The 105,962-nt window shown below is 46.9% G+C and carries 84 protein-coding genes, 4 tRNA genes and 2 pseudogenes; 85 read left to right on the plus strand and 5 right to left on the minus strand.

What is annotated here, in order from left to right; genetic code table 11:
• From yabQ to WMO75_RS02430, 33 genes are all read left to right on the plus strand, one after another.
• The coding region (gene yabQ, locus WMO75_RS02270) for a spore cortex biosynthesis protein YabQ (RefSeq protein WP_349077529.1) at positions 1-258 on the plus strand (258 nt) is incomplete at its 5' end.
• Entirely contained in the window at positions 212-526 is a 315-nt protein-coding gene (locus tag WMO75_RS02275) for an FtsB family cell division protein (RefSeq protein WP_022214786.1), read from the plus strand. The genes yabQ and WMO75_RS02275, both read left to right, overlap by 47 nt.
• A 109-nt stretch (positions 527-635) precedes the next feature.
• Entirely contained in the window at positions 636-2,129 is a 1,494-nt protein-coding gene (locus WMO75_RS02280) for a SpoIIE family protein phosphatase (RefSeq protein WP_227221900.1), read from the plus strand.
• Positions 2,130-2,142: 13 nt separating this feature from the next.
• The gene (tilS, locus tag WMO75_RS02285; RefSeq protein WP_349077530.1) at positions 2,143-3,558 is read left to right on the plus strand and encodes a tRNA lysidine(34) synthetase TilS; all 1,416 of its coding nucleotides are present in this window, start codon (positions 2,143-2,145) and stop codon (positions 3,556-3,558) included.
• Complete coding sequence (hpt, locus tag WMO75_RS02290; protein ID WP_118251634.1) at positions 3,555-4,088, plus strand: hypoxanthine phosphoribosyltransferase; 534 nt, start codon at positions 3,555-3,557, stop codon at positions 4,086-4,088. Before tilS ends, hpt begins: the two co-directional genes overlap by 4 nt.
• A gap of 64 nt (positions 4,089-4,152) precedes the next feature.
• Positions 4,153-5,940, plus strand: coding sequence for an ATP-dependent zinc metalloprotease FtsH (gene ftsH, locus WMO75_RS02295; RefSeq protein ID WP_349077562.1), 1,788 nt, complete (start codon positions 4,153-4,155; stop codon positions 5,938-5,940).
• A gap of 289 nt (positions 5,941-6,229) precedes the next feature.
• Positions 6,230-8,341: a glycoside hydrolase family 13 protein gene (locus WMO75_RS02300; RefSeq protein WP_303223992.1), complete on the plus strand. Its 2,112-nt coding sequence runs from the start codon at positions 6,230-6,232 to the stop codon at positions 8,339-8,341.
• Between the two features lie 162 nt (positions 8,342-8,503).
• Complete coding sequence (locus tag WMO75_RS02305) at positions 8,504-9,382, plus strand: amino acid ABC transporter substrate-binding protein (RefSeq protein WP_303223994.1); 879 nt, start codon at positions 8,504-8,506, stop codon at positions 9,380-9,382.
• 100 nt (positions 9,383-9,482) lie between these two features.
• Positions 9,483-10,130, plus strand: a complete 648-nt coding sequence (locus WMO75_RS02310; RefSeq protein ID WP_022214779.1) for an amino acid ABC transporter permease — start codon at positions 9,483-9,485, stop codon at positions 10,128-10,130.
• A 32-nt stretch (positions 10,131-10,162) separates the two neighbouring features.
• Entirely contained in the window at positions 10,163-10,912 is a 750-nt protein-coding gene (locus WMO75_RS02315) for an amino acid ABC transporter ATP-binding protein (protein ID WP_291581248.1), read from the plus strand.
• Positions 10,913-11,029: 117 nt separating this feature from the next.
• A complete protein-coding gene (gene purB / locus WMO75_RS02320; protein ID WP_022214777.1) occupies positions 11,030-12,463 on the plus strand; it encodes an adenylosuccinate lyase in 1,434 nt (477 codons plus the stop codon).
• 39 nt (positions 12,464-12,502) lie between these two features.
• Positions 12,503-13,783: an adenylosuccinate synthase gene (locus tag WMO75_RS02325; RefSeq protein ID WP_022214776.1), complete on the plus strand. Its 1,281-nt coding sequence runs from the start codon at positions 12,503-12,505 to the stop codon at positions 13,781-13,783.
• Between the two features lie 52 nt (positions 13,784-13,835).
• On the plus strand, positions 13,836-14,657 hold the full coding sequence (locus tag WMO75_RS02330; RefSeq protein WP_022213786.1) for an HAD family hydrolase: 822 nt from the start codon (positions 13,836-13,838) through the stop codon (positions 14,655-14,657).
• A gap of 243 nt (positions 14,658-14,900) precedes the next feature.
• Positions 14,901-15,410, plus strand: a complete 510-nt coding sequence (locus tag WMO75_RS02335) for an SEC-C metal-binding domain-containing protein (RefSeq protein WP_022213785.1) — start codon at positions 14,901-14,903, stop codon at positions 15,408-15,410.
• Positions 15,410-15,892: a YdcF family protein gene (locus tag WMO75_RS02340; protein ID WP_022213784.1), complete on the plus strand. Its 483-nt coding sequence runs from the start codon at positions 15,410-15,412 to the stop codon at positions 15,890-15,892. The genes WMO75_RS02335 and WMO75_RS02340 overlap by 1 nt, the downstream gene beginning before the upstream one ends.
• Positions 15,893-16,018: 126 nt before the next feature.
• Positions 16,019-16,091: transfer RNA gene (locus WMO75_RS02345), tRNA-Val, on the plus strand.
• A gap of 16 nt (positions 16,092-16,107) precedes the next feature.
• A tRNA-Met gene (locus WMO75_RS02350) sits at positions 16,108-16,181 on the plus strand.
• Between the two features lie 7 nt (positions 16,182-16,188).
• Positions 16,189-16,261: transfer RNA gene (locus WMO75_RS02355), tRNA-Val, on the plus strand.
• A 17-nt stretch (positions 16,262-16,278) separates the two neighbouring features.
• A tRNA-Met gene (locus WMO75_RS02360) sits at positions 16,279-16,352 on the plus strand.
• A 164-nt stretch (positions 16,353-16,516) separates the two neighbouring features.
• A complete protein-coding gene (locus tag WMO75_RS02365; protein WP_118698110.1) occupies positions 16,517-17,416 on the plus strand; it encodes a diacylglycerol/lipid kinase family protein in 900 nt (299 codons plus the stop codon).
• A 46-nt stretch (positions 17,417-17,462) separates the two neighbouring features.
• Entirely contained in the window at positions 17,463-19,577 is a 2,115-nt protein-coding gene (locus WMO75_RS02370; protein WP_118698111.1) for a glutamine synthetase III family protein, read from the plus strand.
• Positions 19,578-19,598: 21 nt separating this feature from the next.
• Positions 19,599-20,516: an AAA family ATPase gene (locus tag WMO75_RS02375; protein WP_303223827.1), complete on the plus strand. Its 918-nt coding sequence runs from the start codon at positions 19,599-19,601 to the stop codon at positions 20,514-20,516.
• Positions 20,509-22,302: a cobaltochelatase CobT-related protein gene (locus tag WMO75_RS02380; RefSeq protein ID WP_022213922.1), complete on the plus strand. Its 1,794-nt coding sequence runs from the start codon at positions 20,509-20,511 to the stop codon at positions 22,300-22,302. The genes WMO75_RS02375 and WMO75_RS02380 overlap by 8 nt, the downstream gene beginning before the upstream one ends.
• A 149-nt stretch (positions 22,303-22,451) precedes the next feature.
• Positions 22,452-24,350 carry an OPT family oligopeptide transporter gene (locus tag WMO75_RS02385; RefSeq protein WP_022213923.1) on the plus strand — a complete coding sequence of 633 codons (1,899 nt, stop codon included), beginning with the start codon at positions 22,452-22,454 and terminating at the stop codon, positions 24,348-24,350.
• Complete coding sequence (locus WMO75_RS02390; protein WP_118251612.1) at positions 24,329-24,730, plus strand: PqqD family protein; 402 nt, start codon at positions 24,329-24,331, stop codon at positions 24,728-24,730. The genes WMO75_RS02385 and WMO75_RS02390 overlap by 22 nt, the downstream gene beginning before the upstream one ends.
• 103 nt (positions 24,731-24,833) lie before the next feature.
• Positions 24,834-25,697, plus strand: coding sequence for a YitT family protein (locus WMO75_RS02395; RefSeq protein WP_303223825.1), 864 nt, complete (start codon positions 24,834-24,836; stop codon positions 25,695-25,697).
• A gap of 141 nt (positions 25,698-25,838) precedes the next feature.
• Positions 25,839-26,927 carry a PucR family transcriptional regulator gene (locus tag WMO75_RS02400; RefSeq protein ID WP_118251606.1) on the plus strand — a complete coding sequence of 363 codons (1,089 nt, stop codon included), beginning with the start codon at positions 25,839-25,841 and terminating at the stop codon, positions 26,925-26,927.
• Between the two features lie 157 nt (positions 26,928-27,084).
• Positions 27,085-27,768 carry a cell division ATP-binding protein FtsE gene (gene ftsE / locus WMO75_RS02405; RefSeq protein WP_022213927.1) on the plus strand — a complete coding sequence of 228 codons (684 nt, stop codon included), beginning with the start codon at positions 27,085-27,087 and terminating at the stop codon, positions 27,766-27,768.
• On the plus strand, positions 27,758-28,663 hold the full coding sequence (ftsX, locus tag WMO75_RS02410; RefSeq protein WP_022213928.1) for a permease-like cell division protein FtsX: 906 nt from the start codon (positions 27,758-27,760) through the stop codon (positions 28,661-28,663). The genes ftsE and ftsX overlap by 11 nt, the downstream gene beginning before the upstream one ends.
• A gap of 149 nt (positions 28,664-28,812) precedes the next feature.
• Positions 28,813-29,991, plus strand: a complete 1,179-nt coding sequence (locus WMO75_RS02415; RefSeq protein ID WP_349077534.1) for a S41 family peptidase — start codon at positions 28,813-28,815, stop codon at positions 29,989-29,991.
• A gap of 81 nt (positions 29,992-30,072) precedes the next feature.
• The gene (locus tag WMO75_RS02420; RefSeq protein ID WP_022213930.1) at positions 30,073-30,942 is read left to right on the plus strand and encodes a DegV family protein; all 870 of its coding nucleotides are present in this window, start codon (positions 30,073-30,075) and stop codon (positions 30,940-30,942) included.
• 123 nt (positions 30,943-31,065) lie between these two features.
• On the plus strand, positions 31,066-32,388 hold the full coding sequence (locus tag WMO75_RS02425) for a fibronectin type III domain-containing protein (RefSeq protein WP_022213931.1): 1,323 nt from the start codon (positions 31,066-31,068) through the stop codon (positions 32,386-32,388).
• A 153-nt stretch (positions 32,389-32,541) separates the two neighbouring features.
• Positions 32,542-33,510, plus strand: a complete 969-nt coding sequence (locus tag WMO75_RS02430) for a hypothetical protein (protein WP_349077537.1) — start codon at positions 32,542-32,544, stop codon at positions 33,508-33,510.
• A gap of 59 nt (positions 33,511-33,569) precedes the next feature.
• Here WMO75_RS02430 and WMO75_RS02435 read toward each other — a convergent pair whose 3' ends face one another.
• Entirely contained in the window at positions 33,570-35,720 is a 2,151-nt protein-coding gene (locus WMO75_RS02435; protein ID WP_173906602.1) for a SulP family inorganic anion transporter, read from the minus strand.
• Positions 35,721-35,913: 193 nt separating this feature from the next.
• Between WMO75_RS02435 and WMO75_RS02440 the strand changes: the two genes are divergently transcribed.
• The 17 genes and pseudogenes from WMO75_RS02440 to thiI all read left to right on the plus strand — a co-directional run bounded on the left by WMO75_RS02440 (position 35,914) and on the right by thiI (position 56,531).
• Positions 35,914-36,237 carry a hypothetical protein gene (locus WMO75_RS02440; protein WP_349077539.1) on the plus strand — a complete coding sequence of 108 codons (324 nt, stop codon included), beginning with the start codon at positions 35,914-35,916 and terminating at the stop codon, positions 36,235-36,237.
• Between the two features lie 33 nt (positions 36,238-36,270).
• A complete protein-coding gene (locus tag WMO75_RS19950) occupies positions 36,271-36,390 on the plus strand; it encodes a diguanylate cyclase (RefSeq protein ID WP_118698177.1) in 120 nt (39 codons plus the stop codon).
• Positions 36,391-36,600: 210 nt separating this feature from the next.
• The gene (locus WMO75_RS02445; protein ID WP_227221907.1) at positions 36,601-38,415 is read left to right on the plus strand and encodes a Na/Pi cotransporter family protein; all 1,815 of its coding nucleotides are present in this window, start codon (positions 36,601-36,603) and stop codon (positions 38,413-38,415) included.
• A gap of 230 nt (positions 38,416-38,645) precedes the next feature.
• Positions 38,646-40,097: an alanine/glycine:cation symporter family protein gene (locus tag WMO75_RS02450; protein WP_227221908.1), complete on the plus strand. Its 1,452-nt coding sequence runs from the start codon at positions 38,646-38,648 to the stop codon at positions 40,095-40,097.
• Between the two features lie 35 nt (positions 40,098-40,132).
• Positions 40,133-41,734, plus strand: a complete 1,602-nt coding sequence (locus WMO75_RS02455; RefSeq protein ID WP_227221909.1) for an amidohydrolase — start codon at positions 40,133-40,135, stop codon at positions 41,732-41,734.
• Positions 41,735-41,736: 2 nt separating this feature from the next.
• Entirely contained in the window at positions 41,737-43,248 is a 1,512-nt protein-coding gene (locus WMO75_RS02460) for a CoA-transferase (RefSeq protein ID WP_118698122.1), read from the plus strand.
• A 127-nt stretch (positions 43,249-43,375) separates the two neighbouring features.
• Positions 43,376-43,633, plus strand: a pseudogene (locus tag WMO75_RS02465) (nucleotidyltransferase domain-containing protein); the annotation flags it as partial.
• A 235-nt stretch (positions 43,634-43,868) separates the two neighbouring features.
• Positions 43,869-45,869 (plus strand): excinuclease ABC subunit UvrB, encoded by a 2,001-nt coding sequence (uvrB, locus tag WMO75_RS02470; protein ID WP_227221910.1) that lies wholly within the window; start codon positions 43,869-43,871, stop codon positions 45,867-45,869.
• Between the two features lie 93 nt (positions 45,870-45,962).
• Positions 45,963-47,120, plus strand: coding sequence for a pyridoxal phosphate-dependent aminotransferase (locus WMO75_RS02475; protein WP_118698125.1), 1,158 nt, complete (start codon positions 45,963-45,965; stop codon positions 47,118-47,120).
• Positions 47,121-47,362: 242 nt separating this feature from the next.
• Complete coding sequence (hrcA, locus tag WMO75_RS02480) at positions 47,363-48,415, plus strand: heat-inducible transcriptional repressor HrcA (RefSeq protein WP_022214189.1); 1,053 nt, start codon at positions 47,363-47,365, stop codon at positions 48,413-48,415.
• Positions 48,416-48,444: 29 nt separating this feature from the next.
• Positions 48,445-49,077, plus strand: coding sequence for a nucleotide exchange factor GrpE (gene grpE, locus WMO75_RS02485; protein WP_022214190.1), 633 nt, complete (start codon positions 48,445-48,447; stop codon positions 49,075-49,077).
• Between the two features lie 39 nt (positions 49,078-49,116).
• A complete protein-coding gene (dnaK, locus tag WMO75_RS02490; RefSeq protein ID WP_118698126.1) occupies positions 49,117-50,988 on the plus strand; it encodes a molecular chaperone DnaK in 1,872 nt (623 codons plus the stop codon).
• 129 nt (positions 50,989-51,117) lie between these two features.
• The gene (gene dnaJ, locus WMO75_RS02495) at positions 51,118-52,302 is read left to right on the plus strand and encodes a molecular chaperone DnaJ (protein WP_022213538.1); all 1,185 of its coding nucleotides are present in this window, start codon (positions 51,118-51,120) and stop codon (positions 52,300-52,302) included.
• Positions 52,303-52,451: 149 nt separating this feature from the next.
• On the plus strand, positions 52,452-53,405 hold the full coding sequence (prmA, locus tag WMO75_RS02500; protein WP_022213537.1) for a 50S ribosomal protein L11 methyltransferase: 954 nt from the start codon (positions 52,452-52,454) through the stop codon (positions 53,403-53,405).
• A gap of 4 nt (positions 53,406-53,409) precedes the next feature.
• The gene (locus WMO75_RS02505; RefSeq protein WP_022213536.1) at positions 53,410-54,153 is read left to right on the plus strand and encodes a 16S rRNA (uracil(1498)-N(3))-methyltransferase; all 744 of its coding nucleotides are present in this window, start codon (positions 53,410-53,412) and stop codon (positions 54,151-54,153) included.
• Positions 54,154-54,180: 27 nt separating this feature from the next.
• On the plus strand, positions 54,181-55,335 hold the full coding sequence (locus tag WMO75_RS02510; RefSeq protein ID WP_349077542.1) for a cysteine desulfurase family protein: 1,155 nt from the start codon (positions 54,181-54,183) through the stop codon (positions 55,333-55,335).
• 14 nt (positions 55,336-55,349) lie between these two features.
• Entirely contained in the window at positions 55,350-56,531 is a 1,182-nt protein-coding gene (thiI, locus tag WMO75_RS02515; RefSeq protein WP_022213534.1) for a tRNA uracil 4-sulfurtransferase ThiI, read from the plus strand.
• A gap of 92 nt (positions 56,532-56,623) precedes the next feature.
• On the opposite strand, the gene WMO75_RS02520 is transcribed toward thiI, so the two are convergent.
• Entirely contained in the window at positions 56,624-56,860 is a 237-nt protein-coding gene (locus tag WMO75_RS02520) for an HPr family phosphocarrier protein (RefSeq protein ID WP_118698128.1), read from the minus strand.
• 296 nt (positions 56,861-57,156) lie between these two features.
• Here WMO75_RS02520 and mtaB point away from each other — a divergent pair, with 296 nt between their 5' ends.
• From mtaB to WMO75_RS02565, 9 genes are all read left to right on the plus strand, one after another.
• Positions 57,157-58,488 (plus strand): tRNA (N(6)-L-threonylcarbamoyladenosine(37)-C(2))-methylthiotransferase MtaB, encoded by a 1,332-nt coding sequence (gene mtaB / locus WMO75_RS02525; RefSeq protein WP_349077544.1) that lies wholly within the window; start codon positions 57,157-57,159, stop codon positions 58,486-58,488.
• 36 nt (positions 58,489-58,524) lie between these two features.
• Complete coding sequence (locus tag WMO75_RS02530; RefSeq protein WP_118251561.1) at positions 58,525-58,797, plus strand: IreB family regulatory phosphoprotein; 273 nt, start codon at positions 58,525-58,527, stop codon at positions 58,795-58,797.
• A 1-nt stretch (position 58,798) separates the two neighbouring features.
• Positions 58,799-59,224: a Holliday junction resolvase RuvX gene (gene ruvX / locus WMO75_RS02535; protein WP_173906609.1), complete on the plus strand. Its 426-nt coding sequence runs from the start codon at positions 58,799-58,801 to the stop codon at positions 59,222-59,224.
• A 10-nt stretch (positions 59,225-59,234) separates the two neighbouring features.
• Complete coding sequence (locus WMO75_RS02540) at positions 59,235-59,492, plus strand: DUF1292 domain-containing protein (RefSeq protein ID WP_118251559.1); 258 nt, start codon at positions 59,235-59,237, stop codon at positions 59,490-59,492.
• A gap of 445 nt (positions 59,493-59,937) precedes the next feature.
• The gene (locus WMO75_RS02545; protein ID WP_349077563.1) at positions 59,938-61,572 is read left to right on the plus strand and encodes a ribonuclease J; all 1,635 of its coding nucleotides are present in this window, start codon (positions 59,938-59,940) and stop codon (positions 61,570-61,572) included.
• Positions 61,573-61,581: 9 nt separating this feature from the next.
• Entirely contained in the window at positions 61,582-61,920 is a 339-nt protein-coding gene (locus WMO75_RS02550) for a YlbF/YmcA family competence regulator (protein ID WP_022213527.1), read from the plus strand.
• A gap of 15 nt (positions 61,921-61,935) precedes the next feature.
• Positions 61,936-62,337 carry an MltG/YceG/YrrL family protein gene (locus WMO75_RS02555; protein WP_022213526.1) on the plus strand — a complete coding sequence of 134 codons (402 nt, stop codon included), beginning with the start codon at positions 61,936-61,938 and terminating at the stop codon, positions 62,335-62,337.
• Positions 62,334-62,999 (plus strand): O-methyltransferase, encoded by a 666-nt coding sequence (locus WMO75_RS02560; protein WP_022213525.1) that lies wholly within the window; start codon positions 62,334-62,336, stop codon positions 62,997-62,999. The genes WMO75_RS02555 and WMO75_RS02560 overlap by 4 nt, the downstream gene beginning before the upstream one ends.
• Complete coding sequence (locus WMO75_RS02565; RefSeq protein WP_118251550.1) at positions 62,986-64,212, plus strand: peptidase U32 family protein; 1,227 nt, start codon at positions 62,986-62,988, stop codon at positions 64,210-64,212. Before WMO75_RS02560 ends, WMO75_RS02565 begins: the two co-directional genes overlap by 14 nt.
• Positions 64,213-64,396: 184 nt before the next feature.
• On the opposite strand, the gene sigK is transcribed toward WMO75_RS02565, so the two are convergent.
• Positions 64,397-65,023 (minus strand): RNA polymerase sporulation sigma factor SigK, encoded by a 627-nt coding sequence (sigK, locus tag WMO75_RS02570; protein ID WP_118698130.1) that lies wholly within the window; start codon positions 65,021-65,023, stop codon positions 64,397-64,399.
• Between the two features lie 145 nt (positions 65,024-65,168).
• Between sigK and WMO75_RS02575 the strand changes: the two are divergent.
• From WMO75_RS02575 to WMO75_RS02615, 9 genes and pseudogenes are all read left to right on the plus strand, one after another.
• A pseudogene (locus WMO75_RS02575) lies at positions 65,169-65,291 on the plus strand (ribokinase); the annotation flags it as partial.
• A 179-nt stretch (positions 65,292-65,470) separates the two neighbouring features.
• Complete coding sequence (locus WMO75_RS02580) at positions 65,471-69,016, plus strand: DUF5717 family protein (protein WP_291582076.1); 3,546 nt, start codon at positions 65,471-65,473, stop codon at positions 69,014-69,016.
• Positions 69,013-70,263 (plus strand): DUF5716 family protein, encoded by a 1,251-nt coding sequence (locus tag WMO75_RS02585; protein WP_291582074.1) that lies wholly within the window; start codon positions 69,013-69,015, stop codon positions 70,261-70,263. The genes WMO75_RS02580 and WMO75_RS02585 overlap by 4 nt, the downstream gene beginning before the upstream one ends.
• A gap of 12 nt (positions 70,264-70,275) precedes the next feature.
• Positions 70,276-71,058 (plus strand): hypothetical protein, encoded by a 783-nt coding sequence (locus tag WMO75_RS02590; protein WP_118698132.1) that lies wholly within the window; start codon positions 70,276-70,278, stop codon positions 71,056-71,058.
• A 149-nt stretch (positions 71,059-71,207) separates the two neighbouring features.
• Positions 71,208-72,071 carry a class II fructose-1,6-bisphosphate aldolase gene (fba, locus tag WMO75_RS02595; protein ID WP_022213508.1) on the plus strand — a complete coding sequence of 288 codons (864 nt, stop codon included), beginning with the start codon at positions 71,208-71,210 and terminating at the stop codon, positions 72,069-72,071.
• Positions 72,072-72,223: 152 nt separating this feature from the next.
• Positions 72,224-72,988 carry an arginase family protein gene (locus WMO75_RS02600; protein ID WP_349077545.1) on the plus strand — a complete coding sequence of 255 codons (765 nt, stop codon included), beginning with the start codon at positions 72,224-72,226 and terminating at the stop codon, positions 72,986-72,988.
• A gap of 4 nt (positions 72,989-72,992) precedes the next feature.
• Positions 72,993-73,751 (plus strand): prolipoprotein diacylglyceryl transferase, encoded by a 759-nt coding sequence (locus tag WMO75_RS02605; protein WP_302700479.1) that lies wholly within the window; start codon positions 72,993-72,995, stop codon positions 73,749-73,751.
• 126 nt (positions 73,752-73,877) lie between these two features.
• Positions 73,878-75,584 carry a S8 family peptidase gene (locus WMO75_RS02610; RefSeq protein WP_243111531.1) on the plus strand — a complete coding sequence of 569 codons (1,707 nt, stop codon included), beginning with the start codon at positions 73,878-73,880 and terminating at the stop codon, positions 75,582-75,584.
• Between the two features lie 194 nt (positions 75,585-75,778).
• A complete protein-coding gene (locus WMO75_RS02615) occupies positions 75,779-77,176 on the plus strand; it encodes a uracil-xanthine permease family protein (protein WP_118698135.1) in 1,398 nt (465 codons plus the stop codon).
• 93 nt (positions 77,177-77,269) lie between these two features.
• Here WMO75_RS02615 and WMO75_RS02620 read toward each other — a convergent pair whose 3' ends face one another.
• A complete protein-coding gene (locus tag WMO75_RS02620; RefSeq protein WP_349077546.1) occupies positions 77,270-78,502 on the minus strand; it encodes a 6-phosphofructokinase in 1,233 nt (410 codons plus the stop codon).
• Between the two features lie 86 nt (positions 78,503-78,588).
• Positions 78,589-79,737 carry a flagellin lysine-N-methylase gene (fliB, locus tag WMO75_RS02625; protein WP_349077547.1) on the minus strand — a complete coding sequence of 383 codons (1,149 nt, stop codon included), beginning with the start codon at positions 79,735-79,737 and terminating at the stop codon, positions 78,589-78,591.
• Positions 79,738-79,946: 209 nt separating this feature from the next.
• Between fliB and srtB the strand changes: the two genes are divergently transcribed.
• From srtB to WMO75_RS02710, 17 genes are all read left to right on the plus strand, one after another.
• Complete coding sequence (gene srtB, locus WMO75_RS02630; protein WP_349077548.1) at positions 79,947-80,762, plus strand: class B sortase; 816 nt, start codon at positions 79,947-79,949, stop codon at positions 80,760-80,762.
• Between the two features lie 49 nt (positions 80,763-80,811).
• Positions 80,812-81,537 (plus strand): NAD-dependent protein deacylase, encoded by a 726-nt coding sequence (locus WMO75_RS02635; RefSeq protein WP_349077549.1) that lies wholly within the window; start codon positions 80,812-80,814, stop codon positions 81,535-81,537.
• 15 nt (positions 81,538-81,552) lie between these two features.
• On the plus strand, positions 81,553-81,741 hold the full coding sequence (locus WMO75_RS02640) for a DUF951 domain-containing protein (protein ID WP_022214649.1): 189 nt from the start codon (positions 81,553-81,555) through the stop codon (positions 81,739-81,741).
• Positions 81,742-81,991: 250 nt separating this feature from the next.
• Positions 81,992-82,870, plus strand: coding sequence for a leucine-rich repeat domain-containing protein (locus tag WMO75_RS02645; RefSeq protein WP_118698140.1), 879 nt, complete (start codon positions 81,992-81,994; stop codon positions 82,868-82,870).
• Entirely contained in the window at positions 82,863-83,420 is a 558-nt protein-coding gene (locus WMO75_RS02650; RefSeq protein ID WP_349077551.1) for a DUF4430 domain-containing protein, read from the plus strand. The genes WMO75_RS02645 and WMO75_RS02650 overlap by 8 nt, the downstream gene beginning before the upstream one ends.
• Positions 83,401-84,411, plus strand: a complete 1,011-nt coding sequence (locus tag WMO75_RS02655) for an energy-coupling factor transporter transmembrane component T (protein ID WP_291579501.1) — start codon at positions 83,401-83,403, stop codon at positions 84,409-84,411. Before WMO75_RS02650 ends, WMO75_RS02655 begins: the two co-directional genes overlap by 20 nt.
• Positions 84,408-86,144 (plus strand): ABC transporter ATP-binding protein, encoded by a 1,737-nt coding sequence (locus tag WMO75_RS02660; RefSeq protein ID WP_296054213.1) that lies wholly within the window; start codon positions 84,408-84,410, stop codon positions 86,142-86,144. Before WMO75_RS02655 ends, WMO75_RS02660 begins: the two co-directional genes overlap by 4 nt.
• Positions 86,123-86,983, plus strand: coding sequence for an ECF transporter S component (locus WMO75_RS02665; protein ID WP_022214654.1), 861 nt, complete (start codon positions 86,123-86,125; stop codon positions 86,981-86,983). Before WMO75_RS02660 ends, WMO75_RS02665 begins: the two co-directional genes overlap by 22 nt.
• A gap of 13 nt (positions 86,984-86,996) precedes the next feature.
• A complete protein-coding gene (locus WMO75_RS02670; protein ID WP_296054211.1) occupies positions 86,997-87,746 on the plus strand; it encodes a sugar phosphate isomerase/epimerase family protein in 750 nt (249 codons plus the stop codon).
• Entirely contained in the window at positions 87,743-88,714 is a 972-nt protein-coding gene (locus WMO75_RS02675) for a prenyltransferase/squalene oxidase repeat-containing protein (RefSeq protein WP_349077554.1), read from the plus strand. The genes WMO75_RS02670 and WMO75_RS02675 overlap by 4 nt, the downstream gene beginning before the upstream one ends.
• A gap of 15 nt (positions 88,715-88,729) precedes the next feature.
• The gene (locus WMO75_RS02680; RefSeq protein ID WP_022214657.1) at positions 88,730-89,665 is read left to right on the plus strand and encodes an AAA family ATPase; all 936 of its coding nucleotides are present in this window, start codon (positions 88,730-88,732) and stop codon (positions 89,663-89,665) included.
• A complete protein-coding gene (locus WMO75_RS02685) occupies positions 89,662-90,840 on the plus strand; it encodes a DUF58 domain-containing protein (protein ID WP_349077555.1) in 1,179 nt (392 codons plus the stop codon). Before WMO75_RS02680 ends, WMO75_RS02685 begins: the two co-directional genes overlap by 4 nt.
• Positions 90,753-93,077: a transglutaminase TgpA family protein gene (locus WMO75_RS02690; protein ID WP_349077556.1), complete on the plus strand. Its 2,325-nt coding sequence runs from the start codon at positions 90,753-90,755 to the stop codon at positions 93,075-93,077. Before WMO75_RS02685 ends, WMO75_RS02690 begins: the two co-directional genes overlap by 88 nt.
• Before the next feature lie 9 nt (positions 93,078-93,086).
• Positions 93,087-94,448, plus strand: a complete 1,362-nt coding sequence (locus WMO75_RS02695; protein ID WP_349077557.1) for a DUF4430 domain-containing protein — start codon at positions 93,087-93,089, stop codon at positions 94,446-94,448.
• Positions 94,449-96,527, plus strand: coding sequence for a hypothetical protein (locus tag WMO75_RS02700; RefSeq protein ID WP_349077559.1), 2,079 nt, complete (start codon positions 94,449-94,451; stop codon positions 96,525-96,527). It begins immediately after the preceding gene.
• A 31-nt stretch (positions 96,528-96,558) separates the two neighbouring features.
• Positions 96,559-100,482, plus strand: coding sequence for an Ig-like domain-containing protein (locus WMO75_RS02705; RefSeq protein ID WP_349077560.1), 3,924 nt, complete (start codon positions 96,559-96,561; stop codon positions 100,480-100,482).
• Between the two features lie 323 nt (positions 100,483-100,805).
• Positions 100,806-105,962, plus strand: a 5,157-nt coding sequence (locus WMO75_RS02710; RefSeq protein WP_349077561.1) for a DUF4430 domain-containing protein, incomplete at its 3' end; no start/stop codon positions are given.

The following is a 105,962-nucleotide window of genomic DNA, read 5'->3' on the forward strand; positions in this document are numbered from 1 at the left end:
CTTTTGTACTGGATTCTGTCAGGGAGTGTGGTTTTTGCAGAGCTTTACCAGTATAATGAAGGCGTTTTGAGGCTCTTTTTGCTGCCTGCCGTCTTTTTGGGGGCTTTTTTGATGAATTCTTTGTTAAAGAGGTTGCTATTTCTTGTTAAAAGAGGTAAAATTTCAATAATTATGGAAAACCGCTTTTGTAATTGGAAGAGGGGAAAGCAGATTGAAAAAGTCCAAAAAAAAGAAAAAAAACACAAGAATATTAAATAATTACCTCGGGATGGCTCTGATATCGGTAGTTGTTGTGCTTCTTCTGGGAGTTCTTACAGTGCAAAGTAATGAACTGAAAGCCAAAATCTCATCCTACGATACAAGAGCAGCAGAGATAAGAACTTCGATAGAAGAAGAACAGGATCGAACCAAACAGATCGACGAAGAGAAAGAATATATGCAGACAGATGAATATGTGGCAGAGATCGCCAGAGACCGTCTCGGGCTTGTCAAAAGCAATGAGATTGTTTTTGAAGAGGAGAAATAACACATATTTTGAAGAAAACTTTTCTGAAATAGCTGACAGTATTTGACAGATATTTTATAAAATCCCTTTTATAATTTCCCTTAATGAAGACATCAGGGGAGGGGAAAACATGCAGGAATGGATAATTGCCATGCTCGTGCTCAGCATTCTGCTGATTTTGCGGGACATGGCAAAAACTGTTTTGAAGGGAAGAAAATCCAGAAAAGAAGAGCCTTTTCCTTTAGGCGGAGAACATCCCCAGAAAGAAAAAGTAGAACGGTACGCAGCCTCATTTCAGAAACTTGCAGATACTTTTTATGGAATGCCATATAAGAAAGAATATTTAAGCAGTGCCCAGGTTGAGAATGTTATCCGGGAGACGGGAGAACGTTTCTGCAGAAACTGTTACCGGAGAGAACTGTGCTGGGGAGACCACGCAGAGGAGATGTATCTGTGCGGGGAGGCAATGGTACGTGCGATAGAGCAGGCGGATGAGGAGAAGATCGAAGAAGCACGGAAACGATGTGGAGAGAACTGCGGCAGATCAGCGCAGTACCTGGAATCCCTGAAGGACTGTTTTCAGAAGGAAAAGCAGGAGATGATCTGGGGGAACCGGATGATCGAGAGTCGGCTTGCAGTTGCACAGCAGTTGAATGAGATTTCACATATTATGCAGCAGGTTGCAGAAGATCTCTATGATATCAGTGCGGCGGAACCCGTTTTTCAGGAAGAACTTGCCAAGAGCCTTCGAAAGCGTCATGTGATCCTGAAACGGGCATGGGTCATGGACAAGGTCGAAGGGCGCAGACAGATTTTTCTGACCATGCGCGCCAGAAGCGGACAGTGTGTTGCTGTATCAGAAATCTCGCAGATTTTGTCCGGGATATGCGAATGCACAATGACCTCGGCACAGGGGAGCCGCTGTATTGTGAACCGGGATTTCCATACGGTTCACTTTGTGGAGGATGTCAGCTATCAGATGCTGTATGGTGTCGCAAAGCTTACCAGAGAAAAGGAAAAAGTTTCAGGAGATAATTACATCTGCCGACAGGAGGATGGAGGAAAATTTGTGATGTGTCTTTCGGACGGAATGGGTTCTGGAATGGATGCATGCAGGGAAAGTGAGATTGTGGTAGAATTACTGGAGCAGTTCATGGAATCAGGTTTTTCACAGGAGGCAGCGGCGAGAATGGTCAATTCTGCCCTGATTCTGAATGGACGGGAAGGTATGTTCTCCACAGTTGATATCTGTGCAGTGGACCTTTATACGGGAATCTGTGAATTCCTCAAGGCAGGAGCAGCAGCTACTTTTATCAGGAGAGATCATTGGGTAGAGGCAATCTCATCGGAGAGCCTTGCGGCAGGTCTGGTACAGAGAATTGATTTTGACACAGCCTCACGGAAACTGTATCATGGGGACTGTCTTGTTATGATGACGGACGGAGTTCTGGATGCCCTTCCAACAGACTGTGAAGAAGAAACAATGAAAGAAATCATTCTGGATGTGCAGGAGAGTGCTCCGCGTGAGATCAGCCGGGGAATTCTGGAGAGAGTGCTTGGCTACAGTGACTATCGGGCGAGAGATGACATGACCGTGCTGGTTGCCAATGTAGTAAGAAAGTAAAGGACATAAGAAAATGCGGGAAAAGACATTCGATAAAGTAAAGGATTTTGTGAAAGAAAATGAAATGCTCGCCAGGAACTGCGCGGTCATTGCGGGCGTATCCGGTGGAAACGATTCTATGACGATGCTGCATCTTCTGAGGAGACTGAGAGAGATCTGGCATTTTCATCTCCGGGTGGTGCATGTGAACCATGGGCTCCGGGGAGCGGAGGCAGACAGGGATCAGCGGATGGTGGAGACTGTATGCACCAAATGGAATATCCCATGCAGCGTGTATCGCTATGATGTCCCGGAGCTTTCGGTGAAATGGAAATTGGGAACAGAAGAAACGGGAAGGATCGTGCGCAGGCAGGCTTTTGACGCAGAGACGCACAAGTGCCGGAAACAATATGCGGTTGTCCGTACGGCGCTGGCACATAATAAGAACGATCTTGCCGAGACAATGCTCCATCATCTGGCGAGAGGGACAGGCCTCAGGGGCTTATGTTCTTTGAAACCGGTGAATGGAGAGGTGATCCGTCCTCTTTTGTGTTTAGAAAGAAGAGAAATTGACGATTATATTAGAGAGTGCGGGATCCCGAGTGTCCTGGACAGCACGAATCTGGAGGATGAATATACGAGAAACCGCATCCGCAGGCATCTTCTTCCTGTGATGGAGCGAGAGATCAATGCCAAAACGGTTGAGCACATGGCAGAGACTTCGAGGCTGCTCTCAGAGGCGGAGGAGTTTCTGACAGACGAGGCGGCGCAGCTGGCCGCAGATTACAGAGAACCGGATGGAAGTTACTGCCTTGGAGAAGGATTTTTTCAGAAAAAACAGATCCTCAAAAGCTATGGAGTCCGGACGATCCTCGAAAAATTGAGCGGCCGCAGTCGGGATCTCACACAGACGCATATCCGGCAGGTACTGGAACTTTATTCCTGCCGGGTGAGCAAGCGGATTTCGCTTCCATATGGACTGGAGGCTGTGCGGACTTACGATGGAGTGATCCTCAGGAAGAAAATACAGCAGAAACCGGGAACAGAAGGGCGAAAGGAACAGGAAATTCCCCTTCCAGCCACATCGGAAGAGGTGGAAACACCGTTTGGCCGGTTTACGATCAAAGTTTTTTCCTATTCCGGCGAGAAGATTTTAGAAAAAAAGTATACGAAATGGTTTGATTGTGATAAAATAAAGTGCGGTTTGTCAGTCCGTACCCGCAAAACAGGAGATTATCTCATTGTCGGCAGGGACGGAGGCCGCAAAAAGCTGACCAGATGCATGATCGATGATAAATTTCCAAAGGAGACCAGAGATCAGGTACCACTGATCGCAGATGGCGGGGAGATTTTGTGGATCATAGGCGGAAGGATCAGCGAACGGTATAAAATTACTTCATGCACAAGAAATGTATTAGAAATTACATACCAAGGAGGAACCAGGTTATGAGTGAGAGAATCAAGGTTTTACTGAGCGAAGAAGAAGTGGATGCAAGAATCCAGCAGGTTGCAGCCAAGATCAGCAAGGATTATGCAGGCAAGGAAGTCCATCTGATCTGCGTACTGAAGGGCGGCGTGTTCTTTACATGTGAACTTGCAAAGAGAATTACTGTACCGGTAACTCTGGACTTCATGTCCGTATCCAGTTACGGAGATGATACCAAGTCAAGCGGTGTTGTCAAGATCGTGAAGGATCTGGATCAGCCGCTGATCGGTAAGGATGTGCTGATCGTAGAGGATATCATTGACTCAGGAAGAACTTTAAGCTATTTGCTCAAGATTCTTGAGAACAGACATCCAAACAGCATCCGTCTGTGTACTCTGCTTGATAAGCCAGAGCGCAGAGTTAAGAAAGATGTAAAAGTAGATTACTGCTGCTTCAATATTCCAGATGAGTTTGTTGTAGGATATGGGCTTGACTATGCTCAGAAGTACAGAAACCTCCCGTTCATCGGAGTTGTGGAATTTGACGGCGAGTGAAAGGAGATTCAGTTAAGTGAACAGACAGCCAGGCAAAATTGGTCTTTATCTGGTGCTGATCGTGATGCTGGTTGCAGGATATTTTTATCTGAATAATCAGGTAACTTCCCAGAGTAATTACACGATGGAAGAACTGCAGCAGGCAGCCGAGGACGGGAAGGTGACTTCTGCATCCTTGTATCAGAACAGGGAGGTACCGACGGGATCTGTTGTGGCAGAGATCGAGGGCGAAGGACAGAAAAAGGTCAATGTAACAGACGTAAACACTGCACAGGAGATTCTTGAGAAATACGATATTCATCCGGATGTGAAGGATGTTCCGCAGGAGAGTGCTTTTCTCACAACGTTTTTACCTGTGATCCTTACAGGAGCATTTATCCTGATCCTGTTTGTCATGATGAACAGACAGATGTCAGGAGGGGGCGGCAACTCCAAGATGATGAATTTTGGCAAGAGCCGTGCAAGGATGATGCTTCCGGACGACAAAAAAGTAACTTTTCAGAACGTAGCCGGTCTTCAGGAAGAGAAGGAAGATCTGGTAGAAGTTGTGGATTTCCTCAAATCTCCACAGAAATATACCAGTGTGGGAGCCAGAATTCCTAAGGGCGTGATCCTTGTAGGTCCTCCAGGAACAGGTAAGACACTTCTTGCCAAGGCTGTTGCAGGAGAAGCGGGGGTTCCGTTCTTCTCCATTTCCGGTTCAGACTTCGTGGAGATGTTTGTCGGTGTCGGTGCTTCCCGTGTCCGCGACCTGTTCGAAGAGGGCAAGAAGCATGCACCGTGTATCATTTTTATCGATGAGATCGATGCAGTTGCAAGACAGCGTGGAACCGGTATGGGCGGCGGTCATGATGAGAGAGAGCAGACTCTGAACCAGCTTCTTGTAGAGATGGATGGATTCGGAGTGAACGAGGGGATCATCGTTATGGCAGCAACCAACCGTGTCGACATTCTGGACCCTGCGATCCTGCGTCCGGGACGTTTTGACCGTAAGGTTGCAGTCGGCAGACCAGATGTCAAGGGACGTGAGGAGATCCTTCGCGTTCATGCCAAGGACAAACCTCTTGGCGAGGATGTTGATCTCGCACAGATCGCGCAGACAACAGCAGGATTTACAGGCGCAGATCTTGAGAACCTCCTGAATGAAGCTGCGATCATGGCGGCCAAGGCGACCAGATCCTATATCACGCAGCAGGACATCAAGCAGGCCTTTATCAAAGTTGGTGTCGGTGCAGAGAAACGAAGCAAAGTCATCTCTGACAAAGAGAAGAAGATCACAGCATACCATGAGGCTGGACATGCGATCCTGTTCCATGTGCTTCCGGATATGGATCCTGTTTATACGATTTCCATCATTCCGACAGGTGTTGGGGCAGCAGGATATACCATGCCTCTTCCGGAGAATGATGAGATGTTCAATACCAAGGGCAAGATGTTTCAGGATATCACAACGCTGCTTGGCGGCCGTGTTGCCGAGGAACTGATCTTTGGCGATATCACGACAGGTGCATCCAATGACATCAAGCGTGCGACAGGAACTGCCCGAGCAATGGTCATGCAGTATGGTATGTCAGACAAGCTTGGTCTGATCACTTATGGTGATGACGGTGATGAGGTATTTATCGGACGAGATCTGGCACATACCCGAAGCTACAGCGAGGAAGTTGCCAAGGAGATCGACCAGGAAGTACATGATATCATCGACAAGTGCCACCAGGATGCAAGAGAGATCATCACTCAGCATATGGACGCGCTCCACAAGTGTGCAGCTCTTCTTTTAGAGAAGGAAAAAGTCCACAGAGAAGAGTTCGAGGCACTTTTTACATCAGAAAAAGTTGATCTCTCAAAATAAGGTATGCAAGATGCACAAAAACAAATTGTGATTTTTGTGAACTTTGTGCACACTTTTCGGTAGACGCATGGTACTATATACATCGTAAAAACCCCCCAATACATTATATAGTTTTTGCTACACCCCATAAGAAGAAATACCTTCTCCAAAAAAGACAGCCTATCCCGCTGTCTTTTTTATTTTGTAAAAATAACCATAATCGAGACGGTATTTCAGTGGTTTTTATATTGTACTTTTATGAATTTTCAACTAGAATAGACATATGCTTAAGAATAAGGGGACTTTAATTATGGAATGGGAAAACGAAGACATTACCAGAAAAATGCAGTACATTCTGAATATGCGGCTGGTGCTGAATAAGGACGCTTTTTTCAGTGACGGAACGAGATATTACAGAAATCCTACCGAACCAAAGGCGGGGGAAACGGTAATGATCAGTTTCCGGACCCAGAAAAACAATGTAGACGCAGTATACCTTGTATCCGGTGAGAAGAAACATAAGATGAAGATCTATAAGACGGTCAAGGGCTTCGACTATTACGGAACCAAGATCGTGATGCCGGATGAGGTTTTTCGATATCACTTTGAAATTCTGTATGGTTGGGTAAACTGTTACTATAATCAGCGGGGAGTCTGTACAGAATTACAGGAACGCGATGATTTTGAGATCTATCCAGATTTCCAGACTCCGGACTGGGCGAAGGGGGCGGTGATGTACCAGATCTTTGTGGATCGTTTCTGCAACGGAGATCCGACCAACAGTGTTCTGACAGATGAATATTCTTATATTGGAGAACACTGTGAGCAGGTACATGACTGGTCCAAGACACCGGCTGTCATGGGTGTCCGGGAATTTTATGGCGGAGACCTTAAGGGCATTATGGATAAACTGGATTATCTCCAGGATCTTGGCGTGGAGGTCGTATACCTGAATCCGATCTTTGTATCGCCGAGTAACCACAAGTATGATACACAGGATTATGACTATGTAGATCCACATTATGGAAGGATCGTAGAGGACTGTGACGGACTTCTGGCTCCATGGGACCGTGAGAACTCACATGCGGCGAAATACATCAAGCGAGTTACCGACAAGAAGAATCTGGAAGCAAGTAATCAGCTTTTTGCAGAGCTGGTGCAGGAACTGCATAAACGTGGAATGAAAGTTATCCTGGATGGCGTTTTCAATCACTGCGGTTCTTTCAATAAATGGATGGACCGTGAGCGGATCTATGAAGGACAGGAGGGCTATGCGCCGGGGGCTTATATCTCAGCAGACAGCCCGTATCGTTATTTCTTCAATTTCCGTGACGAGGGAAGATGGCCGTACAACCTGTCTTATGATGGCTGGTGGACGCACGATACGCTTCCGAAGCTCAATTATGAAGGATCCAGAGAACTTTATGACTATGTCCTGAATATCGCGCGCAAATGGGTGTCTGAGCCGTATTGCGTAGATGGATGGAGACTGGATGTTGCAGCGGACCTTGGACACAGCAATGAGTTCAATCATCAGTTCTGGAAGGACTTCCGCAAGGCAGTCAAGGAGGCAAATCCGAATGCGCTGATCCTTGCAGAGCACTACGGCAACCCGGAAGGCTGGCTTCAGGGCGATGAATGGGATTCTGTCATGAACTATGATGCTTTTATGGAGCCTGTGACCTGGTTCCTGACCGGTATGGAGAAGCACAGTGATGAGTACAGAGAGGATCTGTATGGAAACAGTGAGGCGTTTATCGGTGCAATGAAGACACATATGCGTTCTCTTCATATGTCTGCCCTTCATGTGGCGATGAATGAACTGTCGAATCACGATCATTCCAGATTCCTGACAAGAACGAACCGCCGCGTGGGAAGGGTTTCCTACGCCGGAGCAGAGGCGGCTTCTGAGAATATCAATACGGCGATCATGAGAGAAGCGATCGCGATCCAGATGACCTGGCCGGGAGCACCGACTGTTTATTATGGTGATGAGGCTGGTGTCTGCGGATTTACCGATCCGGATAACCGCCGTACCTATCCGTGGGGACACGAGGACAAGGAACTGCTTTCTTTTTACAAAAAAATGATCGCGATCCACAAGAAATACCGTATCCTTCGTACAGGATCCCTCAAATTCCTGTGGAACGACTATCAGGGACTGTGCTACGGACGTTTCTCGCATATCGAGCAGATGATCGTTGTCCTGAATAACCGTGATGAGGGAAGAGAAGTCACGATCAAGGTATGGCCGGCGGGAATCACCCGTATGGAAGAAGTTTCCATGACGAGACTGATCCGTTCCAGCCAGGATGGTTACAATGACCGCCCGAAGGAGATTCGGGCACGTGCCGGAATGGTAAATCTCTATCTGCCGCCGCGCAGCGTCACTCTTCTTTATCACAAAGACAAGATTTCATAATCACGCAAAAATGCAAAGTCCGGACCTGTTTTCAAATATCACGGCTCCGGACTTTGTTTTTTTCTTGACAGAAAAGGATTGGTATGTTACGATAACCATACTTTCACGTGGTAGAGTGACTATGTGATAAACTATAAAAATAATTTAAGAGGAGATAGAGGTATGAAGAAAAAAGCAGTTGCATTGATGCTGAGCACAGTAATGGCTATGGGAATGGTTTCTGCAGCAAGTGTACAGGCGAGCGTAGAGGACAAGACCCTGATCGTAGGATTTGATGCAGAGTATCCGCCATATGGCTATATGGATGAGGATGGAGAGTACACAGGATTTGACCTGGAACTTGCTCAGGCAGTATGTGATCTGGAGGGCTGGACTCTGGATAAGAAACCGATCAACTGGGATTCCAAGGATATGGAACTGAATTCCGGATCTATCGACTGTATCTGGAACGGATTTACCATGAACGGAAGAGAAGATGACTATACTTTCTCCGTACCATACGTAGATAACAGCCAGGTGATCGTTGTTGCTGACAATTCCGGCATCGAGAAACTCACAGACCTTGCAGGCAAGACTGTTGGTGTTCAGGCAGCTTCCGCAGCACTTGATCTTCTTCAGAGCGAAGAAGAAGGCGGACAGAAAGAACTGGCAGATACCTTCGGAGCACTGAATGAATTTGCTGATTACAACACAGCATTCACAGAACTGCAGGCAGGAGCACTGGATGCACTTGCAATCGATATCGGTGTTGCCAAATACCAGCTCAACTCCAGAGGAGAGGGATTCAAGATCCTTGATGAGACTCTGAACACAGAGCAGTATGCGATCGGTTTCAAGAAAGGCAATGACGAGCTTTGCGATATCGTAAACGCAGACCTTCAGAAACTGGCAGACGACGGAACTGTAGCAGAGCTTGCTGAGAAATATGAGATCGCTGATATGGTAACTCTCAAGGCTTCTGATGATGCTGATGCGAAAGAAGATACAGAAGAAGCTTCTGATGATGCGGAAGCTGAGAAAACATCCGAAGACGCAGAATGATCAGAAATTCAAAAATACGAAATAAGATATAAGACATATGGGATGCTCCCTGGGGTCTCACCGGGGAGCATCCCTGTTGTAAGTTAATGGAGGAGAAGACATGAGTTTTCAGGTAATGTTACAGCAGCTTACCACAGGATTCGGTTCTACGCTGGTTATCTTTTTTCTGACTTTACTTTTCTCACTGCCGTTGGGGATGGTAGTATATTTCGGAAGAGTAAGCCGTTTCAAGCCACTGAGCTGGATCGTGAAAGCCTATATTTCTATTATGAGAGGAACACCGCTGATGCTGCAGCTGCTTTTGTGGTATTTCGGACCGTTTTATCTCTGGGGAATGAATATCGGGGGGTACAAATTTACAGCGATCATCCTTGGATGTTCTCTGAACTATGCAGCTTATTTTGCTGAGATCTACCGCTCCGGAATTGAATCTATCCCGGTCGGACAGTATGAGGCAGCACAGCTTCTCGGCTATAACAAGAGCCAGACATTTTTTAAGATCGTACTTCCGCAGGTTGTCAAAATCGTACTTCCGTCAGTGACGAATGAAGTTATCACCCTTGTCAAGGATACATCACTTGTATATTCTGTATCCTACATCGAGATGTTTGCACTGGCAAAACAGATCGCAGCAGCACAGACAACGGTCCTTCCGTTTGTGATCGCAGGTGTATTCTATTATGTATTCAATTTTGTTGTTGCATGGGTAATGGAATGGCTTGAAAAGAAAATGAACTATTATCGTTAGGAGGAATGGGCGTGAGTACGAATCTTCTTGAAATGAATCATATCAAAAAACAGTTTGACGGGCTTCAAGTGCTGAAAGACGTTTCCATCCATGTAGAGGAAGGAGAGGTGCTTTCTATCATCGGACCTTCCGGCTCCGGCAAGTCTACACTGCTCCGCTGTGCGACACTTCTGACACGCATCGACGGTGGAGAAATCAGCTACATGGGCAAAAAGGCGATCTGGACAGAAAATGGCAAAGTCTGTATGCCGTCCAAGAATGAGATCAAGGATATCCAGTCCTGCTTCGGTCTGGTGTTCCAGAACTTCAATCTTTTTCCGCATTTTACCGTCATGAAAAATATCACAGATGCACCGATCCATGTACAGAAACGAAACAAAGACGAAGTTTATAAAGAAGCAAGAGAACTTCTGGCAAAGATGGGACTTTCTGATAAGGAAGATGCCTATCCGTATCAGCTTTCCGGCGGACAGTGCCAGCGTGTCGCGATCGCAAGGGCACTTGCACTGAATCCGAAGATCCTCTTTTTTGATGAGCCGACATCCGCACTCGATCCGGAACTTACAGGAGAAGTCCTTCGTGTTATCCGTTCTCTGGCGGATCTTCATATTACGATGGTGATCGTAACACATGAGATGAATTTTGCAAAAGATATCTCCGACAGAGTCATCTTTATGGATAAGGGCGTGATCGCAGTAGAAGGAACACCTTCCGAGGTATTTTCTTCCAGCAACGCCAGAATGAAAGAATTCCTTGGCAAATTTCATCAGGGAGAAAAATAAAGGGATTGCTTTTAATCAGGCAATGTTATATAATTTCAGCGTAAAGACAGGAAAAATACTAAGATTAACCGCAGTTACCCCTGCGGTTAATCTGGCGAGAGGATAGGAGTAAATACCATGAGTACAGACAGATATGTAAGCCCCCTTTCAGAGCGTTATGCCAGCAAGGAAATGCAGTACATTTTTTCTCAGGATATGAAATTCCGTACATGGAGAAGATTGTGGATCGCTCTGGCAGAAACAGAAAAAGAACTTGGCCTCAATATCACCCAGGAGCAGATTGACGAACTCAAGGCTCACAAGGATGATATCAACTATGACGTGGCCAGGGAGAGAGAACGTCAGGTACGTCACGACGTTATGTCCCATGTGTATGCATATGGAGTACAGTGCCCGAAAGCAAAGGGAATCATTCATCTGGGTGCAACCTCCTGTTATGTAGGAGATAATACAGATATCATCGTAATGGCAGAAGCTCTGAAGCTTGTTCAGAAGAAACTGGTCAATGTGATCGCAGAGCTTTCCAAATTCGCAGATAAATACAAGGATCAGCCTACACTGGCATTTACCCATTTCCAGCCGGCACAGCCGACAACTGTTGGTAAACGTGCTACTCTGTGGACTCAGGAATTCATGATGGATCTTGAGGATTTGGAATATGTTCTCGGAAGTCTCAAGCTTCTTGGATCCAAGGGAACAACCGGAACACAGGCAAGCTTCCTGGAACTTTTTGACGGGGATCAGGAAACAATTGACAAGATCGATCCGATGATCGCGCAGAAGATGGGATTCAAGCAGTGCTATCCGGTTTCCGGACAGACCTACTCCCGCAAAGTCGATACAAGAGTCCTGAATATTCTTGCAGGTATTGCGGCAAGTGCACACAAGATGTCCAACGACATCCGCCTTCTCCAGCACCTCAAGGAAGTTGAGGAACCGTTCGAGAAATCTCAGATCGGATCTTCCGCAATGGCATACAAGAGAAATCCAATGAGAAGTGAGCGTATTGCTTCTCTTTCCAGATACGTGATGATCGACGCACTGAATCCGGCGATCACTTCCGCAACACAGTGGTTTGAGAGAACCCTGGATGATTCTGCAAACAAGCGTCTCAGCATTCCGGAAGGATTCCTTGCGATTGACGGTATTCTTGACCTCTGTCTGAACGTAGTAGACGGACTGGTAGTATATCCGAAAGTAATCGAGAAACACATGATGGCAGAGCTTCCATTCATGGCAACTGAGAACATCATGATGGATGCAGTTAAGGCAGGCGGCGACCGTCAGGAACTTCATGAGCGCATCCGTGAGCTTTCCATGGAAGCAGGACGTACTGTGAAGGTAGAAGGAAAGGACAATAACCTTCTTGACCTGATCGCGGCAGATCCGGCATTCAACCTTACGATCGAAGAACTCAACAAGTCCATGGAGCCTTCCAGATATGTAGGAAGAGCCAAAGAGCAGACCACAGCTTTCATTGAGAAAGTGGTACAGCCGGTTCTCGACGAGCACAAAGAAATGCTGGGAATCAAAGCAGAAATCAATGTCTAAAATACAGATCAATCAAAAACACGAGGAGGATAAAGTGTTATGGTCAAAGCAGTAGTTGGAGCTAACTGGGGAGATGAAGGTAAAGGTAAAATTACCGATATGCTTGCTCAGGAGGCAGATATCATCGTAAGATTTCAGGGAGGTGCAAACGCAGGTCATACAATCGTAAATGACTATGGTAAATTTGCACTGCACACACTTCCGTCAGGTGTATTCTACAATCACACCACAAGCGTGATCGGAAATGGTGTTGCTCTGAACATTCCGGTGTTCTTCAAAGAATATAACGAAGTGATCGAGAGAGGAGTTCCGGCACCGAAGATCATGATCTCCGACAGAGCACAGATCGTAATGCCATATCACATCCTGTTCGATCAGTATGAAGAAGAACGTCTTGGCGGCAAATCTTTCGGATCCACCAAATCCGGTATCGCTCCGTTCTATTCAGATAAATATGCAAAGATCGGTTTCCAGGTAAATGAACTGTTCCACGACGATGCCCTGAAAGAAAAAGTAGAGCGCGTTGTTGCAACAAAGAATGTTTTACTGGAGCACCTGTATCATAAACCGCTTCTTGATCCGGATGAGATCTATGCAGAACTGATGAAATACAAAGAAATGGTAGCTCCGTATGTTGGAGACGTTTCCCTGTTCCTGTGGAATGCGATCAAAGACGGCAAACAGATCCTTCTCGAAGGACAGCTTGGATCCCTCAAGGACCCGGATCACGGAATCTACCCAATGGTTACATCATCTTCCACACTGGCTGCATATGGTGCGATCGGTGCAGGAATCCCGCCATATGAGATCAAACAGGTTATCACAGTCTGCAAAGCATACTCCAGCGCAGTAGGAGCAGGTGCTTTCGTTTCTGAGATCTTTGGCGAGGAAGCTGACGAACTCAGAAGAAGAGGCGGCGACGGCGGAGAGTACGGCGCAACAACCGGACGTCCGAGACGTATGGGATGGTTTGACTGTGTTGCTTCCAAATACGGATGCCGTATGCAGGGAACCACAGACGTGGCATTTACTGTACTTGATGTACTTGGATATCTTGATGAGATCCCGGTATGCACAGGCTACGAGATCGACGGCAAAGTTACTACAGAATTCCCGACAACAGGACTTCTTGAGAAAGCAAAACCTGTTCTCGAGGTACTTCCGGGATGGAAGACAGACATCCGTGGAATCAAGAACTACGAAGATCTTCCGGAAAACTGCCGTAAATACGTAGAGTTCGTAGAGAAACAGATCGGATTCCCGATCACCATGATCTCCAACGGACCAGGAAGAAACGATATTATCTACAGAAATAAATAAATTACAAAGCGCCGGGGAGTTTTTCTCCGGCGTATTTCATATTGAGGTGTTTATGAAAAACGGAAAAAGAATCGCAGCCCTTCTGGGTGTTGTGGCACTGCTGATCATCTTCTGCCTGCCGATGTTTTTTGCATTGAAGGGCGATTTTTCGCAGGAAGCATTTATGGCATCCTTGTATACGGTGCTTTTTGTGGCAGTCATGGGGTATGTGATCTGGATGGTATTTCGACTTGTAAATAAGAAGAAAAACGAGGAGGATAAACGTATGATCAAAAATATTGTTTTTGACGTAGGACTTGTGCTGGTGGAATTTAACTGGCAGTCTTATCTGGACAGTTTTCACTTTGACAAAGAAAAAAGAGATAAGATCGCAAAGGCAACCTTCCAGAGTGAAGTGTGGGATGAGCGTGACAAAGGACTTCTTGAAGAAAGAGAATATCGTGAGAAATTCAAGGCACTGGCTCCGGAGTATGCAGAGGATATCGAGGATGTTATCAGGAATTCTACGAGATGTGTCACGAAGATGGACTATGCAGAGACCTGGACAAAATATCTTAAGGAGCAGGGATATAACCTTTACATCCTGTCCAATTACAGCAGATATATGCTGGACGGCACGAAGCAGAATGAAATGCCATTTCTGAAATATATGGACGGAGTTATTTTCTCCTGTGATGTAAACCAGATGAAACCGGATATAGAGATTTATCAGACACTGCTCAGTAAATTTAATCTGAAAGCAGAGGAGACGTTGTTCATTGATGACCGTGCAGAGAACTGCCAGGGTGCAGAAAAGGCAGGAATCCACACAATTCAGTTTAAAGATCTCAAACAGGCAGCGAAAGAAATGGAAGAAACTTACGGGATCAAATAAAAATCCCGGGACCGCGGCATTTCGTCAGTCCCAGGACCTTGTAAGGGGAGGATATAAGTATTTCTTAGATTGTATCTTTTGCTGTGCCGCCGATATGGGTTTCGGTGGACATTTATAGTATGGGCATGTGAATCCCTTTTTATACAACTTTCTTATAATTTGTATAAAAAGGGATTTGTCTTTTGTGAGAAAAGATGATATAATGGGGCACAGGCAAAATTTTTGAAAAGAGGATGAAAACAAATGAGTGATAAAACAATCTTAGAGCAGTGGCGTTCAATTGCTTACGATCAGCAGGCAGACCGCAATCAGCTCCAGAGATTCTGGGCAAACTATTTCAATATCGAGAAGGGAATCTACGAGCAGCTTCTTTCCAATCCGGACGAAGTTGTAAGCGGTACAGTCAAAGAACTGGCTGAGAAATACGGACAGGAAGTCCTGACTATGGTTGGTTTTCTTGACGGAATCAATGACAGCCTTAAGATCCCGAACCCGATCGAGACAATGGATGAGAACACCAGAGTAACTCTGGCTTTTGATAAAGAACTTCTTTACAAGAACATGGTTGATGCCAAGGCAGACTGGCTGTATCAGCTTCCTCAGTGGGATGCGATCTTCACAGAGGAGAAACGTAAAGAACTGTACATGGAGCAGAAGAAATCCGGTACAGTTGTAAAGCCGCACAAGATTGGCCGTAACGATCCTTGTCCGTGCGGCAGCGGTAAGAAATACAAACATTGCTGTGGAAGATAATGAAAGTCCGGCCAGATCTGGATTATATTATCGTGCTTGGCGCACATGTCGCAGGCACACGGTTATCCAAAGCCCTTCTGGAACGAACCAGGAGGGCTTTGCGTTATCTTGAGGAGAATCCTGAGACACGCGCGGTTCTCTCCGGCGGACAGGGGCAGGGAGAGCAGATCAGCGAGGCGGAGGCAATGTACCGGTATCTCACAGAGCATGGGATTGACGGTTCCCGGCTGATCCTTGAGGACAGGTCCACCAATACAAAGGAGAATCTGGATTTCAGCCTGGAGAAGATCGGGACACTGGATACCTCGATCGGGATCGTGACGAATCATTTTCATGTGTTCCGTGGTGTGGCGATCGGCAGAAAGTGTGGATGCAGGCAGATTTATCCCATTCCGGCGAGATACAGAACCTGGAGACTGCTGGTTTATATTCCACGTGAAATCCTTGCGATCATCAAGGATAAAATAGTAGGAAATTTGTGAACAAAATAAAATATAAAAAAAATTAAAAAAAGTGTTGACACTTTGCCAAACACATAGTATACTAACGAAGTCGGTTGCGAGAGAGCACTTCGAAAGAGAGTTCTTGAAGCGGCAGGCACAGGAAGTGGGATCTTAGCTCAGCTGGGAGAGCATCTGCCTTACAAGCAGAGGGTCATAGGTTCGAGCCCTATAGGTCCCATACCTCAAGAGAATATGGCGAGATAGCTCAGTTGGCTAGAGCACACGGTTCATACCCGTGGTGTCGAGGGTTCGAATCCCCCTCTCGCTATTAGAATGGGATCTTAGCTCAGCTGGGAGAGCATCTGCCTTACAAGCAGAGGGTCATAGGTTCGAGCCCTATAGGTCCCATACCTCAAATAGAATATGGCGAGATAGCTCAGTTGGCTAGAGCACACGGTTCATACCCGTGGTGTCGAGGGTTCGAATCCCCCTCTCGCTACTTGAATCCCCTGAAATTCAGGGGATTTTTTTGTATAAAAACACAGGATGTACAATAAATTTTTTTGGTGTCACCTGTCGAAAAATTTGCGTCTAGGAATTTCAAAAGATTTGTTGTATGATATAGAATGCGTAAGAAATCAAAAAGAAAGGGGACATCAGACCGTGGGGAAAAAAATGCTTTTTGTTTTTAATCCCAAAGCAGGAAAGGGCAGGATCAAGATGCACCTCCTGGATATCGTAGATATTTTCAGCGGACATGATTATGAAGTCATTATCCGTGCTACGCAGGCACCGCGTGATGCCTATGAAAAAGCCAAAGAATATGCAGATTCTGTTGATCTGATCGTATGCAGTGGAGGTGACGGCACTCTTGACGAAGTTGTTACCGGAATTATGGAAACAGGAAGCAATGTACCGATCGGATATATTCCTGCCGGAAGTACGAATGATTTTGCCAACAGTCTTTTTATGCCTAAGAATATGGTCAAAGCGGCAGAGATGATTACGAAAGAAGAACTTTATCACTGTGACATCGGCAGATTTAATCAGCAGACATTTGCATACGTTGCTGCTTTTGGACTTTTTACAGATGTGTCCTATGAGACAGATCAGGATCTCAAGAATGTTCTTGGACATGTGGCATACATTCTGGAAGGTGTAAAGCGTCTTTTTGACATCAAGTCTTATCATATGAAGGTTACTTCAGATGAACTTGAGGTGGAAGATGATTTTATCGTCGGAATGGTAACAAATTCCAGATCTGTAGGTGGATTTAAGAATCTTACCGGGAAGAATGTCGATATGAATGATGGACTCTTTGAGGTGACACTGATCGTGAATCCAAAGAATCCGCTGGAACTGCAGGAGATCATTACAGCTCTTGTAATGGCAGAGGACAATACGGATCTTGTATATTCCTTCAAGACCAGGAAGCTTACGATCGAGGCAGAAGAAGAAGTCCCATGGACTCTGGATGGAGAATTTGGCGGCGACCACAGGATCATAGAGATTGAGAACCGTCATAAGGCACTGAATCTTTATCTTAAGAGTACCAAAAATTAAACTGTCAAGAAACAATTAATAGAAATACAATCAAAGGAGAAACAGAATGTCAGATTACGTGAATGTAACAGAACTTTTTGGATGCGATGTATTCAATGATTCTGTCATGGAAGAACGACTCCCGAAGAAAGTTTACAAAGAACTCAAAAAAACCATCGAGGAAGGCAAGGAGCTTTCACCGGAAGTAGCAGATGTCGTTGCTCATGAGATGAAGGAATGGGCAATCGAGAAAGGTGCGACACATTACAGCCACTGGTTCCAGCCACTGACAGGTGTGACAGCAGAGAAGCACGATGCTTTTATCACAGCACCGAAGGAAAATGGCAAGGTTCTTATGAGCTTTTCAGGTAAAGAACTGATCAAAGGAGAATCCGATGCATCTTCTTTCCCGTCAGGTGGACTTCGTGCTACATTTGAGGCGAGAGGTTATACAGCATGGGACTGCACTTCACCGGCTTTTGTACGTCATGATGCCGCAGGCGGCACACTTTGCATCCCGACTGCATTCTGCTCCTATACAGGAGAGGCACTGGACCAGAAGACACCGCTTCTCCGCTCTATGGAAGCAATCAATACACAGGCATTACGTCTCATCAGACTTTTTGGAAATACCACATCTAAGAAAGTAACTCCGTCTGTCGGTGCAGAGCAGGAATACTTCCTCGTAGATAAGGAAAAATGGCTTCAGCGAAAAGACCTTACATATACAGGAAGGACTCTGTTTGGAGCAATGCCTCCGAAGGGACAGGAGATGGACGACCATTATCTTGGAACCATCCGTCAGAGGATTTCCGCTTATATGAAAGAAGTCAACGAAGAATGCTGGAAACTGGGCGTGACAGCCAAGACACAGCACAACGAAGTTGCACCGGCACAGCATGAGCTGGCTCCGATCTATGCACCGGCAAACATCGCAGCAGACCATAACCAGATCATGATGCGCATCCTCAAGAAAGTAGCGAGCCGTCACGGTATGCGCTGCCTGCTCCATGAGAAACCATTCGCAGGAGTCAATGGTTCCGGTAAGCACAATAACTGGTCCCTGACTACAGATGACGGGATCAACCTTCTGGATCCTGGCAAGACACCGCATGAGAACGTTCAGTTCCTTCTCGTCCTGACCTGTATCCTCAAGGCTGTAGATACACATGCAGACCTTCTCCGTGAGTCCGCGGCAGATGTCGGAAACGACCAGAGACTTGGTGGAAACGAAGCACCGCCGGCAGTGATCTCTGTATTCCTTGGCGAGCAGCTTGGTGATGTCCTGGATCAGCTTATCAGCACAGGAACAGCCACACACAGCAAGAAGGGAACCATCCTGGAGACAGGTGTCAAGACTCTTCCGGACTTCATGAAGGACGCAACGGACAGAAACCGTACTTCACCGTTCGCTTTTACCGGAAACAAGTTCGAATTCCGTATGGTGGGCTCCAGAGACTCTATCTCTGAATGCAACGTCGTACTGAATACGATTGCAGCCGAGGCTTTCAAAGAAGCCTGCGACCGTCTGGAAGCAGCCGAGGACTTTGATATGGCAGTCCATGATCTGATCAAGGAATACGCGATCGATCATCAGAGGATCGTATTCAACGGCAACGGATATGCTCCGGAATGGGCAGAGGAAGCGAAACGCCGCGGACTTCCGAACCTTCCATCCATGGTAGATGCGATCCCGGCACTCACCACAGATAAAGCTGTGAAACTGTTCGAGGAATTCCATGTATTTACCAGAACAGAGCTGGAATCCCGTGCAGAGATCCAGTACGAGATCTATGCAAAAGCGATCAACATTGAAGCCAAGACCATGATCGACATTACAACCAAGCAGATCATCCCGGCAGTGATCAGATATACGACTGTACTGGCAGATTCCATCAATGCCGTACAGGCAGTCGGTGCGATCGATGTGAGCGTACAGCTTGACCTTCTCAAGAAATGCTCTGCACTTCTCAAAAGCACCAACAGCGCAATGAACAAACTTTCTAAGGCAGTAGCCAAAGTTCCGGAGATCCCGGAGGGAAGAGAACGCGCCGTATACTGCAAGGACACTATCACAAAAGCAATGGAAGAACTGCGTACACCGGTGGATGAACTGGAAATGCTGGTTGACAAGGAAATGTGGCCGATGCCTTCCTACGGCGATCTGATCTTTGAAGTATAAGATTTTCGGGAGTACTTATAAATGGAAGAATTAAGATTTCTGGAGGAACAGAATGTTTCTCCAGAACTGATAAAAAGAGTCGAAGAATTCAGACAGGCTTATCCGGTAAAGGAAGAAGCAGCAGGAAGGATCACGAAACCTTCCATACCTTTCTATGGAAAGGAGATCCTGGAGATGGCGATCGCAGCCATCCTCCAGGGTCAGAACCTGCTCCTGACCGGACCGAAAGCGACCGGCAAGAATATCCTTGCCGAGAACCTGTCATATATTTTTAACCGTCCGTCTTACAATGTATCGTTTCACGTAAATACCAACAGTGGTGATCTGATCGGAACGGATACTTTTGAGGACAACGAAGTGAAGCTTCGCAAGGGAAGTATCTACCGCTGTGCAGAATATGGCGGATTCGGTATCCTGGACGAGATCAATATGGCAAAAAACGACGCAGTTTCTGTGCTTCATGCGACACTGGACTACCGCCGTTCCATCGATGTGCCGGGATATGACAAGATAGACCTTCATCCGGCAGCGCGGTTTATCGGAACGATGAACTATGGATACGCAGGAACCAAGGAGCTGAACGAAGCTCTGGTTTCCCGTTTCCTCGTGATCGATATGCCGGCGCAGACAGAGGAAACACTTCGTTTTATTTTTAAAGAAATGTTCCCGGATGCAAAGGAAAAAGCCATTGAGCAGTTTACCGGACTGTTCCTGGATCTCCAGCTCAAAGCACTGAACAGTGAGATCTCCACGAAGGCGCTGGATCTTCGAGGACTTCTGGCGGCAATGAAGATCATCAAAGTCGGACTTTCTCCGTCCCTTGCAGTGCAGATGGGAATCGTGAACAAGACGTTTGATGTCTTTGAGAAGGAAATCGTGGAGGACGTTGTACATACGAGGATTCCGGCAGAATGGATCAGAGAGGATGTCTATGAATAAAGAAGAAACACTGGAAATAGAGGACAGCCGTCTGGAACTCGAGAACCGGATCCGAAATCTTCTGTGGACAGTCAGCGGTGATTATAAACTGGATATGAAACCGGATGTTTCACTTTTTCTCCGCTCGAAGGCGATTGCCCTTTATGACGGAATCAAACAGGGAGCCCTGGCAAGATTTTATGATAAAGATCTTCTGGGGCTTTATCTCGTCAAAAAAGTATTTCTGCAGGCTGACGAAGGCGAACTGACTGCTGTTGCACAGCTCTGCATCGAGGAGGCGATCGGAGAAAAGATCTGTGAGGAACGCCCGGGCATCCGGAACATGCAGAGAGAGGCTTTTGAGGATATTCTGGATCAGGAGTTCGAGAAGATGCCGTCACAGGCAGACTTTCTGGGAAGACTGAAGGTCGCGGTGCTCCGCAGGAGACTGGACGGAGGCGTATACAGAGTCGAACAGAAACTTCAGCCGTTTATGGATCTGGTGATCCGTTCCGGCGAGGCAGAGGATACGATGGAACTGATCCGCTGCATCGATGAACTGTATAATTCCATGATCGACCCGGCATTTGAACAGCGGCGAGGCAGTCTGGAACGTGTAATGGCGGTCACACTGGAAGAACTTACAGAATTTTCCTGGGAAGATTTTCTCTCTGAGGAGATGTATGAGGAAGCACTTGAGAGTTATGTCGAGAAACTGACGACCAACATGGCAGGCATGGAGGACCGCTCCGTGACAGAAGAGATGGAGCAGAAACGCCAGAAAAAGAAAAACATCACAGTAGTCACTCCCGAAATGCTGGAAAAAGCCTACACCTATGTAGAACTGAACTACGGCAGAACCTATTTAAGCGAAGCAGAGGAAAAAAAGATCAACTATCTGATGTGCCGGGGCGTTCACAGCGACTGCAGCCTTTATTTCACAGAGGGAGTCCTTAAGAATCCGGTAAAACGAAATTACCAGTATGAATACGCGAAGCGCCTGCGGAACAAGAATATCTGGCTGTACCATGACAAGCACCGTATCGTGAAGCGGAATATTTCTGTGCTGACAGATACACTCCGCAAATCTCTTGTCCTCAGAAGTGAGACACAGACAGTCCTTTCTGACCGCGGACAGATCGTACCATCGAGGCTGTGGCGGGTCGGACGAAGCCAGGATGCGAAACTTTTTGAAAGAGAGCTCAAGGCGGATGCGTCAGATTTCGTAGTGGATGTACTGATCGATGCGAGCGGTTCGCAGATGAGCCGGCAGGGAGAGGTGGCGCTTCAGGCATATATCATCAGCGAAGCCTTAAGCAATGTCGAAATCCCTCACAGAGTGATGAGTTTCTGCACATTCTGGGATTATACGATCCTTCACCGGTTCCGGGAATACGATGACCCGCGGTCAGCGAATGAGAATATTTTTAATTATGTAACATCTTCCAACAACAGGGACGGACTGGCGATCAAGACCGCCGGATACGGACTTCTCGCAAGAGAAGAGGAAAAAAAGATCCTGATCGTTTTGAGCGACGGCAAGCCTTACGATGTGCTGGTGAACCGTCCGAATGCGAGAAATCCGAAACCATATCAGGGAAAAGAAGCGATCGCGGATACCGCAACGGAGATCCGCCGTCTGAGGAATCTGGATGTCAGCGTCCTAGGTGTTTTTGCAGGAGAGGAGAAGGACCTTGCCACGGAAAAAAAGATCTTCGGCAAGGATTTTGCCTATATCCGTAATATCAAAAATTTCTCGAAGATTGTCGGAAGGTATCTGACAAAACAGCTGGAAACTGATGGATAATAGACAGAAATGTGCAAAATTTCCAAAAAGAGTTAAATAAGACGAACGAAAATATAAAAATTTCATAAAATCGCCCTTGCTAATACAACCAAAGTCGGTTATAATAGTCTGAGGTTCATATACCAATAAAAACAAGGGAGAGGAAATCAATGAACGAGAACAAAGAGTTCAAGCCGTATATTCCTGCTGAGAAAGTCACAGCAGAGATGACGGTAACATCAGTGATCATGGGTGTCATCCTTGCTATCGTATTTGGTGCTGCTAACGCGTACCTCGGACTTCGTGTCGGTATGACTGTTTCTGCATCTATTCCGGCAGCAGTTATTTCTATGGGTGTTATCCGTGTCATCATGAAGAAAAACTCCATTCTGGAGAGTAACCTGGTACAGACCATCGGTTCCGCCGGTGAATCACTTGCAGCAGGTGCTATCTTCACAATGCCTGCTCTTTTTTTATGGGCAGAAGAAGGTCTCTGTGACAAACCGAGTCTGGTTGAGATCACTCTGATCGCACTTTGCGGTGGTATCCTTGGTGTACTTTTCATGGTACCGCTTCGTAACGCTCTTATCGTAAAAGAGCACGCAACACTTCTCTATCCGGAAGGAACTGCCTGCGCAGACGTACTTCTTGCCGGTGAAGAGGGTGGAGCTAATGCATCTACTGTATTCTCAGGAATGGGACTTGCAGCAGTATTCAAATTTGTAGTAGACGGTCTGAAGGTGATCCCGGCAGACGTTTCTGCAGCATTTACATCCCTCAAGGGTGAGATCGGTATGGAAGTATATCCGGCACTTCTTGGTGTTGGTTATATCGTAGGACCGCGTATCGCATCCTTCATGTTCGTAGGTTCACTTGTAGGATGGATGGTCATCATCCCGATGATCTGTCTGTTCGGACCAGACACATGGCTGTATCCGGCAGCACAGGGAACTACAATCGCTGACCTGTATGCAAACGGCGGAGCAGCTGCAATCTGGAGCACATACGTTAAATACATCGGAGCTGGTGCTATCGCTACTGGTGGTATCATTTCCCTGATCAAATCCCTGCCGCTGATCATCAGCACATTCCGTGATTCCATGAAGAGCATGAAGGGCGGATCTGTTAAGGGAACAGCAAGAACTGACCAGGATCTTCCGATGAACTTTATCCTGATCGGAATCCTTGCAATGGTAGCTATCATCTGGGCTGTACCGGCTATCCCGGTTAACCCGCTTGGTGCACTCCTTATCGTAATCTTCGGATTCTTCTTTGCAACTGTATCTTCCCGTATGGTAGGTATGATCGGTAGCTCCAACAACCCGGTTTCCGGTATGGCGATCGCTACACTTCTGATTTCCACAATGGTGATCAAAGGAAGCGGACAGACTGGAATCGATGGTATGAAAGCAGCTATCGCTATCGGTTCTGTTATCTGTATCATCGCAGCTATCGCTGGTGATACTTCTCAGGACCTTAAGACAGGATTCCTTCTTGGAGCAACTCCTAAGACACAGCAGATCGGTGAGCTGATCGGTGTTGTTGCTTCCGGTCTTGCAATCGGTGGTGTTCTTTATCTTCTGGATGCAGCATGGGGATACGGCGGAGCAGAAGTTCCGGCTCCGCAGGCAGGACTTATGAAGATGATCGTTGAGGGTATCATGGGAGGAAACCTTCCTTGGACACTCGTATTCATCGGAGTATTCCTTGCAATCGGTATGGAAATCCTGAGAATCCCGGTAATGCCATTCGCAATCGGTCTCTACCTTCCAATCTACCTGAACGCAACCATCATGATCGGTGGTGTTGTTCGTATGCTGATGGATGGCAGAAAGAACGTTGATGAGAACACAAAGAACGATCAGGTTACAGACGGTACTCTGTACTGTGCTGGTATGATCGCCGGTGAGGGTCTTGTTGGTATCGCACTTGCGATCCTTGCAGTTGCAGGTGTCAGCCTGGATATCTCTGGTGTTGCTAACTTTGGTAACATCGGTGGTGTTATCCTCATGGTTATCATGATCCTTACACTGCTTAAATTCTCCTTATGGAAAAAGAAAAAAGCCTGATGAAAAAACAGAATAAAAAAAGCAAAAAAGAAGTTTTGGATATCAACTATCTGGATCTGATCCCGGTGCGCGCAGAGGAACTTCAGTGGTTTACAGACCGCAGGGACCGTATCGTGCTCAAAGTCGAGAATACAGGGTTGTTCAACAAGATTGCCCAGAAGGTATTCAACAAACCGCAGTTCACCAAGGTACATCTGGATCAGCAGGGGACATTTATCTGGCCTCTGATCGATGGAGAACGTACCGTTGCTGATATCGCAGCACTGGTCAAGGACGAGTTCGGGGAGGCAGCAGAGCCGCTTTATCCGAGGATCGTCAAATATTTCCAGATCGTTGAGAGCTATCATTTCATAAAATTTGCAAACAAGCCTTCCAAGTAGGGCACACTAAGAACGGGAAACAGCCAAATCGCTGTATCCCGTTCTTTTGGGTTAAGGGATACTTTATTACAGTACAGCGATAGGAGAGTAGAAAGGAGAACTTATGAAAATTACGGGCAAAAAACCATGGTATATGGAATATCTGCTGATCATCGTTGGAACCGCACTGATGGCAACTGCGATCACTTCCTGTTTTGATGCGGCAGGATTGGTAACGGGAGGCTTTTCAGGCATTTCAATCCTGGTCAAAGCAGGAACAAAGAGTTTATACGGAAATGGAATTCCTCTCTGGGTAACAAACCTTGTATTAAACATTCCGGTGTTTCTTCTCGCAGCCAAAATAAAAGGAATTGCCTTTGTAAAAAAAGCACTTCTGGGAGATCTCTCTCTGACTGTCTGGCTGGCAGTCCTTCCGGCATGGAAACTGTCCGGAGATTTTCTTCTCGTGGCATTATATGGAGGCCTTTTGCAGGGTGTAGGGATCGGTCTTGTGTTCCTTGGGGGAGGAACGACAGGCGGGACCGATCTTCTTGCAGCAATCATCCAGAACTTTATGAGACATTATTCGATCGCGCAGATCATGCAGTTTGTTGACGGAGCAGTTGTATTGGTCGGCATGTATGTATTTGGGGTAGAGCGTGCACTTTATGCGATCATTGCAGTATATCTCGTCACAAAAGTATCCGACGGCATCATCGAAGGTCTTAAATTCTCCAAATCTGTCTACATCATCACAGAGAAGCCGGATGAAGTTTCACGCATGGTAATGGAGGATCTTGACCGCGGAATTACCGGAATCTCTGCGAAGGGAATGTATTCCGGACAGGATAAACTGATGCTTTTCTGCGTAGTCGGAAAGAAAGAACTGGTACATCTCAAGGAAATGATCGATGAGATCGACCCGAATGCGTTCGTGATCGTTGGGGATGCGAGAGAGGTCCATGGCGAAGGATTCCTCGAAAAATAGCAAAAATAAACAAAAAGTTGTAAAAAAGTTGTGTTTTCCTCTTTTATTTTTGGTGATTTTGTATTAAAATATAGTAAATATTCAGGTTGATATGGGGATAGCAAGAGAAAACGCACAATAAGCGAGAAGGGATGTAGGCAGATGATATCAAATCAGGTACTTCAGAATACACTGGAAGGATTAAAGGAAATCTCCAGGACAGAATTCTGCATTATTGACACCGAGGGAAAGGTGCTCGCAACGACATTTTCAGATTTTTCAATACAGCAGGGAGACATCCAGGCATTTGTAGAATCCCAGGCTGACAGTCAGCTCGTCAAGGGATTCCAGTATTTCAAGGTCTGTGACGACTATCAGTTGGAATATATTCTGGTCGCTCATGGAGACGATGAGGACACCTATATGATCGGTAAACTGGCAGCGTTCCAGATCCAGAATCTGATCGTTGCATATAAGGAAAGATTTGACAAGGACAGCTTTATCAAGAACCTTCTTCTTGATAACCTGCTCCTCGTAGATATTTACAACCGCGCCAAGAAACTGCACATCGATGCAGATGTACGCCGTGCAGTTATGATTCTGGAACTTCAGCAGGAGAAGGATCACAGTTCCATGGAGAGCGTGAAGAGTTTCTTCGGCGGCAAGAGCAAGGACTTTATTACTGCTGTTGATGAGAAGAGCATCATTATCGTCAAGGAACTTGAGGAGGGAGAGGGATATGCAGACCTGGACAAACTGTCTCATGCGATCCTTGATACTCTCGGACTGAACCAGAACGAAGAAACACATATCGCATATGGAACGATCGTAAATGAACTGAAGGAAGTTTCCCGTTCCTATAAGGAAGCAAGAATGGCACTTGATGTAGGTAAGATCTTCTTTGGAGAGAAGGATGTCATCGCATACAGCTCTCTTGGAATCGGCCGTCTGATCTACCAGCTTCCAATTCCGCTGTGTAAGATGTTCATCAAGGAAATCTTTGAGAACAAATCACCAGATGACTTCGATGAGGAAACTCTGGTCACCATTGACAAGTTCTTTGAGAACAGCCTCAATGTTTCCGAGACATCCAGACAGCTTTACATCCACAGAAACACTCTGGTATACCGCCTGGACAAACTCCAGAAGAGCACAGGCCTTGATCTTCGTGTGTTTGAGGATGCAATCACATTTAAGATCGCACTGATGGTTGTAAGATACATGAAGTATATGGAGACACTTGAGTACTAAAATCGTGAAAATTTTATGAATTCAACAAAAATACTTGCATTCTGCCAAAAGATATGTTACAACAATGTTACAAAAACATTAAACTATTTATGCAGCAAAATGCGTGAAATGCTGCCGGAGATTCTGGCAGCATTTTTTGCGCAAGAAGGAGGAACGGATGATTGATCTGATAGATGTGAGCAAATCATATGGCAAAGGGCTTCCGGCCGTTAACCATGTGAATCTGCATGTTGATAAAGGTGAGTTCGTGTTTGTTGTAGGAAGCAGTGGATCCGGTAAGTCTACCCTGATCAAGCTTCTTATGAAAGAACTGGACTGCACCAGCGGTCAGCTGATCGTAAGTGGTGAGCGTCTCGAGAAGATGAAACACCGCCGTGTAGCGAAATATCGTCGTAAACTGGGCGTTGTGTTCCAGGATTTCAGACTTCTCAAGGACCGCAACGTATATGAGAACGTAGCTTTTGCACAGCGCGTTATTGGAAGATCGACCAAGGTGATCCGCAAGCGTGTGCCGGAAGTACTGCAGGAAGTCGGACTTGCCGAGAAATACAAATCTTTTCCGGATGAGCTGTCCGGTGGTGAGCAGCAGAGAGTTGCCCTCGCGAGAGCACTCGTAAACCGCCCGGACATCCTTCTCGCAGACGAGCCGACAGGAAACCTCGACCCTAAGACTTCTGAGGAGATCATGAAACTTCTGGAGCAGATCAACGAGAAAGGCACGACGGTACTGGTGGTAACACATAACAAAGAAATCGTAAATGCGATGAAGAAACGAGTACTTACGATGCATGATGGTGTGATCGTCAGTGACGAAAAAGAAGGAGGATATCATGAGGCCTAGTACAATCTGGTATACTCTGAAACAGGGTATTATAAACATAAAGAGAAACTGGATGTTTTCACTGGCATCCATCCTGACCATGGCAGCCTGCATCTTCCTGGTAGGAGTTTTTTATTCAATGGTGACAAACGTCAATAATATTGCACATAAGGTGGAACAGGAAGTTCCGGTCACCGTATTCTTTGATGAAGGAACCACAGAGGAGCAGATGCAGGAAGTAGGCAATCTGATCCAGGCGCGTCCGGAAGTGGAGAGAATTGAATTTGAATCCGCAGACGAGGCATGGCAGAAATTTAAAGATCAGTATTTCCAGGGTTCTGATGCGGCAAATGGATTTAAGGATGACAACCCGCTGGTAAACTCGTCCAACTATCAGGTCTACCTCAATCAGATCGAGAAGCAGACAGAACTGGTTGCCTACATACAGGGACTGGATCATGTGCGTGATGTAGAGCAGTCAGAAAAAGCAGCCAACACACTTGGAAACTTTAACAAGCTGGTATCTTACGCATCTATGATCATCATTGCGATCCTTCTGGTCATTTCTATCTTCCTGATCAGCAACACGGTTTCTGTTGGTATTGCAGTCCGTAAGGAAGAGATCGGGATCATGAAGTACATCGGTGCGACAGACGGTTTTGTACGGGCACCGTTCCTGCTGGAAGGTATGGTACTTGGAGTGATCGGCGCGGCAATTCCGCTTACCGCCTTATATTTCATTTACAACACAACAGTAGAATACATTCTGACACGTTTCAATGTCCTCACAGGAGTGGTAGACTTTATTCCGGTATGGAAAATTTACCAGACACTGCTTCCTATGGGACTGGCACTTGGAATCGGAATCGGCCTGATCGGAAGTTTCCTGACTTCAAGAAAGCATTTAAGAGTATAAATATAAATATCTGAATATCTGATATGCGGCGTATGAAGCTGAGCCTCTTAAGCTGAGGACAGAACTCATAGGCCGCATATCTTGTTACATTGCATGTTGAGGAGCGCCAGCGGTGCGTTCTCTGATTTCGGGGAAAGGTGAATAATAAGATGAAACACGGGACATACATGAAGGGCGTGGCAACGGGAGTTGTTCTGACAATACTTGCAGGAGGCGGTATCAGGGCAGTACAGTTTTACCGTTCGGGAGAGATCCTTTCAGATGCATCTTTTACACAGAAAGTAAAATATCTGGAAAATATGATCGACGAGGAATATCTGGGAGATATCAGTACAGATGATCTGAAGGAAGGGGTGTATGCCGGACTGATCTACGGGCTGGATGATGTGTATTCCAGGTATTATACGAAAGAACAATACGATCAGGAAAATGCAACAACAGAAGGATCCTACGTTGGAATCGGAGTATCCATGCAGCAAAATGCGGCCGGTGGAGTGCAGATCGTGGAGTGTTATAAGGGAAGTACTGCAGAAGAAGCGGGAATCAAAGCTGGTGATGTGATCACCGCAATTGACGGAGAGGATATCACAGATGCAGAATTAAGTGATGTTGTTTCTATGATAAAGAAAAAGCAGGACGAAGACGTTGTCCTCACTGTACAGAGGCAGGGAGAGGATACACAGGAGATCACTGTCAAAGTAAGCGACGTGGAACTTCCATCTGTTTTCGGAGAGATGCTGGACGAAAATACCGGATATATTCAGATCACAGAATTTAAGGGCGTGACGGCGCAGCAGTATGAGGAAACGTTTGCAGACCTTAAAGATCAGGGAATGACCAGACTGATCGTTGATCTTCGAGACAACCCGGGAGGCCTTCTGAATATTGTCTGCGACATTCTGAGAGATATCCTTCCGGAAGGTCTGATTGTCTATACAGAAGACAAAAACGGAAACCGGAGCGAGGAAACCTGCGATGGCAAAAATCCTCTGGACATGTCACTTGCGGTCCTTGTCAACGGAAACAGTGCCAGTGCGTCTGAAATCTTTGCAGGAGCAGTCAAGGATTATGGAATCGGAACGATCGTAGGAACGACGACTTACGGCAAGGGCGTGGTGCAGTCGATCCGTCAGTTAAGTGACGGAAGTGCAGTAAAGCTGACCGTGGCAAATTATTATACGCCGAATGGAAATTCAATCAACAAGACAGGAATTGAGCCGGATGTGGAAGTGGAACTGGATGCATCTCTCGTAAACGAAACAGAGATCAGCCATGATGAGGACAACCAGCTTCAGGAGGCACTGAAGGTCCTGAATGACAAAAATTAAGTGGTGCAATGATGCCGGGTATGATAAAATAACAATGTAACCAGAGTCTGAAACATGGTGAGAAGCCGGAAAGGACCAGCTATGAACGATTATATGATCACAACAGACAATAATGCCGACCTTCCAGAGGATTTTTATAAGAATCATGAGGTGGGCTGCACATACTTAAGCTATACCCTGGAGGGAAAGGAATACACAGAGGGAAATTTCCTTCCGGTGGAAGAATTTTATAATAAAATGCGTGCAGGAAGTATGCCGACAACATCACAGGTCAATCCAGAGAGTGCCAGAGCACTTTTTGAGCCGTATCTTAAAGACGGGAGAGATATTCTGCACATTGCGTTTTCTTCGGGTCTTAGCGGTACGTTCAACAGCTGCCGGATCGCGGCAGAAGAACTGATGCAGGAATATCCCGGACGGCGTGTTCTGGTGCTGGATTCATTATCGGCATCTCTTGGACAGGGACTTTTGGTTTATCTTGCACAGGAGCGCAAAGAGAAGGGCGGCAGTATAGAGGATGTTGCGAATTGGGTTGAGACACACAAAAGAAATATTGTGCATCTTTTTACGGTAGATGATCTGGATCATCTTTATCGTGGCGGCCGGGTATCCAGAACTACTGCGTTTCTGGGAGGAATGTTGAATATCAAGCCAATTCTCCATGTGGATGATGCAGGAAAGCTGATTCCGATAGGAAAAGTACGGGGAAGGAAAAAATCTCTTCTCGAACTCGCAGATCTGATGGATCGTAAGATTGGAAGTTATGCAAAATCATGTAATATGATTTTTATCAGTCATGGGGACTGCCGTGAAGAAGCAGAATTTCTTGCCCGTAAAATCAAACAAAAATATCAGATCACAACAGAACTGATTAATGATGTCGGAGCAGTAATCGGGGCGCATTCCGGTCCTGGAACAATGGCATTGTTTTTTGTAGGCGATGTAAGATAAATGTAACAAATTTAAAAGAAATGTAAAATATACTTGCTTTTTTTATAGAAATTTATTACAATATTCCGTGGAGAAGTTGACAGACAGAACAAAAACCAGTGGGGTATTGGAAAGGAACAGAATATGAAAAGAGCAAGGTTACATAAACGATGCAAGATGTATGGACTTTCAGTGCTTTTTATGCTGACACTGCTATTGGGAAGCGGAGTATCTGTAAATGCGGCATCCAGCATTACGAATCAGACAGTTAAGACATCTATAACTGCTTCAGGGACACGTGCACTGAAAATTCAGTGGAACAGGATTTCAGGTGCCAGTGGCTACACTATATATCGAAGAGAGTCTCTGAGAAAACCTTTTAAGATTTACCGTAAGGTAACATCAGGAAGTACAACATCTTACCTGGACAGAAGTCTTCCGGTGGCAAAAACCTATCAGTATGCAGTAAGAGCATACCGCAGAGAAAATGGAAAATACGTTTTCAGTAAATATACTGCCGTTCTCGGAGCAACCAGACCAGATGGAACATCATCAACAATTAAAGCGGCATCCAGCAGCCAGATCAATATTGCGTGGAAGGCTGTAAGCAGAGCAGACGGATATCGTATTTACCGGAAGGCAAACAACGGAAACTGGAGTCTGGCAGCAGATGTCGGTTCTTCAAAAACATTTTACACAGATAAGAAAGTATCCGCAGGTACAAAGTACGTATATACGGTAAGACCTTACAAAAAAGCCGGAAATGTAAAATATCTTGGTACTTTAAAGCAGAGCAATACAGTGACAACTCCAAAAAGCTCTTCTTCTAATTCAAAGTTCAGCAGCAGCCAGAAGGAAGTCATGAAGAAAATCCTCTATGCTGTAGAGACTGGCGGACAGGTGTATGGAAATCAGGATTACAGTGATTTTACAGAGGCATTTACAAACAGTAAGACAGAATATGCGATTACGATAGGAGCCGGTCAGTGGTATGCAACTGAGGCACAGAGACTTCTGAAACTGATTCATACAACGAGCCCGAAGACATACAAGAAATACGATTCCAAGAATGAAGTATGGAATGATGTTGTAAATGCAGACTGGTCAAAGTATAGACTTGAGAAAAAAGACAAAAAAGATAAAAACAAAATACAGATAATAATAAATCTGATCAGTTCACCGGCAGGAATTAAATGTCAGGATTATCTGATGTATAAGCAGATTGAGGAGTATGAAGCAGAGGTACGAAATCTTGGGGTTAAAGATGCAAAGGCAGTGGGTGAATGCATTAATATCCGGCATCAGGGCGGTTATGGAGCAGTAACCAGAATTCTTGGTAAAACCCGGGGTGAGTATACCCTTGACAATATCTACAAGGCTATGAGTACAGATACAGGAGGTCAGGTAGGAACATATAAGACCCGTCAGCAGAAAGTATATACCTGGCTTAAGACATACATGAAGTAAATAAACATCCGAAGTGATCGGCTCTGCAGGGAGCCGGTCATTTTTTTCGACAAATATCGTTGCATGAATGAGAAAACCGATGCTATAATATATGCAGACTAACTGTCGAAATGGCAGGAAATCATAGGTTCGGAAAGAGCGAGGAAAATACAAATGATCTTGACAGAGGACAAAACATATACCATGTCACTGGAGACCGAGGATAACAGCAGTGACAGTGTACTGACAAACAAAACCGTTGAACTGGAGTTTTCAAACAAAGAACTCCTTCATGCGATCATCACCTGTGGAATGCCGATCCAGAGACTGACTGCGGCATATCTTGAGAAACGCAGACTGGAAGTCCTTTATAAGCTGTTTCTTGTGGAGACTGCACTGGATACAGAGGGAGACAGGCTCAAGAAGGCCAGGAAGATCGCTTACCTGGATTCTTCGGAGAAGAGTGTTATTTCCTATTATATGGGCATGTTTTTTACAAAGATGATCAGCAGCCGGCTGTATGGAACAGATTATCTTACACAGCTGAACCTGATCCGTAAGCCGGATGAGAAAGAGTTTATTGATTTCTTTGCAAGCGAGTGGAGACCGGAGATGATCGGTTATCGTCCTGGCGCACAGACCTGGAGCGTGTGGGAAGCCAAGGGCGGCAGTAACCGCAGGGAACAGGCGCTCAAGAAGGGTGCACAGCAGCTGGAAGCGATCGGCACGGTAAATGGAGCCGGACCAGATCCGGGAGTTGTCTGCATGACATATTATGATCATGGATATTTATGTGGGATCTTAAGAGAACCGGAAGGTGATACCGAGGGCGAAAAGATTGTATTTACACCGGAAGAATTCTACAGATCTTACTATAAACCAATCTGTGAGTTGTTCCTTGATAAAGAGAGTGGACTGAGATTTCATGATTCCAATGCGGAGATTGCGGTGACGATCCCATATTTCTCAGAGAAGTATGAAGAACCGGAGGAACGTAAGGTGCGTGTCGGGATCTCACGTAAACTTCTGCAGGCACTGATGGAAGAAGACTATTCCCGTGTTGCAGAGCTTGCGGGAGAACAGAACCTGACAGAATGCCCGGAGGGAGCATACCTTGGAGCAGACGGAATTTATATCAGATAAAAATATTTCCCAAAAGAAAAGAGGACTTTGCTTTGTGCAGAGCCCTCTTTGTGTTACAGTTAATCTTTCTTTTTCCAGTCTCGCCATTTTTTCATGGCCTCCGGATTCTGCTGTTCCAGGCGTTCTTCCAGACGTTTACGGTTCTGTTCCAGCTTGGAAGCAAGTTCCGGATGTTCTTCCAGAATCTTCTCACGGATACGGCTTCGGCGTTTCTCAATCAGTTCCAGGATATGTCCATGTTCTTTGTGCAGTTCTTCTGGAAGTTCATCGATATGCAGCTCAATTCGGTGCAGGATCTCATCTTCGTCCAGAGCACCAAAGGCATGCCAGTTTTCGAAATGCTCCCGGAGACCTTCGTCGGATAACTTCTCAACGTCAGGCATCTGATGGAGATGCTGGATGATCTGGTGAGTAGCTTCTTCCAGTTCCCGTACAGTATTGCTGCCAAATGCCCAGGCAAATTCTTCCAGTGTATTCTCTTCTTCGGCAGGAAGATGGGACTGGCTGCGGATCTGAGCCAGTTTTTTCTCCGCCTCCGGAATTTCCAGATCATAGGGTTTCTGGACATCGGCATCGTTAAGTGCGGCCAGGATAGTCCTGCGGACACAGCCTTCCTTGATAAGATGACCAATTCCGAGAGAGCGCATCTGCTCATTCAGATTGGAAGAATGTTCCGTGATGTAGAACTGGATCCCTTTTTTCTTCATGCTTGAGGCAATGGCTTCCAGACGGTCAGCGGCTGTGATATCGATGGAGTTGATGGAAGATGCATCCACGATCATAACTTTCGTGTCTTCTTTTATGCTGTTTTCAAGGTCTTCCTGAAAGATCTTTACGTTGGCAAAGAAAAGATTTTCGCTGAAACGGTAGATCACGACATGCCGGATCGGGTAGGCGTGGCGGTTCCTCTGAAGGTCATAGTAGGCTTCTTTGCCGGGGATCATGCCTCGGAAAGAGCGCGGCGGGTTGGTTGCTTTGAGGATCACGGAAACAAAGGAAAGAAGGATTCCAATTATCACGCCGTAGATCGTGCCGAGGAATAAAACGCCCAGGCAGGCTGCCATGAAGATATAAAATTCATTGCGGCTGACTTTGAACAGACGGACCGCCAGATGCGTTTCCACGACATCCATCAGGGCAGAGATCACGATCGCGGTCAGGACAGGGACCGGCAGATAGCCGATGAAACCTGTAAAACCGGCAAGGAGGACTGCCATGACAAGACCGGCGGTCAGGGAAACGGCCTGCGAGGTTCCTCCGTACTGTTCGTTCATGGAAGTACGGGAAATACTTCCGTTTACCGGGCAGCAGCCAACAGCGGAGGCCGCGATGTTTCCGGCAGCACAGGCAAGGATTTCCTGGCGGTCGTTTAATTTGTAACCATTTTTGAAAGCAAAGTTATTTTCGGCAAGGAGAGTTTCTGCCATGATAACGACAGCGACCATCAGACCTCTTCCGACAACGTGTGTGAGCTGGATCCCTCCAAACTGCGGAAGGACCAGGGATGGAAGGCCTGGTTCAACTGCCTGGAGAAGAACGACACCATGTTCGTCAACGTGAAAAAGGCGTGTAGCGAGGACTCCAAGGATCATGATCACGATCGCCATAGGAAACTTCGGGAAAATCTTCTTAAAAATACGGATCAGAAGCAGCGCGCCGATCCCCATGCCAAGAGAGAACCAGCTTATAGTTCTGACAGCGTGAAAAATATGTATAAGCAGTTCCAGGATCTCGCCGGAACCGGCAGAACTTCCCATAAGTTTGGGAATCTGCATAAAAATGATCGTAAGCGAGATACCACTGATGAACCCGCCCATGACTGGTGTGGAAATAAAATCCACAATACGGTCAGCATGCAGAAAATAAAACAAAAGAAGCCACAGACCGGCAAAAAGCGCGATCATCGGAACATATTTCATGGCATCCGGGGATTCCACAGCGATCCCAAGGGTGGAGAGTGCACTTCCTACGATCGCAGCAGGTGCGGCATCCACGCCAAAGATAAACTGCTTCGAGGTAGAAAAAAGCGCAAAGAACAGAATAGGAAAGACCGAACCATAGAGCCCGTATATGGCAGGAATTCCGGAAATCTGTGCATATCCCATGGAAATAGGAATCGATACGGCGGCAATGATAATGCCGGAAAAAATATCCCTGGGAAGATTTTTGAAATTATAATTTTTCAGGGTTGCAAATAACTGCAGGTTCATAGAGTTTCCTCCTTATTATATGGAACATACTGCTTTAAATTTTTTTACAGTATAGAATCTGGATAAATTTTTGTCAATTGTTTTGAACAACAAAATGTTAAGAGGAAAACTTAACAACTATTTATTTGACGCGAGGTATCTGCTGTCGTATAATGAATGAGGAAAATCCAATAAAAGGAATCGAAATGATCGTATGAAAGGCACGAAAAAACGAAAAAAGATCAGAACACAGAGCGTCAGTACCTGGAGTATTATTATTACGATCGTACTTGCAGTTATATTTGCAACAGTTTCTGTGTCCAGTGAGAAAGAGTTTCGCGTTCTCAGGCTGACGACAGATGAGTACATTCTCTGTCAGAATTCAGCCAAGGAGCTGCAGGATGGCTCAGATTATCTTACAGAGCAGGTCCGGATGTATGCAATGACCGGTAAGACAGAGTACTATTCCATGCGTCTTGTTGCAGAATCCTATGGTAAATCCGAGGAATCCTTGCCGGAAGAGATCCGGGATGTGTAGCTTTCGACAGAGGATGGTACCCCGGCAGTTTCCCTGAGTGTCGGTGTTGCCTTTGCAGACAGAGAAAATCCAGGAGAGAGCATTTTTAAGGATGCAGACAAGGTCCTGTACCGTGTAAAAGAAAATGGTCGAAATGGCTGTGATTTTTATTGATTTTTGACAAAAAGAGTCCTTCCGGGATCAGATCCGGGAGGATTTTTTTTGGTATAAAATTTAATCCAATGTTGTAATCGAGCCATGAGTATGGCATAATAAAAAAGGCAATGTAAAAAATGAATAAAAAGAAAGTTAAGAAAAGGTAAAAAAACAGAAGGTGTCCGTTCTGCACGGACGCAGGACGAAAAGACAACAGAGGAGAAAATTATGGCAATATTTTCAATGGTCTTATCTTTACTCTCAGGAGTAGCACTATTTTTGTTTGGAATGTCTCTGATGGGCGATGGCCTGAAACTGGTGGCTGGCAATAAGCTGGAGGCATTTCTGTACCGCATGACCAATACCCCGCTCAAGGGTGTTGCCCTGGGAACTGCTGTTACCAGCATCATCCAGTCTTCATCGGCAACGACAGTCATGGTCATCGGTTTTGTAAACTCCGGTATGATGAAACTGAAACAGGCAATCGGTATCATCATGGGTGCCAACATCGGTACCAGTATCACAGGATGGATTCTCTGTCTTTCCTATATTCAGGGATCCGGCGGTATCGCAAGCATCCTTTCTACAGCAACGATCTCAGCAGTTGTGGCGATCATCGGTATTATCCTTCGTATGTTCTGCAAACGTTCTGTACATAAGAACATCGGAAACATCATGCTTGGTTTCTCGATCCTTATGACCGGTATGCAGACAATGAGTGGTGCAGTTGCACCTCTTCGAGAGAGCAAAGTATTTATTGACATGCTGACAATGTTTTCCAACCCGCTGGCAGGTATCCTAGTAGGTATCCTGTTCACCGCTGTGCTTCAGAGTGCATCTGCGACAGTCGGTGTGCTGCAGGCTCTTTCCGTAACAGGTATCCTGACCTTTGCAAGTGCATTCCCGATCGTACTTGGTATCGGTGTCGGCGCAGCCTGTCCGGTACTGATCTCTGCGATCGGTGCAAATAAGAACGGTAAGAGAACAGCACTCATCTATCTTATGAATGACCTGTTTGGTCTTATCATGTGGTCCATTATCTTCTATACCGCGAATGCGATCGTACATTTTGGATTTATGGATATGATCATGACACCAGTAACGATCGCTGCCCTGAACACAGTGTTCCGTGTGGCAACAGTTATCGTACTGTTCCCGTTCATTCCGAAGCTTGAGAAACTGGTATGCATGCTTGTAAAAGACAGCGCAGAAGAACTGGAAGACGAAGCAGACTTTGACCTTCTTGAGGAGCGTCTGATCAACTATCCGGCACTTGCAATCGGTCAGTGCCATCGTGCAATGAACGGAATGTCCAAGAAACTCCGCAAGAATGTCAACCGTGCGATGAACCTTCTGAATGATTATCAGCAGGATAAATACGACAAGGTTCAGCGTAAGGAAGACCTGATCGACAAATACGAGAGCCGTCTGGGTGATTACCTGATCCAGCTCACCAAGCGTGAGATGAATACAGCACAGACAAGACAGGTTTCCCTGTATCTGCATACGATCAATGACTTTGAACGAATCGGGGATCACGCATCTTATATCGCACATATGGCAAATGAGATGCATGACAACCATACAAACTTTTCTCAGTCAGCCTGGGATGAGCTGAACATCGTCATGGGAGCTGTCCGTGAGGAGATCAATGTGACCTGCAATGCATTTATGAAGGATGACAGAGAGGCAGCGCAGAGAGTAGCACCGCTTGGAGCAGTTATCACCAATCTCTGTGATGAACTCAAATTACATCATGTAGCACGACTCAGCAAGGGCGAGTGCGGCCTGGAAGAGGGAACCGTATTTAATGACATCCTTAACAGTTTCGGACGTATTGCAGCCCACAGCGCAAGTGCAATGATGGCGCTGATGAAGAGCGGAGAAGAAGACCCGGATCTTCACATCCACGATTCCAAGGTCTATCCGACTGACACAATGGAGTATTATTCTTATTTCAATGAATACAGACAGAAATATGACATTGATGCTGTCAATGGCGGGGATCATGTAGTGAGCATGGAGCCGGAAGAAGTGGAGTGACCACGGGGACGGTGTTTGCCGGCTTTTTGAGTGTCCCCGGTGGCTTTACAATAATAATCAAGTACAGAGCAGTTTCGCAGACTGCTCTGTGTTTTTTTGCATATATCTAAAAATATTTTAGGAAAATGCCGCTTTAGCGTAGAAATAAAAAAAAGTATATGCTATACTGAAACGAATAAAAATGAGGGGCAATGCATTTTTATGCAAAACAAAAGAAAAGGAGAGAGGGAATGTTTGCATTATTCGAAAACTTAACAAACTGGTTATGGGGGCTGCCATTATTGATCACAATTCTGGTAACAGGAATCTATCTGACGATCCGCTCCGGATTTTTCCAGTTCCGTCACTTTGGACATATCATCAAAAATATGTTCAGCAAAGAACGTCGTGAGGAAGGTGGAGACGACGGCAAGAGTCTGACGCCATTTCAGGCGATTTCCATCGCGATTGGAGGAACCGTTGGTGTATCCAATATGTCCGGTGTTGCAACCGCGATCGCAACAGGAGGTCCTGGTGCACTGTTCTGGCTGTGGGTTGCTGCACTTCTTGCCATGGTCATCAAAATGACAGAGGTAACTCTGGCTGTCTATTACAGAGAAAAACAGCCAAACGGCGAATATCTCGGTGGACCGACCTACTATATGCAGAAAGGTCTGGGCGATGAGAAGAAGCTCCCGTTCTGGAAGATCTTTGCGGTATTATTCGGTGGATGTATCTTTATGACATGGTTTATCACTCTTCAGAACTATACGGTATCTGAGGCAGTTGGAAGTACCTTCAAACTTCCATACATCGTACCGTCTCTGTTGTACGTACTTGCAATCTATGTGATCATCATTGGCGGTGTAAAGAAGGTCGGCGTGATCTCCTCTTATATGACACCAATCATGTGTCTGCTTTATATCCTGGGATCACTTTTTATCCTGATCACAAACTTTGAACAGCTGCCGGCAGCATTTGGTATGATCTTCAAAGGTGCATTTACCACACAGGCTGCTGTTGGTGGATTTTTGGGAGCTGGTGTCGCAACCTGTATGCGTCTTGGTTTTGCCCGTTCTGTATACAGCAACGAGGCTGGATGGGGAACTTCTCCGATGATCCACGCTTCCGCGAAGACAGACCACCCGGTAAAACAGGGTCTGATGGGAGCATTTGAAGTATTTGCAGATACCATTGTTGTCTGCTCTATGACAGGACTTGTTGTTATTGTGACAGGTTACTGGAATTCAGGACTTCAGGGATCCGAACTTACTCTGACTGCATTTGAATCCGGCATGGGCTCTGTGGCACGTGCACTGATCGCACTCAGCATCTTCCTGTTTGGCCTGACCACTTCTACAGGATGGTTTACATACTATAGTGTCATCCTGAAACACTGGCTCAAGGGAAATCAGAAAGTCCTCAAGGTTGCAGAAAAAGTATTTATTTTCGGAACTCCGTTATGGGGGCTGCTTGTAACTGTACTGACTCTCTATGGAAACGGAACACCGGCACAGCTCTGGGTGATCGCAGATTTCACGACCGTATTCCCGACATTCGTAAACGTAGCGACTCTGTTTCTCTTAAGCGGAACCTTTATCAAATTGCTTAAGGATTACAAGGCACGTTACATGGGAATTGGAGAGGTAGACAAAGATCTTGCACTTTTCTACGAAGATAAAAAGGCAAAAGAAAACAAATGATTTATCAGAAATAATTCATAAAGGATGAAGAAGCAGTGGATAAGATTTTTTTTAACGGACGAATCCGTACATTAGATGATGCCGGCCACGTAGCAGAAGCGGTTGGCGTGGAAAATGGCAAAATTGTTTTTGTAGGAACCAACGAAGAGGCAGAGAAGATCGCCTGTGAAGAAAAAGTTGACCTTGGCGACAGACTGCTTCTTCCGGGATTTGTGGACACGCATCTGCACATGCTGCATTATGCATTTGTAGAGCGTTCCGTCAAACTGTTTGACTGCACCAGCGTGGAAGAAATGCTGGACGCAGCGAAGAAGCGTATCGAGGAGCATGCGGGCAAACCGCTGACCTGGCTTTACTGCCGAGGATGGAACGAAGAACATTTTGCGGAGCCGAGATATCCGCACAAGGATGAGCTGGATGCCCTGTCCAAAGAAATCCCGATCATCATGGTCAGAGTCTGTGGACATGTAGGTGTCTGCAACAGCCGCGGTCTGGAACTGCTTAAGACGATTCCGCAGTTCTCTGAGATCGAGAAGGATGTTGATCTGGAAACAGGTCTGATCAAGGAAAATGCTGTACAGTTTTACTATTCTCTGCTTGACACCCCGTCACAGAAAGAAGTAGAAAACTACATTACCTACAGCGCAAAAAAACTGAACGAATGCGGCTTTACCGGTGTACAGTCTGACGACCTCGCAGCACTTCCGGGCAAAAACTGGAAGCGTATCATGAATGCCTACAAAGCACTGGATGCGAGAGGCGAGCTGAATGTCCGCCATTATGAGCAGTGCCTGTTTGAGCGTTTTGATGACGCCAAGGCATTTGTGGAAGAGGGATATCGTACTGGTCAGAGGGGCGATCATTTTACGATCGGGCCGATGAAGCTCATTCAGGATGGTTCTCTTGGTGCGAGAACTGCAGCGATGAACGAGCCATATGAGGACAGCCCTGGAAACTGCGGGAACATTATCTTCACGCAGGAAGAACTGGATGAGCTGTTCGCATTTTTTGACCAGCATCAGATGCAGGCGGCAGTACACTGCATTGGCGACCGTGCGATGGATATGGTGATCGAGGCGATCGCGAAATCTCCATACCGTAAGGATAACGCCAAGGGCAGACATGGAATCGTCCACTGTCAGATCACAAACCCGCGGATCCTGCGAGCAATGAAAGAAAACGACATTCTGGCATACATTCAGCCTGTATTTGTCGATCTTGATATGAATACCGTAGAACCGGCGATCGGAACACATCGTATGGAAGGTATTTATGCATGGAAGACCATGCTGGATCTCGGCATCCATGCATCCGGCGGCTCTGATGCACCGGTGGTAAGTTTCGATGCAATGGAAAACATCTATTTTGCCGTGACCCGCAAGAATATAAACGGCGAGCCGAAAGAGGGCTGGATCCCGTCGGAACGCCTGACAGTAGATGAGGCAGTGAAACTTTTTACAAAATATGCTGCTTATGCGTCGTACACAGAGGATGAGAACGGTACGATCGAGACTGGAAAGAACGCGGATTTTGTTGTGCTTGAGAAAGACCTCTATGAGATCGACCCGGATGAGATCAAGACCACGAAGGTGGATATGACGATCCTTGGCGGCGAGACCGTATTTGAGAGGAAATAAGTATGTATGAGATCATGAATGCAGATGAAGCCATCCGTCTGATCCGGGACGGGGACTGTATCTGCGTGAATTCATTTGTAGGGATCGAAAACCCGACTGAACTCCACGAGGCATTATACCGAAGATATCAGAAAATGCAGTCGCCGACGCATCTGACGATCGTATCCAGTGCCGGATTTGGTGTCTGGGATGACGAACATAATGCGGAAGGATATATTCGGGAAGGTGCGGTGGACAAGCTGATCTGCGGTCATTTTGGCGCGATGATGAGCACCAAAAAACTGGTGCTGGAGGACAGATTTGAGGCGTATAATCTGCCGCTTGGGTGTATTTCTCATGCAATCCGTGCACAGGCAGGCGGTCTTCCGGGAGCTTTGTCCAAAGTCGGACTGGATATTTTTGTTGATCCGAGGAGAGAAGGACCGGGGATCAACAGAATTTCCATCGATGATTCACTGGTGAAGCATGTGGAAGTGGATGGGGATGAATTTCTTTATTATAAACTTCCAAAGATCACGATTGCCATGATCAAGGGAACTGCTGCAGACAGAAAAGGAAATATCACCTTTGATGATATGTTCATGTCCGGCGACGCACTGTCCATCTGTCAGGCGGTCAAAGCAAACCGTGGAAAGGTCATCGTACAGGTGGATCGTCTCGTAGACACGCCGTCCCGTCCGCGTAACGCCATCATTCCGGGTTGTCTGGTCGATGCGATCGTTGTGGCAGAGCCGGAGGAGCGAAATGAAGCATACACGGCACTTACCGGAAGTTTTGAGATCCCGTACAAAGAATGGCATACCTGGAATGAGAAGATCAATGACCTCTCCCAGAAGCAGCGTAAAAACAACGTTCCGGCAAATATCATAGGAAAAAGAGCCGCTAAAGAGCTGCGAGTGGATGATATTGTAAACATAGGAATCGGAATTCCGGAAATGGTATCCAGATATGCGCGAAAGAGTGGGATGCTCGATATGATCACGCTCACGGTGGAGTCCGGAGGAATCGGGGGATTTCCTGTTTCGGGCGAAGCATTTGGGGCAATGATTGGTGCCGCTTCCGTTTATGATATGGCAAACCAGTTTGACCTGTACGACAACGGTGGGCTGGATATCTGCTTTATGGGCGGTTTGGAGGCAGACCGTTACGGAAATATCAATGCCCACAGAGGAACAGGGGCCTTTGCAGGCATCGGTGGCTTTGCCAATATCACAGCCAAGACCCCAACCGTAGTTTTCTGCATGACTTTCAACGCCAAAGGTCTGGAAGTCACCCAGGAAAAGGGTGTCGTAACCATCCACAAAGAAGGCGAGATCCCTAAATTTGTAGAGAACGTCTCAAGCATCAGCTTCTCCGCAAAACGCGCGATCGAAAACGGTCAGAAAGTCCTCTACGTAACAGAACGCTGCGTCTTCCGCCTCACCCCCAAAGGCCTGAAATTGATCGAAGTCTACCCGGGAGTGGATATGCAGAAAGACATCCTCGATCGGCTGCCGTTTGAGGTGGAGGTCTGATAGAATAGAACTTATAAAAAGTACAGAACAAATATTCGCTTGTTCTGTACTTCTTTTATGTGAAATGATATACTAAAAATAGCAATGATGGACACAATTGAGGTAGATGAGAAGTGAGGTGAGATGTATGTCTAAGCTTATGCAGGATTTAATTGAAGAATATGTGGAGGCTATCAAAAAGATTTATGGCTCTCATGTACGCCAGATAATCCTTTATGGTTCTTATGCAAGGGGTGACTTCCGTCCGGATTCTGATGTGGATATTATGATTCTGGTGGATATGTCTGATCTGGAATTCAAGGCATATGCGCAGCAGCTATCCTATATGACGTATGATTTCAATATGGACAATGATCTGGATATCAAACCTATTGCAAAAAGTGAAGAAATGGAATCTCTTTTTTGAGAACTTCATTGTATAATAAGGCTCCACCTGAAGTTTTATATGGATTTCCGTTTCCATCAGGAAACTCAAACTGCACAAACCAATAGTCGTAGATGGTCTTTGCCATCTCTTCTAAATAATCATTTATGTGAGAAATATTTGGAAACACAAATGCAATAGAATAGCAAAAAGAATAGCATTGAACTTTTTCAACATACAACCAGGAGGTGCTTTTGTGCAAAATTCACAACAAATCTTCAAACTACACTCCGAATATCACCCCACCGGCGATCAGCCGCAGGCAATCGAGCAGCTAGTCAAGGGCTTCAAGGAAGGCAACCAGTTCGAGACTTTGCTTGGTGTCACCGGCTCCGGTAAGACCTTCACGATGGCGAATGTCATCGCCCAGCTCAACAAACCAACCCTGGTACTTGCGCACAATAAAACACTGGCAGCGCAGCTTTACGGCGAGATGAAGGAATTCTTCCCTGAGAACGCAGTAGAATACTTTGTCTCCTATTATGATTACTACCAGCCAGAAGCATACGTCCCATCTACCGACACCTATATAGCAAAGGACGCTTCCACTAACGACGAGATCGATAAGCTCCGCCTCTCTGCAACGGCGGCACTCTGCGAGCGCAAAGACGTCATAGTGGTTTCCTCTGTATCCTGCATCTACGGTCTGGGTGCACCGGAAGAATTTTTTGATATGATGATCTCTCTGCGCCCGGGGATGGAGAAGGACAGGGATGATGTGATCAAAGAACTGATCGATATCCAGTATAACCGCAACGAGATGGATTTCCATCGAGGTACTTTTCGCGTGCGGGGCGATGTGCTGGAGATTTTTCCTGCCAACTACTCAGACCGTGCGATCCGCGTAGAATTCTTCGGAGATGAGATTGACCGCATCACAGAAGTAGATGTTCTGACAGGTGAGATCCGCAATGAACTGAAGCACGCTGCGATTTTCCCTGCATCCCATTACGTTGTTCCACAGGAAAAAATCCAGAAAGCAGCCGATGCGATCCTGGAAGAAATGAAAGAACAGGTTTCCTATTTCAAGAGCGAGGATAAGCTGATTGAAGCGCAGCGTATCGCCGAGCGTACCAACTTCGATGTAGAAATGATGAAAGAAACCGGCTTCTGTTCCGGAATCGAGAACTACTCGAGACACCTTACCGGGCTTGCACCGGGCCAGCCGCCATATACCCTGATGGACTACTTTAAGGATGATTTTCTTCTTATTATAGATGAGTCCCACAAAACAGTCTCTCAGGTCGGTGGAATGTACGCCGGAGACCAAAGCCGTAAGCAGACGCTTGTCGACTACGGTTTCCGCCTGCCATCTGCCAAGGACAACCGCCCGTTAAGCTTCGATGAGTTCGAAAACAAACTCGACCAGGTCCTGTTTGTCTCTGCAACACCGGGACAGTATGAGGCAGAGCACGAACTTCTCCGTGCAGAACAGATCATCCGTCCGACAGGACTTCTCGATCCGAAGGTAGAAGTCCGCCCGGTCGAAGGACAGATCGACGATCTGATCAGCGAAGTAAACAAAGAAGTGGACAAGGGCCACAAGATCCTGATCACGACTCTGACTAAACGAATGGCAGAAGACCTGACGGAATACATGAAGGATGTAGGAATCCGCGTCCGCTACCTCCACTCTGACATTGACACGCTGGAACGTGCAGAGATCATCCGCGATATGCGACTGGATGTCTTTGACGTACTTGTCGGGATCAACCTTCTCCGAGAAGGTCTTGACATCCCGGAGATCACACTGGTTGCAATCCTCGATGCAGACAAAGAAGGTTTCCTCCGTTCAGAAGTTTCCCTGATCCAGACGATCGGCCGAGCCGCCCGAAACAGCGAAGGTCACGTTATCATGTACGCAGATGTCATGACCGATTCCATGCGAAAAGCCATCCAGGAGACCGAGCGAAGAAGAAGCATCCAGGAAGCCTACAACAAAGAACATGGAATCACGCCGACCACAATTAAGAAAGCAGTCCGCGACCTGATCACAGTTTCCAAGGCGGTTGCTGAGACCGAAGCGAAACTCAAGAAAGATCCGGAGTCCATGAACCGCAAAGAACTTACCAAGCTGATTACCAAAGTCGAGAAGCAGATGCGCGAAGCAGCAGCAAGTCTGAACTTCGAACAGGCAGCAGAACTCCGCGACAAGATGATCGAACTTAAGAAAAATCTGGAAGAATTGGATGACTAGTGTACTTTACTCTTGTACAGTAATGGAGAGAGTGCTACAATAGAACGAACGGCAGGTATGATGCCTGAACAGAAACGAAAGAGGTAAATCGATATGCAGTTTTCCAAGAGATTAGACAGATTTGGAGAAGAAATCTTTGCAGCCCTGAATAACAGACGTATGGAACTGGAAGCACAGGGCATGAAAATTTATAATATGAGTGTGGGAACGCCGGACTTCAAAACACCGGAACACATCAAGAAAGCTCTGGCAGAGGCGGCCATGGATGACAATAACTGGAAATACAGTCTCAGGGATCTCCCGGAACTTCTGGAAGCAGTCTGTGACTATTATAAGAAACGTTTTGACGTAGAGCTGACACCGGACATGGTCATGACCGTTTACGGCAGCCAGGAAGGAATGGGACATCTTGGAATGGCACTCTGCGATGAGGGAGATGTTGTCCTTCTTCCGGATCCATGCTATCCGGTATTTGCAGCAGGAAGCCTGATGGCAGGGGCAGAGCCATACTACTACCCGCTTGTCGCAGAGCACGATTTTCTTCCATATGTAAAGGATATCCCGGAGGAAGTAGCACGCAAAGCCAAATACATGGTAGTTTCTCTGCCATCCAACCCGGTAGGAAGCATTGCCACACCGGGACTTTACGAAGAAATTATAGCATTTGCGAAGAAATATGACATTCTGATCATCCATGACAATGCATACAGCGACATCATCTTTGACGGAGCACATGGTGGAAGTTTCCTTGCAACAGAAGGAGCAAAGGAGATTGGCGTAGAATTCTTCAGCCTTTCCAAGTCCTTTAATGTAACAGGCGCAAGGATCAGTTTTCTCGTAGGCCGCCCGGATGTGATCGCGGCACTCCGCAAACTCAGAAGCCAGATTGATTTCGGAATGTTCCTTCCGATCCAGAAAGCAGCGATCGCGGCACTCAAAGGACCTCTTGAAAGCGTTCAGGAGCAGTGCCAGATGTATCAGGAGAGAAGGGATGCACTCTGCAATGGTCTCCGCGAGATCGGCTGGGACCTTCCAAATGGCAAGGGAACGATGTTCGTCTGGGCAAGGATCCCGGGAGGACGTACAGACAGCATGGCATTCTGTATGGAACTGATGGAAAAAGCCGGCGTCATCGTGACACCAGGAGCAAGCTTTGGCCCGCACGGAGAAGGATATGTACGTTTCGCACTGGTACTCCCTCCGGAGAAGATCAAAGAAGTAGTAGAAGCGATCCGCAGAAGCGGTCTGTAAAGTAAAACAGATATATCATAATACAGGAAGATTAAGAGAATCACAGTGTCGAACACAGAGAAGGTCCTGCCAGAATTGTCGGAGTTTCCCTATCTGTGTCGGAACTGTGATTTTTATGTTTTTTTCAAAAAATTCGTAATTATCTGTTGACAAATAATAACGACAGTGCTATCTTAACACTATAGATGTTAGCACTCCTTAATGATGAGTGCTAACAGACTAAACGGAAAGGAGCTGGGAACATGGATGAACAACTGACAGATCGTAAGAAACGGATTCTCAAGGCGATCATCAGGACATACATGGAGACAGGCGAACCAGTAGGATCCAGGACGATTTCCAAGGACAAGGATCTGAATGTCAGCTCAGCAACAATCCGGAACGAGATGTCTGATCTGACAGACATGGGATATATCGTTCAGCCACATACATCGGCAGGAAGAATACCTTCTGATAAGGGCTACAGGCTTTATGTGGATGAACTGATGCGGGAGAAGGAAGACGAGATTGCAGAGATCCGTAATCTGATGATCGAGAAGACAGATAAGATGGAGAAAGTGCTTAAGAATGTAGCACGTGTCCTCGCCTCGAACACCAATTACGCAACGATGGTTTCGGTTCCTCAGTACAGCGGAAGCAAACTGAAATTTATTCAGTTATCCCGTGTCAATGAATTGCAGCTGGTAGCAGTTGTTGTATGCGAAGGCAACGTCATCCGAAATCAGATCATCGATCTGGATGAAGAGATGGACGATGAGACGATCCTGAAGCTGAACCTGCTTCTGAATACCAATCTGAACGGACTGCCGATCCAGGATATCAATCTTGGAATGATCGCCAGACTTAAGGAACAGGCAGGTATTCACAGTAAGCTGGTGGCCAAGGTGCTGGATGCAGTGGCAGCTACGATTCATGTGGATGAGGACGACATGGAAATCTATACGTCAGGAGCCACGAACTTCTTCAAGTATCCGGAGTTATCGGATACGACGAGAGCAACCGGACTGATCTCCACTTTCGAGGAGAAGCAGCAGCTGGTAGATCTGGTCAAGGAGCGGATGGCAGATGACAATACCGGAGTTCAGGTGTACATCGGAGACGAACTTCCGATCTCGACCATGAAGGATTGCAGCGTTGTAACCGCAACCTATGAACTGGGAGAGGGAATGCATGGAACGATCGGTATTGTAGGACCGAAGCGAATGGATTACGAGAATGTAGTAAACAGCTTGAAGACCCTCAAGGTCGAACTTGATCAGGTTTTCATAAAAAATAAAAGCAATGAAGACGGCTAGCAGCCAGGCAGAAAGGCGGTAAAACAAAGGTGTCAGAAGAAAATAAAAACACGGCAAATGAGCAGGAAGAAACAGAGAAAGACATTCCGGAAACAGAAACTGTGAATGAGCCGACAGAAGAATCGCCGGAAGCAACGGCAGGACAGGACGCAGAAGCGGAGAAAGCCCCTGAGGCAGACGACGATAAAGAAACCAAATCCAAAACATCTTTCTTCGGCAAGAAGAAAAAAGACAATAAATTAGAACAGCAGATCGAAGAACTGACAGACAGACTGAAACGTAACATGGCTGAGTTCGATAACTTCCGTAAACGTACGGAGAAAGAGAAATCCAGCATGTATGTGATCGGAGCGAAGGACATCATCGAGAAGATCCTTCCGGTTGTGGATAATTTTGAGAGAGGACTTGCACAGGCACCACAGGATGATCCGTTTGCTGATGGAATGGAGAAGATCTACAAACAGCTTACCACCACAATGGAAGGCATGGGAGTAGAACCGATCGAAGCAGTCGGCAAGGAATTCAATCCAGATTTCCACAACGCAGTCATGCATGTGGAGGATGAATCTGTCGGAGAGAACATTGTTGTAGAGGAACTTCAGAAAGGTTACACCTATAAAGGATTCGTAGTTCGTCACAGCATGGTTAAAGTGGCTAATTAATATTTCATATATTTAGATATTTATCAGGAGGAATTTATCATGGGAAAAATCATTGGTATTGACTTAGGTACAACAAACAGTTGTGTAGCCGTAATGGAAGGTGGACAGCCGACCGTTATCGCTAATACAGAAGGTGCAAGAACAACACCATCCGTAGTTGCTTTCACAAAAACAGGAGAACGTCTTGTAGGTGAGCCTGCAAAACGTCAGGCAGTAACAAACGCTGACAGAACAATCTCCTCAATCAAGAGAGAGATGGGTACAGATTACCGTGTAACTATCGACGAGAAGAAATATTCTCCGCAGGAAATCTCCGCTATGATCCTTCAGAAACTGAAAAAAGACGCAGAAGGATACCTTGGAGAAACTGTTTCAGAAGCAGTTATCACAGTTCCGGCTTACTTCAACGATGCTCAGCGTCAGGCAACCAAAGATGCTGGTAAGATCGCAGGTCTTGATGTAAAACGTATCATCAACGAGCCTACAGCAGCAGCTCTTGCATATGGTCTTGACAACGAGAAAGAGCAGAAGATCATGGTTTACGACTTAGGTGGTGGTACATTCGATGTATCCGTTATCGAGATCGGTGATGGTGTCATCGAGGTTCTTTCCACAGCTGGTAACAACCGTCTTGGTGGTGATGACTTCGACCAGAAAATTACAGACTGGATGATCGAGGAATTCAAGAAAGCAGAAGGCGTAGACTTAAGTGCAGATAAGATGGCTCTTCAGAGACTGAAAGAAGCAGCAGAGAAAGCTAAAAAAGAACTTTCTTCCGCAACAACAACAAACATCAACCTTCCGTTCATCACTGCAACAGCAGAAGGACCGAAGCATTTCGATATGAACCTTACAAGAGCTAAATTCGATGAGCTGACACATGACCTGGTAGAGAAGACAGCAGAGCCGGTTCGCCGTGCACTGTCTGATGCAGGAATCACAGCTTCCGAACTTGGTCAGGTACTTCTGGTAGGTGGATCTACACGTATCCCGGCTGTACAGGACAAAGTAAAACAGCTCACAGGCAAAGAGCCAAGCAAATCCCTGAACCCGGATGAATGTGTTGCACTTGGTGCTTCCGTACAGGGTGGTAAACTTGCAGGTGATGCAGGTGCCGGCGATATCCTTCTTCTGGATGTTACTCCGCTGTCACTGTCCATCGAGACAATGGGTGGTATCGCAACTCGTCTGATCGAGAGAAATACAACAATCCCGACCAAGAAGAGCCAGATCTTCTCCACAGCAGCAGACAACCAGACAGCTGTAGATATCAACGTTGTACAGGGTGAGCGTCAGTTCGCAAAAGACAACAAATCCCTCGGACAGTTCCGTCTGGATGGAATCCCGCCAGCACGTCGTGGTGTTCCGCAGATCGAGGTTACATTTGATATCGATGCCAACGGTATCGTAAATGTATCTGCTAAGGACCTTGGAACAGGTAAAGAGCAGCACATCACAATCACAGCAGGTTCCAACATGTCTGATTCCGAGATCGACAAAGCAGTCAAAGAAGCTGCTGAGTTCGAAGCTCAGGATAAGAAACGTAAAGAGGGAATCGACACAAGAAACAACGCAGACTCCATGGTATTCCAGGTTGAGAATGCACTCAAAGAAGCTGGCGACAAGATCGACGCTAACGACAAAGCAGCAGTTGAGACAGACCTGAACGCACTCAAAGATCTGCTTGCTCAGACAGCAAACGCAGAACTGACAGATGCTCAGATCGCAGACATCAAAGCAGCTCAGGAAAAGATGATGGAAAGTGCTCAGAAGCTTTTCGCTAAAATGTATGAGCAGACACAGCAGGCAGGCGGCCAGGCTGGTCCGAACCCGGGAGCAGGCGCAGCTCAGGGTGGAAATGAAGCAGGCTATGGCGATGATGTTGTAGACGCTGACTACAAAGAAGTCTAAATAAAAGTTACTGAGAACCAGACAGTAAAGTAAAAACAATAAGCCTCCGGCGCACACATTCCGTCTGCGCGGGAGGCATCTTGGATATAAGAAAAATAAAACTAATAACACATATAGGAAAGAGAAAAGATGGCTGATAAAAGAGATTACTATGAGGTCCTGGGTGTCAGCAAGACTGCCAGTGAATCAGAACTGAAGAGCGCATACCGAAAATTAGCCAAGAAATATCACCCGGACGTAAACCCGGGAGATAAAGAAGCAGAGGCCAAATTCAAAGAAGCAACAGAAGCATACAGTGTCTTAAGTGATGCAGACAAACGTAGACAGTACGACCAGTTTGGTCACGCTGCATTTGAGCAGGGCGGCGGTGGAGCCGGCGGCTACGGTGGATTTGGCGGTTTCGATGGCGCAGATATGGGAGATATTTTTGGAGACATTTTCGGAGATCTGTTTGGAGGCGGCGGAAGACGCCGTGCCAACAACGGACCGATGAAAGGTGCCAATTTACGTGCCCGTGTAAATATTACTTTTGAAGAAGCTGTATTCGGCTGTGACAAAGAACTGGAGATCGTGCTTAAGGACGAATGTACCACCTGTCATGGAACAGGAGCAAAACCAGGAACACAGCCAACTACCTGTCCGAAATGTAAAGGAGAAGGTCAGATCGTCTATACACAGCAGTCCATGTTTGGTATGGTCCGTAATGTACAGACCTGTCCGGACTGTAACGGATCTGGTAAGATCATCAAGGATAAATGCAGTGCCTGCCATGGAACAGGATATACTTCCGCACGTAAGAAGATCCAGGTTTCCATCCCGGCCGGTATCGACAACGGACAGAGCATCCGTATCCGTGATAAGGGTGAACCAGGAACCAATGGCGGACCGAGAGGCGACCTTCTCGTAGAAGTAAATGTAGCACGTCACCCGATCTTCCAGAGACAGGATATGAATATCTTCTCTACCGCACCGCTGACTTATGCACAGGCAGCACTGGGTGGTGAGATCCATATAAATACTGTTGATGGTGACGTTGTATACGAAGTAAAACCAGGAACACAGACCGACACACGTATCCGTCTCAAGGGTAAGGGTGTTCCATCCCTGAGAAACAAGAATGTCCGTGGTGACCACTACGTTACCCTGATCGTTCAGGTTCCGACCAAACTCAATGAGGAAGCCAAAGAAGCACTCCGCAAGTTCGACGAAGCCTGCGGAAACGTCAACCTCGATGAGAAAAAAGGCGGTTCCGAGAAGTCCGAAAAGAAGAAAAAGAGTTTTATGGATAAACTCAAAGAAACTTTTGAGGACTAAAAAGTTTAAGGAAAAGAGGGTTTCCCTCTTTTCTTTTTTTGTGGTTTCATGTATATTAGATACCAGGGTTAAAAGAACAAAAGCTTGCTGCGGAACAATCCGTAAGTATCGTAAAATTGTCGCATATAATAGACAGGAGATTAAAATATATGAAGTGGAATCGTTTTACCATTAAAACAAAAACAGAAGCAGAGGACATGATCATCTGCACACTGGCAGAGATCGGCGTAGAGGGTGCTGAGATCCAGGATCATCAGCCGCTCACAGAAGAAGATAAAGCTCAGATGTTCGTTGACATCATGCCGGAAGGACCGGCAGATGACGGGATCGCATATCTGAATTTTTATCTGGAAGAAGATGCCGACAAGGAGAGCATTCTTCGTGATGTAAGAAACGCACTGGAAGAACTGCGTACTTTCATGGACATCGGAGAAGGCACGATCGAAGAATCCGAGACAGAAGATAAGGACTGGATCAACAACTGGAAAGAATTTTTCCATCAGTTCTATGTAGATGATATCCTGATCGTTCCATCCTGGGAAGAAGTCAAAGAAGAAGATAAGGACAAAATGATCCTTCACATTGACCCGGGTACAGCATTTGGAACCGGTATGCACGAGACAACACAGCTCGTGATCCGTCAGCTCAAGAAATATGTGACCCGCGGCGCAGAGATCCTCGATGTAGGAACAGGAAGCGGAATCCTTGGAATCACAGCACTTAAACTCGGTGCAGGACATGTTGTCGGAACAGACCTTGATCCATGTGCAGTTTCTGCTGTACAGGATAACAAAGAAGCAAACCAGATCGAAGATGATTCTTTTGATATGATGATCGGAAACATCATCGATGACGTTGAAGTACAGAATGAAGTCGGATATGAGAGATACGATATCGTAGCTGCAAACATCCTTGCAGATGTTCTCGTTCCGCTGACCCCGGTCATCGTTCATCAGATGAAAAAAGGTGCATACTACATCACTTCCGGAATCCTTGATGTCAAGGAAGAAGTTGTCAGAGAAGCAGTAGAGAAGGCCGGTCTTACTCTGGTAGAAGTTACAAAGCAGGGCGAATGGGTCTGCGTAACTGCAAGAAAGGACTGATCTCATGCAGAGGTTTTTTGTAGAACCGCATCAGATTGATGAGGAAGCGCACCAGATCCATATCACAGGGACCGATGTGAACCATATCGCCAATGTCCTTCGTATGAAACAGGGAGAGGAACTGTGGATCAGCGACGGCGGCAAATGTGAATACCGCTGTACGATCGAGGCTTTTGAGCCGGACGAGGTGCTCCTTCACATCATTTATTCTCAGGAGCCGGATTATGAGCTCCCAAGCAGGATTTATCTGTTCCAGGGCCTGCCGAAAGCGGATAAGATGGAACTGATCATACAGAAAGCAGTCGAGCTTGGCGCATACGAAGTCATTCCGGTGGAGACCAGACGCTGTGTCGTCAAACTGGATGGCAAAAAGGCCGCCAAAAAAGTCGACCGCTGGCAGCAGATTGCAGAGAGCGCGGCGAAGCAGTCCAAGCGAATGCTGATCCCGCATGTACATGAGGTTATCACCTTTAAAGAAGCCCTGAAATATGCAGAATCCATGGATATCCGTCTGATTCCTTACGAACTTGCAAAGGGAATGCCAGAGACAAAGGAAATCCTTGCGGCGATAGAACCGGGACAGTCCATCGGGATCTTCATCGGACCGGAGGGCGGTTTCGAAGAAAAAGAAGTAAAAGCTGCGATCGAAGGAGGAGCGAAGCCGATCACCCTCGGACGACGGATCCTCCGCACAGAGACAGCAGGACTTGCGATCCTGTCTGTTCTCATGTTCCAGCTTGAAAATTAATACGGATACAATAATAAAGAGGAAATTATGGAAGTTTATTTTGATAATTCCGCCACCACCAGATGCTACGATTCCGTCAAAGACATCGTAGTAAAGACCATGACAGAGGACTTCGGAAATCCATCTGCCATGCATCTCAAGGGTGTAGATGCGGAGAAATATGTAAAAGAAGCAACAAAGACGATCGCCGGAATCCTGAAAGTACAGGAAAAAGAGATCCTGTTTACTTCCGGTGGTACAGAGTCTGACAACCTTGCACTCATTGGTGGTGCAATGGCAAACAAACGAAACGGAAACCACATCATCATCACATCTGTAGAGCATGCGGCGGTCAGCCAGCCGGCACTGTACCTTCAGGAGCAGGGATTTGAGATCACCTACCTCCCGGTAGACGCACAGGGCAGAGTGAAGATGGAAGCACTGGAAGCCGTTCTGAGACCAGACACGATCATGGTATCTACCATGCTTGTAAATAACGAAGTCGGTGCAGTGATGCCGGTCGAGGAGATCGCCAGGATGGTCCATGAAAAGAGCCCGAGGGCGCTCTATCACGTGGATGCGATCCAGGGATTCGGCAAATACCGTATCTATCCGAAAAAAATGGGGATCGACCTTCTCGCAGTCAGTGGACACAAGATCCACGGGCCGAAAGGAATCGGTTTCCTGTACATCAATGAGAAAGTCAAGATCATCCCGCAGATCCTTGGCGGCGGTCAGCAGAGCGGCATGCGTTCAGGAACCGACAACGTACCTGGGATCGCCGGACTTGGTGTGGCAGCCGGACAGATTTACAAGAATCTGGATGAGAATGTAGAGCATATGTATCAGCTCAAAGAGCACATTGCCGAGGGACTTTCCCAGATCGAAGACATCCGCATCAACGGAATGCCGCTCCGTGAGGGCACACCGCAGATCTTAAGTATCAGCGTGATGGGCGTTCGAAGCGAAGTCCTGCTTCATTCCCTGGAAGATAAGGGAATCTACATTTCCGCAGGAAGCGCATGCTCCAGCCACAAGAGAAAACCAAGCGCAACTTTAAGTGCCATGGGAATGTCCAAGGACCAGATCGAAAGCACCGTCCGCTTAAGTTTCTGTGAAGAAAATACCATCGAAGAAGCAGACTATTTCCTGGAAACCATGAAAACTCTGGTTCCGATGCTCAGACGATATTCAAGAAAATAATCAGGAGGAACAGTATGATATTTCATGCATTTTTGATCAAATATGCAGAGATCGCCATCAAGGGAAAAAACAGATATCTTTTTGAAGATGCCCTTGTAAAGCAGATGAAACTGGCTCTGGAGCCGGTAGAAGGCGAATTTACAGTAACCAAGGAACAGGGCCGTGTATACGTGTTCTGCCCGGAGAAATATGATTTTGACGAGGCTGTGGAGGCTCTGCAGCGAGTATTTGGTATCGTAGGTATCAGCCCGGTCGTGATCTACGAAGATCAGGGATTTGACCAGATGGCAAAAGATGTCGTATCTTATATGGAAGCAAGATACCCGGGATATGCCGGAAGCTTCAAAGTCTACACAAGAAGAGCCAAGAAATCCTACCCGATCACTTCCATGGAAGTCAGCGCAGGAATCGGAGAAAAGATCCTGGATGCATTCCCGGAGGCATCTGTAGATGTACATCATCCGGAAATGACACTGTCCGTAGAGATCCGTGACAAGATCTATGTATATTCCGAGACTCTTCCAGGACCGGGAGGAATGCCGATCGGAACAAACGGCAAGGCAATGCTCCTTCTTTCCGGCGGTATCGACAGCCCTGTTGCCGGATACATGATCGCAAAACGTGGTGTCAAGATCGAAGCCGTTTATTTCCACGCTCCGCCGTACACCAGCGAGCGTGCAAAACAGAAAGTTGTAGATCTTGCAAAACTGGTAGCACGCTACAGCGGACCGATCCGTCTGCACGTGGTCAATTTTACAGATATCCAGCTTTATATTTACGATCAGTGCCCGCATGAAGAACTGACGATCATCATGCGCCGTTACATGATGCGTATCGCAGAGCATTTTGCACGCAAGGATAAATGCCTTGGTCTGATCACAGGAGAGAGCATTGGACAGGTAGCGAGCCAGACTTTACAGAGTCTTGCTGCAACAGATGAGGCATGCGAGCTTCCTGTATACCGTCCGGTTATCGGATTTGACAAGGAGGAGATCGTTCAGATTTCCAGAAAGATCAACACATTCGAGACTTCTATCCAGCCGTTTGAAGACTGCTGTACGATTTTTGTTGCAAAACATCCTGTAACAAAACCAAACCTCAAAGTGATCCGCAGATCCGAGGAGAAACTGAACGAGAAGATCGACCAGCTGATGGAAGAAGCACTGGCCACAACAGAAATCATCGAAATCCAGTAAAAAAGCAAAATAAAAACAGCTTCATATGTGGTCACACAATGAAGCTGTTTTAAAATCTGGTATGTCCGGTCAGAAACCGGCACGATGCAGAATCACTCAATAACATATGGCTCAACAACAGCCAGGATTGTATCGAGAGTACTTCCCTCTGCGTGGATGTTCAGGTTGATCGGTTTGGAAAGATCCAGACTGAAGATACCCATGATAGATTTGGCATCGATCACATATCTTCCGGAAACCAGATCAAAATCGCAGTCGAATTTGCTGATCTCGTTCACAAATGCCTTCACTTTATCGATTGAGTTCAGAGAAATCTTTAATGTTTTCATTATGATAAATCCTCCTTTATTATTAGTAAAGTAACTGCTCACCGGTAGTATCCCGCGAGGTGTTTTGCCATGGATATGGCAAAATCCCGAGACATACAGGGCAAAATGCTATCACCGAAGGTGATGTGGAATGCATTTTGGCCAAGTTACTGTGAACAAAGTGAACAGTAACTCTTTCAAAAGTAATCTTACCTGTACCCCCTGAAAAAGTCAAGGGAAAATATAATGAAATTTCAATGAAAAACATAACAAAGTCTGAAAAAATAAAACAACTAAAAGAATGATCGAGGTAAAATATGAGTAAAAAAGTTGCCCTTCACAACCTGGGCTGCAAAGTAAATGCATACGAAGTAGAGGCCATGCAGCAGCTTCTGGAAAAAGCAGGATATGAGATCGTTCCTTTTGAAGAAGGGGCGGATATTTATCTGATCAATACCTGCACAGTCACCAATATCGCAGACCGTAAATCCAGACAGATGCTCCACAAAGCAAAAAAAATGAATCCGGATGCCATTGTCGTGGCAACAGGATGTTATGTCCAGACAGATACACAGAAACTGGAGGCGGACAGTGCTGTGGACCTGATCCTTGGAAACAACCAGAAAAAACAGATCGTAGAAGCTCTCGAGGAATACGAAAAAGAACATGCCAAGAAGGTAAAAGTCATCGAGATCAACAAGACAAAGGAATACGAGGACCTTTCCATCGGTTACACTGCAGAACATGTGCGTGCCTATATCAAAGTTCAGGACGGATGCAACCAGTTCTGTACTTACTGCATCATCCCTTATGCAAGAGGCCGTGTACGCAGCAGAAAGATCGCAGAGGTCCTTGAGGAAGTACGTACTCTTGCAGCAAGAGGTTACAAAGAAGTTGTTCTTACCGGGATCCATCTGAGCTCCTATGGACTGGATTTCCCGAAGGAAGAAAGAGAAAGCCTCCTGTCACTGATCCAGGCAGTACATGAAGTGGATGGGATTGCCCGGATCCGTCTGGGATCACTGGAACCACGTATCATCACGGAAGAATTCATGGAGGGGATCTCCGCTCTTCCGAAGGTATGCCCGCATTTCCACCTTTCCCTGCAGAGCGGCTGTGACAAGACCCTCAAGAACATGAACCGCAGATACAGCGCACCGGAATATGCAGAGAAATGTGAGCTGATCCGCAGATTTTACCCGGCACCGGCACTGACAACAGATGTGATCGTAGGCTTCCCGATGGAGACAGAGGAAGATTTCGAAGATTCTTATGAATTTGTAAAAAATATTCATTTCTACGAGACACATATTTTTAAATATTCCAGAAGACAGGGAACCAAAGCCGCAGCTATGGATGGACAGCTTACAGAAGCAGTCAAGGCACAGCGAAGTGAAAAAATGCTGAAACTGCATGAGATTCGTGCAAAAGAATACGAAACCGCCATGATCGGCAGGACTCTGGAGCTGCTCCTTGAAGAAGAAGTGGAGATCGGCGGTAAAACCTATTTTATGGCACACAGCAAAGAATATGTACGTGCAGTCATCGAGAAGACAGATGCACACAAAGTCAACGATCTCGTAAAGGCAAAAGCAGTTGATTTTGCAGATGAGCATGTGCTTCTTGCAATTTGTGAAGATTTATATTAAAATAAAAAAGAAATCTTATTAAGGACGTGAGAGAAAATGGCAGAAAACAATTTAGGAAATACACAATATTTCAGAACCAAACCGGATCAGGAACTGGAAGTAAAGGAAGTCCTGGACCTGGTTTACAACGCAATGGATGAGAAGGGATATAATCCGGTCAATCAGATCGTAGGTTATATTATGTCCGGTGATCCGACTTACATCACCAGCCACAAAGGCGCCAGAAGCATGATCATGAAAGTTGAGAGAGATGAACTGGTAGAGGAACTGTTAAACGAGTATATCAAGAACAAATCCTGGGAACGTTAGTATGCGGATTCTTGGACTGGATTATGGATCTAAGACAGTCGGCGTGGCAGTCAGTGACCCTTTGGGACTGACTGCCCAAAGACTGGATACGATCTGGAGAAAACAGGAAAACAAGCTGCGTAAGACCCTTGCGAGCATTGAAGCTCTGGTAGAAGAATACGGTGTAGAGCGGATCGTGGTCGGTTATCCGAAGAACATGAATAACACCGTGGGGGAACGTGCAGAGAAAGCGCTGGAGTTTGGCGAGATGCTGAAGAGACGTATCGGGCTTGAGGTTGTCATGTGGGACGAAAGACTGACAACTGTAGAAGCAGATCGAACTCTCATGGAGGCGGGCGTGCGGAGAGAAAACCGTAAGCAGTATCTGGATGGACTTGCAGCAGTTTTTATTTTACAGGGATATCTTGATTCTCTGGTGATGAAATAAGGGTGACAAAATGGAAAAAATCAAATTTCAGTCTCCGGACGGAACAGTAGAAGAATTTTATATCGAAGAGCAGACGATGATAGGAGGAGTATCCTATCTTCTGGTATCAGACTCTATGGATGAGGAAGCAACTGCATATATCCTTAAGGATGTTTCCACAGGCACAGAGCCGGAAGCCTGCTATGAGATGGTAGAAGACGACGAAGAACTGCAGGCAGTTTATAAAGTTTTTGAGCAGATGCTTGATGACGTAGATCTTGAAATGTAAGCAAAATCAAAAATATAATCTGCAAGGCAAATTTGGAAGGAATGCCCACGGTATTCCTGCATTAGTGTGCACAAAATGCACGGAATAATATGGAGGTGCTTGATTGAAGAGTGAAAATAATGTAACTGAAAATACAGCCGAAGCAAAAGAAACTCAACGAAAATACAGTAGTTACGACAGAAGACCAAACGATAACAAAAGACCGACAAACAGAAAAAACAATTATCGTTACAATAAGCAGCAGAGAAATAACAGACACAACGACAAAAACAGCGACAGAAACGACAACAGAAATGACAAGACAGACAGAAGCGAGCGGAACAGCAGATCTAATTTCAGAAGCGGTCAGTCCAAAGCACCGGTAAAAGCTGCTCTCAAGGCACCTGCCAAAGTCCAGAACAGAAATACAGGCAAGCGAGGACGCAAGAGTGCTTCCAAACTCAAGATCATTCCGTTAGGCGGATTGGAGCAGATCGGAATGAACATCACCGCTTTTGAGTACGGTGACAGCATTGTGGTCGTAGACTGCGGTCTTTCCTTCCCGGAGGATGACATGCTCGGAATCGACCTTGTTATTCCGGATGTGACCTACCTTAAAGAAAATATTTCCAAGGTCAAGGGATTTGTGATCACACATGGACATGAGGACCATATCGGAGCCCTTCCTTATGTACTCAAGGAAGTTAATGTCCCGATCTATTCCACCAAACTGACACTGGGGCTGATCACAAACAAACTCAAAGAACACAATCTGGTGCGTTACACCAAGCTCAAGGAAGTAAAACACGGACAGGTCATCAACCTCGGTGATTTTGCGATCGAATTTATCAAGACAAACCACAGTATCCAGGATGCATCTGCCCTGGCAATCTATTCTCCGGCAGGAATTGTAGTCCATACAGGAGACTTCAAGGTTGACTATACACCGGTATTCGGAGATGCGATCGACCTGCAGCGTTTTGCTGAGATCGGCAAGAAGGGTGTCCTTGCCCTGATGTGCGACAGTACCAATGCAGAACGTCCGGGCTTCACAATGTCTGAGCGTACAGTTGGTAAAGTGTTTGACAGCCTTTTTAACGAACACAGAAGCGCAAGGATCATCATCGCGACATTTGCATCCAATGTAGACCGTGTACAGCAGATCATTAATACAGCATACCGCTTCGGACGTAAGGTAGCCGTAGAGGGACGCAGTATGGTCAATATCATTTCAGTGGCGTCTGAACTTGGCTATTTACGTATCCCGGAGAATACACTGATCGAGATCGACCAGGTCAAGAATTACCCGGATGATAAGGTAGTCCTGATCACGACAGGAAGCCAGGGTGAGTCCATGGCGGCTCTTTCCCGTATGGCTGCAAATATCCACAAGAAGATCACGATCAAGCCAAATGATACGATCATTTTCAGTTCCAACCCGATCCCTGGAAATGAGAAGGCAGTATCCAAGGTTATCAACGAGCTCTCCATGAAGGGTGCGAAGGTTATCTTCCAGGATGTCCACGTTTCCGGACATGCCTGCCAGGAAGAGATCAAACTGATCTATTCCCTTGTCAAACCGAGATATGCGATCCCGGTCCATGGAGAATATCGTCATCTGACAGCGCAGAAGCATGTTGTAGAGGATCTTGGGATCCCGAAAGAAAATATCTTTATCCTGGCATCCGGGAATGTTCTGGAGATGGATGAATACAGCGCAGAGGTGACAGGTTCCGTACACACAGGAGCGATCCTTGTCGACGGACTTGGTGTTGGTGATGTCGGAAACATCGTACTTCGTGACCGTCAGCATCTGGCTGAGGATGGAATCATGATCGTAGTCATGACACTGGAACGTCACAGCAATGTGGTTCTTGCAGGACCGGATATCGTGTCCAGAGGATTTGTCTATGTAAGGGAATCCGAGGATCTTATGGAACATGCTAAGGAAGTTGTGGAATCCGCACTGGATTCCTGCCTGGAACGAAATATCACCGACTGGGGCAAGATCAAGAATGTAGTAAAGGATGCACTCAGCGAGTTCCTCTGGAAACGTACCAAGAGAAGCCCGATGATTCTTCCGATCATCATGGAGGCATAAACAATACAGATGGAAACAGTAAACAGGAATATTCATGCGCTTCTGAATTCGATCCAGAAGTGCCAGGTATACAAAGATTTCAAGAAACAGGAAGCAATTCTGAACAAAAATCCGGAACTGGCGCAGAGAGTACAGCATTTTCGTGCTGAGAACTTCAAACTTCAGAATGAGGGAGATCCGGAGAATATCCTGGCAAAAGCAGAACAGCTTGCCAGAGAATCCGAGGAACTCCGCAGCTTTCCGGAAGTAAATGCCTATCTGGATGCAGAGCTTGCTCTGTGCAGGATGATGCAGAAAATCTGCAGGACACTGACAGACGGCATAGAGATGAATATTCCCCGGATCTAAGAAAGGAGAACCAATATGGGAGACACGAGAGACCGGATGGGGGCGGCCGGCGTAGCAGTGGCAGGAGGATTTTTTAAGATCGCACTGTATGTCTGCGTGGCAGTTCTGATCATCTGGATCGGTAAGGTCACATATCAGTTCGGCTATGACATTTTTAACCAGCATGCGATGAGCCCAGGAGAAGGGCAGGAAGTAACGGTTGTCATCAAGGAAGATGCGACCAGTTATGACATTGCGAAGACTCTCAAGAGCAAGGGCCTGATCGATAATGCGCTGGTGTTTGTGGTCCAGGAGAAACTGTCTAACTACAGTGGCAAGATGAGACCGGGAACCTACCTTCTCAGCACTGCCTATACACCGAACAGGATCATGGGAATCCTGGCAGGGGATGCAGAGCAGGAGGGAGTTACTTCGTGATCGTAGAGGAGAGAATGCGTGCATATATCAATTCTCTCGATACGGGCAATACACCATTTCTTGAAGAACTGGAACGTTTTGCCCTGGAGAATGAAGTTCCGATCATACGTAAAGAAATGCAGAGTTTCATGAAGGTACTGCTTGCGGTCAAACGGCCGATGCAGGTTTTGGAGGTGGGGACAGCCGTTGGCTTCTCCACACTTCTTATGTGTGAGTACGGACAGCCGGATATGCATATCACAACGATAGAAAACTATGAAAAGAGAATTCCCATCGCAAGAGAAAATTTCCGCAAAGCCGGAAAGGAACACAGGATCACTTTTCTGACAGGAGATGCAGGTGAGATCCTTCCGACACTTTTGGGACGATATGACCTGATTTTTATGGACGCAGCCAAGGGACAGTATATTCACTGGCTTCCAGATGTGGTACGTCTGCTTGCACCGGGAGGGATCCTTCTGTCGGATAACGTGCTTCAGGAGGGCGAACTGATCGAATCCCATTATCTGGTAGAGCGTAGAAACCGCACGATCTACAAAAGGATGCGGGAATATCTCTATGAACTGAAACACCATCCACAGCTTCTTACCAGCATCGTGCCGCTGGGGGACGGGATTTCACTTAGTGTAAAACAGGAAAGAGGAAATTATGAGAAAAATTGAATTACTGGTGCCGGCGAGCAGCCTTGAGGTCCTCAAGATCGCAGTCATCTTCGGCGCAGATGCAGTATATATCGGCGGTGAAGCCTTCGGTCTCCGCGCCAAAGCCAAGAACTTTTCCCATGAAGATATGGCAGAGGGGATCGCTTTTGCCCATGAGCATGGAGTGAAAGTTTATGTCACAGTGAATATTCTTGCACACAATGGAGACCTTCCGGGAGTCAGAGAATATCTTCAGGAACTCAAGGAATTAAAACCGGATGCACTTATCATCGCAGACCCGGGAATCTTTACCTATGCGCGTGAGATCTGCCCGGAGATCGAGTGCCATATCAGTACACAGGCAAACAATACAAACTATGAAACCTACAGATTCTGGTACCGCCTTGGAGCGAAGCGTGTTGTAACAGCGCGTGAGCTTTCCCTCAAGGAGATCCAGGAGATCCGTGCAAATATCCCGGATGACATGGAGATTGAAACTTTTGTTCACGGTGCCATGTGCATTTCCTATTCCGGACGCTGCCTGCTCAGCAACTATCTGGTAGGAAGAGATGCCAACCAGGGAGCCTGTACACATCCATGCCGCTGGAAATATTCCATCGTTGAGGAGAAACGCCCAGGCGAGTACATGCCAGTCTTTGAGAACGAGAGAGGAACCTACATCTTTAACTCAAAGGATCTGTGCATGGTAGAACACATGGATGATGTCCTGAACAGCGGTATCGACAGCCTCAAGATCGAGGGCCGCATGAAGACAGCTCTCTACGTAGCGACTGTTGCAAGAACCTACCGCAAGGCGATTGACGATTATCTGGAATCACCGGAGAAATACAAGGCAAACATGTCCTGGTATCAGGAGCAGATCTCAAACTGCACCTACCGTCAGTTTACGACAGGATTCTTCTACGGCAAGCCAGATGAGAATACGCAGATCTATGATAATAATACCTATGTTAAGGAATATACTTATCTTGGATATGCAGAGGAAGTTGATGAAAACGGCTTCGCACATATCACCCAGAGAAATAAATTTACTGTAGGTGAGACCATCGAGATCATGAAACCAGATGGCAGAAATATCGAAGCTACGGTGAAGGCGATCTATGATGAAGATGGAAATTCCGTCGAGAGCGCACCGCATCCGCAACAGAAACTCGCGGTGGATCTTGGAGTTGAAATTGAGAAATATGATCTCTTGAGAAGATCTGAAGCATAGGAGATTTTGAAGCTTTCAAACTGTAGAGTAAGCCCATGGCAAATGCTGTGGGCTTATTCTATGTTCTGAATTATGCGTCGATGCATCGGAACTGGAAGTTAGCATATTTTCCGATGTGGAAATCTGTTATGAATGTTGTTTTGTGCTTCGTTTATCTGAGCGGCTGTGAATGAGCTTTGTGTTATTATCTGTAGTTGAACAATTTCTTTAGCTTCTCCAACGCATTCTTCTCAATTCTAGACACATACGACCGGCTGATCCCGAGCTGTGTGGCAATCTCCCTCTGCGTCTGCTCCTCAATCCCAAACAACCCATACCTTAAACAAATAACCTGATACTCTTTCTCAGAAAGCGTATCTTTCAAAACAGAAAGCAAAAACCTGATATCCTCTCTTGTAGAATACTCCTCTACAATATCTACCGGCGGGCTTTCGATAATGTCGAGCAGGCTGATCTCATTTCCTTCTTTATCCGTCCCGATCGGTTCATGCAGCGAAATTTCCCTGGAATGTTTTTTCTTGGAGCGGAACATCATCAGAAGTTCATTATCAATACAGCGCGCAGCATAGGTGGAAAGCCTTGCGCAGCGTGTATGGTCGAATGTGGAAATTGCTTTGATAAGTCCAATAGTTCCTATAGAGATCAGATCTTCGAGGTCTTCCCCGGAGTTCTGATATTTTTTTGCAATGTGGGCGACCAGGCGGAGATTTCGTTCGATAAGAATGTTTTTTGCATCCAGATCCCCCTCCTGACAGCGGTGAAGATATATTTTTTCCTGAGCGGAAGTCAAAGGTTTCGAAAAAGTCTTCAAATATCCACCTCGAAAGGGGTGTTCCTTATAGTTTATGTCTGAGACAGGTTCTGCGTGCTTTTCCCACAAAAAGAATATAGAAGCTTTAGCCGCAGATATGCTATAATGGTACAAAAATAAATAACATGTGGGGCGTGCAAAACTTATGAAAGTATTAAATTTTGGTTCTTTGAACATCGATTATGTATATCAGGTAGAAAGCATTCTGATTCCGGGAGAGACACAGGCTTCTAAGGACCGACAGATTTTTTGCGGCGGCAAAAGTATCCGCGGTCGCAGTTTCCCGCCCCGGGGCAACCGCATCCATATCACTGCGTCAGGAAGTACTGGACAGGTAAGGACAGATAAGAACATCTGTCTTTTCTTGCGCAACAAACTGATGTAGTGTATAATACCGAGTATGTGAGCCAAAAATACAATTTTTAGGGATAAATCAGGTGAACCATATTGAAAAAACAGATTGAACAATTACTCAGCGGAAAATTCAAATACGATCAGCCGCAGCTCCTTTTTTCGAAGGAAAAGCTGTCTGTCACTCTGGAAGCGGGGAAGACGGCGCGGGGAGAACTGTATCTTGGAACCGAAGATAATGACAAGATCAAAGGATATATAACTTCATCCAACCGCAGGCTTGTGCCAGGAAACAGCCGTTTCTCAGGAACGACCGTGTGCATTCCATACGGAGCTGACGGAACCGGGATGCAGCCGGGAGAAGTATGCACAGGATGGCTGTGTGTAACTTCCAGTGTTGGAGAGTACAAGATCCCATTCTCAATTGAAGCGAAGCAGGGCGAAGAGCAGAATTTTCTGGAAGAGATCAAGGATATTGAAGCATTCAAAAAAATTGCAAAAGAAGATTTCAGAGGAGCATATCATCTTTTCAAGGATCCATCTTTTGCAGCAGTGATGGAGAATGCAGACGAGAAACAGAAAGCTTTATATGCAGGACTTTCAGCAGCTCCTGTTACATATCAGAATCTTGAAGAATTTCTGATCGGTCTTGGAGAGAAGGAACCGGTATCGGTTTCCCTCAAGACAACAGCGAATGAGTTTTATGGACTCCGTGAGCCGATCCAGGAATCTTTTGACATCCACAAGACAGGGTGGGGGCATCTCCGGCTTGAAATTGAGTCTACCGCAGATTTCCTGGAGCCGGAGAGACATGTGATCACAGAGGAAGATTTTATCGGAAGCAGCTGCCGTATCAATTATGTGGTCCGTACAGAAAAACTCAAAAAAGGAAACCAGCTCGGCGAGATCATCGTGAAGAGTCCGTATCAGGAACTTGTCTACCATGTGACTGCTTCCAGAGGAGCGCGCATCCGTATTGATCTTAATACAGAAGAAAAACGCCGCAAAGCAAGTCTGGTTCGTGATTATATTGATTACTGCGAAGAAAAAACAGATTTCAGGACCTGGGCGGAGAAGTCACACAGAACTCTGGAGAGACTTCACGAATCAGGAAATGAGTATCCGGAATACCGGCTGTTTGAAGCCTATCTTGCTTACCTGGAGGATAACCAGGCACTTGCGAAAGAAATTCTCAAGAACTATCAGAGTAAAGAATTTACCCGTGATGAACTGGAAGAAGCAGGAGTTTTCCTTTATCTGTGTACGCTGGTAGGCCTTTACAGAGACAAAGGGCAGGCGGTCCAGAAACTACAGAACTTTTTCCGTCAGAAATCTGACAGCTTCCAGCTTCTCTGGATCCTTCTCCAGTTAGATCCGACTTATCAGAAATCACCATCCATGGCACTCTTTATGATGGAAGAGCTGTATGAGAAAGGCTGTACCAGCCCGATCCTCTATCTGGAAGCATGGAACTGGATCAGTAAGGATATTTCCAATCTGCACAGACTTTCCCCTTTCTGGATGCAGGTGTTCCATTATGCCGGAAGGAAAGGTTTCCTCACGGAAGAACTGGTGATGCGCCTTGCTTATCTTTCCGGTTATGAAAAGAAATTTTATGGATGTCTGTACAAGGCACTGGCGGCAGGATATGAGAAATTTCCGTCCGACGATGTGCTGGAAGCAATCTGCAAATATGTGATGAAGGGAGATCCGCGTAAACCTGCATATTTCCGATGGTTTTCCCTTGCAGTACAGAGGGGGCTGCGTATCACGAGACTTTACGAATATTATATGGAAACAATGGATATTTCCTATCGCAGACAGCTTCCGAAACCGCTTCTGATGTATTTTGCCTATAATGATAATTCTCTGGGAGATTCAAGAAAAGCGTATGTCTATGCGAGTGTGATCACATATAAGGATAATGACCCGCAGACTTATGGAAACTATAAGGAAACCATGGAGCGTTTTGCACAGCGCAAGGCAGCAGACGGACAGATCGATGAGAATTACGCTGTACTTTATCAGGAATTTCTTCTTGGACCAAAGCAAAAAGAAGATGCTGACAAGATTTCAGGGAAACTTTTTACCAATCGTCTTTACTGTGATGACCGAAAGATCCGGGAAGTGATCGTCTGCCACAGTCAGCTTGCCACGCAGGAGGTTTATCCATGTGTGCAGGGTGTTGCATATCCACGGATCTATACAGAAGATGCTGTTCTTTTGTTTCGCGACGACAAACAGCGCTGCTATGCATCCACGGTACATTATAATATCAAAAAACTGATGAATGAATGTGATGCGCTGGAGAGGATCCTGAAGTGCGGTGTGGATGATACAGGTGTCCTTCTGCATTACTGTGAGAGTCATGAACTGAATGGAGAAAATCTGGAATATTTCCAGAAACTGGCAGAAGCAGAAGAATGTACTGAGGAATACAGGAATTCTGTGAGAAAACAGATCCTGGATTTTTATGCAGGTCATGTGAACGGAGCAGATCTGGACAGCTATCTGAGCAGACTGGACTATCGCAAATATATCAAAGCAGACCGCAAAGTGCTTCTGGAAGTTTTAATCTCCCGCAGGATGTTCCGCCAGGCAATGAGTATTGTCGAGGAGTTTGGCTATGAAGGGATCGAACTTGGAAGTCTCCTCAAACTCACCAGCAGGATGATCCTCAAGAGCGATATGGCAGAGGACGATGAACTCCTGGCACTGGCATCCGAGGTATACCGTGAGGGCAAATATGACGAGGTGATCCTGCATTACCTGATGCTGTATCGCTTCGGACCGGTCGGAGAACTGATCTCCATCTGGAAAAGTGCCCGTGGTTTTGAGATGGATACGTATGATCTGGAGGAAAGGATCCTGGAACTTTTGATCTTCACCGCGGATTACCGCAAAGAAGGAGAGGCAGTGCTCGAGTCCTATGTGAACCAGTCAGGCAGGGAGCGTCTGATCGGGGCTTATCTGACACAGGTAGCCTATGGCGTTTTTGTTAAGGAATATACCATGAGCCCATTTATACGGAGCAGACTGGAGTATGCTTATATGAATGGATGGCCGCTGAACCAGGTATGCAGACTGGCACTTCTGCAGGAAATTTCCAGGGAAAAAGATCCGAAGCCGGAATATGTAGGAATGGAGCAGAAGATCCTGGAGGAATGTGCGAGGGACAACCTTGTTTTTGGATTTTTCCGAAGACTTTCACCGGAACTTTTGAGTCCATATCAGTTGGATGACAAGACATTTGTAGAGTGTCATGCGCATCCGGGGGCAAGGGTTACTTTGTTCTATGCGCTGGATACCGGCCTTGGAAAAGAACTGGAATACAAGTGTGAGCCTTTAAGAGAAATTTACGAGGGGATTTTTGGCAGGACTTTTACTCTGTTTTATGGTGAAAATCTTCATTACTATTTCCAGATCGACAGAGAGCGGAGTACCAGAACAACAGCGGAGCGCGTCCTTAACATGAAAAAAATCGAGGGGATCTCCGGAAGCAAATACCAGCTTCTCAACCAGATGCTTTCTGACCGGAGACTGGACAAGAAGAAAGAAGTAAAGGACGGACTCAAGAGTTATCTCCGCCAGGAACAGTATGTCAAAGAAATGTTTACAATAGATAAGGAAAACGGAAAATGAACGAAACAAGAGATTTGATGATCGGGATCGATCTGGGTAAGGATTCTTCACAGCTTTGTTATTATGACCGAAAAGCAGAAGAACCACGTTCGCTTCCGGTAAAGGTGGGCAGCAGTCAGTATGAGGTGCCGACCTGCCTGTGCAGGAGAGTAGAGCAGAAAGACTACTGCATTGGCATCGAGGCAGAATATTTTGCAAGAGAAAAAGGCGGTTTTCTGGTAGAAGATATCTATGGTATCTCCAAAAGCCGTAAACCGGTCCAGGTAGCAGGCGAGGAGAAACAGCCCTGGGAGATCCTTGCATATTTCCTGAATGGAATGCTGAAGCTTACCGGAGTTGCTGATATCAACAGAAACATCCGCTGTCTGACTGTGACAATGGAATCGCTGGACGATATCCAGGTAGAAAACCTTCAGAAAGCAGGAGAAGAACTGGAGATCCAGAATACCAGCTTTATCATCATGGATCATGAAGAAAGCTTCTATTATTATATCATGACCCAGAAAACGGAGACCTGGAACAGAAGTGTCGGCTGGTACAGTTTCGACAAAAATCATGTGACCTTCCGCAAGATGGTCATGAATTCTAATGCGAAACCGATTCTGGTGAAACTGGAAGATCCGGTGGAAACTGATCTGAATGACAGCGATAATGAGCAGAGAGACGCAGATTTCTATACATTTGCCAAGAATACACTGGGATCGGAATTGTATTCCAGTATACAGATCGATGGTGAGGGATTTGACCAGGAATGGGCGCAGAAATCCGTCAAGCTGCTCTGCTATCAGAAGCGTAAAGTGTTCTATGGCAATAACCTTTTTGCAAAAGGAGCCTGTGCAGCAGGAGCAGAACGCTTCCTTACACGAAAACTTCGGGATTACCGCTATCTGAGCAGTTCCCTTGTCCTTAAAGATGTGGGGATGGACATGCGTGTTATGGGAGCGCAGGCATATTATCCACTGATTGAGGCAGGAAGAAACTGGTATGAATGCAGGGCAGAGTGTGAACTGATCCTTGACGGAACGGATGAGCTGATATTTGTCGCATCTGCGATGGGAGAAAGTGAGAAGAAATACATCGGCATGCGTCTTCCGGGGCTTCCGAAGCGTCCAAATAAGACTACCCGCCTTGATGTGAAACTGCAGTATATTTCTCAGGATGAATGCGAGATCATGGTAACGGATCTGGGGTTCGGTGAGATGTTCCCGTCAAGCGGCAAAGTATGGAAAGAAACAACCAGATGGTAAGGAGGGGATAGCATGAGCGGATATATTTTATGCCAGACAAAAAAAGCGAAGATTCCGTATTATATCGAGAATATCAGCACAAATGTTTATTCCCTGGAGGAACTTTGCTACTATTTTTATCATAATCTTTATCTTGTAGATGAGACCATCCTGAATGAAAATCTGTGCAGATGGCTGCAGGAGGAACTGGAACTTCCGAAACTGGCGGCGAAGCTCCGCCCTCTTTTTGAGAGAAATTACAGTATCGAGGAGTTTCTGTATCCGGTGTTCAAGGAGATCAATTATCTCACTTATGAAGAAATGAAGAGCCTGAACATGCAGATCCAGAAGCTTGCAGAAGAAGCTCCTTTTCTGAGAGAAAAGCGAAAAGGCGATGCACTGGTAGAGAATGGCATGTATGTCCATGCGATCCAGGTTTATCAGAAACTTCTGGAAGAAGAAACACTGGAAGAGGTCAGGGAAGGATTTACGGAGGATATCTTCCACAATCTGGGATGTGCCTACAGCTACCTGTTCCAGATGGAAAAAGCGGTCGAATGTTTCCGCAGGGCGTATGAGGGCAGCAGGAGTAAGGATGCACTGATCGCATATCTTCTGGCGTTTGGTGTCACAAAGACATCAGAAGAATATCAGAATCTGGTAAGGAGGCTTGGTGTCGAGAAGGAAGTCTTAAGGGAGATCAAGGAGAAACTTGCAGAATTCGGAAAGAAACCGGAAATCCCGACAGACTACGAAAATATAGACGAAACACTTCAGAAACTCACCCGGGATTACCACAGAAGCACCGGTTCATGAGCCGGTCAGCAGGTGATCGTCATTATTTTGTCAGATTAACTCAGGAATTTGTCCAAATAGACTGGACGAAACGAGAGGAATCTGTTAAACTAGACATATAAATTGGAAGTGGTAAGACCAACTTCCGATAAGATTAGGAGGAATTTATCATGTTAGTAAACGCTTCAGAAATGTTGAAAAAAGCAAAAGCTGGTCACTATGCAGTTGGTCAGTTCAACATTAACAACCTTGAGTGGACAAAAGCAATCCTGCTTACAGCACAGGAACTCAACTCTCCGGTTATCCTCGGTGTATCCGAAGGCGCAGGAAAGTATATGACAGGCTACAAGACAGTTGTTGGTATGGTGAAAGGAATGCTGGAAGAACTGAACATCACTGTTCCGGTTGCACTTCACCTTGACCACGGCAGCTACGAAGGATGCCTGAAATGTGTTGAAGCCGGATTCACATCTATCATGTTTGATGGTTCCCATTATCCGATTGAAGAGAACGTAGCAAAAACAAAAGAACTGGTTAAGATCGTTGCAGATCACGGAATGTCCCTGGAAGCAGAAGTTGGTTCCATCGGCGGTGAAGAAGACGGTGTTGTAGGTATGGGTGAATGTGCAGATCCTAAGGAATGCAAGATGATCGCTGATCTTGGTATCGACTTCCTTGCAGCAGGTATTGGTAACATCCATGGTAAATATCCGGCAAACTGGAAAGGCCTGAGCTTTGAGACTCTGGACGCTATCCAGCAGCTGACAGGAGATATGCCGCTCGTACTTCACGGTGGTACAGGAATCCCGGCTGATATGATCAAGAAAGCTATCGACCTTGGCGTATCCAAGATCAACGTAAATACAGAGTGCCAGCTTGCATTTGCTGCAGCTACACGTAAATACATCGAAGAAGGCAAGGATGAGCAGGGCAAAGGATATGACCCACGTAAACTTCTTGCTCCTGGATTCGAAGCAATCAAGGCTACTGTTAAAGAAAAAATGGAACTGTTTGGTTCTGTTAACAAAGCCTGAGATTTATTCAGCTTGAGTAATTTGTAAAGAGAGAGACCTGGAGAGGATTTTTCGGAATCTTTTCCAGGTCTTTTGTGTTCTGAAAAGCTGTTCAGCAGGGTTCCTGTCACGCAGAGGTTGCGGGATATTTCTCTTCGTGGTAAGATAGCTCTATGACAAAAAAAGAAGATATCATCATTATGAATTTTTCAGGAATCTACAAACAGCAGCAGTTCTGGCAGACCGGAGAAATACAGAGAAATATTTCCTGGGTGGAGGTACAGGAGCTTCCGGGAAGCAACTGCTACTGCGATGGAGATGCAATGGAGACTTTGCGGCAAAAGCTGGAGGAATTTGATGCAGATGGGATCCATTTCATTGATTCCGGCAATTATCACTATATGAGCCGTATCTGGCTTGAGAAACTGAACACACCATTCAGACTGGTCGTTTTTGACAACCATACCGATATGCAGCCGCCGGCATTTGGAGGATTGCTTTCCTGTGGAGGATGGGTGGCGGCGTCCCTTGAGGAACTTCCACTGCTTAAAGAAGTGCTCCTGGTCGGACCGGATCAGGAGGCTTTTGACCAGACAGAACCGGTCCTTCGGGAAAAAGTACGTTTTTTGTCGAGGGAGAAGCTGGGAGAGATGACGCTGGAGGAGAAAGTTTCGTTTTTTGAGGAGCTGACAGCAGAACTTCCGACGTATCTCTCGGTTGATAAGGATGTACTCTGTCCGGAGGAGGCCTCAACGACCTGGAGCCAGGGAGAGATGACACTGGAAGAATTGTGCGAGTTTGTAAAGATCCTTTTGGAAAAACAGGACATTCTGGGAATGGATGTCTGCGGAGAATGTGATCCGGATGCCTGTGAGGGTGATCATCTGAACGATCTGGCGAACCGGAAACTTCTGGAACTATGGAGAAAGGAGCGATAGATTTATGAAAAATGAACTCCTGACGATCGGACCTTTGACGGTCTACGGATATGGTGCAATGATCGCACTTGGCGTGATCGCAGCCTGGGTAGTGACAGAACTCCGGGCAAAAAAGCTCCGACTCAGCAGTGACCATGTATTCGCCCTTGCCCTCTGGGGGCTTCTGGGCGGTCTGCTCTGTGCGAAACTTCTGTACTGGATCACAGAATGGAAATCCATCATGGCAGATCCGGGATTTATTCTGGACACATTGTCGGATGGATTTGTAGTCTATGGCGGGATTCTTGGAGGAATCCTCGCAGGCTGGATCTACTGCAAGAATAAAAAAGTTAATTTCTGGAAATATTTTGACCTCGTGATGCCGTCTGTTGCGCTGGCACAGGGATTTGGACGGATCGGCTGTCTGCTTGCAGGCTGCTGTTATGGAAAAGAAACGGACAGTATCTTTGCGATCACCTTTCATGAGTCAGAGTTTGCACCAAACAATGTGCCGCTGATCCCGACAGAGATTTATTCCAGCGTGCTTGATTTTGCACATTTTGCGCTGCTTTTGTTTATTGCCAGCCGTAAAAAGAAGGACGGACAGGTGGCGGCGTGCTATCTGATCTTTTACAGTATCGGAAGGTTTATCCTGGAATTTTTCCGCGGGGATCTGATCCGTGGAAGCGTGGGCGTGCTGTCGACTTCTCAGTTTATTAGTCTGTTTACCGGGGCGGTGGGAATTATCATATTGATCCTCCGAAGCAAGAAAAGCAATGCCTGAGCAGACTGGACTTACAGGTGGAAATTGGATTCAGATTTGAGGAAAACGTAGATATGGAAATAACAGGAATAAAGAGGTTGATGTCTGCATAGCCTGTACAGAAATATGTGCAGGAGACCGATGACTATGCGCATACAGGAAGGCATTATCGTGCCGGCACAGGATCAGCAGTATCAGAACTTTATCGTCCGATATAACCAGAATCTTCATGGAGATTTTGATTACCAGTCCGATGATACGTTTCAGATTGTGAATGACCTGTTCGGGATTCTTTATGTCCCGGAGCAGGATGTTCCGGCACTGGAATTTAACAGTTATTCTTATTCTTCTATTCCCAAATGTTACACTTATATGGAGCTTGGAGCACTGAGTGCATCTGGCGTGCTCAGGCTTCACGACCATCCATATCTCAGATTAAAAGGAGCCGGAACATTGGTGGCGGTCATTGATTCAGGGATCGACTATCAGCATCCGGCTTTTCGTAATGGTGACCAGAGCAAGATTCTGAGTATCTGGGACCAGTCCCTTCCGGGAGGGCGTTCCGGCCGGATCCCATATGGAAGAGAATTTACCAGAGTGCAGATCAACGAGGCACTTGCTGCCGAAAATCCGCTGGAGATTGTGCCCTTAATCGACAGAAACGGACACGGAACCAGGCTCGCTGCGACAGCAGCAGGAAATCGGATCCCGGAAGAAAATTTTTCCGGGGCGGCACCGGAAGCAGAGCTGGTGATCGTCAAGCTTAAGCCTGCCAAAAAATATCTGCGGGATTTTTACCTTTTTCCACGGGAAGCGGAGGTTTTTCAGGAAGATGATATCATGCTGGCGATTGCTTATGTGTTACAGTGCGCGGTAGAAAATCAGATGCCGCTTTCTATCTGCATAGGGCTTGGGACGAATATGGGGGCGCACCGCGGAGACGGACCTTTGAGTGAGTTTATCAACAGCACGGCAAGTTTCAGCCAGAACTCCATTTCGATCGCGGCGGGAAATGAAGGAACAGCCAGACATCATTATTTAAGTGGGGCGGATCGGCAGGAAAAAACAGATACGGTAGAACTCAAAGTAGGAGAGCAGGAGAGTACCAGAGGATTTTCGATGGAATTCTGGGGTGACTCTCCTAATTTTTATAATATCGTGATCCAGTCACCGACAGGTGAGAGACTTCCGGTGAGCACCGCCCTCAAATATGGAACCCAGGAACTTTCGTTTGTATTTGTGGAAACGAGGATCCTGGTCAACTACATACCGATCGAGCGAAGGACGGGAAAAACACTGGTTTTTTTCCGTTTTCTGCATCCGGCACCGGGAATCTGGAAACTTCTGGTGGAGGAACGGATGCCGGCCAATGGAGGATTTCATATCTGGCTTCCGACGAGGGGACTGATCTCCGATGAGACCTATTTCCTGAAATCCTCTCCGGAATTCACGATCACTTCCCCCGGAGATGCCCGTGACGGAATGACAGTAACCGCATACCAGTACCGCGACAACAGTCTTTATGTCCAGGCGAGCCGCGGCTACAACACTGAAAATGTCGTAAAACCAGACTTCGCAGCCCCGGGTGTCGGAATCCTGACTGCCTCGATCGGAGCCGGCCGGATCTTCGAACAGGCAACAGGAACCAGCCTTGCAGCTGCCCAGACCGCCGGGATCGCCGCCCTACTGTTCGAATGGGCCCTGATCCGCGGCAACGAACCCTACTTCACCGGCAACAGCGTCAAAAACTACTTAAGCCGCGGCGCAGTCCGTGACGATATAATACAGTACCCAAATCCGAACTGGGGGTATGGACGTGTGGATCTGTATCATACGTTTGAACTTTTGACGTAAAATCTTGTTGAATATACAAAAAAATTTAGTGAATCTAATTGTTTTTTTGATAATAATTTGCTATAATATATGCACAATGACGATTATTCGGAGCGGTTAGGACGAATGATCTCAAAAACAAATGATTCCGGCGCACAAGAGGGCAGACAATTACAAACAGGGGAGAGGCGGCGGAACGGAAACAGGAGGAAACAATGAAACGAGGAAGTATTTTTGAACTGAATGGCGTTCCAAAATTCCAGGAAGCCATTCCGCTGGCCCTGCAGCATGTAGTTGCCATGATCGTGGGATGTGTTACCCCGGCAATCATCGTAGCCGGAGCAGTAGGAGGAGGCGGCTTAAGCGCCAAGGATCGAGTTATTCTGATCCAGGCATCACTGGTCATCTCAGCACTGTCGACCCTGATCCAGTTATTCCCGCTTGGCAAGAAAGGCGGCTTTACCCTGGGATCCGGACTCCCGATGATCATGGGTGTCAGCTTTGCCTACGTTCCAAGTATGCAGGCGATCGCAGAAGGCTATGGGATCTCGACGATCCTGGGCGCGCAGATCGTCGGTGGTGTGGTAGCATTTATCATGGGTATTCTGGTCAAGAAGATCAGAGTTTTCTTCCCGCCGCTGATCACAGGTACCGTTGTATTTACCATTGGTCTGTCCCTGTACCCGACAGCGATCAACTACATGGCGGGCGGCACAAGCAATCCGGATTACGGTTCCGGGCAGAACTGGCTGGTAGCATTCATCACACTGGCAGTTGTAACTGCACTGAACCATTTCGGCAAAGGAATCCTGAAACTGGCTTCCATTCTGATTGGTATCATCGTTGGTTATATCGTATCCATTCCGTTTGGCATGGTGAATCTCTCAAGTGTAGGTCAGGCGAAGATGTTCCAGCTCCCACAGTTCATGCATTTTGGCATCCACTTTGAGATCTCAGCCTGCGTTGCCATCGGACTTCTGTTCGCGATCAACTCCGTACAGGCAATCGGAGACTATTCCGCAACGACCATCGGAGCAATGGACCGTGTGCCGGAGGATCGTGAACTCCAGAACGGTATCATGGCATATGGTATCAGCAACGTGATCGGCGCACTGTTCGGCGGACTTCCGACAGCAACCTACAGCCAGAACGTAGGTATCGTTACAACCACCAAGGTTATCAACCGCTGCGTCCTTGGTCTTGCAGCAGTCATCCTCGGCGTTGCAGGTATCGTGCCGAAATTCTCCGCACTTCTGACAACGATCCCACAGTGTGTTCTCGGTGGTGCGACCGTATCCGTATTTGCTTCCATCGCAATGACAGGTATGAAACTTGTAGCTTCCGCAGAGATGGATTACAGAAACTCTTCCATCGTAGGCCTTGCAGCAGCAATCGGTGTCGGCGTTTCTCAGGCATCCGCAGCACTTGCAAGCTTCCCGGACTGGGTAACTACGATTTTTGGTAAATCCCCTGTAGTTCTGGCAACACTGATCGCAGTAGTGCTGAACGTCATTCTTCCAAAGAGCCGCGTAGAGCGCAAGGAAGAAGAAAAACTCAAAAAAGAAGTAAAAGAAAAGATCAAACAGGATCACGAAGAGTTTGATCAGCAGTAAAACCTGAATACATAAAAAGATCCCTTTCTTATCTGGAACCGCTTCTGGCGGCCGCAGTGATGGGAAAGGGATCTTTTTTATTTATGGAAAAAATTATTTACGGTATACAAATGCCGGAAGTCCGTCCTCACCAAGAGGAACATTTACATTTCCCTGGATCAGCGGTCGGGCATAGCGGACAAAATCTTCGGTGACATCGTGACCGTCAGGTGTGATCCACTCTGCCGGAACGACCTTTTCCTGGTTACAGATCTCATTGACATCCTCAAGTCCACAGACCATCTGGTAATTACCATCAGCATCGGCCTCGCGGATGAAGGAAACCATCTTTCCAGTCTCACCGTTAAGGGCAGCCTGCACGCCAAACTTACCTGCAGCAACAGCTTCCTGCTGGTCGGTGGCAGAGATCATGGCTGCACTGCATCGCTGGCTGACGTTCAGTTCTACAGAACGGGCTTTGACACCGAGACGGCTACGGACAAGATTTTCAAGATATTTGCCGCATCCTGCAAGCATCTTGTGACCGAAAGTGTCGGTTCCTACAGAGCTGTCATATTCGCAGATAAAAGTTCCCTCAGCGTCGTGGATTCCCTCAGAAACACAGACGATAAGGTTGCAGTTTGTCTCGAATGCTTTTTCCAGATCTTTCAGAAAAGCTTCCTGGTCAAAATCTGTCTCCGGAAGATAGATAAATAACGGGTTGTCGCCATCATATTTACGTGCAAGGGCACTGGCAGCAGTCAGCCATCCCGCATGACGTCCCATGATCTCGATGATCGTCACGGATTTTTTCTCATAGACATTGGCATCAAGAGTGATCTCACGGACAGTAGATGCAACGTATTTGGCAGCACTTCCGAATCCCGGTGTATGATCGGTATGGATCAGGTCATTATCGATCGTCTTTGGCTCGCCGATCACACGGATGGAGCTTCCAATTTTGGCTGCATAGCGGGAAAGCTTGCTGACAGTATCCATGGAATCATTTCCACCGATATAGAAAAACCAGCCGATGTTCATCTCTTCAAACTTGCGGAAAAGCTCCGGATAGACCGGATCTTCGAGAGATTCCGGCAGTTTGTAACGGCAGGAACCAAGATATGCGCCAGGCGTGTGAGTAAGATACGTAAGCTTCTCGCCCGGAAGAGCTTCCTCAAAATCAAGCACACGACCAGCCAGGAATCCTTCGATCCCATTGACCATGCCGTAAACATGTCCGATTTCATCAGAATGGGCAAGTCCCTCAGAAACAACTCCATGAAGGCTGCTGTTGATCACGGCAGTAGGTCCGCCGGACTGTCCGACGATAAGATTTTTCTTTGACATTTGTATACCTCCGATTAGGTTAATAATGAATTCATTGTAGCATACGGGGGAGAAATTGACAAATGAAGATTCAGGGGCATGGCGTTTCAGATCAGCAAAAGGTTCCTGAACGCAAAAATCTCATCCTCATCCATCAGCCGTTCCATTTCATTCAGATTGAGATCAGAGTGTTCGAGCTCTCGTGAAAAGCGGTAGCAGATGGATACGAGGTCATAAAAGGTGAAATGGTGGTCATTTGCGAGGTAAGTACCCACGGCGAGGTCGTGGATCATGGCTGTGCAGACGACTGCCATTTTTATTTTGGCGAAGATCTGGTCATCGTAGACGGCTCCGCAGAAGTAAGTGTAGATCCAATAAACGAGAAGCTGTTCTTCCTGGATCGTCCAGTCCGGGCAGGCTGCGAGAAATTCCTGACAGCAGCTGGTAAATTTTTCTTCGGAGTCACATGCCGTGTAGAGCGGGAGTAAGGTTTCGTGGAGATATTTCCGCCATCTTTTGCGCAGGACTTCCATCTCGGGAATGACAGCCTTCCAGACCTGTTTACGGTAAGTGACAGGATCTGTCCTGGAAGTTGTCCACTTCTGGATCTTTGCAAGAAAAGTATCTCCAACGCCGGAGCTCTGGTGGCGTGCGCGGATATCTTCCCACTGGTACAGCTCATTTTTGTCAAGAGCCAGCTGGAAATCATGTGTACAGGCAAGCAGTTTGTGGCGGCGCAGTTCCATGGGGAGGTTTCTGTCCTGAACGATGGAAATGAGGTAGTCCCTGGTATCCATCAACGCAGTAAAAAGCAGATAGTCAAAATCATCATACGTCTCTTCAGGAGTTTCTTTTTCTATTGTGACAAAAGTAGTTTTTTCCTTCCGGGAGAGAAAGATCCTCGCGGCCTCCGGGCAGGATAAAGAGAGGGAATATTCGCGCAGTCCCTCGAATTCTTCGATGTGGCGGGGATATTTCCGGCAGGTATCGCAGAGCATGTCAGGACCAGCTTCGCTGTAGATATCGCAGAGATTTTCTTCATTTAAGAAAGCACATCGATGGTCATACTGGCGAAAAGCCTGTTCCTTCCAGTCAATATCATTATAGAGCCGGTTGCGGAAAGCACCCTTAAAGTGGCGGTATTTCTTAAGACTCCTGTCATCGATCATGATCTGCCATCCCGCACAGCAGGTGTCCGGACAGGCTCCTGCGATACAGGAAAATTCTTTATAAAAAGCAGGAAATGTAATCTGCATTTTTGATGTCTCCTTTGTAAAAAATTATACAATGAATTATAGCATCCTGACTTCTTCTCTACAAGATACTCATTCTTATAAGTATGAAATAACTATAAATTCACATCCGGTTCCATTGACGTAAAATGTGTCCTGTGCTAAGATTTTACAGAACAGACAGTTAAATCTGATAAAATGCAGGAAATAAGTCTGGACGAAAGGAGTGTATTATGAGTGGGAAAAACACAGAGAATCAGTCCAAGCAGAAGAAAAAAGGAGATATCCTTCAGACCCTGGTTCTTATTGTGGCGATAGCAGTTTTCTGTTATGCAGCCGTGAATCTTTTTCATATTTACACAGAATACAAGAAAGGAACAGATGAATATAACCACATTGAACAGATGGCAGTGACAGACCGTGCACCGGATTCACAGGAAGTGGCAGGACCGAATGCACAGCCAAAGGCCCCGATCGACGTGGATTTTGCAGCACTTAAGAGCGTGAACTCAGATGTAGTAGGCTGGATTTATGTAGAAGCACTGGATGGCATCAGCTATCCGATCGTGCAGGGCAAGGATAATGAAACATACCTGCACCAGACATACGAGAAGAACTATAATTTTGCAGGAACTATTTTTGTGGATTATGAAAACAGTCCTGATTTCAGCGACTGCAATACTCTGGTTTACGGACACAATATGAAGAATGGTTCCATGTTCGGCCACCTCAAGAAATTTGCAGAGGATCAGGAGACTTATAATAAGAGTAAATATTTCTGGATCCTGACACCGGATAAGAATTATCGTTATGAGATTATTTCTGCCTACACGACAGGGGTCAACAGTGATACCTACACTTTATTCAAGGGACCGGGCGATGAATTCCAGAGCTATCTGGAAACGATCAAGGGTTATTCAGAAATCCAGACAGATCCGGGCGAGCTGACGATCAAAGACAAGATCGTAACATTGTCTACCTGCACAGGAAACGAATCCACAAGGTTCGTAGTACAGGGAAAGAGGGACATTTCTGAGGATGCCCATTAGGGAGCAGCCTGCGGCAGACAGAAATCAAAAGAGCAAAGGGGGATTTTACATGGATGAAAAGATCATGAAATTACAGGAGCTGATCGATCAGCACGATAACATTGTGTTTTTTGGCGGGGCGGGAGTGTCCACGGAGAGTGGAATTCCTGATTTCCGTTCCCAGGACGGATTATATCATCAGAAATATGATTATCCTCCGGAGACTATCTTAAACCATACCTTTTTCCTGAGTCATCCGGATGAATTTTATAAATTCTACCGTGACAAGATGCTCTGTGATACTGCCAGACCGAACGCCGCCCATCTGAAACTCGCAGAGCTCGAAGAGGCAGGCAAACTCAAGGCTGTGATAACCCAGAACATCGACAATCTTCATCAGATGGCGGGCAGCCGCCGTGTACTGGAGCTTCATGGAAGCGTATACCGCAATCACTGTATGAGATGCGGGAAATTTTATGATTTTGATTATGTGAAGCACAGTGAGGGAGTTCCGAGATGCGAATGCGGCGGAATGATTAAGCCGGATGTGGTTCTTTATGAAGAAGGACTGGATAATCAGACGATACAGGATTCTGTCCGTGCGATCTCCGAGGCGCAGGTTCTGATCATAGGAGGAACCTCTCTTGCCGTCTATCCTGCGGCAGGTCTGATTGATTATTTCCGGGGAGATGCACTGGTGGTCATCAACAAATCATCGACTCCGCGTGACCGCAATGCAGATCTTCTGATCAAGGAGCCGATCGGTCAGGTATTTTCTCAGATTAAAGTAAGATAAGGGAGCAGACAGGGCATGGAACTTGTTTATGAAGTGGGGGATGTTGTAACCCTCAAGAAAGGTCATCCATGTGGAAGCAAGGAGTGGGAGATCCTTCGTGTAGGAGCAGATTTCCGGCTGAAATGCATGGGCTGCGGACACCAGATCATGGTGCCGCGCAAAATGGTAGAAAAAAATACAAGAAAATTGTCGAAAAAGATATGAACATTGACAGAAATGTGTAAAACTGTTATACTTTTCTGAAAAAGAATAACCAGGCGTGGTTTGACCAGAAAAGTCAATTTAATGTAATCCGGCGGGAATCCGGAACAGTTTATAAGAAACTGCTGTAAGTGTGCATCCGCATACAGAGTCAGCATATAGAACGCGTTGTGCAGAGGACAGAGACCCATCATGGCAATTATGGGGCTCTGTTTTTGTTGTCTTAAAGAGAAAAGGAAAGAGCGGAGAAACCATGGAAAGACAAAATGCGGAAAAAGGCTGGAATCAGCTGAGGTATGATGCACGGGTATACACGATACAGAATGAGCGAAACAGGAGAGTAGGCGCACCGGGGGAGATTCCGGATCAGTACAGATACATAGGGGACAAATGCTTCCTTAATAATGGCAAGGTACACAGTGTATCGCTTCCCGCTGCCTGTCGCGTGATCGGCAAGCAGGCATTTGAGGGATGCCAGTTTCAGAAACAGGTCAGATTTCCGGATACACTGATAGAGATCAAAAAAAGAGCATTCGCAGGGAACCGGCGTCTGAGGGCAGCAGTACTGCCGGACAGTCTTGAGAAGATCGGTGCACAGTGTTACCGGGAGTGCAGCAAACTGAAAAGAGTGGAATTTTCTTCCGGGAGCAGATGCAGGGTGATCCCGGAGGGAATTTTTGATTCCTGCCTGAATCTGGAGGAAGTCTGTCTTCCGCCACATACACAGCAGATTGAGAAGAGAGCTTTTTACCGCTGCAAGGAACTTCATAGCATTGCACTGCCGGATTCTGTCCGGGAGATCGGAGAAGAAGCATTTTATTTCTGCGGAATAGAGGAGCTGACACTTCCTTCGAACCTTCGGGTGATCGGAGACAGTGCCTTTTTCCGTTGCAAGAATTTAAGAACGGTATATGTCCCGGAGAGTGTCAGAGAGATCGGCCGGTGGGCGTTCCACGGCTGCAGCAGACTGGAGCGGATCGAGATCCTGCATGATCCGGATGAGATCGGACCATGGATCATCAACAGAAGCTGCACGATCGTCTGCCAGAAGGGCAGCAAAGTAGACGAATATGCACAGGAATTCGGCTTTACTACAGAATATGCAGAACTTTTAGAGGAACTTGATGGATAGGAACGGAAAGAAATGGAAGGATAATAAGATGTTCTTTGTAAAAAGTAGAACCAGAGTTACAGCAGCAGTCTGTATGGTGCTGTTTCTGTGCAGCTTTCTGTTATCGGGCTGTGGAGGCGGCGCTTCATCAAAAGGCGGAAACTGCACGATCTCGATAGAATGTTCCACGATTCTTGACCATATGGAGGATCTTAAGGAGACCAAGAAGGAATTTGTTCCGCAGGACGGATGGATCCTTAAGGAAACGCAGGTATCATTTAAGAGCGGCGAAACCGTTTTTGACATTCTGAAGCAGATCTGCGGAGAGCAGGGAATCCATATGGCATCCCGTTATACACCACTGTACAAGAGCTATTATGTTGAGGGAATCAACCAGCTTTATGAGTTTGACTGTGGCAAAAACTCCGGCTGGATGTACAGCGTAAACGGCAAGTATCCGAATTATGGCTGTTCCAGCTACAGGCTTGAGGACGGAGATAAGATTGAATGGAGATACACCTGCAATCTTGGCTCCGATGTAGGAGATCAGTATGCAGAAGATGGAAAGTGACAGTTTTTCCCGGTGCCACCCCCTGCTGAACTTTTTTTATTTCGGAGTGGTGCTTTTATTTACCATGTTTAATCAGCATCCGGTATTCCTGGGCATATCTTATGCCGGGGCTGTCTTTTATGCCGCGCTGCTGAATGGCTGGCGCAGGACACTCAGGCAGAGTCTGCTTTTGACCCTGCCGGGGCTTCTGGTCGTGGCACTTCTGAATCCGATGTTCAATCATTATGGTGTAACAATGCTTTATTATGTTGAGAGCAGCGGAAACTGGATCACACTGGAGGCTCTGGTATACGGCGTTGTGCTTGGTGCCGTCATGTTTGTCGTGATCCAGTGGTTCAGCTGTTACAATCAGGTCATGACAACGGACAAATTTGTTTACCTTTTCGGACGGATCATACCGGCACTTTCACTCGTGCTTTCGATGGCACTTCGGTTTGTGCCGCGTTTTTTGAATCAGCTTGGAGTTATCCGGAACGGACAGAAGGCAATGGGGCGAGATGTTTCAGAGGGAAGACTTCTGGACAGGATAAAATATGGCCTTCAGATGCTTTCGATCCTTGTGACCTGGTCGCTGGAAAATGCGATCGAGACTTCGGATTCCATGCGAAGCCGTGGCTATGGACTGCGGGGAAGAACGGCGTTTTCCGTCTATCGCTTTACAAAGAGAGACTGTTGCCTTGGAACCCTCATGGCAGGCCTTTTTGCTGTATTTACAGCAGGCTGTGCCAGTGGAGCTGCCTATGCGGTATATGATCCGAGGATCGTACTGGCCGGCTTTACCGTGCAGGGCAGTACAGCACCGGTAAGCGTTACGCCATGGCTTGCCGGAGCAACTTATCTCTGTTTCGGGATTTTCTGTTTCCTTCCGGTGATGCTGGAACTCTACGAGAGCCGGAAACTGAAACAGAGCAGGAAAAAAACAGGAACCGATATCGGAATGACTTACCGTCAGATTTATGAAGAACTGGAACAGGAAGGAAAAATCTTATGAATATAGTAGAGATACATGACTTTTGTTTTGCATACCCGGATTGTTCCAGTAAGGTGCTCGATCAGGTAAATATGGAGATTCAGGAGGGAACCCTGAATGTGATCTGTGGAAGGAGCGGCTGTGGCAAAAGCACTCTGCTCCGTCATTTCAAGAGCGTACTTATGCCTCATGGAGTTTCGAGCGGAACCGTTCTGTTCAAGGGAGAGAAACTTGCAGAAGTCGATCACAGGACGCAGAGTCAGGAGATCGGTTTTGTCATGCAGAATCCGGATAATCAGATCGTAACAGACAAAGTCTGGCATGAACTGGCTTTTGGGCTGGAGAGCCTTGGATATGACAACGAAACAATCCGGCTCCGGGTTGCGGAGATGGCGAGCTATTTTGGAATTCATCAGTGGTTCTACAAGGGTGTGGAGGAACTCTCCGGAGGACAGAAGCAGCTTCTGAACCTGGCGGCGATCATGGCAATGCATCCGTCGCTTCTGATTCTGGATGAGCCGACTTCTCAGCTTGACCCGATCGCGGCATCAGACTTTCTGGAAACGGTCAAAAAGATCAACCGCGACATCGGAACAACTGTGATCATTACAGAACACCGTCTGCAGGATATCATTCCTTATGCGGACAAAGTGTTTGTACTGGATAAGGGAACCGTTTTTCTGGAGGGAAGACCGTCAGAGATCGGTCAGAAACTGCGGGAGCAGAAGCACGGGATGTTTTTGTCCATGCCGGTTCCCATGCAGATCTACGGAGAGACCGACAGCAGTGCGGCCTGTCCCCTGACCGTCAGCGAGGGACGGCAGTGGCTGGCGGAATACTTTCATACAAAAGGAATTTCAAGGGAACTTCAGCAAAAAGCAAACGACCGGTTCCTGGCCGAGAAGACAGCACAGCAGAAAGAACAGCAGCCATCTTCCGGCAGAGAACCGGCAATAGAAATGAAGGATGTCTGGTTCCGGTATGAGAAGGACAGCCCGGACGTTGTGCGGGATCTGTCACTTCAGGTAGGAAAAGGCGAATTTTATGCACTGGTGGGCGGCAACGGAACCGGCAAGAGTACGACATTGTCACTCTTAAGCCGGGTGCGCCAGCCTTACCGTGGCAGGATCCGTCTGGAGGGCCGTGATATCCGTACCTATAAGGACAGAGAATTATACTGTGGCTGTCTTGGTGTGATGCCACAGAATCCACAGAGTATTTTTCTCAAAAAAACAGTACTGGAAGATCTTTATTCCGTCATTGGTGGAAAGAAAGAGAAGCTTTCTCCGGAATATCAGGTTCACATGAAGAAGGAAAAAGCCATCGAGGGAATAGTAAGCCTGACACGGCTTGAAGGGCTTCTGGACCGACATCCCTATGACTTAAGCGGCGGAGAACAGCAGAGACTTGCTCTTGCCAAAGTACTTCTCCTGCGTCCGAGGATCCTCCTGATGGATGAACCCACCAAGGGCATGGACGCAGAATACAAGGAAGAAATCGGCAGAATTCTGAATAAACTGAAACAGCATGGACTGACGATCTTTATGATTTCCCATGATGTGGAATTTGTCGCAGAGTATGCAGACCGCGTGGGTCTGTTCTTTGAGGGAAATGTTGTGACAAGCCAGAATACAAGGGAATTTTTTGCAGGAAATAACTTCTATACAACAGCGGCAAACCGTATGGCAAGGCAGCTCTTTCCGGATGCTGTCACCGGAAAGGATGTGATCACATGCTTACGGAACAGCAATTAGATACATTTATGGAAGAATTCTGGGAGGACCGGCATCCGGAGCATGCAGCAGATACGAAGGAAGAGCAGCCAGAGGAACCAGAAGAATACAGACTTCCCACAGACGGACTGATCATCCGGCAGATGACGAAGGAAGGCAGAGTCAGCAGGCGGACATGGTTTGCGCTGGGTGTGATGCTCCTGGTCGTACCGTTACTTCTGTATCTGTCAGTCAGGGTTTTCCACGGACGAAAATATCTGGTCTGCAGTCTGATCGTGATCGTTGCGGCGATGCTTCCCTTTTTTATGATGTTTGAGGGAAGAAAGCCGAAGGCGCGTGAGATCATGGTGATCGCAGTCCTGGCGGCGATCGGAGTGGCAGGAAGAGCGGCATTTTTTATGGTGCCGAGTTTCAAACCGGTTGCGGCGATCGTGATTTTGAGCGGTATTTCCTTTGGAGGGGAAGCAGGTTTTCTGGTCGGGTGTCTGATCATGATGCTTTCCAACATGTTCATGGGACAGGGACCGTGGACTCCGTGGCAGATGTTTGCATTTGGCATGATCGGTTTTCTTGCGGGAATCCTTTTTCAGAAAGGAATTCTCAAAGCACGGAAGCGGGATCTCTGTATTTATGGATTTTTGAGCGTGTTTCTGATTTATGGTGGAATCATGAATCCGGCAAGTGCGTTGATGTCATATGGACAGGTTACCTGGGCAAGTCTTCTGGCTTTTTATATTTCAGGAGCACCGGTCGATCTGGTACATGCCATCTCAACAGTGATTTTTCTGTGGTTCTTAAGTCGTCCGATGCTTGAGAAACTGGAACGCATCAAGAAAAAATACGGGCTGGTGGAGCCCTGAAAAGAGGCAGAAAGTGATCAATATCAGTCATCTGCTTCCGGATGAGGAAATGAAAGAACTGATCCGGGAAACAGGAATGGGAGTGGAGAGCATTGATTTTTCCATCTCCGACAATCTGGATCATCTGGAAGAGACGATACAGATATACAGGAAAAAATTAAATACATTTGGGAATCCGCCGCTGACACTTCACGGGCCTTTCCTGGATCTGAACCCGGCTGCGTTTGACAGCCTGATCCGTGAAGTAACGATGACCCGGTTTGCACAGTGCTATCAGGCGGGGAAGGAACTTGGAGCCAGAAAGATCATTTACCATTCCGGAATGATCCCCTGCGTTTATTTCAGGGAAGGATGGGCAGATCAGGTAAGCCGGTTTTTCTGCGAGTTTCTGGAACACAGAGAAGGACTGGAAATCGTGATGGAGAACGTTCTGGACGAGGACTGGGAACTTCTTCTGGATGTATACAGGAAAGTAGATCATCCGGACTTCCATCTGTGTCTGGATATCGGGCATGCGCACTGTTATTCAGAAATTCCGGTTCTCACCTGGGCAGAAGAACTTGCACCTTACGTCACGCATGTTCATGTCCATGATAACTGCGGTGACCGGGATGCACATCTGGGGCTTGGAAAAGGTACCATTCCCTGGCAGAAACTACAGAACCTGCTTCCACTTACCAAAGAGAGAAGCTGGACGATCGAATGTTCACGCAGAGAGGAGGTTCTTCTCTGCTGGCACAGAATACGAGAGGGCAGAGTATGAACAGATTAAAACAAAGAGGACTTACATTTCTGGTACTGCTGACAACAGCAGGAATGATGACAGGATGCGGCGGCAGCAGTACACCGGATCTGGAGAAGGCACTTGCAAAAACCGCAGAATATGAACAGAAGACAGTGACGTCTCCCGCATCAGATTCCCTGGGCGGTGAGTGGACAGTGATCGCACTGGCGCGTTCCGGTGAAAAGGCAGAGGACAATTACTTCGAGAAATACCGTGCAAATCTGGAAAAGAAACTGAAAGAGCAGGACGGTATCTTAAGCGAAAACAAATATACAGAATATTCCCGTGCAGTACTGGCACTTTGTGCGATCGGGGAAGATCCGTCAGAGATCGGCGGCTATGATATCCAGAAGCCGCTGGAAGATTATGAGACCGTTGTCTCTCAGGGACTGAACGGAGCTGTTTTTGCCCTTCTTGCCCTGAATGCGCAGGATCCGCAGGCGAATAAAGACGGTGAGGTTCAGAAGAAATATCTCGACTATATTCTGGAACAGGAAAAATCCGATGGCGGTTTTTCTCTGGATGACAATGCCACAGAGGGAGATGTGGATCTGACGGCCATGACGCTGCAGTGTCTGGAACCGTATCAGGAAGAAGAAAGCGTAAAAGACACCATAGACAGAGGCGTAGAGTTCCTGGTAGATGCACAGGATGCAGACGGAGGTTATACCGCCTATGGAGACAAGAGCTCCGAGTCCGTTTCCCAGACGATCATTGCCCTGAGTACCTATGGCATTGACTGCAATGAAGATGAGCGTTTCCAGAAAGACGGAAAGGGACTCTACGATACTCTTATGACCTATTACCAGAAAGACGGAAGCTTCTCCCACACAGAGGACGGAGACAGCGATCCGATGGCGACGGACCAGGCATTCTGTGCGATGGTGGCATATGAGCGCTGCCAGAACAAAGAAAACAGTTTCTACAACATGACAGATCACAGATAAACGGAGGAAAAGACATTGCCGGAAAAAATAACACAGCTCCAGAAGGAACTCGAGACGATCATCAAAGGAAAAAAAGCAGTTACAGACAAGATCATCATGGCAGTGCTGGCCAGAGGCCACATTCTTCTGGAAGACGTGCCGGGTGTCGGAAAGACAACGACAGCGCTTGCCCTGAGCCGCCTGATGGGAATGGAATTTAACCGTATCCAGTTTACCCCGGATGTTGTTCCGTCTGATGTCACCGGATTTACCATGTATGAGAAACAGACCGGCCAGTTCATGTACCGTCCGGGTGCGGTAATGTGCAACCTTCTTCTTGCAGATGAGATCAACCGTACTTCCAGCAAGACGCAGGCTGCACTTCTGGAAGTAATGGAAGAGGGAAGAGTGACCGTGGACGGAGAGACCCATGAAGTGCCGCAGCCGTTTGTGGTTCTTGCGACAGAGAACCCGGTTGGTTCTTCCGGTACTCAGATGTTACCGGAATCCCAGCTTGACCGTTTTATGGTCAGTCTCAGCATGGGATACCCGGATCACCAGAGCCTGGTAGAGCTTCTCCGCGACCGTCAGAAAGTCAATCCGCTGGAACTTGCGCGGACTGTCATCACCAGAGAAGAAGTCCTGAAACTTCAGAGCGAAGTGCAGGATGTGTATGTGGCAGACGAAGTCCTGGATTATATAGCAAAACTCGCGGAAGCGACCAGAGAACATGAAATGATCGTCCTCGGCTTAAGTCCCCGTGGAACGCTGGCATTGTGCCGTATGGCAAAAGCGGCAGCCTACATGAGCGCAAGAGACTATGTAATACCGAAGGACGTACAGACGGTATTCAAAGACGTGGCAGCTCACCGTATGGTCCTGGATTCAAGGGCAAGATATCAGGAAAAATCCGCCCGTGAGATCCTTGATGAGATTCTTGCAGAAGTACCGCAGCCGAAGGTAGAAGGATGATGAAAAGCAGGATCATGTGGTTTCTGTGGATCGTTCTGATGGCAGGAGCTACCGTATATACCGGTTCCTGGATCTTTGTCGTACTTCTTATGATCTCGGGCATTCTTCTTGTCTTTTCAGCAGTCACAGCTCTGTTCTGCGGAAAAAAGATGGAATGGAAACTGAAACTTCCAAGAGCGGCCCAGAGGACAGAATGTTTTAATGGAAACCTTAAGATGCAGAACAATTCCATATGGCCGGTATCCGGAAGCTGTACACTGCACTGGCAGAATCAGTTTACCGGAGAGAAGGGAGAGATCCCGCTTCCGTTTTCCCTCGGGACCAGAGAAACCGGAACTGTGGGATTTCAGGCGAAGAGTAACTGGTGCGGCTGTATTGAGTTTGGATTTTCACAGTGGAAATGCAGAGATTTCTTTGGTGTGGCGGCTGTGAAACGTGTGGCAGAAGTGAGCGGCTGTACCGTAGTGATGCCGGGGGAACACAGGCAGGATTTTTCTTTCCTTACCAGAGAGGGCTTTGATATGGAAAGTTTTCGCTATTCCGGCAGCCGTCCGGGAGATGATCCGGGCGAGACCTACGATATCCGCGAATATCAGCCGGGAGATTCCATCCGTCAGATCCACTGGAAGCTTACGGGCAAGCTGGATGACATTATGATTCGGGAAAAAAGCTACCCGGTCGATGATACCGTTCTGATCCTGGCCGAAAGCTGGCAGGAACACAAAGACCCGGGAAGGGCAGAGACTGTGGCAGAAGTTTTTGCCTCAGTTCTTCTGGACTTTATAGATAAGAAGATTCCCTGCCAGGCAGGAATCTACGACCATCAGACAGGCAGGTTCCGGATACAGAAAGTCCGGATACGGGAGGATTACGAAAACGTCCTGTATCTTTTTCTTCGCAGCAGCGGACAAAAACGAATGGCTGTACAGGGCTATCTTGAGAACTCCGGCACACAGAGCTTTGCAAACTATATTTACATAACCGGGGATCCGGATGACAGAGAAGCGGAGACCTTGAGACAAAAAGGACAGGTAACAGTCATAGGCTGCGGAACCGGCAGCCCGGACAACGGAGGAGAACACATAACATGGAGATATGGATCACAGAATCCGGACAGCACCCAAAAAGAGAATACAGAAAACAACTGTCAGGTATCCTTCTGCAGACTGCGCTGATCTGGCTTGTGGAAGGCTTTGGGCTGATCCTGTTCCTGGAGCTTTTTTCGGAGCAGGTGTACAGAGTGTCGGTTCTTTTAAGCGTTTTTGTGGTCACTCTGCTGGCACTTGTCACAGCCAGAATTCCCAAAACGGGACTGGCAGTCCGGTGCGGAAGCACACTGGCCGCTGTGCTCCTGCTTCTGCTGTTCCGCAGAAATATCCTGGACGGAGCTGCACTCTACTGGAATGACGCGGCAGATATCCTTGGCAGCAGAGCGGGAATCTACCTGAACCGGTATGACACGACAGCAATTACCTCGGGAAACAGCTCCCGGATAATGTTTCTGATCGTCCCCGGAATAATGGCGGCGGTTCTGGGACTCATCATTCTGAAGTACAGATGGTGTATCCTTACCCTGCTCTGTGCGGCTCTGTACCCGGCGCTCCTTCTTCTTACAGAGGGCGTACCGGATCATAAGGTCTGTTTCCTTTTTTATCTGGGACTTCTTCTGAAACTGAACTTTATTCTGACACATTCCACGAAGTCAGATGGGAGGGCGCAAAGCTCCCGGGCTTTCTGGGAGGGCGGCATTCTGGCACTGGGCGTGATGCTTGTGGCAGGACTTCTGGCTGCACAGATACTTCCGGAAGCAGACTATTCTTCCATGGAGATCGTGGCAAAGGCAAAAGAAGAAGTTCACACCGGCATAGAGAATCTGCGCTATAAGAAAGGTGAGATCAATTCACTCCCGAACGGCAGGCTCAAAGAATGTGCAGCCTGGACGGCTTCGGACGATACCGCACTGCGCGTGACGATGGAAAATCCGGATTCTCTGTATCTGCGCGGATTTGTGGGAAGCACCTATAACGGCTCTGAATGGAAAAGTATTTCCACCGGGGATGCCTATAAACAGAAAAATCTTTTTTACTGGCTGCATCAGGGTGGATTTTATGCAGAAACACAGCTGGCGCAGGGCGGAAATCTGGTCGGAGATGATACGCTTTCAGGGAAGATATCTGCACTGACGGTTGAGAATCAGAAGGCAGACAGCAGATACCTCTATACACCTTATGAACTGGCAGAGATCCCGGAGGGATATGACGGGGAAACCCCGCTTACCGACAGCACTCTGGGAGCAAAAGGACTGTTTGGACAGAGAGCCTATACACTCCGGACCGACAGAAACCTGGTCGGAAATTTCACGGCGCTGGGCGCGAGAGTTTACCAGACCCTTGCATCAGGCGAGGGAACCGATTACCGGGATGCGGAAAGCTACTATAATACCTTTGTATACAGTCAGGACACAGATCTCCCGGCTTCTCTGGAAACTCTTTTCCGGGCAGAACTGGGAGACGGAGGAAACCGTGAGCAGGGACACACCGATTACTATACCGCGATCACAAGGATCCGCGCATACCTCGAAAAAAACATGACCTACAGCACAGCTTCAGATCCGGATACGAAGGATGGAGACTTTGTGGAACACTTTCTGACAGACACAAAGATCGGACACAGTGTCCATTATGCATCTGCGGCGGCACTGATGTTCCGCTACTATGGAATCCCGTCCCGTTATGTAGAAGGTTATCTTGTCACACCGGAAGATGTCAGAGACAAAAAATCCGGGGACACCATAGAGATTCCGGGCAAAAACGGCCACGCATGGACAGAGATCTACATTGACGGTCTCGGCTGGGTTCCGGTTGAAATGACACCGGAATATTACAACGTCATGAAAGAAGCAGATCTGAAGACAGGCCTGGAGGCGCAGGGCGCAAAGGCGGCAGCAATTCCTGAGACAGAGGAAGAACCGCCGATGGAAGAAAATATCCAGACACACTGGAGTCTCAGACTGGCACTGTTCGGGATCGAGAAATTCCTGATCCTGCTTCTGTCGGTATTTGACATATTCTGTCTGATCTTTATTCTGACAGTCTGGATCCTGAGATTCCGGGCAGGACAGATCCGAAAGCGCAGATTCCAGAGCGGAGACGACCGAAGTGTAGTCCGTGCCATGGCAGGATATGCAGAACTTCTCTACCGCCATGGACCGAAACTTTATTCACAGAAGACAAGAGAGACGTATCAAAAGATATCCGTGATCGGACAGCGGGCGGCATTCAGTCCGCATCCGGTATCAGGAGAAGAACGCCGGGAAACCGCAGCCTGCATCAGAACCATGCAGAAAGAACTTAAGGCAGCGACAGGCTGGTATGAGAAATGGATCATGAAGTATATCGAAAGGCTGTATTAAAGGGTAAGCATGAAAAGAAACAGTAAAAAAAATAAAAAAAGATTTTCCAGGATCATCCCGGCACTCTGGGGACTTGCCTGCCTTTTGATCTTCGCAGGAGTTCTTTTTGCCGGACTTGGAAACTATCACAGAGAAATACAGGAAAATCCGATACAGGGGATCAGTGCCGGAAGCTCCTTCAAAGGCTATCTGGGAACCGGTTATGCTTATGCCGGGCAGCAGGAAAATTCACAGAACGGGGACGAAGCCCAGGGAGAACAGGCACAGCTTCTCGATGAAGAAGAACAGCAGGAAGATTCCGAGACGGAAGAAGCCGGGGAGACTGAGGAAGCAGACCTGACAGACGGAGAGAGCGAACAGAACCAGAATGAACAGAGCCAGCAGGAACCAGATGTAACGGAGACACCGGAAACCTCTTCGGGAGATGACGGCATACAGAGCGATGTAGAGGAAAATACGATTCAGTATGACGGTGACCAGGAGGATTCCGATGAATCCGACGAGGGCGAACCGGAGAGAGATGACAACCGGAACCAGGAAGGTGCGGAAGTACCTGTCACCCCGACTCCGCAGCCGCCGTCAGAGGATGAGGACGAAGACCGTTATCCGACGATCGCGACAGATCTGACAGACGGAGAGACTGTCAACGCCGCTTATCGTACCTTTTATGTACAGGCGAAAGACTGGTATGGAAACAGCCTTGGCTCTACTTCTCTTGAAGTTTATGGCAACGGACAGAGACTTTCGGTCAGCGGCGAGCCTTCTCAGGGCGTGCTCGCGTACCGTCTGGATCTGGAAGAAGATGCGAATACCATAGATATCAAGGCAACCGATACAGAAGGCTGGAGTACCACACTGCCGACGTTTACCATCTACAAAGGCGAGGAAGGCGGTGCAGAATCGGCAGGCTCCGTCAGCATCAGCATTGAGGCCGGAAGCGTAGGACTTGGAACAATCCTTCCCTCGACTTCTGTTGACTTTTATCAGGGAGAACAGCTTTCTTCCGTGGTACTGAGACTGTTACAGAACAGTGGACTGGACTGGAGAAATGACGGAGATGTGACAGGAGGCTTTTACCTCAAGGCGATCGGACGTGGCGGGATCACAGCAGGTGCGGCGATTCCGGATGATCTGATGGCGCATCTTGAAGCGGTCAACTGTCAGCTGTCAGGACACGATGCCAACTGGCTCGGTGAGTTTGACTTTACAATGGATTCCGGATGGCTGTATTTTGTCAACGGAGAATATATGAATGTCGGAATGTCGGCATATTTTCCGGCAGACGGAGATGAGATCCGGATCCGTTTCTCTCTGTACTCAGGTGCAGACGTAGGAGCCGGAACAAATGGCGAGACATGGGGGGACTGGTAAATGAACAAAAGATTTGTAATGGGAACACTTTCGGCAGTGCTTCTGGCAGGAACAGTGCCGGTCTGTGAGGCAGGTGCGGCGGAGGAAACTTCCGGCAGCCAGGTCGCGGAATTTTCTGAACTTTCCGATGATATAAATCAGGAAAATACAGAAGAAGTGGTACCGACTCAGGAACCTCTGGAAACACCGGAACCCGAATCGACAGAAGAGCCGCAGCCAACGGAAGAACCACAGCCAACGGAAGCACCGCAGCCAACCGAAAGCCCGCTCCCGACCGAAGTACCACAGCCGACCGAAAGTCCGGAGCCGACTGAGGCTCCGTCCCCGACCGAGACACCGCCACAGGAAGAATGTGCGCTGCATCTTACCGGAGTCAGAGCCATCCGGACAGCGGACAATCAGGTGGTTCTTCTGTATCAGGCAGACGGGGAAGGCAAGGTCTGTATTTCGGCAGTCCGTGAAGGCCAGCAGCCGGTATTTGATTTTGAAAGCACTGCCCGTCCGGTTGAGACCGGAGACAATCAGCAGTCCGTAAACGTTCCGGCAGATGCCGCCTGCGAGATTTATCTGCTTGTACAGGATCAGAACGGCAACAGAATGACAGAAGCGGTGAAACTTTCTTTGGCAGCAGCCAGAAAGGTACATGCGGCAGTTCATACAGAACCGGCAGATGCCACCGTTGCCGTCCGCAATGAACTGGGACAGGAGATCAAAGGCTCCCGTGGGATCTATGCGCTTTACAAAGGTGAGAAGTATACGATCACCGTTTCAAAGGACGGCTATGAGACAAAAACAGAAACCATAACAGCAGATACAAAGACAACACAGTACAGGATCTCCCTGACCGGTAATGATGCAGAGCTTAAGCATCTGTATGTTTCCAGCTCAGACACCTATGGCAAAGGAATCCTGAAGCTGGATCCGGCATTAAAAAAAGACCATGACCGATACAGCGCCACCTACGACGGAGAACGGCAGAGCCTGAACCTCTGGCTGGAATCTGCCTCCGGTGCCACAGTAAAGGTCTATGCGCTCAGCGGGATCAAAGCCTCGACCGTGCAGAAAGATGAGACCATCAAAGGTACACAGGACAAAGAAAAACATCCATACTGGAAGATTTATTTTGCTTCTCAGGAAAAAGAAGCAAAGATCCGCGTTCATGTGACCGCACAGAACGGGACATCCAGAGATTATTATCTTACCCTGAGCCTGACGGACAAAACAGCTCCGGTGCTCAAAAAAGTCAGCGCCAGCAGGATTTCCGAAGATAAGGCCTCTGTGGTATACAAGACCAGCGAAAGAGGAATGTGTTACTACCAGGCAGGAGAAGCCGGAGCAAAAATCCCCACACCCGATACCAAAGGGGCAGGCGAGGAAGTTTCCGCCGGAACCAATACCATCACACTGACCGGATTTACCCAGGGTCAGAAAGACCTGGTGATCGTAGTCAAAGACACAGCAGGAAACATCAGTGACCGTCTGGTGATCCGGATCCCGGATATTAAGAAAAAGGGGCAGACCCAGCAGAATAACGGTAACGGTACAAATGTCGCACAGAGACCGGGATACGGAGGCAACAAATCCGAAGCGGTTCTTCCGGGAGGACAGAACAACGGAGAAGGATCACTGGATAAGCTCAAAACAGTCCAGGCAAAAGAAACGTCTTCCGAATCCAAAACGCAGAAGGACGGAGAGGATACAGAGCAGAATGGCAAAAAGAAACTGACTGTCCATGAGAAAACCGCTTCCAGAGACAACAGCACAAAAAACACCGGAAGTTCAGACAAACAGAGCAAAACCGCAAAAACAGACAAAACAGCCCAAAAAGCAGCCGCAGCCACAGCTTCTGCGCCAAAGGGCGGAGGGAAAGGCGGCACGGGAGACAGTTCATCGACCGGCGGGAAACAGACCGGAAGCGCCACCGGCACCGTGGGAAAAATCTCCCACACCTGGAAGCACATGCGTCTTCTGACAAGGACACTTCTGGTGTTCGCACTGGCAGGAATTCTGTATCTCGGATTCTTTGCCGGAGCCAGACGACATTACAAGAAACAAAAACTGAGTGATCCGATGATATGACAGAAACAAAGATAAGGAGGGAATTTATTTTATGAAGCCGATCATGAAAAAATGGCTGACAGGTCTTCTGTGTGCATCACTTCTGGCAGGAAGCGCGCCGGTCTATGGAGCAGATTTCAGTGCAGAAGCTGACTTTTCTTCGGAAATCTCCGTAGAAGAAACACAGGAAGAAGACCAGACAGAGCCGGAAACACCGTCTGAACCGGAAGCTCCGGCAGAGGTCGATCTGGAACAGCCGGATGATTTCAGTTCACAGGACGGTCAGGACACTGCGGAAACCCCGGATCCGGATGCACCTTCCGATGACTTCAGCGCCGATGATCTGATTTCCGATGACAGCGAAGCACCGGAAGTGCAGATCACAGATGAGACCGAAGATCAGAAAGAATATCTGACAGATTTAAACGTCTATACCGGAAACGGAGTAAAAGACGCTCTGAAACTCGACAGAAGAGAAGACATGGACGAAGAATTCGGCGGCAGAGTCTACACCGTAGAATATGGTTCCAACTATAACTCTTCCGCACTCTGGATCAGTGCCAACCTGGCAGAAGGCGCACCGGAAGGATCCACTGTGACACTCTCCGCATGGAATCTGTCAGGAAAACAGGAAACAAAAGAGATGTCCGCCACTGCATACACAGACGGACAGAGATATTCATTTTCGGATATTTTTGCTTCCGGCAATGGAAAAAGAGCCATCTACACCATCAAGGCAGGAACCGAAAGCGACAGCGTAACTTATAAACTCGTAGTGCTTCGAAGACTGGACCTTTCTTCGATCAGATGCTACCTGCCGACCGATACCGACATGGCAAAAAACCTGATCACAGATTTTGACACCTCCGGAGTGACAAGAGATTACGAAGTGTCTGTGACCGGAACGGACAAGGTGAAGATCAGGGCAGTACCTTTCGGGGAAAACTGGTATGGTCTCACCATAAACGGACAGAGCATTTCATCAGGAGATCCGATCGAGATTCCTCTGACCGGGGATTCGACGGAGATCGCCTTTGAGATGAAAGAGGATGGAACCTATGCGGATCCGGACTGTCAGGAAAAAACCTATACCTCTACAGGAAGCTACAAAGTCACCGTTCAGAAACAGCTCAGCGATTCTGTGACATTTCAGGTGACACCGCAGGATGCAGTCATCAGCGTTTACGACAAAAACGGAGAACGCATGGAACCGTCACAGGATTCTGCCAGCACATTTGCTTCCCTGATCAAAGGCCAGGAGTATACCTGGAATGTTTCCCACTATGGCTATATTTCACAGAGAAATACCTTTAAGGCAGGAGAACAGGCTGAGATCACTGTAGAACTTAAGAAACAGGATGCCACCCAGCCGGAGATTACCGACAATGACTGGACTAATTTCCGGAACAGCGAGAGCAATAACGGAATTACAGGCACATCCACACCGACCGATGCATCTTCGACCGTTCAGAAATGGGCGATGCGCATTGGTGTCGGCCAGGAGGCATCTGTCACACCACCGCTGATCCTGGGAGGCTATCTGTATGTGGCATCCGGACAGTTTATCTACAAACTCAACAAAAATACAGGAGATATCGTAGCAACCAGTGAACCGCTCAACGGAAATATGATCTATGCGCTGAATCCGCTTACCTATGCAGAGGGAATGCTGTTCGCCCAGATCGGCGGCGGCCAGATTCAGGCAGTCAGTGCTTCCACTCTCAGATCCGTCTGGATCAGTGAATCGCTGGGTGGTCAGACCCTCTCTCCGATCACATACAAAGATGGATATATCTACACAGGAACCTGGAATTCCGAGACCACGGCAGGCTCTTATTTCTGCCTTTCCGTGACCGACGAGGATCCGTCAAAAGGCGATGAGACCAAGTACTGTACCTGGAAATACAACCACAAAGGCGGTTTTTACTGGGCAGGCTCCTATGCGTCCGGCGATTATCTCGTATTCGGCTCCGATGATGGTTCCGGAGAAAAAAACTATACCAGCACGGCGATCCTCTATTCTGTCAACACCCATACAGGTCTCCTTCTGGACAAACTGACAGGACTTAACGGAGACATCCGTTCCACCGTAGTTTATAACAACGGATACGTCTATTTTACAACAAAAGGCGGCTACCTTTACCGTGTGGCGATGAATACGGACGGAACCTTTGGCAGAGCAGACAGTTACAACCTCGGTGGCATGGCAACAGCAGCCCCGGTAGTATACAAAGGAAGAATCTATGTCGGCGTCTGCGGACAGGAAAGCCACCGGTTTGACGCCGATGCGGGACATCATTTCGATGTTTTGAATGAATCCGCTGCGGGACTTTCCCTGGCATATGAAGTTTCGATTCCGGGATATCCGCAGGCAGCGCCGCTTCTTTCTACTGCATACGAGAATCAGGATTTCAACGGGGACGGACAGGCAGACGGACGTGTTTACCTGTATTTTACCTACAATGCCAGACCGGGCGGACTCTATATGCTGGCAGACGAGCCGGGACAGACCTCCGGAAAAGCAGAAGAACTGTTCCGTCCGGGAAGTGATCAGCAGCAGTACTGCATCAGCACGATCTGCGCTGACAGAGACGGAACATTGTACTACAAAAATGACTCCAACTACCTGATGGCAGTCGAGACAAACGGTGCATATCTGGACAGTGTGACTGCACAGGCAGACAATGGAAAAGTAACCTGGGACAAAGCTTTCCAGCGTTCTGTGACAGAGTACACCATAAGAACCGCAGAAAATGCTTCAAAAGTAACACTGAATTTCAAAACCCCGGCAGGATGCACCCTGACGGTCAATGGAAAAACTGCCGGAAATACATATACCGCAGATGTAAGCTCCGGAAGCGCGGAAGTTACGGTCGTGGCAACTCTGGCAGGAAAGAGCAGAACCTATACGCTCCATCTGACAAAAGACCAGGGAAATACAAACCTTGCGAACCTGACCGCCAGCACCAGCAACACTTATTCCGACAGTACGAAATGGCTGGCACTGACACCGGCATTTAGCGCAGACAAAACCAGCTACCGCGTCACCTATCTGGGCAGTTCTTTCCTGCGCATCTATGCAGAACCGGCAGATCCGTCTGCAGAAGTGACCATAGAAGCAGGAAAAGGCATCAGTAAGGTGATATACAAAGGAAAGGTGACAGGAAGTGGTTCTGCAGTCCGGCTTGATGCTTACTTTGACAGTGATGCTTCGATAGAAGAAGCGCAGGTAAAAATCGTTGTCACAGCAAAGACAGGAAAGAAAACAGAATACACTCTGACCATTCAGAGAAAAGAGACGATTTCCACACCGACACCGACACCGACGGTAACTCCCACACCAACGGCGACACCAAAGCCGACCCCTGTGCCGGAGAAATTCGGGGCATGGAAAACCGTATCAAAAGCAACGGTATTTGCACCGGAGAAACAGCAGCGAAAAGGAACAAAGGGAACTGTTCAGACCAGAACCGTCGGAAGGAAGCTGACCCCGACGATCCGTCTCAATACTACGAATATTAAATTACGGGTAAAACAGACGACAGCCCTGGTAAAAGTCAGCGGGCTTGCGAGAGGAGATTCCATCCGTTCCTGGACTTCCTCCAACCGGAATATTGCAACGGTAGATTCCAGAGGCAGGATTACCGGAAAACGTGCAGGCAGAACCAGAATCACAGTGACACTGAGAAGCGGAAAAAAAGCGTACATCAATGTCACAGTGCAGAAGTCCATAGTCAGAACCGAAAAGATCACCGGTCTTCGCTCTTCCCAGACCATGAAACGAGGAGCGAAACTGACCCTGAAACCGGTTCTGACACCACTCACTTCCCAGGAGAAGATCACCTATAGTTCTTCAAACAAAAACGTGGCAGTCGTTTCTTCCAGAGGTGTGATCACCGCCAGAAAGAAAGGAACCGCGAAGATCACAGTAAGATCCGGAAAGAAATCTTATGTGATCAAAGTAACTGTTAAATAAAATACAGACAGACCGTGGATTTGCAGTAAATTCACCGGTCTGTCTTTTTATGGTAAAAAATTACAAAATCCGGCAGAAGAAATTGACGTAAGGATGCAAAAATGCTACAATACAGTCAACAACATAACCAGGCGTGGTCTGACCGGAGAACCGGTCAGTTTGTGGCAATCCGGTGCGACTCCGGAACTTCTATTTGCTGTATGAAAGGTTACGCGGAAACCATTTTAAGTCGGCAGTACCAGCGCGTTGTATAGGGCAGAGACTCATCGATATTATGAGGCTCTGCTTTTTGTTGCCAAAATCATTTCAAAAGGAGGAAGAAGATGAAGAGAAAAGAACTTTTCAGACGGTTATCAGCCATTTCCATGGCGGCGATGATGACCGTGACAGCAGTACCTTCCAATATTTTTGCGGCTGATATTGAGTTTACTGACAGCGAGCAGGAAACGACAGAAGCAGATGCGGAAACAGCAGAAGCAGACGTAGATTTTGCGGATGCAGAAGAAGAATCACAGGCGGATGTGGAGGAACCGGAAGTTGAGGATGCTGTGCAGGAAGCAGAAGGCGGAACTGGCGAAGCAGATATATTTTCGGATAAAAACGAGACCGTAGAGGAAGATTTTCAGTCGGATGCAGCAGGAACAGCCACTCCGGCAGCAGACGCAACGGTACATATGACGATCAGCGTGGCTGGTGTTCTGGCAGATGCCAAAGATGGTACAGCCATGGCACAGAGAGATGTTACCGTTAAAGACCTTAACAGCGACGGAATTCTGACATACGATGAGGCACTGTCCGCAGCACATGACGAATATTACGAAGGCGGTGCGGCAGCAGGATATGCCAGCGCAGACAGCCAGTACGGACTCAGCCTGACAAAACTCTGGGGAGATACCAGCGGATATTTTGGATACTGGGATAATGACAGATCCTGTAACAATCTCTCTGATGAAGTCAAAGCAGACGATTACCTGACGGCTTTTGTTTACAAAGACCAGTCGGCATGGAGCGATTCCTATACAAGATTCGTTCAGAAAGAATACCAGGCAACAGTGGGAAAAGCAGTTACAGTTTCTGTAGAAAAAGCATCTTATGATGAGAATTACAATACGGTATTTGCTGCTTATGACGCTGCAGGGCTGACTGCTTATGACAGCGAATATAAACCACTGGCAGCAGATGCTTACAGCGTTGACGGCAGTAACGTGACATTTAACCAGGCAGGAACCTACTACCTGGCAACCGCAGGAACCGACAGCGTAAACCTTGTACCGGCAGTTGCGAAGGTGACGGTGGAGGCCTGGAAAGCACCGTTCTCTAATATTCGCCTTTATGCGTCAGATATGGATTATACAAATGAACAGGATCCGATTGTATATACACCAGATTATGATGCAGATGTACATCAGTATGCAGTTACGGTGCCGGATTATCTTTCCAGTTTGTATGCAGCAGTTAATTATGCCGATGGAGTAAAGCACTATTCAGTAATGTATACAACTTCTTGGGGAAAATATGGAAGTGGACATTCAAGTACGATAGAAGATAATGTTGATACGGGCAATGCCTATTTTCCAAATGGATATGTGGGTATTTATTATCAAGATGGAAGTCCGGACGCACAGGATAAGGCATATCTGTTTAATGTAAATCAGTATACTACATTAAAAGATTTAACAATAGATGGTCTGGTAGATCAGGAATTTGACAGAGAGATAAAAACTTATCATGTTTATGCAGATGATGCCAAAAACAGTATATCTATCACACCAACAGCATATAAATCTAATTATGTCGTTAATATAAATGGAACAGATGTGACCAGTGGGGAGACATATGAATTGCCGTATAACTGGGATGAAAACGGCAAAATGGAAGTCAGCATTACGGTTAGTAAAGACGGAATGACTGCAACCACATATACTGTGAATCTAGAAAAGATTCCCAAAAAAGATACACCAGTTATCATTGAACAGCCAGTAAAACGAGCTGACTATATTATAAATGAGAAGACAGAAGAAATTTCTTTTAAAGCAAGTGCCAATGGAGAATTAGCTTATCAATGGTATGTAAACAGTACAGATTCCAACGAAGGTGGAACTCTTATTCAGGGGGCAACAAAGGCTGTATATGCTCCGGCTTCAGATAAAACAGGTACTTTCTATTATTATTGTGTAGTTACAAATAAAGATAGAACAGAAAATAATGTAACTTCAACAAATGCTACCTGTGTTGTGATTGATGAAGATCCGACTCCGGTGGCAAAGATTACTACGCTTGGAGATGAACTTCCTAATGACTACCCATATGCATGGAAAAGAGGCTATATTTATAATATAGGAGACACTCCTACACCTCTGAAAGTAGAAGCAACATCAGCAGTGGAAGGGGGATCCTGGTCGTATCAATGGATGTATACGACAAAAGCATATGATCCAGAAAGTTGGGGTATATGTGGAATTACTACAAGTAATGAATATGCGCCATATACTAACAAAAAAAGAGTAAATAATACAGGTTTGTTCTATGGATGTCAGGTAACTTATACTTATAAAGGAAAGGAGTATACTTCATGGGCTTCCACTGGAGAAATGTATACAGAAGGTGAAGGCGAAATAGTAGGTGCTTACGTTTTTATTAAAGCAACCAGTGCATCAGTATCAGCACCTATTATAAATAAGCAGCCAGTTGGTGCAACTTATAATGTAGGGGACATTATAATTCCCTTGGCTGTTTCTGCATCAGGAAAAGGGTCTGTTTCTTATCAGTGGTATATAAATGATGCAGAAAATACAGAAAATGGGACAGCTATTGAAGGTGCAACTGAGAGTGAATATACTCCTGGAACTACAGAAGAAGCGGGTATAAAATATTATTATTGTGTAGTAACTAATTCACTGCAGGGATATACATCCAGTATAACTTCCGAGATTGCTAAAATTGAGATTAAAAGTGTAAAAGATTTAATCAAAGACAAACTTTCTGGATCAGGTACGCAGGAAGATCCTTATTTGATTAAAACAGCAGAGGATTGTCAGAGTGTTGCGGAACTGGTAGCAGAAGGGATTCCTTTCAAAGATGCTTACCTGCGTCAGGAAAATGACATTACGCTTCCGGCTGGATGGAAACCAATTGGTGTTACCAAAGATGGCAGCAACGATATTAAAAGAGGTCAGAACCTGAATGCATTCAGTGGAATTCTGGATGGAAATAACAAGACGATAACCATTCCGGAGGGTGGACTTCCACTTTTGGGATATGTGCAGAATGCAGAAGTACGCAATCTGAATATCTATGGTACAAAGATTGCAGGTTATGGACTGGTAAATAATTTTGAAGGCGTTGGACTTTCTGGAAACGCGATTACTATTGAGAATGTAACATTAAAGAGAGGATCCAGCACTCTGAAATCCGGTTTCCTTGGTGCAAATGTCACTACAAATGGATATGCAGGTTGCTCTGCCGGTTTTGTGGCAACACTTCGCAACTGTACAGTTGAAGAAGGCGTTGTGATCGGTTATGACAGAGATCAGACAATGATCGGATCTTTTGCAGGCCGTATGCAGGGAAAATTAGAGAACTGCGTAAGCCATGCAGCCGTTTATGGTAAGGATTATGTCGGTGGCATCATTGGAACCCGTGACAATGCAATGGGCAACTGTGCAGTCAGTGGATGTGAATTCAATGGAACGGTTGAGGCAAGTGGACAGCATGCCGGAGGAATCGCAGGCGGCGGTTATGAAAACAATACAGCTCCAAACGGTATCAAAATTACAATTAATAACTGTAAAGTAGGTGGCACAGTTACCGGTGCAGACAAAGTCGGCGGTATCCTTGGCGGTGACAGCTATGAGGTACAGGTCTGGAATCCATATACCATGAAGGGCAACTCCTTCACAGGTAAAGTACAGGCGACAGCAGAAAATGCTTCTTATATTGGTGGAATCATTGGATTTTATGAAAGCCTGAACAAATTTGACGACATCTCAAACAACTACTATGCAAAAGACTGCGGTGCAGACAGAGGTATCGGTTTTGTTCAGTATGTAGATACAAACTGCACAACACACGAGACAGCGAGTGGAGCAACTTATTTCAGTACAGAAAAGAACACCGATGACTGCCCGGCAGTAGTCGGATGCAACTGGAAAGCACAGCACAACCGTACCGATGACCCGCTTGGTGCAGATGCAGCGAAACTTGCGAACACAGACGGTGTCAAGCTTTATGCAGAGAAACTGGAGATTTCCGGTGACTACCGCACAGAATTCAATCAGGGCGAAGACCTTGACCTGACAGGAATGACGGTCAAGGCACAGATGAGCGATGGAACCACGAGGGATGTTGCAGTATCAGAACTTACCATTGACGGATACAACAAAGACGGACACGGAGAGCAGACTCTGACACTTTCCTACAGTGGAGCATCCACCCAGATTGTCGTCAAGGTCCTTAAGAAAGACGCACAGGACATCAAAGTGAACTTTATGCTGCTTGGTGACCAGAAACATGACAGTGATACTGACAAAACATATCACACCCTTCATGCGGATAATCTGGAAACATGGATCGCAGATTCCGAATATGAAGTAGGTGGAAATGCAACCGTACTGGATGTAGTTACAAAAGTCCTGACAGAGAATGAATATACTTTCGAAAATGCAAAAGGAAACTATATTTCATCTATTACAAAAGCAGATGGAACTAAACTTGCTGAGAAAGACAATGGCACAAACAGTGGATGGATGTACACTCTGAATGGCAGCCATCCGGAACTTGCAGTAAATGAGCAGTATCTGGAAGATGGCGATACAATCGTATTCCATTACACTGATGACTACACAAAGGAACATGACCATGTATGGAGCAGTGAATGGACATTCGATGAAAATGCACACTGGCATGAATGCACTTACCAGTGGAGCAAATGCGACATCACAGACAACACAAAGAAAAACGGATATGCAGCACATACCTTCGACGAAGGTAAAGTAACCAAAGAGCCGACCTGCAAAGAAGCAGGAGAAAAGCTCTACACCTGTACGGTCTGCGGAGCAACCAAGACAGAGGAGATTGCAAAGACAGATAAACATACCTATGACAAAGGTGTAGTGACAAAGAAAGCAACTTATACAGCAACAGGCGTGAAGACTTATACCTGTACAGTCTGCGGTGCGACAAAGACAGAAACAATTCCGAAACTGAAACATACACCGAAATATGTATGGAAGACTGTTTCAAAAGCAACGGTATTCCAGCCGGAGAAGCAGGTCGGATACTGCGTATACTGCAAACACACACAGACCAGATACCATGGAAGCAAACTCAAAGCAACCATTAAACTGAATACAACCGCCATCACTCTGCAGAGAAAACAGGCAACCAGAATGGTCAGAGTAAGCATGGCAAACGGAGACTCTGTCAAATCCTGGGCTTCCACTAACACAAAGATCGTAACTGTAGACAGAAACGGTCTGATC

This window comes from Blautia intestinihominis (assembly GCF_040096655.1).
Classification (GTDB): domain Bacteria; phylum Bacillota; class Clostridia; order Lachnospirales; family Lachnospiraceae; genus Blautia_A; species Blautia_A intestinihominis.

Coding starts and splice junctions, on each gene's coding strand:
- WMO75_RS02280 (WP_227221900.1), top strand. CDS start 636: ATGCAGGAATGGATAATTGCCATGCTCGTGCTCAGCATTCTGCTGATT.
- tilS (WP_349077530.1), top strand. CDS start 2,143: ATGCGGGAAAAGACATTCGATAAAGTAAAGGATTTTGTGAAAGAAAAT.
- hpt (WP_118251634.1), top strand. CDS start 3,555: ATGAGTGAGAGAATCAAGGTTTTACTGAGCGAAGAAGAAGTGGATGCA.
- ftsH (WP_349077562.1), top strand. CDS start 4,153: ATGCTGGTTGCAGGATATTTTTATCTGAATAATCAGGTAACTTCCCAG.
- WMO75_RS02300 (WP_303223992.1), top strand. CDS start 6,230: ATGGAATGGGAAAACGAAGACATTACCAGAAAAATGCAGTACATTCTG.
- WMO75_RS02305 (WP_303223994.1), top strand. CDS start 8,504: ATGAAGAAAAAAGCAGTTGCATTGATGCTGAGCACAGTAATGGCTATG.
- WMO75_RS02310 (WP_022214779.1), top strand. CDS start 9,483: ATGAGTTTTCAGGTAATGTTACAGCAGCTTACCACAGGATTCGGTTCT.
- WMO75_RS02315 (WP_291581248.1), top strand. CDS start 10,163: ATGAATCATATCAAAAAACAGTTTGACGGGCTTCAAGTGCTGAAAGAC.
- purB (WP_022214777.1), top strand. CDS start 11,030: ATGAGTACAGACAGATATGTAAGCCCCCTTTCAGAGCGTTATGCCAGC.
- WMO75_RS02325 (WP_022214776.1), top strand. CDS start 12,503: ATGGTCAAAGCAGTAGTTGGAGCTAACTGGGGAGATGAAGGTAAAGGT.
- WMO75_RS02330 (WP_022213786.1), top strand. CDS start 13,836: ATGAAAAACGGAAAAAGAATCGCAGCCCTTCTGGGTGTTGTGGCACTG.
- WMO75_RS02335 (WP_022213785.1), top strand. CDS start 14,901: ATGAGTGATAAAACAATCTTAGAGCAGTGGCGTTCAATTGCTTACGAT.
- WMO75_RS02340 (WP_022213784.1), top strand. CDS start 15,410: ATGAAAGTCCGGCCAGATCTGGATTATATTATCGTGCTTGGCGCACAT.
- WMO75_RS02370 (WP_118698111.1), top strand. CDS start 17,463: ATGTCAGATTACGTGAATGTAACAGAACTTTTTGGATGCGATGTATTC.
- WMO75_RS02375 (WP_303223827.1), top strand. CDS start 19,599: ATGGAAGAATTAAGATTTCTGGAGGAACAGAATGTTTCTCCAGAACTG.
- WMO75_RS02380 (WP_022213922.1), top strand. CDS start 20,509: ATGAATAAAGAAGAAACACTGGAAATAGAGGACAGCCGTCTGGAACTC.
- WMO75_RS02385 (WP_022213923.1), top strand. CDS start 22,452: ATGAACGAGAACAAAGAGTTCAAGCCGTATATTCCTGCTGAGAAAGTC.
- WMO75_RS02390 (WP_118251612.1), top strand. CDS start 24,329: ATGGAAAAAGAAAAAAGCCTGATGAAAAAACAGAATAAAAAAAGCAAA.
- WMO75_RS02395 (WP_303223825.1), top strand. CDS start 24,834: ATGAAAATTACGGGCAAAAAACCATGGTATATGGAATATCTGCTGATC.
- WMO75_RS02400 (WP_118251606.1), top strand. CDS start 25,839: ATGATATCAAATCAGGTACTTCAGAATACACTGGAAGGATTAAAGGAA.
- ftsE (WP_022213927.1), top strand. CDS start 27,085: ATGATTGATCTGATAGATGTGAGCAAATCATATGGCAAAGGGCTTCCG.
- ftsX (WP_022213928.1), top strand. CDS start 27,758: ATGAGGCCTAGTACAATCTGGTATACTCTGAAACAGGGTATTATAAAC.
- WMO75_RS02415 (WP_349077534.1), top strand. CDS start 28,813: ATGAAACACGGGACATACATGAAGGGCGTGGCAACGGGAGTTGTTCTG.
- WMO75_RS02420 (WP_022213930.1), top strand. CDS start 30,073: ATGAACGATTATATGATCACAACAGACAATAATGCCGACCTTCCAGAG.
- WMO75_RS02425 (WP_022213931.1), top strand. CDS start 31,066: ATGAAAAGAGCAAGGTTACATAAACGATGCAAGATGTATGGACTTTCA.
- WMO75_RS02430 (WP_349077537.1), top strand. CDS start 32,542: ATGATCTTGACAGAGGACAAAACATATACCATGTCACTGGAGACCGAG.
- WMO75_RS02435 (WP_173906602.1), bottom strand. CDS start 35,720: ATGAACCTGCAGTTATTTGCAACCCTGAAAAATTATAATTTCAAAAAT.
- WMO75_RS02440 (WP_349077539.1), top strand. CDS start 35,914: ATGAAAGGCACGAAAAAACGAAAAAAGATCAGAACACAGAGCGTCAGT.
- WMO75_RS02445 (WP_227221907.1), top strand. CDS start 36,601: ATGGCAATATTTTCAATGGTCTTATCTTTACTCTCAGGAGTAGCACTA.
- WMO75_RS02450 (WP_227221908.1), top strand. CDS start 38,646: ATGTTTGCATTATTCGAAAACTTAACAAACTGGTTATGGGGGCTGCCA.
- WMO75_RS02460 (WP_118698122.1), top strand. CDS start 41,737: ATGTATGAGATCATGAATGCAGATGAAGCCATCCGTCTGATCCGGGAC.
- WMO75_RS02475 (WP_118698125.1), top strand. CDS start 45,963: ATGCAGTTTTCCAAGAGATTAGACAGATTTGGAGAAGAAATCTTTGCA.
- hrcA (WP_022214189.1), top strand. CDS start 47,363: ATGGATGAACAACTGACAGATCGTAAGAAACGGATTCTCAAGGCGATC.
- dnaK (WP_118698126.1), top strand. CDS start 49,117: ATGGGAAAAATCATTGGTATTGACTTAGGTACAACAAACAGTTGTGTA.
- dnaJ (WP_022213538.1), top strand. CDS start 51,118: ATGGCTGATAAAAGAGATTACTATGAGGTCCTGGGTGTCAGCAAGACT.
- prmA (WP_022213537.1), top strand. CDS start 52,452: ATGAAGTGGAATCGTTTTACCATTAAAACAAAAACAGAAGCAGAGGAC.
- WMO75_RS02505 (WP_022213536.1), top strand. CDS start 53,410: ATGCAGAGGTTTTTTGTAGAACCGCATCAGATTGATGAGGAAGCGCAC.
- WMO75_RS02510 (WP_349077542.1), top strand. CDS start 54,181: ATGGAAGTTTATTTTGATAATTCCGCCACCACCAGATGCTACGATTCC.
- thiI (WP_022213534.1), top strand. CDS start 55,350: ATGATATTTCATGCATTTTTGATCAAATATGCAGAGATCGCCATCAAG.
- WMO75_RS02520 (WP_118698128.1), bottom strand. CDS start 56,860: ATGAAAACATTAAAGATTTCTCTGAACTCAATCGATAAAGTGAAGGCA.
- mtaB (WP_349077544.1), top strand. CDS start 57,157: ATGAGTAAAAAAGTTGCCCTTCACAACCTGGGCTGCAAAGTAAATGCA.
- WMO75_RS02530 (WP_118251561.1), top strand. CDS start 58,525: ATGGCAGAAAACAATTTAGGAAATACACAATATTTCAGAACCAAACCG.
- ruvX (WP_173906609.1), top strand. CDS start 58,799: ATGCGGATTCTTGGACTGGATTATGGATCTAAGACAGTCGGCGTGGCA.
- WMO75_RS02540 (WP_118251559.1), top strand. CDS start 59,235: ATGGAAAAAATCAAATTTCAGTCTCCGGACGGAACAGTAGAAGAATTT.
- WMO75_RS02550 (WP_022213527.1), top strand. CDS start 61,582: ATGGAAACAGTAAACAGGAATATTCATGCGCTTCTGAATTCGATCCAG.
- WMO75_RS02555 (WP_022213526.1), top strand. CDS start 61,936: ATGGGAGACACGAGAGACCGGATGGGGGCGGCCGGCGTAGCAGTGGCA.
- WMO75_RS02565 (WP_118251550.1), top strand. CDS start 62,986: ATGAGAAAAATTGAATTACTGGTGCCGGCGAGCAGCCTTGAGGTCCTC.
- WMO75_RS02585 (WP_291582074.1), top strand. CDS start 69,013: ATGAACGAAACAAGAGATTTGATGATCGGGATCGATCTGGGTAAGGAT.
- WMO75_RS02590 (WP_118698132.1), top strand. CDS start 70,276: ATGAGCGGATATATTTTATGCCAGACAAAAAAAGCGAAGATTCCGTAT.
- fba (WP_022213508.1), top strand. CDS start 71,208: ATGTTAGTAAACGCTTCAGAAATGTTGAAAAAAGCAAAAGCTGGTCAC.
- WMO75_RS02600 (WP_349077545.1), top strand. CDS start 72,224: ATGACAAAAAAAGAAGATATCATCATTATGAATTTTTCAGGAATCTAC.
- WMO75_RS02605 (WP_302700479.1), top strand. CDS start 72,993: ATGAAAAATGAACTCCTGACGATCGGACCTTTGACGGTCTACGGATAT.
- WMO75_RS02610 (WP_243111531.1), top strand. CDS start 73,878: ATGCGCATACAGGAAGGCATTATCGTGCCGGCACAGGATCAGCAGTAT.
- WMO75_RS02615 (WP_118698135.1), top strand. CDS start 75,779: ATGAAACGAGGAAGTATTTTTGAACTGAATGGCGTTCCAAAATTCCAG.
- WMO75_RS02620 (WP_349077546.1), bottom strand. CDS start 78,502: ATGTCAAAGAAAAATCTTATCGTCGGACAGTCCGGCGGACCTACTGCC.
- fliB (WP_349077547.1), bottom strand. CDS start 79,737: ATGCAGATTACATTTCCTGCTTTTTATAAAGAATTTTCCTGTATCGCA.
- srtB (WP_349077548.1), top strand. CDS start 79,947: ATGAGTGGGAAAAACACAGAGAATCAGTCCAAGCAGAAGAAAAAAGGA.
- WMO75_RS02635 (WP_349077549.1), top strand. CDS start 80,812: ATGGATGAAAAGATCATGAAATTACAGGAGCTGATCGATCAGCACGAT.
- WMO75_RS02640 (WP_022214649.1), top strand. CDS start 81,553: ATGGAACTTGTTTATGAAGTGGGGGATGTTGTAACCCTCAAGAAAGGT.
- WMO75_RS02645 (WP_118698140.1), top strand. CDS start 81,992: ATGGAAAGACAAAATGCGGAAAAAGGCTGGAATCAGCTGAGGTATGAT.
- WMO75_RS02650 (WP_349077551.1), top strand. CDS start 82,863: ATGGATAGGAACGGAAAGAAATGGAAGGATAATAAGATGTTCTTTGTA.
- WMO75_RS02655 (WP_291579501.1), top strand. CDS start 83,401: ATGCAGAAGATGGAAAGTGACAGTTTTTCCCGGTGCCACCCCCTGCTG.
- WMO75_RS02660 (WP_296054213.1), top strand. CDS start 84,408: ATGAATATAGTAGAGATACATGACTTTTGTTTTGCATACCCGGATTGT.
- WMO75_RS02665 (WP_022214654.1), top strand. CDS start 86,123: ATGCTTACGGAACAGCAATTAGATACATTTATGGAAGAATTCTGGGAG.
- WMO75_RS02675 (WP_349077554.1), top strand. CDS start 87,743: ATGAACAGATTAAAACAAAGAGGACTTACATTTCTGGTACTGCTGACA.
- WMO75_RS02685 (WP_349077555.1), top strand. CDS start 89,662: ATGATGAAAAGCAGGATCATGTGGTTTCTGTGGATCGTTCTGATGGCA.
- WMO75_RS02690 (WP_349077556.1), top strand. CDS start 90,753: ATGGAGATATGGATCACAGAATCCGGACAGCACCCAAAAAGAGAATAC.
- WMO75_RS02695 (WP_349077557.1), top strand. CDS start 93,087: ATGAAAAGAAACAGTAAAAAAAATAAAAAAAGATTTTCCAGGATCATC.
- WMO75_RS02700 (WP_349077559.1), top strand. CDS start 94,449: ATGAACAAAAGATTTGTAATGGGAACACTTTCGGCAGTGCTTCTGGCA.
- WMO75_RS02705 (WP_349077560.1), top strand. CDS start 96,559: ATGAAGCCGATCATGAAAAAATGGCTGACAGGTCTTCTGTGTGCATCA.